The sequence below is a fragment of the Pelomonas caseinilytica genome (assembly GCF_021353235.1).
Taxonomy (GTDB): Bacteria; Pseudomonadota; Gammaproteobacteria; order Burkholderiales; family Burkholderiaceae_C; genus Pelomonas; species Pelomonas caseinilytica.
Genome location: NZ_JAJTWT010000002.1, coordinates 57,672 through 170,578, shown reverse-complemented (window position 1 = coordinate 170,578; position 112,907 = coordinate 57,672). Strand labels below are relative to the sequence as shown.

The following is a 112,907-nucleotide window of genomic DNA, read 5'->3' as shown; positions in this document are numbered from 1 at the left end:
GGTGCCACGGTCGTGACGCCGCTCAGCAGGAACACCATGTCGTTGTAGCTGGCGTCGCCGCCTTCCTCGAAACCGAGCAGGACCTGGCCGCCGCCGAGGTCAATCCACCGTGCCGAGGCCAGGCTGCCGAAGGTTTGGGCGCTGGGACGCAAGGCCGCGGCGCCGCCGACGAGCTGGGCCTGGCCGAGCAGGGTGAAGTTCAAGGCGCTGCCGGCGGCGAGGCCCCCGAGGGTGCGGGACAGGCCGATGCTGTCGATCAGGCAGAAGTCGTCGGCGAGGGCGGTGGCGTAGCTGCAGCCGCTGCGGGTCTGGAAGAGTTCGCTGCCGCCGAAGAGCAGGCTGGCGTCGCGGGCGGCGCCAGTGCCGAGATAGCGGATCTCGACCGAACTGCCCAACGAGAAGAGTCCGCCGAACGACCCGCTCGCGAAGCTGGCGAGCAGGCTGTCGTCGATGAAGTCCGTGGCATAGCGGCTGGTGGTGTCTGCGCCGAGTGGGGCTTGGGCGGCGGTGTCTCCGGTCAGTGGCCCGATGGTGGCCGCGAGGGCGATGCCCGGGAGGGCTGCCAGCGTGCAGGCGGCCAGGATGCCGGCGGACAAAAGTCGGTTGAGCTGGGTTTTCATTGCGCCTCCTGTAGTGAAACTAGATTTTCTTGTTGATGCTGCGTCGAGGCGGGATTAGGGCGCGTCGCGACGTAATTCACATTTGAACTGGGCATGGTCGCGAATGCGTCAGGGATATCCAGCATATGTGGCCCTATCTATGTACTTAAACTACTTTTTAGGCAATAAAGCCAAGCTGGAGACAAGCGATGCGGTTCTCGTTCATGCCTGTGGCGCGCCTGGGTGCGCTGTTCGTTCTTTTGGTCGTGGGCGCCGCAGCGGTGGTGCCCGCTCAGGCCCAGTCGCCCGGTGGAACTGATCAGCTGGGCGGCCAGCTCGCGTCCAACGGAACGGCCGTCAGCTTCCGGGTGTTCTCGCAGAACGCGACCCGCATCGAAGTGAATGTCTATCGCCAGAGCTATGGCGCCGCTCCGGTCGCGCGGTACACGATGGCGCGCATCTCCGGCACGCCGGTGTGGCAGGTGCTGGTGCCGGTGAGCACGCTCAAGGGACTGGGCTTCGACATCGATCCCGCCAACCCTGCCAAGCTCTTCACCGACGTCTACTACGGCTACCGCGCCTGGGGCCCGAACTGGCCCTACGTGAGCGGCTGGACGCCCGGCAGTTCCCTCGGCTTCGTCGCCGACGTCGACACCGCCGGCAACCGCTTCAACCCCAACAAGCTGCTGCTCGACCCCTATGCGCTGGAGGTGACGCACGACTACCTGTCCGCAGCCGTCGTGCCGGCCCAGGCCGATGCCACCATCTATGCGTCGGGCGCCGCCGACCGCGCCCGCGACAGCGGCAACGTGGCGCCCAAGGGCGTCGTCGCCATGCCTTTCGGCGCCGGCTTCGCCGGGCTCAACACGGGCGTCGCGCCGACGCGGGCGGCCAAGGACGACGTCATCTACGAAGCCCATGTGCGCGGCCTCACCCAGGGCGATGCCGGCGTGGGCGCCTGCAAGGGCACCTTTGCCGGCGCGGTGGCCAAGATCCCGCAGCTGCAGGACCTGGGGGTCACGGCCGTCGAGTTCATGCCCATCCAGGAGACGGACAACGACGCCAACGACCTCAACGATGCGGCCACCCAGCGCTCCTCCACCACCACGGCCGGGGACAACTACTGGGGCTACATGACGAGCAACTACTTCGCGCCTGATCGCCGCTATGCCTGCGACAAGAGCATCGGCGGGCCGACGAAGGAGTTCGCGGCCATGGTCAAGGCCTTCCACGATGCCGGGATCAAGGTCCTGACCGACGTGGTCTACAACCATACGGCTGAAGGCGGCACCTGGAGCAGCACCGACCCCAGCCGTGCGAGCGTCTGGAGCCTGCGCGGCCTGGACAACGCCAGCTACTACCTGCTCACCCGCGCCCCCGGCACGGCCAGCGACCGGGCCTGGTACTACGACATCACCGGCACCGGCAACACGCTCAACAGCAAGCATCCGCGCGCCCGCGACCTGGTGCTGAATTCGCTGGCCTACCAGCGCCAGCGCCTGGGCGTGGACGGCTTCCGCTTCGACCTCGGCATCGCCCTCGTCAACACCTACGACAACGACACCAACCCGACCGATCCCCAGCGCTTCTACTTCGACCGCAGCAATCCCGACACCGCGATGGCCCGCGCCGTGGCGGCCAACCCCGGCGTCTTCATGGCCAGCGAGCCCTGGGGCCTGGCGCCGGGCGGGCAGGGCTACCAACTGGGCCAGATGCCGGTGGGCATCAGCGAGTGGAACGGAGGTTTCCGCGATGTCGTCCGCCGTGCGCAGAACAAGTACGGCGTCAAGGATGCCGATGCCACGCGGGGCCGCATCGCCTCGCGCATCGCCGGCTCGCCCGATCTTTTCGGCGACGCTGGCGACGGCCGTGGCAAGCCGGCCTACTCGGTCAATTTCCTGAACGTGCACGACGGCTTCACGCTCAAGGACCTGTACTCCTGCAACGGCCAGAACGTGACCCAGGCCTGGCCGATGGGGCCGAGCGATGGCGGCACGGCCGACGAGGACTCCTGGGACAACGGCGGCAGCGCCGCGGCGCAGCGCCAGCAGGCGCGCACCGGCTTCGCGCTGCTCATGCTCTCCGCGGGCGTGCCCATCTTCAATGCGGGCGATGAGTTCCTGCGCTCGCTGAACTGCAACAACAACGCCTACAACGTCGACTCCGCAGGCAACTGGCTGAACTGGAGCCTCAGCACCGACCAGGCCAACTTCCGCGCCTTCGCCAAGGCCATGATCCAGTTCCGCAAGAGCCAGCCGGCGCTGCGGCCCGAGAACTTCTACGCCACCACCGACGGCAACGGCAACTTCATGGCGCCGCTGGACTGGTTCGGTTCCGACAAGAGCTACCGCACCACCTCCAGTGACGGCAGCTGGTGGCAGGCGACCGCATCCATGCCCGATGCCACGGGGCAGAACCGCACGCTGGCCTGGCGCTACGACGGCAGCGAGCTCGGCGGCGGCAACACCGTGCTGGTGCTGTTCAACGGCGAGCCCACCTCGCGCAACTTCACGCTGCCCTGGACGGGGCAGGGCAAGTCGACCTGGTGCCGGGTGACCGACACGGCGGCCTGGGCCGAAGGGCCTGGCCAGGTCGACCTCGCCGCGAGCAGCTGCGTCGGCGGCGAGAACGCCAGCTACGGCGTGAACCCGCGTTCGCTGGTTGTCCTCGTCGCGAAGTGATCCGATCTCGCGCCGGGCGCGGCGGGGCCTCCCGCGTCCGGCGCGAGCGTTCGTGCGAGGAGGCCCGCACCCATGACAAAAGGATTTCGGGGATGAACAAGACTCTTGTGGCCTGGGCGCTCGCCCTCGGCGTGGCCATGCCGGCGGCGGCGGCCACGGGCGTGTTCGGCAGCTACCTGGCCATCGATACCGACGGCGCGGGCGCTACGGCCCCCACCTGGTATGGCGCCCAACAGCCCGGCAGCCAATGGTTGTCTGCCTTCGGCGGCGCCAACCTCGGCAGCTTTGCGCTGGGCTCGACCGCGACGCTGGCCGGCGCCGAACTGCTCACCTGGAAGAACGGTGGCGGCGACATCACCGGTGCCACGCTCAACTGGCGCGTCGATGGCGGCAGCTACCAGAGCATCGCCATCGGCTGGACGGCCAATTCGACGTTCACCGACGTGGCGGGCAACACCTTCACCAACTGGGGCGACCAGAAGTGGGCTGGCCTGAGCACCTCGTCCACCAACTTCCTGGCAGGGCTGTCGGCCGGCACGCACACCCTGCAGGTGTATTTCACCGGCCTGTCCAACGAAGGCAACCGCGACTCCGGCTCCGCCGCCAACCCGTTCTCGGCCAGCTTCGCCGTCACCAGCCCCGTGCCCGAGCCGGCCAGCCCCATGCTGCTGTTCGCGGGCCTGGCCCTGTTGGCCGTCCTCAAGCGCCGCCGCGCCTGAGTCAACAAAAAGGGCTGCCTTCGCAGGCAGCCCTCGTGGCACTGCCGGCACTGGCGGGCCGGCCGGTTCAGTGCTTCAGAGCAGGTGCTTGACGCCGTCCTGCTCGTCCAGCAGTTCCTTCAGCGTCTTGTTGATGCATTCCTGCGAGAACTCGTCGATGGCGATGCCTTCGACGATCTTGTACTCGCCGCCTTCGCAGGTGACCGGGTAGCCGAACATGACCTCCTTCGGGATGCCGTAGGAGCCGTCGGACGGGATGCCCATCGTGACCCACTTGCCGTTGGTGCCCAGGGCCCAGTCGCGCATGTGGTCGATGGCGGCATTGGCGGCCGAGGCGGCCGAGGACAGGCCGCGGGCGGCGATGATGGCGGCGCCGCGCTTGCCGACGGTGGGCAGGAAGGTCTCGCGGTTCCAGGCCTCGTCGTTGATCATCGCCTTGACCGACTGGCCATCGATGGTGGCGTTGCGGTAGTCGGCGTACATGGTCGGCGAGTGGTTGCCCCAGACGGCCAGCTTCTCGATGGAAGCGACGGCCTTGCCGGTCTTGGCTGCCAGTTGCGAGGCGGCGCGGTTGTGGTCCAGGCGCAGCATGGCGGTGAAGTTCTTGGCCGGCAGGTCAGGGGCCGACTTCATCGCGATGTAGGCATTGGTGTTGGCCGGGTTGCCGACCACCAGCACCTTGACGTTGCGCGAGGCGACGGCGTTCAGGGCCTTGCCCTGGGTCGTGAAGATGGCACCGTTGACGGCCAGCAGCTCGGCGCGCTCCATGCCCGGGCCGCGCGGGCGCGAGCCCACCAGCAGCGCGTAGTCGGTGTCCTTGAAGGCGGTCATGGGGTCGCTGTGGGCCTCGATGCCGGCCAGCAGCGGGAATGCGCAGTCTTCCAGTTCCATGATCACGCCCTTCAGCGCGTTCTGGGCCTTCTCGTCGGGAATCTCCAACAGCTGAAGGATCACGGGCTGGTCCTTGCCCAGCATTTCGCCGGAAGCAATACGGAACAGCAGGGCGTAGCCGATCTGGCCGGCAGCGCCGGTGACGGCGACGCGAACGGGTTTCTTGCTCATGGGATCTCCGAGGGACAGTTGGTGAAACGGTGAACCCGGCGAGTTTACGGGCTTACCCTTGGCCATTCCTTTCAAGGGCTGCGCTTCGTGCTCGAATGCGCTCATGCCCAAGAGCCCCGCGCCGCTGTACGAGCAGATCCGCCAGCTCATCGTCGCCGCGCTCGCGGCCGGCGAATGGCGGCCGGGCGACGCCCTGCCGAGCGAAGCCGCCCTGGCGGCCCGCTTCGGCGCCAGCCCGGGCACCGTCCGGCGCGCGCTGGACGAACTGGCCGCCGAGCACCTCGTCGACCGCCGCCAGGGCAGCGGCACCTTCGTGTCCACGCATGCGGCGCCGCGCGAGCCCTTCCGCTTCCTGCGCCTCGTGGCGGACGACGAGGCCCGCGGCTTCAGCCGGGAACTGCTCGGCTGCCGGCGCGTCAGGGCGACGGCCGAGGTGGCCCGCACCCTCGGCCTGCGCACGGCCGAGCCGGTCATCGAGGTGCGGCGGCTGTTGCATCGGCGTGACCGACCCGTCGTGCTTGATGAACTCTGGCTTCCCGAGCGGCAGTTCGAAGGGCTGACGACCGAGGTGCTCGAAGCCCACGCGGGTGCGCTGTATGCCCTCTTCGAGGCCCGGTTCGGCGTGCACATGGTGCGGGCGGAGGAGAAGCTGCGCGCCGTGGCGGCCACGCCCGAGGCCGCGCGGCTGCTGGGTGTGGAAGAGGGTGAGCCGCTGCTGAGCGTCGAGCGGCTGGCCTTCACCTATGGCGACCGGCCGGTCGAATTGCGGCGGGGCCTGTACCACACGGCGTCCGATCATTACCGCAACGACTTGAACTGAAGCTGACGATGGCGCAGTGCAGCATCATTCACGGTCGGGTTAACGCTTGGCCCTAGAATCGTTTGGTTTCACCCCGATTACGCAGGGCTCGACCATGACGGACAGCGCCAAGACAAGACCCGTATACCGAAACATCCACGTCTCCCAGATCGTCAGCTACCGTCTCCCGCCTGCGGGCTGGGTGTCGATCCTGCACCGCGTCAGCGGTGTCGTGATGTTCGTGCTGCTGCCCTTCGTGATCTGGATGCTGGACAGCAGCCTGACCTCCGAAATTTCCTACGACGCGTTCACCAACGTGTTCGTCGCCGGTTTCGCCGGCATCCCGGCGGTGCTGGTCAAGCTGGTGGTGCTCGGCCTCATCTGGGCCTACCTGCACCACTTCATCGCCGGCGTGCGCCATCTCTGGATGGACGCCACGCACAGCGTCAGCAAGGCGCAGGGCCAGAGTTCGGCCTATGTCACGCTGGGCCTGAGCCTGGCGTTGACGGTGCTGCTGGGCGCCAAGCTGTTCGGCTTGTACTGAACCTTCTCCAAGGACAACAACAATGAGCACTTTCGGCTCCAAGCGCCTCGTCGTCGGCGCCCATTACGGCCTGCGTGACTGGCTCGCCCAGCGCGTCACCGCCGTGCTGATGGCCCTGTTCACCGTGGCCGTGCTGGCCCGCTTCCTGATGCCCGGCGAGCTGGGCTACGACCACTGGGCCGCCGTCTTCGCGCCCCAGTGGATGAAGGTCCTGAGCTTCGTGGCCGTGCTGGCGCTGGCCTACCACGCCTGGGTCGGCATCCGTGACGTCTGGATGGACTATGTCAAGCCCGTCGGCATCCGGCTGGCCCTGCAGGTGTTTTCGATCGTGTGGCTGCTTGGCTGTGCCGGCTGGGCAATCCAGGTGCTTTGGAGACTGTGAGATGACGGCAAAGACAACTGGAAAAATCGCGACCCGCAAGTTCGACGTGGTCATCGTCGGGGCCGGTGGCTCCGGCATGCGGGCTTCGCTGCAGCTGGCCCTGGCCGGTCTGAACGTGGCCGTGCTGTCCAAGGTCTTCCCGACGCGCTCGCACACCGTCGCTGCCCAAGGCGGCATCGGCGCCTCGCTGGGCAACATGAGCGAGGACAACTGGCACTACCACTTCTTCGACACCGTCAAGGGCTCGGACTGGCTGGGTGACCAGGACGCCATCGAGTTCATGTGCCGCGAGGCGCCCAAGGTCGTCTACGAGCTCGAGCACTTCGGCATGCCGTTCGACCGCAACCCCGACGGCACCATCTACCAGCGCCCCTTCGGCGGCCACACCGCCAACTACGGCGAGAAGCCCGTGCAGCGCGCCTGCGCCGCAGCCGACCGCACCGGCCACGCCCTGCTGCACACCCTCTACCAGCAAAACGTCAAGGCCCGCACGCAGTTCTTCGTCGAGTGGATGGCCCTGGACATCATCCGCGACGCCGAGGGCGACGCCGTCGGCGTGACGGCCCTGGAGATGGAGACCGGCGAGGTCCACATCCTGCAGGCCAAGACCGTGCTGCTGGCCACCGGCGGCGCGGGCCGCATCTTCGCGGCCTCCACCAACGCCTTCATCAACACCGGCGACGGCCTGGGCATGGCGGCGCGCGCCGGCATCCCGCTGGAAGACATGGAGTTCTGGCAGTTCCACCCCACCGGCGTGGCCGGCGCGGGCGTGCTGCTGACCGAAGGCTGCCGCGGCGAAGGCGCCATCCTGCGCAACAGCAACGGCGAGCGCTTCATGGAGCGCTACGCCCCCACGCTGAAGGACCTGGCCCCGCGCGACTTCGTCTCGCGTTCGATGGACCAGGAGATCAAGGAAGGTCGCGGCTGCGGTCCCAACAAGGACTACGTGCTGCTGGACATGACCCACCTCGGCGCCGAGACCATCATGAAGCGGCTGCCCTCGGTGTTCGAGATCGGCCACAACTTCGCCAACGTCGACATCACCAAGGAACCCATCCCCGTGGTGCCGACCATCCACTACCAGATGGGCGGCATCCCGACCAACGTGCACGGCCAGGTGGTGGTGCCCAGGAACGGCAAGCCCAACGACGTCATCAACGGGCTCTACGCCGTGGGCGAGTGTTCCTGCGTGTCGGTGCACGGGGCCAACCGCCTGGGCACCAACTCGCTGCTCGACCTGGTCGTCTTCGGCCGCGCCGCGGGCAACCACATCGTCGACTTCAACCTCAAGACCAAGTCCCACAAGGACCTGCCCAAGGACGCCGCCGACAAGACGCTGGCCCGCCTGGCGCGGTTGGACTCGGCCACCAACGGCGAGTACGCCCAGGATGTCGCCAACGACATCCGCGCCACCATGCAGAAGCATGCCGGCGTCTTCCGCACCCAGGCGTCCATGGACGAGGGCGTGCAGAAGATCAAGGAAATCGCCCAGCGCGTCGGCTCCATCGGCCTGAAGGACAAGTCCAAGGTCTTCAACACGGCCCGCGTCGAGGCGCTGGAAGTGGAGAACCTCATCGAGGCTGCCCAGGCGACGATGATCTCGGCCGCCGCCCGCCCCGAGAGCCGCGGCGCGCACGCGCACAACGACTACCCGAACCGCGACGACGCGAACTGGATGAAGCACACGCTGTGGTACTCCGAAGGCAATCGCCTGGACTACAAGCCGGTGAACCTCCAGCCGCTGACCGTTGAGTCTGTTCCGCCGAAGGTGCGGACGTTCTGATGTATTTGCGGGACAGACCGCCCGAGCGAAGCGAGTAGCTCTGTCCCCAACTGACTAGGACTGATTTATGAAGCGCACCTTCCAGATCTACCGCTACGACCCCGACAAGGACGCCAAGCCCTACATGCAGACCCTCGAGGTCGAGCTGGACGGCCACGAGCGCATGCTGCTCGACGCGCTGGTCAAGCTCAAGGCGGTCGACCCCAGCCTGTCCTTCCGCCGCTCCTGCCGCGAAGGCGTCTGCGGCTCGGATGCGATGAACATCAATGGCAAGAACGGCCTGGCCTGCCTCACCAACATGCGGACCCTGCCGGGCACCATCGTGCTCAAGCCGCTGCCGGGCCTGCCCGTCGTGCGCGACCTCATCGTCGACATGACGCAGTTCTTCAAGCAGTACCACTCCATCAAGCCCTACCTCGTCAACGACAACCCGCCGCCCGAGAAGGAGCGCCTGCAGTCGCCCGTCGAGCGCGAGGAGCTGGACGGCCTGTACGAGTGCATCCTGTGCGCGAGCTGCTCGACGAGCTGCCCGAGCTTCTGGTGGAACCCGGACAAGTTCGTCGGCCCGGCCGGCCTGCTTCAGGCCTACCGCTTCATCGCCGACAGCCGCGACGAGGCGACCAGCGAGCGCCTCGACAACCTCGAGGACCCGTACCGCCTGTTCCGCTGCCACACCATCATGAACTGCGTGGATGTCTGCCCCAAGGGCCTGAATCCCACCATGGCCATCGGCAAGATCAAGGAACTGATGGTCCGCCGGGCGATCTGACGACGATGAACGACGCCGCCCGGGCCCTGATCGACGAACGTGCGCTGTCCAAGCTGCGCTGGCGCTGCCGTCGGGGCCTGCTGGAGAACGACCTCTTCATCGACCGCTTCTTCACCCGGTACGCCGAGACGGGCGTCAGCGTCACGCAGGCCGAAGGGCTGACGATGCTGATGGACCTGGCCGACAACGACCTTCTCGACCTGTTACTGCGCCGCAAGGAACCCAGTGGTGAAATCGACACCGCTGCCGTGCGCGAAGTCCTTGCCGACCTGCGCACCTGATGCTTTTCAAAACCCATAGGACCGCACCATGACTCCGTCCGACGTGAAAGCCACCCTGTCGTTCTCCGACGGCAGCCCCTCGATGGAACTGCCGCTGTACAAGGGCACCATCGGCCCGGATGTCATCGACATCCGCAAGCTGTATGGCCAGACCGGCAAGTTCACCTACGACCCGGGTTTCCTGAGCACGGCCTCCTGCAACTCCACCATCACCTACATCGATGGCGACAAGGGCGAGCTGCTCTACCGCGGCTATCCCATCGAGCAGCTCGCGGTGAACTGCGACTACCTCGAGACCTGCTACCTGCTGCTCTACGGAGAGCTGCCGAACGAGAGCCAGAAGGCCGACTTCGAGAACCGCGTCATGCACCACACGATGGTGAATGAGCAGATGCAGTTCTTCCTGCGCGGTTTCCGCCGTGACGCCCACCCGATGGCCGTCATGACGGGCCTGGTGGGTGCGATGTCTTCGTTCTATCACGACAGCACCGACATCAATAACCCCGAGCACCGCGAGATTTCGGCCATCCGCCTGATCGCCAAGATGCCCACGCTCGTGGCCATGGCCTACAAGTACACCGTCGGCCAGCCCTACATCTACCCGAAGAACGACCTGTCCTACGCCGGCAACTTCATGCGCATGATGTTCGCCACGCCCTGCGAGGACTACAAGCCCAACGACGTGCTGGTCCGCGCCATGGACCGCATCTTCACGCTGCATGCCGACCACGAGCAAAACGCCTCGACCTCGACCGTGCGCCTGTGCGGCTCGTCGGGCACCAACCCGTTCGCCGCGATTGCCGCGGGCGTGGCCTGCCTGTGGGGCCCCGCCCACGGCGGCGCCAACGAGGCCTGCCTGAACATGCTGGGCGACATCCAGAAGCAGGGCGGCGTCGCTCGCATCGGTGACTTCATCAGCAAGGTCAAGGACAAGAACTCCGGCGTCAAGCTGATGGGCTTCGGCCACCGCGTCTACAAGAACTACGACCCGCGCGCCAAGCTGATGCGCGAGACCTGCCACGAAGTGCTGGCCGAGCTCGGCCTGCAGAACGACCCGCTGTTCGAACTGGCGATGAAGCTGGAGCAGATCGCGCTGGAAGACGAGTACTTCGTCGCCCGCAAGCTCTACCCGAACGTCGACTTCTACTCCGGCATCGTGCAGCGCGCCATCGGCATCCCGGTGCCGCTGTTCACCGCCATCTTCGCCCTGGCCCGCACGGTCGGCTGGATCGCCCAGCTCAATGAGATGATCGGCGACCCCGAGTACAAGATCGGCCGCCCCCGCCAGCTGTTCGTCGGCGCCGCCCCGCGCGACGTCAAGCCCATCGCCCAGCGCTGATGGCCGGCTGACCGGCATTCGCCCACCGCGAACCCCTCGGTATCCCCGAGGGGTTCTTTCGTTTCAGACAGGCCCCGATGTCCGCACCAGAGATCCTCGTCCTCGGCAGCGTCAACCGCGATCTGATCGTGCACGCGCCGCGCCTGCCCCTGCCGGGCGAGACGCTGCGCGGCCAGCGCTTCGGCTCCTGCCTCGGTGGCAAGGGCGCCAACCAGGCGGTGGCCGCCGCGCGGCTCGGCGCCCGGGTCGCGCTGGCGGCGCGCGTCGGCCAGCGGGAGAACGGCGCGGCCATGGTGGCGCAACTGGCCGGGGAGGGCGTCGACACGCACTTCATCGCCCAGCCCGCCGACGAGGTGCCCGGCGTGGCGCTGATCGTCGTCGGCGCCGAGGATGCCGAGAACCAGATCGTCACCGTCGCCGGTTCCAACGGCACGCTGCCGCTGGAGCAGGTCGAGGCGCTGGAACTGGAGGGCCTGCGCTGGCTCGTCGCCCAGCAGGAACTGCCGCTCGAAAGCGTGGCCCGCGCCTTCGAACGCGCCCGCGCGGCCGGCGTCAGGACCCTGCTCAACGCCGCCCCCTTCCGGCCCGGCTGCGAACGCCTGCTGCCCCTGGTCGACCTGCTCGTGGTCAACGCACTGGAGGCCCAGGCCCTCGTCACCCTGCTGGGTGGCGGCCCGGCATCACCCCTGGCCCTGGCCCAGGCGCTGCGCGCGCAAGGACCGGCAGCCGTGCTGGTGTCCCTGGGTGGCGACGGCCTGTGCTGGGTCGACGCCGAGGGCGCCCTGAGCGTGCCGGCCCGGCCGGTGAAGGCGGTCGACACCGTCGGTGCCGGCGACACCCTGGTCGGGGCCCTGGTCACCGCCATGGCCGAGGGCCAGCCCACGGCCCGCGCCCTGGCCTTCGCCCAGGCGGCGGCCGGCCTGGCCGTGTCCCGACCCGGCGTGCAGGACGCCATGCCGCGCCGCGAGGAAGTCGATCGGCTGCTCGCACAGAACCCCTGAATCCCACGAGGAGAACGAGATGTCCCAGACCCTGCTGCTGCCCCGCTGGCTGCTGACCATGAAGCCCGGCGAGGGCGTGCTCGACGACCATGCCGTGTTGATCGACGGCGAGCGCATCGCCGCCGTCGGCCCGCGCGCCGAACTGCTGGCGCAATACCCGGGTGCCGCCCGCGTCGAGCTCCCGGGGCAGGTCCTCATCCCCGGCTTGATCAACGCCCACGCGCACTCGGCCATGACGCTGCTGCGCGGCGTGGCCGACGACGTGCCGCTGATGGACTGGCTGCAGAACCACATCTGGCCGCTGGAGAAGCGCTGGGTCAGCGAGGAGTGGGTCTACCTCGGCTCCCGCCTCGCGGCCGCCGAAGGCCTGCGCAGCGGCACCACCTACATCAACGACATGTACTTCTTCCCGACGGCGATGGCGCGAGCCGCCCTCGACTCGGGCGTGCGCGCGGCGGTGTCGATGAACGTCATCGACTTCCCGACCGGCTATGCCAGCGGCCCGGACGACTACATCGCCAAGGGCATCGCGGCCTACGAGCAATACAAGGGCGAGACCCTGCTGGACTGGACCAGCGCGCCGCACGCGCCCTACACCGTTTCGGACGAGACCTTCGTCAAGCTGCGCGACCTGGCCGAGAAGCTCGACATCCAGATGCACTGCCACATCCACGAGACCGCCGTCGAAGTGGAGGACGGCCTCAAGGCCCATGGCGTGCGCCCCATCGAGCGGCTGGACCGCCTCGGCCTGTTCAGCGAGCGCATGATCGCCGTGCACATGGTCCACCTCAATGACGCTGAGATCGAGCTGATGGCCAGGAAGGGCGTGCACCTCGTGCATAACCCCAACTCCAACCTCAAGCTGGCCTCGGGCGTCATGCCGCTGAAGGCGCTGGAGGCGGCAGGCGTCAACACCATCCTCGGCACCGACGGCGCGGCCTCCAACAACCGCCTCGACATGTTCGGCGAGATCCGCTCCGCAGCCCTGCTGGCCAAGGGCATCACTGGCGACCCGACCGTGGCCACGGCCCGCACCGCGCTGGAGATGGCGACGATCCGCGCCGCCAAGGCCATGGGCCGTGGCGACGACCTCGGCTCGCTGGAGGTGGGCAAGCTCGCCGACTGCGTCTCGGTCTCGCTGGACAGCCCGGAATGCCAGCCCGTCTACAACCCGGCCGCCCAGCTCGTCTACGTGGCCGGGCGCGAGCACGTCAGCAACGTCTGGGTTGGCGGACGCCAGGTGCTGCGCGAGCGCCAGCCCACCACCATCGACGTGCCGGCCCTGATGGCCGAGGTGAGCGACCTGGTGGGCCGGATGAAGGCATCCTGAAATGAATCAAGCCCGACTCTGCAGGGCAGAGTCGGGCTTGTCCTCCAGCGACTCCCGCTGATCCGGCTTTGCCGGGCAGACGGGAGTGCCCCCTTGAGGGGGCGGGCGTAGCCCGCAGGGGGTGGGCTGTCACCCGGGCATGAAGTGCACCTGCCTGGCCACCAGCACGCCGTCCTTGACCGAGCCCTTGATCTCGACCTTGGCGCCGTTGGCCAGCTTGCTGGCGTCGCCGTCGATGAACTTCACGCCCGTGCCCGAGGCGTCCACCTTCTGGCTGCCGACCTTGAAGTCGGCCGCGCTGACGAAGTCGCCGATCAGGCCGCCGAGGTAGACGTAGTCGTTGCCGGCGTCGTCCTTTTCAGGCTTCTGCAGCTCGATGCTGATCGCCGTCAGCGTGACGTTCGTCCCCGTGCCGCTCACCGTTGCCTTGACGCTCAGCCGCGAGCCGTTGACCAGGTCGGCCAGCTGCGTGCCGGCGGGCTGCAGCTGGGTGTTGGGGGTGATCTGGACGGTGTAGCTGCCGATCTGCAGGCTCTGCGCCGTCACGTTGAAGGCGATGCCCGAGAAGCCGATGGTCTTGGCCGTTCCGGGCGTCGAGACGACGGTCACGCTCGTGGCGGTGAAGACGCCCGTCGACGCCGAGTAGCTGCCCTCCACACTGACGCCCAGACCGGCGGCCAGGTTGGCGAAGCTCTTGCCGTCGGGGCTGATCTTGGTCGTGTCGGTCCACTTCACCGTCGTGCCCAGCAGCGTGAAGGTCTTGGCGGTGGCGTCGACGGCCGTGATGGCTCCGGCCAGACGCTCCGGCTTGTCGGCCGGCGGCGGTTGCACGGCGACCTCGGTGGCCTTCACGCCGGCGGGCGTCAGCTGGCCCGTCACCTGAACCCAGGCGCCCGCGGCGAGGTCTGCGGCGCTGCCCTTGGTGAAGGTGGCGGCGCTGGCGTCCACCACGGTGCCACGCAGCGTGAAGTTGGCGATGGACACGTAGTCCGTGATCTGGCCGATCAGCAGGGCCTTGATGGCGGTGTCGTTCTTCAGCACCTTGAGCCAGTCGGCCTTCATGGCGCCGTCCTTGATGGTGCCGTGGGCGAGGGCCTGGGCGCCGTTGACCACGTCGGCTGCCGTCGTGCCGTCCTTCAGCGTCGCCGTGCTCGCGTCCACGAGGACGTCGCCGATGCGCAGGCTGGACAGGCTCTGGAAGTCGCTGACCGGACCGCCGACCGTCGTGTCCGACGAATCGGGGAGTTTGCGGGCCTTGACCTCGACGGCGCTGGCGGTGAGCACCGTCTTGCCGCCGCTCGTGGCCGGGGCGTTGGCCGAGACGACGCTGACCAGCTTGCCATTCTCGATGACGGCACCCGTGGGCAGCAGCTTGGCGTCGGCGTAGTTGACCGTCACGCTGCTGTTGCCGACGAGGGTGAAGGTCTTGGCCGTCGTGTCCAGCGCCTGCACGGCGCCGCTGATGCGGAAGAGCTCGGTGCCGTCCTTGGCCTTGCGCTCGATGCGGGTGGCCGTGATGCTGCCGTCGCTGGCCACGGTGCCGCTGACCTTGACGAGGTCGCCGACGGCCAGCTGCGCCAGGCTGGTGAAGCCTTCGAAGACCGTGGGCAGTTGCCCGGTCGTGGTCGTCTTGATGGTCTGGCCGAAGACGTTGAGGGTGCCGCCCGCCGTGTCCACCGCGCCGACCGTGCCGACGAGGGCGAAGTTCACGACGAGGTTCTGCAGCACGCCGTCCTTCAGCTCGGCCTGCACCCGCATGCCGGTGTGCAGGTCGCCGAGGGTGCCGGCAACCTGAGCGTCAGGGCTGTTGGCGAACGCCACCTTGGCCTGGCTGTCGTCGTAGCGCACGCCGTTGATGACGACGCTGCCGAAGCCCGTGATGGTGCCGTCCACGACGGAGGCGGTACTGGCGCCGGGCGCCGGCGTGGCCGGCGTCTGGGTGGCGGTGCCCGCGCTGCCGCCACCGCCGCCACAGGCGACGAGTACCGCTGCGCTGAGGGCGCAGCTCAGGGCGCACAGCCCCCACTGCAGTTGTTGCTTGAGTCGTGTCATGGACTGCCTCTGCTGTTGCGGGTCCCCCGCGAGGACCCTTGTTGTCGATGGCGCAGGGCCCCTCGTGAGCCCGCGAAAACCAGTCTGCCGAGCGCGGCTGTGCGCTGGCTGTCGACCTGTGACGAGTTGTTGCGGAGTGGCCTTGCAGGTCGTGCGCTAAGTCACGAACCCCGGGCCACGGCCGACTGGCGGCAGGCATGGGCGACTGAGCGGCTCCTGACCCTTTTTCCGCTCATCCGAGCGGGACTGCCGCTCGTCTTTCGGCGCCACACCGGAGGCCCTAAGTAGAATCCCGGGCGCCCGCACGCCGCCCTTGTCCCCTGGGGGCGGTGCCCACCGAGATCCGCGCGCCCCGCACGCGCCCAGCCTCCTTCGGATTCCATGGCCCTGACCCCGCATCTGACCGCTTTCGAGGGCGGCAACGCCCTGTCCGACTTCCGCGCCCAGGCCCTGCTGGCCAGGCTGCAGACGGTCAATGCCCGCATCGTCGGCGTCAGCGCCCGGGCGGTGCACTGGGTCTGGACGGACCGTCCGCTGGATGGCGAGGCCCGCGACCGCTTCGCCGCCCTGCTGACCTACGGCGAGCCGGCGACCGGCGCCGACGGCGAACTCATCGTGGTGACGCCGCGTTTCGGCACCGTCAGCCCCTGGGCCTCCAAGGCCACGGACATTGCCCGCAACTGCGGCCTGGCGCTTCGGCGCGTGGAGCGCGTCGTGGAGTACCGCGTGGCCACCAAGACCAGCCTGCTGGGCAGCGCCAAGCCCCTGATGGCCGAGGAGCTGCGGGCCTGCGCGGCGCTGCTGCACGACCGCATGACGGAGTCGGTCTGCTTCCGGCGCGAAGACACCGCCCACCTCTTCGACGAGCGCGCCGCCGAACCCCTGGCCCACGTCGACGTGCTGGGGCAGGGCAGGGCGGCGCTGGAGCGGGCCAACGTGGCCTTCGGCCTGGCCCTGTCGGCCGACGAGATCGACTACCTGGAGACCAACTTCAGGAAGCTCGGCCGCAACCCCAGCGACGTCGAGCTGATGATGTTCGCCCAGGCCAACAGCGAGCACTGTCGGCACAAGATCTTCAACGCGAGCTTCACGGTCGACGGCGAAGCCCAGCCGCTGAGCCTCTTCGGCATGATCCGCAACACCGAGAAGGCCAGCCCCCAGCACACCGTCATCGCCTACTCCGACAACGCCGCCGTGATGGACGGCCATGTCATCGAGCGCTGGATGCCGGCGCCGCAGCCGGGCGCCGCCTACCAGGCGCGCGAGGAAACCGCCCATGTGCTGATGAAGGTGGAGACCCACAACCACCCGACGGCCATCTCGCCCTTCCCCGGCGCTTCCACCGGTGCCGGTGGCGAGATCCGCGACGAGGGCGCCACCGGCCGCGGCGCCAAGCCCAAGGCGGGCCTGACCGGCTTCTCGGTCTCCAACCTGCACCTGCCCGGCCTGGACGAGCCCTGGGAGCGCGACCCGGTCGGCAAGCCCGCCCACATCGCCAGCGCGCTGCAGATCATGATCGACGGCCCGCTGGGGGGCGCGGCCTTCAACAACGAGTTCGGCCGGCCCAACCTGGGCGGCTATTTCCGCGTCTACGAGCAGACGGTGGACGGCATCCGCCGCGGCTACCACAAGCCCATCATGATCGCCGGCGGGCTGGGCGCCATCCGCAGCGACCTGACGAAGAAGATCGAGTTCCCGGCCGGCACCCTGCTCATCCAGCTGGGCGGCCCCGGCATGCGCATCGGCATGGGCGGCGGCGCCGCCAGCTCCATGGCGGCGGGCACGAACACGGCCGACCTGGACTTCGACTCCGTGCAGCGCGGCAACCCCGAGATCGAGCGCCGGGCCCAGGAGGTCATCAACCACTGCTGGGGCCTGGGCGCCGAGAACCCCGTGCTGGCCATCCACGACGTGGGGGCCGGCGGCATCTCCAACGCCTTCCCCGAGCTGGTCAACGACGCGGGCCGCGGCGCGCGCTTCGACCTGCGCAAGGTGCCGCTCGAGGAGACGGGCCTGGCGCCCAAGGAAATCTGGTGCAACGAGAGCCAGGAGCGCTACGTCCTGGCCATCGCGCCCGACAGCCTCGCCGCCTTCACGGCCCTGTGCGAGCGTGAGCGCTGCCCCTTCGCCGTCGTCGGCGTGACGACGGCCGAGCGCGAGCTGGTGCTGGAGGACGGCGAAGGCGGCGAGCGGCCCATCGACATGCCCATGGACGTGCTGCTCGGCAAGCCGCCCAAGATGGTCCGCGACGTGAAGCGCGTGGCCCGCAGCGGCGGCACGTTGGACCTGACCGGTGTGCAGCTGGAGCAGGCGGCTTTCGATGTGCTGCGCCACCCCACCGTGGCCAACAAGCGCTTCCTCGTCACCATCGGCGACCGCACCGTCGGCGGCCTCAACCACCGCGACCAGATGGTCGGGCCCTGGCAGCTGCCGGTGGCCGACTGCGCGGTCACGCTGGCCGACTTCAAGGGCTTCGCGGGCGAGGCCATGAGCATGGGCGAGCGCACGCCGCTGGCGGCCGTCAACGCCCCCGCCTCCGGCCGCATGGCCGTGGCCGAGGCCATCACCAACCTGCTGGCCGCCCCCATCGAGCTCTCCCGCGTCAAGCTCAGCGCCAACTGGATGGCCGCCTGCGGCGAGGCGGGCGAGGACGCGGCCCTCTTCGACACGGTCAAGGCCGTCGGCATGGAGCTGTGCCCGGCGCTGGGCGTCTCCATCCCGGTCGGCAAGGATTCGCTGTCCATGCGCACCAAGTGGGACGACCGGCAGGTCACGGCCCCGGTGTCCCTCATCGTCAGCGCCTTCGCCAGCATCGCCGACGTGCGCGGCACGCTCACGCCCGAGTGGCAGCGCGAGGACTCCGCGCTCATCCTCATCGACCTCGGCCAGGGCCGGCATCGCATGGGCGGCTCCATCCTCGCGCAGACGCTCAACCAGTTCGGCGCCGAGGTGCCCGACCTCGACGACCCGCAGCTGCTGGTGTCGCTGGTGCACGCCATCAACGAGCTGCGCTCGGCGGGCCGCCTGCTGGCCTACCACGACCGCTCCGACGGCGGCCTGTGGGCGGCGGCCTGCGAAATGGCCTTCGCCGGCCAGACGGGCCTCAGCCTCAACGTCGACCTGCTGGTCACCGAAGGCGACGGCATCGGCGACAGCCGGGCCGACACGGGCGACTCCAAGAACTGGGCCACCCAGGTCGGCGCCCGCCGCGAGGAGCTGACGCTGCGCGCGCTGTTCGCCGAAGAGCTGGGGGCGCTGATCCAGGTGCGCGCGGCCGACCGCGACGCCGTCATGCAGGTGCTGCGCGCCCATGGCCTGTCACGGCATGCCCACGTCGTCGCCAAGCCGAACGGGACGCGGCAGATGGAAGTCTGGCGGGATGCGAAGAAGGTCTTCGGCGCCGACCTCACGGCCCTGCAGCAGGCCTGGGACGAGGTCAGCTGGCGCATCGCCCGCCTGCGCGACAACCCGGCCTGCGCCGATGCCGAGCACGCCGCGGCCGGCCAGGCCGGCGACCCCGGGTTGCAGGTGCAGCTGAGCTTCACGCCCGAAGCGCCCTTCGTGGCCACGGGCGCCCGCCCCAAGGTCGCCATCCTGCGCGAGCAGGGCGTCAACTCTCACGTCGAGATGGCCTATGCGATGGCCCTGGGCGGCTTCGAGAGCTTCGACGTGCACATGAGCGACCTGCAGTCCGGCGCGGTCAAGCTCGACGGCTTCTCGGCCTTCGTGGCCTGTGGCGGCTTCAGCTACGGCGACACCCTGGGGGCCGGCGAAGGCTGGGCGCGCTCCATCATGTTCAACCCGGTGCTGGCCGAGCAGTTCCGCGCCTTCTTCGCCCGGCCCGACACCCTGGCCCTGGGCGTGTGCAACGGTTGCCAGATGATGGCGGCGCTGGCGCCCATCATCCCGGGCGCCGACGCCTGGCCGCGCTTCACGCGCAACCAGAGCGAGCAGTTCGAGGCGCGGCTGTCCCTCGTCGAGGTGCTGGACTCCCCCAGCGTCTTCTTCCAGGGCATGGCCGGCAGCCGCCTGCCCATCGCCGTGGCCCACGGCGAGGGCTATGCCAACTTCGCGCGGCAGGGCCAGGCGGCCAAGGTCATCCCGGCCATGCGCTTCGTCGACCACCACGGCCGGCCGACCGAGGCCTATCCGTTCAATCCCAACGGCAGCCCCGGCGGCCTGACGGCCGTGACCACGCCCGACGGCCGCTTCACAGCCCTGATGCCCCACCCGGAGCGTGTCTTCCGTAACGTGCAGATGAGCTGGACGAGCGGCGACCGGGCCGCGCACAGCCCCTGGCTGCGCATGTTCCAGAACGCCCGCAAGGCGCTGGGCTAAGCCGCGAGCCGCGCTTCAGGCGGCCGGGTCGTCGCCGAGGAGGCGCGCAGGCAGGGCGTGGCGCAGCGGGTAGTACTGGAAGAAGGGCCGGGCCTCGACGATCACGCGCCAGATCGACGGGCGCGCGAGCAGGCGCTCGAAGTAGGCGGCAAGCCGCACGTGGCCCGGCGCGAAGGGGCGAACGACGGCGGCGTAGAAGAGGGCGGGCGCGGCGGCGCAATCCGCCATGGAGAAGCTGTCGCCCGCGGCCCACGCCCGGTTCCCCAGGCGGCTCTCGACGAGGTCGTAGGCCATGCCGAGTTCGGCGACGGTGGCCGCCAGCGTCGCGGCATCGCGCTCGGCCTCGGGCCGCAACTGCTGGGCGACGAAGCGCTGCATCGGCGTCATCACGTAGAGGTCGAAGATGCGGTCCCAAAGCCGCACCTCCAGTTGGGCTTCGAAGCCTTCGGGCAGCAGGCGCTGGCGGCCGGGGTGGCGGCGGTCGAGGTATTCGATCTGGATGGAGGTCTCGGGCACGACCCGGTCACCGTCGACGAGCAGCGGGATCTTGGCCGTCGGCCACAGCCGGGCGTAGGCCTCGCGAGCCGCCGGGTCGCCGAGGTTGACCATGCGCGCCTCGAAGGCCGTGCCCTGCTCGTACAGGGCGATGAGGACCTTCCAGCAGCAGGAGGACAGCGGGTGGTAGTGCAGCACCAGGCTCATGGCCCGGCTCAGTCCTGCACCACGGCCGCGGCGCGGAGCTTCTTGTTCACCCGCAGGGCCAGCAGGGTGCAGACGGCGCCGGACAGCAGGTAGACGCTGACCGACACGAGGCCGAAGCGCGACGACAGGAAGAGCACGATGACCGGCGCGAAGGCAGCGCCCAGCAGCCAGGCGAGGTCGGCGGTCAGGGCCGCGCCGGTGTAGCGGAAGTGGGACTTGAAGTTGGACGTCACCGAACCGGCGGCCTGGCCGTAGGACAAGCCCAGCAGCACGAAGCCGATCAGGATGAAGGCCGCCTGGCCCGGCTTGCCGCCGTCGAGCATGAAGGGGGCGAAGAGGCTGAAAAAACCGATGGCCACGGCCAGGGCGCCGAGCATGCTGCGCCGGCCGATGCTGTCGGCCACCATGCCGGACAGCGGCATGGCCGCCGCGCCGAACATGGCGCCCAGCAACTCCATCTTCATGAAATCCTCGATGCCCTGCTCGGAATAGAGCGCCACCCAGGACAGCGGGAAGACCGTCACGAGGTGGAAGAGGGCATAACTGGCCAGCGCCGCGAAGGCGCCGACGACGATGTGGTGGCCCTGTTCGGGCAGCAGCTCGCGCAGGTCGGCGGGGTCGAGCTCATGCTCCTCCATGCGCTTCTCGTACTCGTGCGTGACGACCAGGCGCAGCCGGGCGAACAGCGCCACCACGTTGATGGCGAAGGCCGTGAAGAAGGGGAAGCGCCAGCCCCAGGAGAGGAAGTCCTTGGCGTCCAGGCTGCCAAAGACGTAGAGGAAGACGCTGGAGGCGACGATGAAGCCCAGCGGTGCCCCCAGCTGCCCCAGCATGGCGTACCACCCACGGCGGTGTTCGGGGGCGTTCAGCGCGAGCAGGGAGGGCAGGCCGTCCCAGGAGCCCCCCAGGGCCAGGCCCTGGCCGACCCGGCACAGCGCCAGCATGGCGATGGCGGCGCTGCCGGCGTCGGCGTAGCCGGGCAACAGGCCCATGCCGACGGTGGACGAACCGAGCAGGAAGAGGGCGGCGGTCAGTTTGGTCGAGCGGCCGAAGCGGCGCTGGATGGCCATGCCGGCCAGCGTGCCGATGGGCCTGACGACGAAAGCGAGCGCAAAGACCAGGAAGGCATACAGCGTGCCCGTCAGGCGGTCCTCGAAGGGGAAGAACACCTGCGGAAAGACCAGGACGGACGCGATGCCAAAAACGAAGAAGTCGAAATACTCCGAGGCGCGGCCGATGATGACGCCGACGGCGATGTCGCCGGGGGCCAGGTCTTCGTCGGTGCGGGTGGTCAGCGGTCCCGATTGGGGCGTATGGAAGGTACTGCTCGCGCTTGCCATGTGGGCCTGTCTCCGTCTATGCCTAGGACAAAATGTCCAAGTGTTGATCTGGCTCAATCAACTTACATTCCGACGCTGCACGCAAGATCGTTAACCCTCGCGCGCCCCTCAGGATGTACCCCTACAAGTCTCTCCTTACTCGCGTCCTGGTCTTGTCGGCCGGCATCGCATTGAGTGGCTGCAACGGCATCGTCATGAAGCCCCATGGCGACATTGCCCGGCAGCAGGCCAACCTCATCGTCACGTCCACGCTGCTGATGCTGCTGATCATCGTCCCGGTGATCGCGCTGACGCTGTACTTCGCCTACCGCTACCGTCAGTCGAACACCGAGGCGACCTACGCGCCCGAGTGGGACCACTCCACGCGCCTGGAACTGGTGATCTGGGGTGCCCCGCTGATGATCATCATCGCCCTGGGCGCCATCACCTGGATCAGCACCCACAAGCTCGATCCCTTCCGCCCGCTGGAGCGCATCGCCGAAGGCCGGCCCCTCCCGGCGGACGTGAAGCCGCTGGAGGTCCAGGCCGTGTCGATGGACTGGAAGTGGCTCTTCATCTACCCCGAGCTTGGCATCGCGACGGTCAACGAAGTGGCGGCGCCGGTGGACCGCCCGCTGCACTTCCGCATCACCTCCACCTCGGTGATGAACACCTTCTACGTGCCGGCCCTGGCCGGGATGATCTATTCCATGCCCGGCATGGAGACGCAGCTGCACGCCGTCATCAACAAGGCCGGCGTCTATGACGGGATGTCGGCCAACTACAGCGGCGCGGGCTTTTCGGACATGCGCTTCAAGTTCCACGGCCTGTCCGAGGAGGACTTCGCCCGCTGGGTCGAGAGCAACAAGGCGGCCGGCAACGCGTTGACGCGCGCCGACTACCTCAAGCTCGAGCAGCCCAGCACCAAGGAGCCCGTTCGCCGCTTCGCCAGCGTCGAGCCCGGCCTGTGGAGCGCCATCGTCGACCGCTGCGTCGACGGCCGCAAGATGTGCGCCAGCCAGATGATGGCCATCGACGCCGCCGGCGGTGCCGGCAAGGGTGGCGTGGCCGGCACCCTGCGCAGCGCCTGGGGCGACCTCGACGGCAGGCGCCGCGAGCGCACCGTGGTCGCCGCCCTGTGCACGCCGACCAATCCCCTGGGCCTGCCCCTGGAAGCGGCCGACGCCGCGGCCCCCCAGCCCAAGAACTGAGTCCGACCGATGTCCAACGCCACCGTTGCGCAGCAGCACGCTGCCGATCAGCTGCACCCCATCCTCGGCCGCCTCGGCTGGGATGCCATCCCCTACCACGAGCCCATCCTCGTGGCCACCTTCGTGGCGGTCGCCCTGGGCGGCCTGCTGGTGCTGGCCCTGATCACCAAGTACCGCCTCTGGGGCCACCTCTGGCGCGACTGGATCACCAGCATCGACCACAAAAAGATCGGCATCATGTACATCGTCCTCGGTGTCGTGATGCTGCTGCGCGGCTTCGCTGACGCCATCATGATGCGGGCCCACCAGGCCATGGCGTTCGGGGACAACGCCGGCTTCCTGCCGCCGCACCACTACGACCAGGTCTTCACGGCCCACGGCGTCATCATGATCTTCTTCGTCGCCATGCCGCTGGTGACGGGTTTCATGAACTACGTCGTGCCGCTGCAGATCGGCGCGCGCGATGTGGCCTTCCCCTTCCTGAACAACTTCAGCTTCTGGATGACGGCCGGCGGCGCCATCCTGGTGATGCTGTCCCTCTTCATCGGCGAGTTCGCCAAGACCGGCTGGCTGGCCTATCCGCCGCTGTCGGGCCTGCTGGCCAGCCCCGACGTGGGGGTGGACTACTACCTCTGGGCCCTGCAGATCGCCGGCGTCGGCACCACGCTGTCGGGCATCAACCTCATCGCCACCATCATCAAGATGCGCGCGCCCGGCATGACCATGATGAAGATGCCCGTCTTCACCTGGACGTCGCTGTGCACCAACGTGCTCATCGTCGCGACCTTCCCGGTGCTGGCCGCCACGCTGGCGCTGCTGACGGCAGACCGCTACCTCGGCACCAACTTCTTCACGAACGACCTCGGCGGCAACGCCATGCTCTACGTGAACCTGATCTGGATCTGGGGCCATCCCGAGGTCTACATCCTGGTGCTGCCGGTCTTCGGCATCTTCTCGGAGGTGGTGTCCACCTTCAGCCGCAAGAAGCTCTTCGGCTACGCGTCCATGGTCTACGCCACGGTCGTGATCACCATCCTGAGCTACCTCGTGTGGCTGCACCACTTCTTCACGATGGGCTCGGGCGCCAGCGTGAACAGCTTCTTCGGCATCACGACGATGATCATCTCGATCCCGACGGGCGCCAAGATCTTCAACTGGCTGTTCACGATGTACCGTGGCCGCATCAAGTTCGAGGTGCCGATGCTGTGGACCGTGGGCTTCATGGTCACCTTCGTCATCGGCGGCATGACCGGCGTGCTGCTGGCCGTGCCGGCGGCGGACTTCGTGCTGCACAACAGCCTCTTCCTCATCGCCCACTTCCATAACGTCATCATCGGCGGCGTGGTGTTCGGCGTGTTCGCCGGCATCAACTACTGGTTCCCCAAGGCCTTCGGCTTCCGCCTGGATGCCTTCTGGGGCAAGGTCTCGTTCTGGTGCTGGTTCATCGGCTTCTGGGTCGCCTTCACGCCGCTGTACATCCTCGGCCTGATGGGCATCACGCGCCGCGTCAGCCATTTCGACGACCTTTCGCTGCAGCCCTATTTCGTCGTCGCGGCCATCGGCGGCGCCATCATCGCCTGCGGCATCGCGGCCTTCCTGGTGCAGATCGGCGTCAGCGTCCTGCGCCGCAAGCAGCTGGCCGACACCACCGGCGACATCTGGGGTGGCCGCACGCTGGAGTGGTCCACCGCCTCGCCGCCGCCGGACTACAACTTCGCCTTCACGCCCATCGCCCACGAGATGGACGCCTGGTACGACATGAAGCAGCGCGGCGCCGAGCGTCCGCTCAAGGGCTTCGTGTCCATCCACATGCCCCGCAACACCGGCTCCGGCTTCGTGATCGCCATGCTGGCCACGGCCATGGGCTTCGCGCTGATCTGGCACATGTGGCTGATCGCGGGGCTGAGCTTCGCGGCGACGGTCATCGCGTCCATCGTCCACACCTTCAACTACGACCGCGACTACCACATCCCGGCCGATGCGGTGACCCGCACCGAGGACGAGCGCACCCGTGCCCTCGCCGCGGCGGCCTGACCGGGAGACCGACATGACTGCAACGATCGCCACCCACGTGAACGGCGCGCCGGTCTACTACGACCACGGCGGCGAGCACCACCCGCCCAGCAGCACCATGCTGGGCTTCTGGCTCTACCTGATGAGCGACTGCCTCATCTTCGCGGTGCTCTTCGCCGTCTACGCCGTGCTCGGCCGCAGCTACGCGGCCGGCCCGTCGGGGGCCGACCTCTTCGACCTGCCGCTCGTGGCCGTCAATACCGCGCTGCTGCTGTTCTCGTCCATCACCTACGGCTTCTCGATGATCGCCATGCAGCAGGGCCGCAAGGGCCAGGTGCTGGCCTGGCTGGCCGTCACGGGGCTGTTCGGCCTGGGCTTCCTCGGCATCGAGCTGTTCGAGTTCTCCCACCTCATCCACGAGGGCGCGGGGCCGCAGCGCAGCGCCTTCCTGTCGAGCTTCTTCACCCTCGTCGGCACGCACGGCCTGCACGTCACCTTCGGCTGCATCTGGCTGGTGACGCTGATGTTCCAGGTCGGCAGGCTCGGCCTCACGGCCGCCAACCGCCGCCGCCTGATGTGCCTGTCGATGTTCTGGCACTTCCTGGACGTCGTCTGGATCGGCGTCTTCACCTTCGTCTACCTGATGGGCTCGATGTGATGGCTGAGCACAACCACGACTCCCACGGCCACGGCTCCCATGACTCGCATGGGGACGACGGCTTCCACGTGAGCTTCAAGGGCTACGCCACCGGCTTCATCCTGTCGGTCATCCTGACGGCCATCCCCTTCTGGCTCGTCATGGGCAAGGTGCTGCCCAGCCCCAAGGTCACGGGCTTCGTCATCCTCGGCTTCGCGGCCGTGCAGATGGTGGTGCACATGATCTATTTCCTGCACATGAACGCCAAGATCGAGGGCGGTTGGTCGCTGCTGGCCTTGCTGTTCACCATCGCCCTGGTCGTCATCATGCTGGCCGGCTCCATCTGGGTCATGTACCACATGAACGCCAACATGATGCCGACCCCCGATCCGGCGGCGATGCGCAACATGCCGTGAATGTGGAGCCTCTCGTCTGGCCTCGCCCTGCTGAACGCAGGCGTGTCCAGCCGGTCCCCCGAGGGGACGGCAATGCTTGCGGCGTCGAGCCGGAAGCACATCGCCAGTGCGGGCCGGCTTGGGAGCGGCCCGGCGCTCGGCCCGCGAAAGTCACCACGCGGCAGGTGCGCGCGGAATGAATCGCGCGGCGCGGGTTCTGCTCATCGTCGCCGCGGCTCTGGCCAGCCTGGGCTTCCTGGCGCTGGCCGCCTGGCAGGTCCAGCGCCTGGGCTGGAAAGAGGACCTGATCGCCCGCGTCGAGCAGCGCCTGAAGGCCGAGCCCGTGCCGCCTCCGCCGGCCTCGGCCGCCGTGGGCAAGGACGACGAGTACCGGCGCCTGCGCCTGCGCGGCCGTTTCGAGCCTCGCGAAGCCCTGGTGCAGGCCACGACCGAGCTGGGTGGCGGCCATTGGGTGCTCGTGCCGCTGCGGCTGGACGACGGCCGCATGGTCCTCGTCAACCGCGGCTTCGTGCCGCCCGAGCGTCGCGCGGCCGACCAGCATGCGGCGCCTGCCGGCCCCGTCGAGCTGACCGGTTTGTTGCGGCTGACCGAGCCGGGCGGCGGGCCGCTGCGCCGCAACGAGCCGGCCGCGGACCGCTGGTACTCGCGCGACGTGGCCGCCATCACTGCGCGCCTGGGCCTGGCCGGGCCCGTCGCTCCCTTCTTCGTGGACGAGGCCGCCGACCCCGCCCAGCCGCAGCGCTGGCCACGCCCCGGGCTGACCGTCGTGCGTTTCAACAACAATCACGCCGTCTACGCCGCCACCTGGCTGGCGCTCGCGGCCATGGCCGCCGCCGCGGCCGGCTACCTGCTCCGCGAAGAGCGCCGGCGCGCCACGCCTTGAACACCGACCAGTCCAACCCACCCGCCGCCAAGCCGGCCGCCGAGCCCGTCGCCGCCGCCCCCGAGCGCCGGGCCGGCCGCGCCAACCTGAGCCAGCTCATCGAGCTGCGCTGGCTGGCCGTGGGCGGGCAACTGGCCACGGTGCTGGTGGTGCACGCCGGCCTCGGCCTCGTCCTGCCCTGGGCCGAGATGCTCAGCCTGCTCGGCATCCTGGTCGCCTTCAACCTCTTCAGCCTGTGGCGCAACCGGCTCGCCCAGCCGGTGTCGCAGCTCGAGCTTTGCATCGCCCTGCTGGTCGACGTGGGCGTGCTCACGGGCCAGCTCTACCTGGCGGGCGGCAGCGACAACCCTTTCATCTACCTCTACCTGTTGCAGGTGGCTGTGGCCTCGGTGCTGCTGCGGCCGACGTATCTCTGGGCCGTGGTGCTGAGCACGGTGACCGGCTTCGTCGCGCTCACGCAGTGGCACCGCCCGCTGCTGCTCGACCCCTCGTCGCCCACGACCCTGTCGCCCAACTACCTCGGCGGCCTGCTGTTGTGCTTCCTGCTCAACGCCGGGCTGCTGAGCATCTTCATCGTGCGCATCAACCGCAACCTGCGTCAGCGCGATGCCGAACTGGCCGAACTCCGCCAGCGCGCGGCCGAGGAGACGCACATCGTGCGCATGGGCCTGCTGGCCAGCGGCGCGGCCCACGAGCTGGGCACGCCGCTGGCCACGCTCAGCGTCATCCTCGGCGACTGGGCGCACATGGCGCCCTTCGCCGCCGAGCCCGAGCTGCGCGAGGAGATCGAGGAGATGCAGCGCCAGATCCTGCGCTGCAAGGCCATCGTCACGGGCATCCTGATGTCGGCCGGCGAGATGCGGGGCGAGGCGCCGCGGTTGACGACGCTGCATGCCTTCATCGAGGGCCTGGCCCGCGACTGGCGGGCCGCCCACCCGAGTGCCGGCCTGGCGCTGCGCAGCGAAGGCCTGCCGGAGGTGGAGATCATTTCCGACAGCGCGCTGCAGCAGGTGGTGGCCAACCTGCTCGACAACGCCGCCGAGGCGGCGCCTGGGTCGCAGCCCACCCTGGTCGCCTCCTGTCCCGACGAATACACGCTCTCGCTGAGCGTGCTCGACGAAGGCCCGGGGTTCGAGCCCGAGCAGCTCAGGCACTTCGGCGAGCCCTACCAGAGCAGCAAGGGCCAGCCCGGCCGCGGCATGGGCCTCTTCCTGTCCGTCAACGTCGCACGCACGCTGGGCGGGCGGCTGGAGGCGCGCAACCGCGACGGCGAGGGCCATGGCGGGGAGGAGGGCGGCGCCGCCGTCACCCTCACGCTGCCGCTGGCTTCGCTGCTGCCGCCACAATCCCCTCCGCATGCCAGCCTCCGTTGAACAAGACCGTCTGCTGCTCATCGTCGAGGACGACGACAGCTTCGCCCGCACCCTGACCCGCTCCTTCGAGCGCCGTGGCTGGCGCGTCGTGCGCGCCACGGGCCTGGACGACATGAAGAACCTGCTCGACGAGCTGCCCGAGGACGAAGAGCTCGGCCATGCCGTCGTCGACCTCAAGCTCGCCGGCGGCGCCTCGGGCCTGGCCTGCGTGCAGGCCCTGCACGGCTGGGACCCGGAGGTGCTCATCGTCGTGCTCACCGGCTACGCCAGCATCGCCACGGCCGTCGAGGCGATCAAGCTCGGCGCCTGCCACTACCTGGCCAAACCGGCCAACACCGATGACATCGAGGCGGCGTTCGCGCGTCGGCAGGGCGACGCGGAGGTCGAGGTCACCGAGCGCCAGACGGCCTCGATCAAGACCCTGGAGTGGGAGCGCATCCACGAGGTGCTGGCCGAAACCGGCTTCAACATCAGCGAGACGGCCCGGCGCCTGGGCATGCACCGGCGCACCTTGGCACGCAAGCTCGAGAAGCAACGCATCAAGTGAAATGCGTTGCGCTGGCTCGGCGGTTGTAGGCCAAGTGAAATGTGTTTGTGCAAAGGTAATGACTATCATGGCGGCTGCGCGACGTCGCGCATTCGAGGATCCGAGGACTCCCACCATGAAGCTGAAGAATTCGACCCCAGGCGCCGTCCTGGCCCTGGGCCTGGTGCTCGCCGGCTGCAGCAGCACCCCCGTCACGCCGCCGCCCGCACCGGCTCCCGCCCCCGTGGCCCAGGCCCCCGCGCCTGCCGCGCCGGCCCCCGCACCTCAGACCCAGGTCGCCAAGGTCGAAGTGCCCGCCCATCTCGACCCCAAGAGCCTGATCTCCACCGATCGCAGCGTCTATTTCGACTTCGACAACTTTGCCGTCAAGCCGCAGTACGACGCCATGCTTCAGCGCCATGGTCAGTACCTGGCCAAGAACGCGCAGCTGGCCGTCAAGGTCGAAGGCAGCGCCGACGAGCGGGGCAGCGCCGAATACAACCTGGCCCTGGGCCAGAAGCGTGCCGAAGCCGTCGTCAAGGCGCTCAAGGCCTACGGCGTGCGCGATGCGCAGATGGAAGCGATCAGCTGGGGCAAGGAGCATCCCAAGGCCACGGGCCACGACGAAGCCGCCTGGGCGCAGAACCGCCGGGCCGACATCGCCTACCCGCAGCGCTGACCACTGCCTCGCGTGCCGCCCGGCCTATTGACCCAGCGGCACCTTGGCCGCGCGGGCGTCGCCCTCGTCCAGCACGCTGATCAGGCGGGCGAGGTCGGTATCCAGCCGCGCCAGGGTGTCGGCGTCGAGCGACGCCAGCGCCTGCGGCAGCACGCCACTCAACGGGCCGGGCGCCTTGCGCAGCACGGCCCGGCCGGCGGGCAGGAGCGTCAACTGCACGGCACGCCGGTCGGCGCCGTCCTTGCTCGCCTGCACGAGGCCGCGCGCTGCCAGTGCCCGCACCAGATTGCTGGCGGTGGACTGGTGCACGTCCATGGACCGGGCCAGTTCGGTGGTGCCGATGCGGGGCTTGGCATCGATGAGGCTGAGCGCCCACAGCTGGGCGCCGCCGATGCCGGCCTGCTTCTCGACCTGCTGGAAATGCGTCTTGACGGTGTTGAACACCAGCCGGAAGCGGCGCAACACCCGCGTCGCGGGTTCGCTGAGTTCGGGAGGCGGAGCCGGTTTGCGCGTGGCCATGCGGCCATGATAGGGGCCGCGCCGTGACGCCGCGGCCCTGGCTCCCCCACCTGCAGCGCGAGCTGTCGGACTGGCGGCTGTGGCTGACCCGCGCCCTCGTCATCGCCTTCGCCGCCCTGGCCGGGCTGAGCATCGTCGTCTTCTCGTGGCTGGGCGACTGGACGCTCGCGCAGTTCGCGCGCGCCCGCCACGCCTGGTGGTGGCTGCCGCTGGTCTGGACGCCGCTGTGCACCCTGGCCATCGTCGCGCTCACGCGGCGTTTCTGGCCCGGCGCCGCGGGCTCCGGCATCCCGCAGGTCATGGCGTCGCTGGACACCGCCGTGCCGCCGGAGCAGCGTTCGCTGTTCGTGTCGTTGCGGCTGTCCTGCGCCAAGGTCGTGCTCACGTCCTGGGGCCTGCTGGCGGGGCTGAGCATCGGCCGCGAAGGTCCCTCCGTGCAAGTGGCCGCGGGCATCATGCATGCCGTGCGGCGCTGGCTGCCCGAGCGCAGCGGCGTCAGCGCCCAGGGCCTGCTCGTCGTGGGCGGCGCCGCGGGCATCGCCGCGGCCTTCAACACGCCGCTGGGCGGCGTCATGTTCGCCATCGAGGAGCTGAGCCGCCGGCCCGAACAGCGCAACAGCGGCCTGCTCATCGCCGCCATCGTGCTGGCCGGCCTGGTGGCCGCCTCGCTCAAGGGTGACGAGGCCTACTTCGGCGTCATCCACGTCGGCGAGCTGGACCTGTCGCTGCTGGGGCCGGGCCTGCTGCTGGCCCTGGGCAGCGGCGTGCTGGGGGGGCTGTTCTCGCGCCTGCTCATCGCCAGCCTCGCGGGCCAGGGCCAGGACGCCTTCAGCCGCTGGCGGCGGCTTCGGCCCTTGAGCTTCGCCCTGGCCTGCGGCCTGGCGGTGGCCGTGCTCGGCGTGGTGACGGACGGCGCCACTTTCGGCAGCGGCTACAGCCACACGCGCGCCCTGCTGCAGGGCGAGCACCTGGGCTCATGGCTGTACGCGCCGCTGAAGCTGCTGGCCACCTGGCTGACGGCCTGGTCGGGCGTACCCGCGGGCATCTTCGCCCCCTCGCTGGCCATCGGCGCGGCCTGGGGTGCCGACGTGGCGGCCTGGACGGGCTACGCCCAGGCGCCGGCGCTCATCGCCCTGGGCATGGCCGGCTTCCTGGCGGCGGCCACGCAGGCGCCGCTGACGGCCTTCATCATCGTCATGGAGATGGTGGACGGCCACGCCATGGTGCTGAGCCTGATGGCCTGCGCCCTCATCGCCAGCGGCGTGGCGCGGCTGCTGTCACCGCCGCTGTACGCCACGCTGGCGCGTGGCCAGCTGGCCCGGCTGCCGGTTCAGAGCGAGGCCAGCAACTCGTAGCTGCGCCGCCTGAGCGCGTGGTCGTGCACGGCGCAGGCGACGATGAACTCGTCGGCCTGGGTGCGTTCCCGCGTGGCCGCCAGCCCGGCGCGCACCGTCTCGGGCGAGCCGACGATGGATTCGCTCAGCATGCGCTCGACCTGTGCGGCTTCGTCCGGCGTCCAGAGGGTGTCCATGCTCGGCACCGGCGGCGGCAGCTTGCCGCGCCGCCCGCGCACCATGCCGAGGAAGCGCTGCTGCGCCGAGGTGAAGAGCCATCGCGCCTCCTCGTCCGTCGGTGCCACGACGACGTTGAGCCCCACCATCGCGTGTGGCTTCGGGTGGCGCGTGCCGGGCCTGTAGGTGGAGCGGTAGACCTGCAAGGCCTGCATCAGCATCTCCGGCGCGAAGTGCGAGGCGAAGGCGTAGGGCAGGCCGAGATAGGCGGCGAGCTGGGCACCGTAGAGGCTGGAGCCCAGCAGCCAGATGGGCACCTCGGTGCCCTGGCCCGGCACGGCGCGCACGACGGCGTTGTCCGCCGCCGGCCCCAGGTAGGACTGCAGCTCGAGCACGTCGTTGGGAAAGCTGTCCTCGCCGCCGCTGTCCAGGCTGCGGCGCAGGGCGCGCATGGTCGGCCGGTCGGTGCCGGGCGCGCGGCCCAGCCCTAGGTCGATGCGGCCGGGGAAGAGTTCGGCCAGCGTGCCGAACTGCTCCGCGATGGTCAGCGGCGCGTGGTTGGGCAGCATGATGCCGCCCGCGCCGACGCGGATGCGCCGGCTCACGGCTGCGAGTTGCCCGATCAGCACGGCCGTGGCCGAGCTGGCCACGCCCTCCATGTTGTGGTGCTCGGCCACCCAGTAGCGCTGGTAGCCCAGGCGGTCGGCGAGTTGGACGAGGTCCAGGCTGTTGAGCAGGGCTTCGCGGGTGGTGGCGCCCTCGACGACGGGAGCCAGGTCGAGGATGGAAAGCGGGGGCAGGGCGGTCATGGCGCCATGTTGCCGCCGGTCGCTTGGCCCTGTCAGGGCGAGGGGATGAGGTCCTTGCCCATGAAGACGCTCAAGGGGTGGTCCGGATAGCTGCCGAAGGGGCCCCGGCGCTCGAACCCCTCGCGGGTATAGAAGGCCAGCGCCTCGGGCTGACGAGGCCCGGTCTCCAGCAGCAGCTGCCGGCAGCCCCGGGCCCGTGCCGCATGTTCCAGCGCCTGCATGAGGCGCCGCGCCACGCCCTGGCCGCGCGCCGCCGGCCGCACATACATGCGCTTGATCTCGCCGTGCTGGGGCCTGAGCACCACGGCGCCGCATCCCGGCGCATGGCCCAGGGCGTCGCGGGCCGCGACGAAGACGACGTCGGGCTGGCAAAGTGAGGCCAGGTCCAGCGCATAGCGGGCCTCCGGCGGGTACAGGCTGTCCTGGTAGGCATCGAGTTCCTCGATGAGGGCGATGACCTCGGGTTGGTCTGGGGATTCGACGGTGATCTTCATTCGGATGGGGGCGCGTGCCGATCTGGATTCATGCCAATGCCATCGCCTGCTGCAGCGCCTTGGCATTGCTGCCGCACAGTCCCCGGAAGGGCAGGCTGATGCGGTCGTCCTCAGCGGCTGCCTGCCAGAAGGCCAGGGCGCGCGGCGCCACGCGTTGCCAGCGCTGGCGCTCCGCAGGGACGGGCAATGCCGGCGTCAGCGGTGCCGACGTCGCTTCGCCACCGGCCAGCGGTGCATAGCGCATGGGCAACTGGTCGTAGCTGGGCGCCAGGCGCAGTCCGTCGGCGTCGTGGAAGAAGCCCAGATTCCCGCCGTGCATGTCGCTGTTGCCGATGAGGCGACCGAACAGCTGGCGCTCGGCCACGCGCTCGGCGTCGTCCGCGCTCAGCAGCTCCAGGGCCAGCAGGGCGCGGGCGACTTCGGTCCAGTCATCGCCTCTGGCACCCACCAGGCCGGCGTTGACGGTCTCCAGGCTGATGACGCCACGCCGGCCGTGCTCGCCCAGGCGGTCGAAGCGTTCGCTCTCGAGGAAGTGGCGCCCGCCATGCGCCAGCAGCCGGGTGCGAGCGGACTCCGGCCCCAGGCACTTGGCCGCCAGGTGCTCGCATACGAGCAGGTCGCGCCATCGCTGCACGGTGGCCGACTCGTCAGCGCCGGAGAATTTGACGACGCAGTGCGGCGTGGCCATGCCGGGCAGTTCGCGCGCGGCCGTGAACTTCGGGAACTCGCCGCCCGCCGAAGAGCCGGGCAGAGCGCCTTCCAGCACCTGTTCGGCCAGGCGCACATAGGCGGCTGGCAGCTCGGCGTCTTGCAGCCGCGGGGAGCCGGCCACGCGCCGGTCGAGGAAGCGCTGCAGCGCCGCGTCACCGACGAGCAGCTCACCGGGAAGATCGTCCCCGAAGGCGCCCAGCGCGAGCAGCAGGGCGTCGTCGTCCCAGAGCCTGGGGTCGGCGGGGAGGTTCAGCGCCGCCGCATGCCGGCGCGCGAAGGCGCGGCCCAGGAAGCCCTGCGGGCGGAGGTCGTACAGCGGATAGGGCAGGCCTGGATACCAGCCGTCGCGGGCCTCTTCGGGCACGGGCCAGACGGCCATGGCCGCCTCGAAGTGGCAGCCATTCGGCCAGACGGGGCGCAGCCGCCCGACGCTCTGAGGGCGGCCTTCGGAATCGATGAGGTAGACGGCCGCTTCGAGGCGCTGGCCGCGCAATTCGCGCCGCCAGGCGACGCGCCGGCGGCGTGTCTGTCCGGCACCCACCACGGCGTCCGCGGCGGTGGCCACGAGGCGCTGGGCCGTCTTGGTCGAGCAGCCCAGGCCGGCGGCAATGGCTGCCATGCCGGCAGGACCATGCAGACGCAGGAATCGTTCGAGGCTCGGCGGGTCGGCAGGCATGGATTCAGGAGTCGTGTCCTGAATTATGTCCTGAATTTATTTTAAAAATCAATTGAAGAACAAGAACTTGCGAATGCTTCTCCACATCCTTTGTCCTGAATTCAGTGGTCAATTCAGTGTCATCTCGGCCCGGATGAGCTGAGGGCCGTCGGGATGCCCGAGCAGCCGGACGCCCAGGTCGCGCAGCAGCGCCAGCATCCGCCGGTTGTCGGCCAGCACGTCGCCGGACAGTTCGCGCAAACCCTGGCGGCGCGCCTCGGTGATGAGATGGGCCATGAGGCGCCGGCCCAGGCCCCGGCCTTGCCAGGCATCCGCCACGGCCAGTGCGAACTCGGCGGCGCCGGTTCTCGCGGGGTCGGCGACGAAGCGTGCGTCGGCGACGATGGCGCCCTCCGGCCCGGGCAACACCAGCACCCAGGCGCGGTGCAGGCGCTGGTCCACCTCGGTCAGCAACTTCAGCAGGCTCGGGCTCAGCTCGCGCAGGCCGAAATGAAAGCGCAGCACGCGCGAGTCCAGCGACAGGCCGTTGAAGAAGACCTGCTCTGCCGCTGCGTCTCCGGGCGCCAGCGGGCGCAGGTGCAGGACATGGCCGCCCGCGAGCGTCCAGCGTTCGCCGGTCGCGGCACCCCGCAGCGCGAGCGCGGCCGCACTCACGGCCCCCCCCTTCGGCCTGCGGCCCGTCCCGCCGGCAGGAGCGAACTCATGCACGGCCCTCGCCGCGATGCAGGTGGAGCACGGCCGGGCCGCTGAGTGCGCTGATGGTGAGCTGCTCGTCGCGGTCGACCGTGAAGCACTGGCCGGGCTCCAGGACGATGTCACGCACGTCGTGGTCCATGGTGATCCACAAGGTGCCGCTGGCGCTGCACAGGCGGGCGGCGGCGGCACGGTTCAGGCTGCAGGTCTGGCCGCGCTGCAGCAGCAGGCGGGTCTGGGCGGTGTCGATCAGCATCGTGTGCTCCTCGTGGCGGGCGTTGCATGCGGGATGGGCATGCTTGCGTCTATCCCGTCTGGCTTGGATAGTGGCGCCCGTCCACTTGGCCGACAAACGATGATTCGGAAGGCTTCGCATTCCGCCAGCTCATGCCAGACAAGCCCCTCGACCGACTCCCGCCGCTGCAGTTGCTGGCCGCCTTTGAGACGGCGGCCCGCCACCTGAGCTTCACGCAGGCGGCGGCGGAGCGTTTCATCACCCAGTCGGCCATGAGCCGGCAGATCCGCGCGCTGGAGGAGGAACTGGGCGTGACCCTCTTCGAGCGCCGCCACCGGGCGCTGGCTCTCACCGAGGACGGCCTGCGGCTGCATGCCGCCTGCTCGGCTGCGCTGAACACGCTGCGCGTGGCAGTGCGCACGGTGCGCGAGCCCCACGAGCGCCAGATGCTCGCGCTGACCACCACGCCCGGCTTCGCCTCGCTGTGGCTGATCCCCCGGCTCACCGGCTTCACGCGCGCTCACCCCGGCATCGATCTGCGACTGGATGCCGGCCTGGGCAACCGCAACCTCGCCAGCGAGGGCTTCGACCTCGCCATCCGCTACAGCCCCCTTGGCGGGGCGCAAGGGCGTCAGCTCTTCGCCGAAACCATGGTGCCGGTATGCAGCCCGCGCCTCGCGGAGGAGCTGGGCCTGCCGCTGCGCGAGCCCGCCGATCTCGCCCGCCACACCTTGCTGCACCTGGCGATGGACGGCGACAGCAGCGGCATGCCGGCCGAGTGGGAGCCCTGGCTCAACGCCTGGGGCCTGACCGATCTGCGGCCGGCCGCGCGGCTGAGCTTCTCGAGCTATGCCGAGGCCATCGCCGCTGCCGTGGCCGGCCAGGGCGTGGCCCTCGGGCGCCGGCCGCTGGTGGACGCCTTGCTGGCCAGCGGCCAACTCGTCACGCCCTTCGACGCCGGCATCGAATCGGCGCGGGCCTACCGGCTCATCGTCGACCCGGCGGCCCGCTCACGGCCGGCGGTGAAGGCCTTCGAGGCCTGGTTGCTGGCGGAGTGCGGCTAGGAGTCTGCGCGGCAGAACTTGCCGCACATCACCGCGTAGCTCTGCGAGCCCATCGGCTGAAGCTTCGATGGGTTTTTAGCGAATGGCTCGATGGCCTGCAGCCTTTGGTGGGCCTGGTGGAGCTGCAGCGCGCACACTGCGAGCGTGTTCTTTGCACTTGGCCGCCCCTTCAGCCAGTCATCGATGCCATGCGCCGCAGGTTCAGCGCCATGCACACGAGCTTCCACTCAGCCTGAACCCGGTGCAGGCCCCGCAGGCTGAACTGTCGGAAGCTCAGCACGTTCTTGATCCAGCCATTGGGCGGCTCGGCGATCCACTTGCGCTTGCGGTACGCCGCTTTGCCCCCCTCGGTCTGCAGCTTGGCCGCCATCGCCGCAGTGTGCGGGTACTGCCCGGCGTCAATCTCAGCGTGCTCCTTGCCTTCGCGGCCCAGCGCCACCACCAACTCGATCGGCGCGTTCTTCAGGTTGTCTTCGCTGCGGTAGCCCGCGTCGGCCAGACCCAATGCAGGCAACTCGCTCAGGTTGTCCTTGACGGCCTGGATCATCGGCAGCAGCCAGTTTGCATCCGGCGCGACGTTGTTCAACTCCGCCGCCACGATGATGTGCGCGGCCTCGTCCACCGCAGTCTGCGCGTTGTAGGCCGGGTCGAACCCGCCACCGGCGCGCTTCATGATGCGGCTGTCGGGATCGGTGAAGTTCTCCTGCGCCTTGTCCTCGGGCACGCCGAACTCGCGCTTGTAGCGTCCGCCCTTGGGTTTGCCATCGGGCCCTCGGGGGCGGCGGTCGTCGTCTTCGCTGCGGCCACGCTCCAGGTCCGCCTCTCGCTGGCGCTGCTCCAGCCGCTCGCGGGCTTGGCGGATGGCCGCAAGCCGCGCCTCGCGTCGCTCGATTTCGGCAGGCAGGTCCAGTTCCGGCTCGCCCGCCTCGGCTTCGTCGGTGGCCTTGGCGCGCGCCAGCAGCGCGTCGATCTGCGCCTTGAGCTCGACCTCGGCCTGCTTCATGCGCTCGTAGCTCATGGCCTTGTGGCGGCTGGCGTTGGCCTTGAGCTTGGTGCCGTCGATGGCCACCGTGCCCAGCTTGACCAGGCCCATCTCACGGGCGAGCTTGACCACTTGCACGAACAGCTCCGACAGCTCCTTCAGATGGAAGGCACGGAAGTCGCAGATCGTGCGGTGGCGCGGGAAGTTGCCGGCCGCCAGCATCCGAAACGCCAGGTCTTCGTGCAGCCGGCGCTCGATCTTGCGCGAGCTGAACACGCCCGTGGCGTAGGCGTAGACCAGCACCTTGACCATCATGGCCGGGTGAAAGGGCTGGTTGCGAGAGCCGCCGCCCTCGTACCTGGCGTAGAACGCCTTGAGGTCCAGCGCGTCAACCGTGTCGTGAATGAAGTAGGCCAAGTGGCCTGGCGGCAGCCAGTCTTGCGGCGCCGCCGGCAGCAGCATCACTTGGTCGGGTTCGTAGGGTCGGTAGCTTCCAGCCATGCCAGATCAACGCATGCGCCGAGGCCATCGACATCAGGAACTACCCGGTTCTGCCGCGCAGACTCCTAGTCCGAACTGCCCAAGGTCGCGACCACCTTGCGTGTCTGCCCGGCCCGCCACACCGTCAGCGTCACCTTCTCACCCACCTGGCGCAGCTCCAGGATGGACAGCATGTCGTCCAGGTCGGCCACGGCCTGGCCGTCGACGGCGGTGATGACGTCGCCCTGCACGATGCGGCCGTTGCGGTCACGGCCGTAGGGCTTGAGGCCCGCTGCGGCGGCGGGGCTGCCGTCGGCCACGTTCACCAGCAGCACGCCCTTGGGCGCGCCCAGGGCCTTGGCGATGTTCTCCGGGCCCGAGGTGACGCCCAGGGCCGGCCGGATGAAGCGGCCGTCGCGGATCAGCCGCGGCACGATGCGGTTGACCTCGTCCACCGGGATGGCGAAGCCGATGCCCGCGCTGGCGCCGCTCGGGCTGTAGATGGCCGTGTTGACGCCGATCAGCCGGCCCGCGGAGTCCAGCAGCGGGCCGCCGGAGTTGCCGGGGTTGATGGCCGCGTCGGTCTGGATGGCGCCCTTGATGGTGCGCCGCGTGACGGACTCGATCTCGCGGTTCAAGGCCGAGACGATGCCGGTGGTGAGCGTCTGGTCCAGGCCGAAGGGGTTGCCGATGGCGTAGACCTTCTGCCCCACCTGCAGCTCGCGGCTGGTGCCCACGGCGATGGCGGGCAGCTTGTCGCGCGGGGCCTCGATGCGCAGCACGGCGAGGTCGCGGTCCGGGTAGGCGCCCACCAGCTTGGCCGGGTAGCTGCTCTGGTCGTTGAGCGTCACCGTGGCGCGGTCGCCGCCCTGGATGACGTGGAAATTGGTGACGATGTGGCCGGCCTCGTCCCAGACGAAGCCGGTGCCGGTGCCGCTGGGCTGCTCGCTGGTACGCAGCGAGAAGAAGTCGCGCTGCACCGCCAGCGTCGTGATGTGCACGACCGAGGGCGAAACGCGCTTGAAGACGCCGATGTTGTTCTGCTCCTCGGCGTCCAGCGACCCGCGGGCGCTGACTGACCGGGGCTGGGCGGCCCTGCCCTGGGCCAGGGCCGGTGGCAGAAGGGCGGCGCTGGATAACAATGCGGCAAATGTCAGGGTTAGCAGGCGCTGGGGCATGGCTCGGGCGATGAGGCAATGGCGATGGACCGCATTTTGGGCAAAGACGCGAGTTCGGCGATGAAGCGGCGGGCCGTGGGACTGGGGCTGTGCCTGGCCGTGGCCGGCGCGGTGGCGCAGCCGGTGTGGAAGTGCGAGGCGGCCGGCAAGGTCGTCTTCAGCGACAAGCCCTGCCCGCAGTCGGGCCGGCCTGTGCCGCTGGCGACGCTGCAGCCCAACGTGGCGGACAGCCTCAAGCCCGACGTCGTGCGGGCGGCGCTCGGCGCGGCGCCGGCGTCCGCCGCCGCGCCGCCGGCGGCCGGGGACGCCGGCAACGCCTGCCCCGGCGACGGCGAGTTGCGCGGCATGGAGACGCGCGCCAACTCGACCACCCTGGGCGACGCCGAGCGCCAGTTCATGCAGGACGAAGTGAGGCGGGCGCGCCAGTGCCGCGCCGGCGAGGGGCACTACACCGAGGGTGACTGGGCCATCAGCCGCGACGCCCAGGCCGCGCAGACCCAGCTGAGCGACCGTGCACGCCGCGACGCCCGGCTGCGGGCCGAGGCCATGCACAGCGCCGCCGACCCGCTGGAGGGTGATCGCATCGCGCGCCGCCAGCTTGCCGAGGAGCGAATGCGGCGTGCCGAACAGCGCAGGGCCCAGAATGCCGCGTCCCAGCCGATGAACTGACGCAATGCCCGCGGCCCCCGCCGACCCGACGCCCGCCCGCCACGCCCGCAACGATCGCCTCGACGCCCTGCGCGGCGCCGCCATCGTCTGGATGGCCGTCTACCACTTCAGTTTCGACCTCAACCATTTCGGCTGGATCCACCAGGACTTCTACCGCGACCCGGTCTGGACCTGGCAGCGCAGCTGCATCGTCAGCCTCTTCCTCTTCTGCGCCGGCGGCGGGCAGGCCCTGGCGCTGAGGGCGGGGCAGGGGGCTGCACGCTTCTGGCGGCGCTGGGCCCAGGTGGCCGGTTGCGCTCTGCTGGTGTCGGCCGGCTCGTGGTTCATGTTCCCGCGCAGCTGGATCAGCTTCGGCGTGCTGCACGGCATCGCCGTCATGCTGGTGCTGCTGCGCCTGGGCCTGGCGCGGCTGCCGGACGCCGTGCTGCTGGCGCTGGCCGTGGCCGCCGTGGCTGCCCCGTGGCTGGTGCAGCACCCGGTCTTCGATACGCGCTGGACGGACTGGACGGGCCTCGTCACCCACAAGCCCATCACCGAGGATTACGTGCCCCTGCTGCCCTGGCTGGGCCCCATGCTGCTGGGCTTCGTCGTGACGCGGGCCCGGCCGCAGCTGTGGGCGGGCGCCGCGCCGCGCCCGTTGGCGGTGCTGGGCCGCTGGTCTCTGAGTTTCTACATGGTCCATCAGCCGGTGCTGATCGGCGCGCTGATGGCCGTCCAACTGCTGAAAGGATGACGCGATGCGAACCCCGCTGCTGGCGGCTGCCGGCCTGCTGATGAGCCTGGCGGCCCCCGCCGCGCGCTTCCGCCTGGCCCGGCACAAGGACCGCTTCTGGACGGACAGCTTCGTCAACATCATGGACAACGCCCACAGGCAGGCCGGCCGCTGAGTCGACAATGCCGGCGATGAGCTCCAAGTCCGTCCTCTTCGGCTTCCACGCCGTCACCGTCCGCCTCAAGACCCATCCCGACTCCGTCGCCGAGGTCCATTTCGACCCGGCCCGGCGCGACCAGCGCATGCGCGCCTTCATCGAGCGGGCCCGGGAAGCCGGCGCCAAGCTGGTGGAGAGCAGCGACGAGCGCCTGTCCCAACTGGCCGGCAGCCCGCGCCACCAGGGCGTCGTCGCCCGCGTCACGGCCCTGGCCCAGCCGCATTCGCTGGACGACGTGCTGGATGCCGTCGAGGGACCGCCGCTCGTGCTGGTGCTCGACGGCGTGACCGACCCCCACAACCTCGGCGCCTGCCTGCGCGTGGCCGACGGGGCCGGGGCGCATGCCGTCGTCGCGCCCAAGGACCGTGCCGTGGGCCTGAACGCGACCGTGGCCAAGGTGGCCAGCGGCGCGGCCGAGACCGTGCCCTACCTGATGGTCACCAACCTGGCCCGCACGCTGAATGAGCTCAAGGAGCGCGACATCTGGGTGGTCGGCACCTCGGACCGCGCCGAGCGCTCCATCTATGACGTCGACCTCAAGCGCCCGGTGGCCCTGGTGCTGGGGGCTGAAGGCGAGGGCATGCGCCAGCTCACGGCCAAGACCTGCGACGAACTCGTGCGCATCCCCATGGCCGGTGCTGTCGAAAGCCTGAACGTCTCGGTCGCCTCGGGGGTTTGCCTCTACGAGGCGCTGCGCCAGCGTCGATAATTCTGACTACCCAGAAAAACTAGGACCCGCCATGGCCGTCATCGAAGTCAAGCATCCCCTCGTCAAGCACAAGATCGGCCTGATGCGCGAGGCCGACATCTCGACGAAGAAGTTCCGCGAGCTGACCGGCGAGGTGGCGCGGCTGCTGACCTACGAGGCCACGGCCGACTTCCCGCTGGAGAAGGTCACCATCGAGTGCTGGAGCGGCCCGGCCGAGGTCGACCAGATCGCCGGGCGCAAGGTCACGGTGGTGCCCATCCTGCGCGCAGGCCTGGGCATGCTGGACGGCGTGCTCGACATCCTGCCCAACGCCAAGGTCTCGGTCGTCGGCCTGGCGCGCGACCACGAGACCCTGAAGCCGGTCAACTACTTCGACAAGTTCGTCGGCAATCTCGAGGCCCGCACGGCCCTCATCATCGACCCCATGCTCGCCACCGCGGGCAGCATGATCGCCACCATCGACCTGCTCAAGGCCCGCGGCTGCCGCGACGTGCGCGCGCTGACCCTGGTGGCCGCGCCCGAGGGCGTGAAGGCGCTGACCACCGCCCATCCCGACGTGCGCTGCTGGACGGCCGCCATCGACAGCCACCTCAACGACGTGGGCTACATCATCCCGGGCCTGGGCGACGCCGGCGACAAGATCTTCGGCACCAAGGAAGGCTGAGCGCTTCGGCGAGCGTTTCACGCGGTCAAAGGCTGGTGCGCCGGCCCGGCGCGACTTTGAAACACAGCCACAGAGGCACGGAGGCACAGAGAGACCTCCATCCCGCTGCCTCTGTGCCTCTGTGGCGTGCTTGGTTTTCGCTTCAACCCAGCACGGTTCGCAGCGCCTGACGTAACAGGCACAGCGCCATGTCCATGTCTCGGTCTCCGATGTTCAGCGCCGGCATGAAGCGCAGCAGGTTGGGGCGTGGCGCGTTCAGCAGCAGGCCGGCCGGCTCCAGCGCCTGGGCCGCGGCCACCACGTCGGCGGCGTTGTCCGACGGCAGTACCAGGGCCCGCAGCAGGCCGGCACCACGCTCGCCCAGCAGGCCGTGGTCGCGCGAGACTGCCTGCAGGCCCGCCGACAGCTGCTCGGCCCGCTGCCGCACGCCGGCCAGGAAGCCGTCGCGGCAGACCTCGCCCACCACTGCCAGCCCCACCGCCGCCATCAGCGGGTTGCCGCAGAAGGTGCCGCCCTGGTCGCCGGGCAGGAAGCAGTTGAAGCGCTCGCGGCAGAGCAGGGCGGCCAGGGGCGCGCCGCCGCCCAGGCCCTTGGCCAGGGTCATGACGTCGGGCTCGACGTCGTAGAGCTGGTGGGCGAAGGTGTGGCCGCAGCGGCCGATGCCGGTCTGCACCTCGTCGACGACGAGCAGCACGCCGCGCTCGGCCGTCAGGGCACGCAGCTCGCGCACGAAGCCGCGGTCGGCCAGGTTCACGCCGGCTTCGCCCTGTACCAGCTCGATCATGACGGCCGCCGTACGGGGCGAGAGTGCCCGCTCCACCGAGGCGATGTCGTTGAAGCGTGCCTTGACGAAGCCGGCCGGCATGGGCGCGTACAGCTCGTCCCAGCCTGGCTTGCCCGAGGCGCTCATCATGGCCAGCGTGCGGCCGTGGAAGCCGCCGTCGAAACCGACGATCTCGTGGGCTCCGCCCTTGGCCTGACGGCCCCAGCGCCGCGCCAGCTTGACGGCGCCCTCGTTGGCCTCGGCCCCCGAGCTGGCGAGGAAGACGCGCTCCAGCCCGCTCAGCTCCGCGAGGCGCGCGGCCAGGTCCAGCAGCGGCCGGTTGAAGTAGGCCGGGCTGGGGTTCACCAGCCGCCGCGACTGGCGCAGCAGGGCCTCGGTGACGATGGCCGGGCAGTGGCCCAGGCTGTTGACGGCCCAGCCCTGCACCAGGTCGAGGTAGCGCTTGCCGGCCTCGTCGGTCAGCCAGCTGCCCTGGCCCTCGGCGAAGACGATGTCCGGCCGCTGGGTGATGGTGATGAGGTCATCGCCCAGGCCGCTCATGACCGGTCCCTCCAGTCGTAGTCCATCTGCCGTGCCGTGCGGATGGCCAGTTCGCGGCCGTGCAGGCGCTGCACCAGGTGCAGGCTCATGTCGATGCCGGCGGAGATGCCGGCCGAGGTGATGACCTGGCCTTGGTCGATCCAGCGCACGCCCTCGCGCACCTTCACGGCCGGGCGCAGGGCGCGCAGGGCGTCCAGGTCTTCCCAGTGGGTGGTGGCCTCCAGGCCGTCCAGCACGCCGGCCTGGGCCAGCAGCAGGGCGCCGGTGCACACCGAGGCCAGGACGCTCGCGGTGCGGCGCTGGGCGGCGACCCAGGCCACCACCTCCGGCCGGGCCAGCTCGGCGTCCACCACGCCGCCGGGCACCACGGCCACGTCCAGCGGCGGGTGATCGTCCAGCGTGAAGTCGGGCTGCAGGCGCAGGCCGGCGCGGGCGCGCACGGGGCCGGCCTCGCGGGCCAGCGTGACCACCTCGAAGAGCGGCGCCGTGCCCGCGGGCTGGCCGCGCCCGTGCACGCGCGCCGCGGTGGTGAACACCTCGTAGGGGCCGGCCATGTCCAGCAGCTCCACGTCGTCGAAAACCAGGATGCCGAGCTTCATGCGATGCGGCCTCCTGCCGCTGATGCGATGTCGATGGCCGGCAGTGTGGGTCGTTCCGACGATGGCCGCCATGACGCAGTTCCCACCTTTTCTGCCATCATGCCGGCATGACCTGCCGCATCGCCTTCGTGCTCTTCCCCGGCTTCCAGCAGCTCGACCTGGCCGGCCCCATGGCCGTGTTCGAGGTGGCGCGGCTGGAGCGGCCGGGCAGCTACGACTGGCGCCTCGTGGCCAGCCAGCCGCCCAGCGTGCGCAGCTCCGCGGGCGTGGCCTGGCCGGTGCAGGGCCTGCCGCGGCGCCTGGGCGACCTGGACCTCGTCATGGTCATCGGTGGTGACGGCGTGGATGCTGCCTGCCGCGACGCCCGCCTCGTCGCCTGGCTGCGGCGCGCCAGTCGCTCGGGCGCCCGCATCGCCAGCATCTGCAGCGGCAGCCTGGTGCTCGCCGCGGCCGGGCTGCTGGACGAGCGCACGGCGACGACGCACTGGTCGCGCAGCCGCCAGTTCGCGAGCGACTTCCCGGCCGTGCGCCTGCAGCCCGACCGCATCTACGTGCGCGAGCCTGCCGCCCGGTCGCGCGGCCAGCCCGAGCTGTGGACCAGCGCCGGCATGACGGCCGGCATCGACCTCTGCCTGGCCCTCGTCGCGCACGACCACGGCGAGGAGGTCGCGCGGGAGGCGGCGCGCCAACTGGTGGTCGAGCGGCGGCGGCCGGGCGGCCAGTCGCAGTTCTCGCCGCTGCTGGACCTGCAGCGCCCGGAAGGCCGCTTTGGCGCCCTGCTCGACGAGGTCAGGCGCGACCTGCGCCGCGACCACCGCGTGGACGACCTCGCCGCCCGGGCCTGCATGAGCCCGCGCCACTTCGCCCGCTGCTTCCGCGACGAGACCGGCGCCACGCCGGCCGAGGCCGTGGAGCGGCTGCGCGTGGAGGCGGCGCGCGCGGCGCTGGAGGGCGGGGCGGCCTCGGTGCTGCGCGTCGCGGTGGAGTGCGGCTTCGGCAACACCGAGCGCATGCGGCGTGCCTTCCTGCGCCTGCTCGGCCGGCCGCCCGCGGCTTTCCGGCCGGCCGCTGCATCGGTGGCGGCCTGAGCGTCGTCAGACCAGGCCGAGCGCTCCCAGTACCCCGCCGGCCAGCACCATCCAGACCAGGCCGAGGCGGGTCTTGAGCGTCAGCAGCACGGTGACGGCGATCAGGGCCAGCGTGCCCCAGCGGTGGGCCTCCACGCGCAGGAAGGGCAGGGCGAGCAGCCAGCCGGTGGCGATGATGAGGCCCAGCGTCAGCGGCATCATGCCGGCCGAGAAGGCCCGCACGCCGAGGTGCTCGCGGTTGGCCCGTGCCCAGCGCGTGGCGGTCAGCGTGAGCACGGTGGACGGCAGCATGATGCCCGCCATGGACGCGACGGCGCCGGACAGCCCGGCGACGTTGTAGCCCAGCACCGCCACGAAGAGGATGTTGGGCCCCGGCGCGGCCTGGGCCAGGGCGATGGAGGCGGTGAACTGCGTGTCGCTGAGCCAGCCCATGCGGTCGACGATGTAGCGGTGCATCTCCGGCACCGTCGTGATCGCGCCGCCGATGGACAGCAGCGACAGCGTCAGGAAGTGCAGGAAGAGGCTGGCGAGGTCGGGCGGCGTGCTCATGTCAGTTGTCCATGGCGGATTCCGCTCGGCACTACACGAGAAGAGAAATGCAACCACAGAGGCACAGAGGCACAGAGAAAGAAGCCTCTGTGTTGGCTCTGTGGCTCCGTGCCTCTGTGGTTGCCTTTGTCTTTCACTTCAATTTCCACCACGCGACCGCCATGCCGCAGCCGCCGAGCAGGGCCAGCACGTAGACCAGCGGCCAGCGCAGCAGGGCGATGAGCACGAAGGCGAGCAGGGACATGGCCAGGGCCAGCGGCCGGCCGAGCGGGCTCTTCTTGAGCGCCGGCAGCAGCTTGATGCCGGTGGCCAGGATGAGGCCGGCCGAGACGGCGCCCATGCCGCGCAGGGCGTCCACGGCGACCGGGTGGCGGGCCAGCTCGCCGTAGGCGGCGGCCAGGGCCAGCACGATGATGGCGGGCGCGACCAGCATGCCGGCCAGCGCCGCGATGGCGCCGCGCAGGCCGAAGAAGCGGTCGCCGATCATCATCGACAGATTCACCACGTTGGGCCCAGGCAGCACCTGGGCGATGGCCAGGGTCTCGACGAACTCTTCCTTGCTCATCCACTGCAGCCGCTCCACCAGCTCGCGCTGGGCCACGGCCAGCACGCCGCCGAAGCCCTGCAGCGCCAGGCGGGAGAAGGCGACGAAGAGCTGGGTCAGCGATTCGGGGCGGTTCAACGCAGGACCTTCAAGGCCTCGGGGTTGACGATGTTCGTCGGCTCGTGGTGGATGAAGTTCAGCACGTTGTCGAAGGCGGCGTCGAAGTAGATCTCATAACTGTCCTGCTCGACGTAGCCGATGTGCGGGGTGCAGACGGCGTTCTCCAGGCGCAGCAGCGGGTGGCCTTGCAGGATGGGCTCGCTCTCGAAGACGTCGATGGCCGCCATGCCCGGCCGGCCGCGGTTGAGGGCCGAGACGAGGGCCCCTTCGGTCACCAGTTCGGCCCGCGAGGTGTTGACGAACAGCGCGGTCGGCTTCATGTGGGCGAGGTCCTCGCTGGTGACGATGCCGCGGGTGGCGTCGCACAGCCGCAGGTGCACGGACAGCACGTCGGCCTCGGCGAAGAAGGCTTCGCGGCTGGGCGCGGCGACGTGGCCGTCGGCCTCGGCCTTCAGGCGTGAGGCCTCGCTGCCCCAGACCATCACCTTCATGCCGAAGGCCCGCCCGTAGCCGGCCACGAGCTGGCCGATGCGGCCATAGCCCCACACGCCCAGCGTCTTGCCGCGCAGCACCATGCCCACGCCGAAGTTGGCCGGCATGGACGCCGCCTTGAGCCCGGCCTGCTGCCAGGCTCCGTGCTTGAGGTTGCCGATGTACTGGGGCAGCCGGCGCATGGACGCCATGATCAGCGCCCAGGTCAGCTCGGCCGGCGCGAACGGGCTGCCAACGCCCTCGGCGACCGCGATGCCCAGCCGCGTGCAGGCCTCGATGTCGATGTGGCTGCCCACCCGGCCCGTCTGCGAGATCAGCTTGAGCTTGGGGAGCTTCTCGAGCAGTTGCCGCGGGAAGGCGGTGCGCTCGCGGATCGCCACCAGCACCTCGGCATCGCGCAGCCGCACGGAGAGCTGGCCTATGCCCTTGACGGTGTTGGTGAAGACCTTGGCGTTGAGGGGTTCCAGCTTGGCCGCGCAGCGCAGTTTGCGCACGGCATCCTGATAGTCGTCGAGGATGATGACGTTCATGACCAGTGCCCGCTCGGCCGTCCGACGGGCGCCGGCGCCCCCGTGGAGTGCAGCGAACGAAGAGAGCGTGGGGGTTGCATGTTCGAGGGGCATTGTGCCCCGTGGCGCCATGAGCCTTTGGCCTGATGGCTACCATCGGTTTCCCCCAAAGGAGGCAACCCCGATGACCCCCATCTCCATGCACGCCGCGAGCGCCCCCGTGTTCGCGCGGATGCTCGACAACATGCTGCGCTGGCTCGAGGCCGCCAAGGCCCATGCCGAGGCCAAGAAGTTCTCGACCGACGTCTACCTGACGCTGCGCCTGGCGCCCGACATGCTGCCCTTCCCCAAGCAGATCCAGATCGCCAGCGACGCCGCCAAGGGCTGCGTGGCCCGGCTGGCGGGCCAGGAGGTCCCCAAGTACGAGGACAACGAAGCCTCGCTGGACGAACTGGCCGAGCGCATCCGCAAGACCCGCGACTACGTGCTGTCCGTGCCTGCCGCCGCCTTCGAGGGCGCCGAGAGCCGCGAGATCACCATCCCGCGCCGCAGCGGCGACCCGCTGAAGTTCTCCGGCATCGACTACCTGCGCCATTTCGCCCTGCCGAACTTCTATTTCCACGCCACCACGACCTACGCGCTGCTGCGCCATGCCGGCGTGCCGCTGGGCAAGACCGACTACCTGGGCGGCTGAGCGCAGGCCGTACCCCCACGTCTGACCCGGCCCGGCCGGGAAATGCTGCGCATTCCCTGGCCTATTCGGCCGGCCCGGCGGCGGCCCGGGGCTTGAAAATCGCTGGACGATCCGCTCAAGCCGCCCGCCGCATGGACATGTCAGCGCCCCCCGCCACCCAGCCCCAAGGGCTCGCCCTCGTCGAGCAGTGGCTGGCGCTGGCCCGCAGCGGGCAGTGGCCCCTGCCGCAGGCCATGGAGGCGGCCTCGCGCCTGCAGCAGGCCGGCGCCCACGACGCCGCGTGCCTGGTCTACCAGGCCTGGGTGGCGGCGACCGCCTCGCCGCTGCGCCATGTGGCCTGCTTCAACTGGGGCGCCATCCTGGGCGAGCAGCGCCGGCACGGCGATGCCGAGACCGTCTACCGCATGGCGCTGTCCATGGCGCCGGACTTCGCCCAGGCGCGGCTGAACCTGGGCCACCAGCTGGAGCACCAGGACCGCCCCGAAGAGGCCCTGGCCGAATGGCGCCGCGTCTACGAGGCCGAGGCGCCCGAGGGCGTGGGCACCGACCCGCTGAGCCTGCGCCTGCACGCCCTGAACAACGCCGCTCGGCTGCTGGAGCAGCTCAAGCGCTACGACGAGGCCGAGGCGCTGATGCGCCGCTCGCTGGAGCTGGACCCGCGCCAGAGCGACGTCGCCCAGCACTACGTGCACATCCGCCAGAAGCAGTGCGCCTGGCCCGTCTACGAGACTTTCGGCGAGGTGACGCACAACCATCTGCTGATGAGCACCTCGCTGCTGGGCATGCTCGACGAGAGCGACGACCCCGCCCTGCAACTGCTCACCGCCCAGCGCTTCGTGCTGGAGAAGGTGGCCAAGGTCACCGAGCCGCCGCTGCACCTGGGCCGCAAGCGCGAGGGCCGCATCCGCATCGGCTACCTCTCCGGTGACCTGCACATGCACGCCGTCGGCCTGCTGACGGCCGAGTTGTACGGGCTGCACGACCGCGAGAAGTTCGAGGTCCACGCCTTCAGCTGGAGCCGCGAGGACGGCACGCCGTTGCGTGCCCGCATCAAGGCCGGCTTCGACCACTACCACCCGCTGCACGGCGTGAACGACCGCCGCGCCGCGGAGATGATCGCCGAGGCCGGCATCGACGTCCTCGTCGACCTGCAGGGCCTGACCAGCGGCGCCCGGCCCGGCATCCTGGCGTGGCGCGGCGCGCCGGTGCAGGTGGGCTACCTGGGCTTGCCGGCCACCTCGGCCATCCCGGGGGAGGACTGGATCATCGCAGACCGCTACGTGATGCCGCCCGAGTCCCTGCCGTATCACACCGAGAAGCCCATCTACCTGCCGCACTGCTACCAGGTCAGCGACCGCCAGCGCGTCGCCAACCCGGCGCCCACGCGCACCGAGGCCGGGCTGCCGGAAGACGGCTTCGTCTTCTGCGCCTTCAACAACAACCACAAGATGAGCGAGCCGGTCTGGCGCTGCTGGATGCGCGTCCTGCGCCAGGTGCCGGGCAGCGTGTTGTGGCTGCTGGCCGACAACCCCTTCGCCCAGGCCAACCTGACCCGCGTCGCCGCCGAGGAGGGCGTCGCCGCCGAGCGCCTGGTGTTCGCGCCGCGCGCCCAGCCGGCCGACTACCTGGCTCGCTTCCAGCTGGCCGACCTCTTCCTCGACACCTTTCCCTACAACGCCGGCACGACGGCGAGCGACTGCCTCTGGATGGGCACGCCCATCCTCACCCGCTCGGGTCGCACCTACATCTCCCGCATGGCCGGCAGCCTGCTGACGGCGGTCGGCCTGCCCGACCTGATCACGACCAGCCTCGAGGAGTACGAGCAGCGCGCCGTGCAGCTCGGCAACCAGCCGGCCCGCATCGCCTCCTACAAGCGCTACCTGGCCGAGCACGGCCGCGCTTCGCCGCTGTTTGACATTCCGGCCACGGTGCGCGATATAGAGCGCGAGTTCGAGCGCCTGGCCCTCGAGGCCCGCGCCAGAGCCTAAATGCCGCGCCAGCACGACCCCTTCTTCGACGGCCAGCCTCAGGCGCCGGGCCTGCGCCTGGCCGCCAACGGGGAGCCGCCGCCGCCGCCCGACCCGCTGGAGAACCTGACCAGCCAGCCGGCCGGCGATCCGCTGCTGCAGGCCCTGTCCTGGCTGACCGCCCACCATGGCAAGCCGCGCTCGCCCGATTCGCTGCGCGCCGGCGCGCCGGTCGACGGGCTGCTGACGCCCGACGGCGCCATCCGCGTCATGCGCGAGGCGGGCTACAACGCCGGCCTGCTGCGCAAGCGCATCGACGACATCCACGGCCTGCTGCTGCCGGCCGTGCTGCTGCTCGGCGGCGGCGACGCCTGCGTGCTGGTGCGCCGCCTGGACGACCCCGCCGCCGTGGCGCCGGGCGCCTGCCGCTACGAGGTGGTCTTCCCCGGCCCCGAGGCGGCGGCCGTGCCGGCCACCACGGCCGAACTGGAGCCCGAGTACAGCGGCTTCATGCTGGCCGTCTCGCCGCTGGAGTCGGCCCAGAAGCCGCGTACCGAGACGCCCCTGCTCAAGCTGGCCGACAAGGGCCTGGCCTCGCACTGGCTGTGGGGCACGCTCAAGCGCTTCACGCCCTACTACCGGGCGTCCATGCTGGCGGCGCTGCTGTCCAATGTGCTGATGCTGGTGTCGGGGCTGGTCACCTCCGTCATCTACGACAAGGTCATCCCCCACCAGGCTATGGTCACGCTGTGGACCCTGGCCGTCGGGGCCGGCGTGGCCCTGCTGTTCGACCTCTTCGCCCGCCAGCTGCGTTCCCACCTCATCGACCTGGCCGGCCGCAAGGCCGACCTCGTCATCGGCGCCAAGCTCTACCGCCAGACCCTGGGCGTGCGCATGGAGCACAAGCCCGCCTCGGCCGGCTCCTATGCCCACTACCTGGCGCAGGTGGAGATGGTGCGGGAGTTCTTCACCTCGGCCACGCTGTCGGCGCTGTCGGACCTGCCCTTCCTGGTCATCTTCATCGGCATGACCTTCGTGATCGGCGGGCCGCTGGGCTGGGTGCTGGTGCTGGCCGCGCCGGTCATCATGGGCCTGTCCTGGGCCATCCAGGGCGCCCTGCGCCGCGCCATGCGCACCAACATGCAGGAGACGGCCGACCTGCACGGCACCCTGGTCGAGTCCCTCGAAGGCCTGGAAGACCTCAAGACCTCCGGCGCCGAGGGCCGCTTCCTGCGCCGCTACGAGCACACCACCGCCATCGTGGCCGACACGGCGCTGACTGCCCGCGCCCTGTCGAGCTGGAGCATGAACATCTCCAGCACCCTGCAGCAGGCAGTCAACCTCATCCTGCTGGTCTGGGGCGTCTACCTGATCCGCGACGGCGTGATCTCGTCGGGCGCGCTGATCGGCTCGGTGATGTTCGCCAGCCGCGCCATCGCGCCGCTGGGCAGCCTCGTCAGCCTGGCCACCCGCTACCAGGGCGCCCGCGCGGCCATGCTGTCGCTCAACCAGATGATGAACGCGCCGGTCGAGCGCGACAGCAGCCGCAATTACGTGCCGCTGTCCACTATCACCGGCAAGGTCGGCCTGCACGACGTGGGCTTCGCCTACCCGGCCGCCGCGCCCCACGCCGGCCAGCACGCCGCCGAGGGCACGGCGCCCAAGGTGCTGCGCAACGTGACGCTGCGCCTGGAGGCCGGCGAGCGCGTGGCCATCCTCGGCCGCATCGGCAGCGGCAAGTCCACCATCCTGCGGCTGCTCGGCGGCCTCTACCAGCCGACCGAAGGCATGGTCGAGGTGGACGGCATCGACCTGCGCCAGGTCGACCCGGCCGAGTTCCGCTCTCGGGTGGGCTTCGTCAGCCAGGAGCCGCGCCTGTTCGTCGGCACGCTGCGCGACAACGTGCTGATGGGCCGTGCCCACCTCGATGCCGGCCGCCTCGTCGAAGTGGCCAAGCTGACCGGCCTGGACCGCGTCGTCGCCGGCCATCCCATGGGCTGGGACCTGCCCGTCGGCGAGATGGGCCAGCTGCTGTCCGGCGGCCAGCGCCAGCTCGTCGCCCTGGCCCGTGCCCTGGTCACCAAGCCGCAGATCCTGCTGATGGACGAACCCACCAGCTCCATGGACGCGCAAAGCGAGATGGCCTTCCTGCGCCAGCTGCGCGACGCGGCCGGCTCGGCCACCCTCGTCGTCGTCACCCACCGGCCGGCGGTGCTGGAGCTGGTGCAGCGCATCGTCGTCGTCGACGGCGGCCGTGTCGTCATGGACGGCCCGCGCGACCAGGTGCTGGCGGCGCTGTCCGGCGTGCGCCCGGCCGCCCCCAACGCTGCGGGCGGCGAGGGCGTGCACCTGCATCCCTCGGCCCAGCCCGTGCAGCGCTCCGCCTCCGTATGAGCAAGGCCCTGACCCGCGAGGAAGGCCTGTTCGTCAGCGCCATCCATGCCGCCCAGATCGACGAGCCGCTGCCGCGGGCGACCTGGGCCCTGTACCTGCTGTGCGCCGTCGTCGCCGTGGCCGTCGCCTGGTCGGCGCTGGCCAAGGTGGACGAGATCACCCGCAGCGACGGCCGCATCGTGCCCGACGGCCGCGAGCAGGTCATCGCCAGCCTGGACGCCGGCATCCTGCGCGAGATGAAGGTGCGCGAGGGCCAGGAGGTGCAGGCCGGCGAGGAACTCGCCACGCTCGACCCCACCCGCGTCGAGGCCCAGCAGGCCGAAGGCCAGGCCAAGCTGCTGGCGCTGAAGGCCGCCGCAGCGCGGCTCACCGCCGAGGCCAACGGCCGCAGCGCCATCCAGTGGCCGGCCGACGTCGACCCCAAGGGCCGCTACGCCCAGGGCGAGGCCGAATCCTTCGAGGCGCGCCGCCGCCTGCTCGACGAGTCGGTGGCCGCCATCAACCGCAGCCTGGGCATGATCAGCAAGGAACTCAGGCTGGCCCAGGACATGGCCTCCCACGGCTTGATGAGCGACGTCGAGGTCATGCGGCTGAACCGCCAGGTCAACGAGATCCAGCAGCAGCGCGCCGAGCGGCTGTCGCGTTACCGCCAGGAAGCCAGCCAGGAACTGGTGCGCGTGCAGAGTGAGCTAGCCCAGCTCGACGAGCAGATGGTGGTGCGCCAGGACGCACTGACGCGCACGGTGCTGAAGTCGCCGGTGCATGGCGTCGTCAAGACCGTCAAGGCCGCCACCATCGGCGGCGTCGTCGCCAGCGGCGCGCCCATCCTCGAGATCGCCCCCATCGGGCCCAAGGTGCTGGTCGAGGCCCGGATCAAGCCCAAGGACATCGGCTTCGTGCGCCTCGGTCAGAAGGCCGAGATCAAGCTCGCCGGCTACGACTTCAATACCTACGGCGGCCTGGAGGGCAAGGTGACCTACATCGGCCCCGACGCCGTCACCGAAGGCGACAAGTCGGGCGAGGGCCACTACCGCGTCGTCGTCACGGCCGAGCGCAACAACCTCAAGTACAAGGGCGAGCCCCTGCCGGTCATCCCCGGCATGACCTCGGTCGTCGAGATCAAGACCGGCGAGCGCTCGGTGCTGAGCTACCTGCTGCGGCCGATGATGAAGTCGCAGGAAGCGCTGCGCGAGCGGTGAAAGCGCCCGTCGCCCGCCGGGCCGGCTCGGGAGCGGCCTGGCGCCCGGCCCAACACTGAACAAGGGCGGGCGCTGACCCGCTTTTCGGGGCTTTGGAGGCGGGGTTCGGATGGTCTAGTGACGGGGCCATGCTGTACCCCATCCGTCCCCTCGTCGTCTTCGCCCTGGCCGCCCTCGGCCCGCTCGCGCTCGCGCAGGCGCGCGCGCCCAAGGCAGCCCCGCCGCCCGCCCCCGTGGCCGAGGCGGCGCCCAGCCAGGGTCGCTGCAACGAGGAAGATGCCGGCCTGTCGCGCCTGGGCCGCGACATGAGCGCCCTGGAGACCACCAGCGGCGACCCGCGCGCCGCCCTGCAGTCCCTCATCGACGCGACGCTGGCGCGCAGCAAGGCGCTGGGCGCCGTGCGCCTGCTGGCCGAGGCCGCCCGCTTCGACCTCGAGGAGACGCGCGCCATGGGCCTGCCCACGGCGACGCTGAGCATCGGCGCCAATGGCGTGAACCAGTCCATCGGCGGCAACAACGTGGCGCGCGGCGGCCAGTTCACCGCCACGCTCAGCGCCGGCATGCCCGTCTGGGACTTCGGCCGCATCGCCAAGCTGACCGAATGGCGCAAGGAGCTCGCCGAGGTCGCCCTGCAAGGCCAGCGCAGCGCCGAGGAGCAGCTGTCGCTGAACGTCGTCACGCTGGCCCTGGACCGCAGCCGCTACGTGCTGCAGGGCCAGGTCTACACCCAATATGTGCGCAAGATGGCCTGCCTGGTCGATGCGCTGGAGATCATCACCAAGGCCGACCGGGGCCGCGCCAGCGAGCTGGTGCAGGCGCAGAAGAGCCTACAGCAGGCCGACCTGTCGCTGGAGCAGACCATGTCGGCCCTGCGCCAGACCGAGGTGCGCATGAAGCGCCTGGTGGGCGAGCCGCTGCCGCCGAGCATCGGCATGACGCCCACGCTGTCCCTGCTGCCCGACCTCGACCAGATGCAGTCCGACATCCTCATGGGCGCCGACATCGCCCAGGCCGAGGCGCAGGCGCGCTCGCAGCGCAGCTTCGCGGAGTCGGTCATCGCCGGGCAGAAGCCCACGGTGAACCTCACCGGCAACGCCAGCGCCATGCTGCGCACGCCCCATCCCGGCGACTCGCGCACGACGGACATCGGTGCCGGCGTCTCGGTCACCATCCCCATCCTGCAGCCCGGCGCGCAGGCCCAGGCCAGCGCTGCCGTGCAGCGCTACCGCGCCACCGTGCTGCAGCGCGACGAGGCCATCGAGGCCAAGCGCTACCGCCTGCTGGAGATGCACGAGGTGGGCACCTCGACGCTGGACCGCGCCCGCCGCATCGTCGACATCCTGCGCAACAGCGACCGCGTGCGCGCCTCCACGCTGCAGCAGTGGCAGCAGCTCGGCCGCCGCTCCCTCTTCGACGTGATGGCGGCCGAAGGCGACTACTACTCCATGCGCGTCGCCCATGTGAATGCGATGTTCGACGCCCAGCAGATCGTGGCCCTCATCTGGAGCATGGGCCGCGGCGTCGCGACACCCTTGCGCTGACGCCCCTCTCGTGCGGCATGGCCGAGGCATACTGAAACCCGACACAGCATGGGAGACGAATCGATGACGGTTGGCAGCGGCGCTTTCGTGCACTCGCACGCCCTCGTGGAGTCCACGCAGATCGGGCCGGGCACGCGCATCTGGGCCTTCGTCCACGTGCTGCCTGGCGCCCGCATCGGGGCCGACTGCAACCTCGCCGACCACATCTTCATCGAGAACGAAGTCGTCCTCGGCGACCGGGTCACGCTCAAGAGCGGCGTGCACCTGTGGGACGGCGTGACGCTCGAAGACGACGTCATCGTCGGCCCCAACACCGCCTTCAGCAACGACCCCGCGCCGCGCAGCAAGCGCAAGCCGCCCGAGTACCTCAAGACCCGCGTGCGCGCCGGTGCCAGCATCGGCGCCAACTGCACCATCCGGGCCGGCGTCACCATCGGCCCGGGGGCGTTGGTCAGCGACGGTGCCGTCGTCACGCGCGACGTGCCGCCGCGGGCCATCGTGGCCGGCAACCCGGCCCGCATCGTCGGCTACATGGACACGCCCGAGGTGCAGGTCGGCGGCACCGCCATCTCGGCGCAGCGCCTGGGCGAGCAGCTGCCCGAGCTGCAGGCGCGCGGCGCGCGCCTGCATACCCTGCCCAAGATCGTCGACCTGCGCGGGGCCCTGAGCTTCGGCGAGATCGACGCCCACCTGCCGTTCACGCCGCAGCGCTTCTTCATCGTCTACGACGTGCCGAGCGAGGAGGTGCGCGGCGAGCACGCCCACAAGGCCTGCCACCAGTTCCTCATCTGCGTGAAGGGCAGCTGCACCATCGTGCTCGACGACGGCCGGCACCGCGACGAACTGCGGCTGGACAGCGCCAAGGTGGGCTTGCACATCCCGCCCATGGTCTGGGGCATCCAGTACCGCTTCTCGCCCGACGCCGTGCTGCTGGTGCTGGCCTCGGACACCTACGACGCGGCCGACTACATCCGCGACTACGACGAATTCCTCGCCGCCATCGGCAAGGCGCCCACCTGATGCTGCCCTTCCTCGACCTCCAACCCACCTACGCCGCCTCGCGCGAGGCCATCGACACCGCACTGGCCCGCGTGGCCGCCAGTGGCTGGTTCATCCTCGGCAAGGAGCTTGAAGCCTTCGAGGCGCAGTGGGCAGCCTACTGTGGCAGCCGCCATGCCGTCGGCCTGGGCAACGGGCTGGACGCGCTGCACCTGGGCCTGCTCGCCCTCGGCGTGGGGGAGGGCGACGAGGTCATCGTGCCGGCCAACACCTACATCGCCACCTGGCTGGCCGTCAGCCAGTGCGGGGCGACGCCCGTGCCGGTGGAGCCCGACCCGCGCACCTACAACCTCGACCCGGCCCGCATCGCCGCCGCCGTCACGCCGCGCACGCGCGCCATCCTGCCCGTGCACCTGTACGGACAGCCGGCCGACATGGACGCCATCGGCGCCATCGCCCGCCAGCACGGCCTGAAGTTGCTGGACGACTGCGCCCAGGCCCATGGCGCGCGCTGGAACGGCCGCATCGTCGGCAGCCTGGCGGACGCCTCGGCCTGGAGCTTCTACCCCGGCAAGAACCTCGGCGCCATGGGCGACGGCGGAGGCCTGACGACCGACGATGCCGCCGTGGCCGAGCGCGTGCGCGTGCTGCGCAACTACGGCTCGCGGGTCAAGTACCACAACGAGGTCAAGGGCCTGAACTCTCGCCTGGACGAGATGCAGGCGGCGGTGCTGTCCGCCAAGCTGCCGCAGCTCGACACCCTGACCACCGAGCGCCGCCGCATCGCCGCCCGGCTGCTGGACGGCCTGGCCGGCGCGCCGGTCGGCCTGCCCCACGTGCCCGCCCAGGCCGAGCCCGCCTGGCATCTCTTCGTCATCCGCCACCCCGACCGCGACCGGCTGCAGCGCGCGCTGGCCGAGGAGGGCGTCGGCACCCTCATCCACTATCCCGTGCCGCCGCACCGCCAGCCGGCCTATGCCGAGCTGGGCCTGGGCGAAGGCCGCTTCCCCATCACCGAGGCCATCCACCGCGAGGTGCTCAGCCTGCCGCTGTGGCCGGGCATGACGGACGCCCAGGTGGATACCGTCATCGACGCCGTGCGTCGCCACGCCTGATGACGTCGCCCGCCCCCACCCTCGTCAAGCCCGCCCGCGTGCTGGGCAAGCACATCGTGATGCGCGACGCCCGGCCCGACGATGCCGAGTTCATCGTCGGCCTGCGCACCGACCCGGCCAAGGGCCGCTACCTCTCGGCCACCTCACCCGACGTGGCCGCGCAGCGGGCCTGGCTGGAGGCCTATGCGCGCGACGACAGCCAGGTCTACTTCATCATCGAGGACCGCGACGGTACGCGCCATGGCACCGTCCGCCTCTACGACCCGCAGGGGGCGTCGTTCAGCTGGGGCTCGTGGATTCTGGCGGACGGACGGCCCAGCGGCTTCGCCGTCGAGTCGGCGCTGATGGTCTACGCCTACGCGCTGCAGCTCGGCTTCACGGCATCGCACTTCAGCGTGCGCGTGGGCAACGAGTCGGTCTGGAAGTTCCACGAGCGCTTCGGCGCCACGCGCACCGGCCAGGCCGGCGAGGACCTGTTCTATTCGATCTCGGAGGACGCCATCCGCGCCTCGTTCGACAAGTACCGCAAATACCTGCCCGACGGCATCACCGTCGTGCCCCGCGCGCCCGACGGAGCGGCGGCATGACGGCACGCTTCGACGTCACCGTCCTGGTGCCGGCCTACAAGCCCAAATACCTGGGCGAGCTGCTGCTGGCGCTGCAGAGCCAGACCCTGCCGCCGGCGCGCGTCGTCTTCTCGGACGACAGCCCCGACCAGGCCTTCGTCGCCGCGCTGGGCAATGCGTCCACCCGCGCCGCCTACCCGGCCTTGAGCATCGAGGTCGTGCCGGGCCCGCGCCAGGGCGCCTGGGCCAACTTCAAGAACCTGCTCCAGCTCTACCGCGGAGAGACAGAGTTCTTCCACCTGCAGCTCGACGACGACATCCCCTACCCGCACTTCTACGAGCAGCATGCCCGCGCCCACCGCCTCGTGCAGGCGAGCTGCGCCGTCAGCCGGCGCTGGACGGCGCTGGAGTCCGGGCAGCCGATCGCCAGCCTGCCCGTCCCGGCGCCGCTGGCCGAGCAGATGCAGCGCATGGCCACGATCAGCGCTGGCCTGCTGTTCTCGCTGACCGTGCCCGGCGTCAACAACTGGCTGGGCGAGCTGTCCAACGCCACGCTGCGCGCCGGCATGCGCGAGGTGCTGCTGGGCGCGCGTCTCGGCGGCGTGGCCTACACCGGGCTGGAGGACATCGGCACCTTCCTCGCCGCCAGCCAGCAGGCGCCGGTCGTCTTCATCAACGAGCACCTCGGTTATTTCCGCACCAGCCCCGAGCAGAACACCGCCCAGCCGACCGGGCGCATCTTCAAGCTCGGCCTGCTGGCCTGGATCGCCCTGGCCGTGGCGGGCAAGCGCCTGGGCCACCTGAACGCCGCGCAGTGCACCGACGTGGCCCGCCGCATGGGCCTGCTGGTGCTGCAGCACTACGCCGGCGACGCGCCGATGTGCGAGCTGGCCCGGTTGGCCCTGTCGCTGGGCGACTCGGAGGCCGCCGAGGCCGCCTACGTCGCTGCCTGGCATGCCTACTGCGGGGCCGAGCCGGTCGCGAGGGCGCCGTCGTGATGGATCTCGTCTGTGCCACGCGGATGACGGCCGACGAGTTCTGGGGCCGCTCGGCCCTGGGCCTGTCCCTGCGCCGCATGGCCCACGACGACCGGCTCAAGCCCCGCGTCTTCTTCGAGAACAGTCGCGGCCTGCCGGCCCTCTACAACGAGCGCATCGCCGCGGCCGACGCCTCGCCCGTGCTGGTCTTCATCCACGACGACGTCTGGCTGGACGACTTCTTCTTCTTCGAGCACGTCATGGCGGCGGTGCATGCCTTCGACGTCATCGGCGTGGCCGGCAACAAGCGCCGCGTCCCGGGCCAGCCGTCCTGGGCCTTCCCCAGCCTCAAGTTCGAGTGGGACGAGCGTGCCAACCTCAGCGGCGTGGTGTCCCACGGCCCGTCGCCCTTCGGCCAGATCTCGGCCTTCGGCCCGGTGCCGGCGGAGTGCGAGCTGCTCGACGGCGTGCTGCTCGCGGCGCGGCGCGACGTGCTGCGCGCCCGGCAGGTGGGCTTCGATGAGCGCTTCGACTTCCACTTCTACGACATGGACTTCTGCCGCTCGGCCCGGGCGGCGGGGTTGCGGCTGGCGACGTGGCCGGTGGCGATCACGCACCAGAGCGAGGGCGGGTTCGGGTCGAATGCCTGGGTGGAAAACTACAAGCGGTATTTGGGGAAGTGGGGGGAGTGAAAGGTTCTCCGCTCCGCGTTGCTTGGGGTTGATGGCGAGGCCGGTGCCGGGAGTTCGCCCCGGCGGGCGACCTACTTTCTTGGGCGCCCAAGAAAGTAGGCAAAGAAACCGCCCCCGAACCGCCTGCCCCGCCGCTGCGCGGCGGGGTTCCCTGCGGTGCTCGCACCTCGAGGCCCCGCGCAAAACTCGCTTCGCTACGCTCCGCTCAAACAGTTGCGCGGAGTCAGAACTTGAAGCGTGCTGCGCACGCGGCCTCAAGGTGCTGCGCTCCTCGGCGGGCTCAAAGGGGGAGTGAAGGAACAGCCGGCGCCAGCCGGCTGGCGCGTTTGGCTGTTGGCTGTTTCGGCTGTTCGGGGCTTCCCCTTCTAAACCGCCGAGAAGCGCAGAAGCCCGGGGCGCGTGCGCAGCACGCTTCAACAACTGACTTCGCGCCCCTTTGTCTGAGCGTAGTGAACGCAGTGAACGAAGCGAGTTGGGCGCGGCCCCGGGCTTCGAGCATCGCAGGGAACCCACCCGCAGGGTGGGCGGTTTTGCAGGGGCCGTTCTTTGCCTACTTTCTGGCGGGCCAGAAAGTAGGTCGCCCGCCGGGGCGAACTCCCGGCACGGTGCAACGAGCCACAGGGCTCCCGGCAAAAGCATCCCCTTAGAACCACTCCACCGGCAACGCCAACCCCACCCCCTTCAACAACCCCGCCCGCGCATCCTTCAAGGCCCCCGTCGGCGCCGGCCACCGCCGGTACACGTGCAGGAAGTCCAGCACCACCGTCGTGTTGTTCGACGCCTCCTGCTGCCCCCGCCGCGCACCGGCGTTGATGTAGTCCTTGTGCATCACCGCGCCGCCACCGGCCACGTGGACCGGCATGGCGCGTGAACACACGCCCAGCAGCCAGTCCCAGTCCTCCTGCGAGGCCAGGTGGGCATCGAAGGACAGGCCCTGCAGCAGGCTGCGCCGGTAGGCCAGGCAGTGCAGGGGAATGAAGTTCTTGACCCACAGCGTGCTCACGTCCGCCGCGGCGAAGGAGCCGGCCTGGCGGCCCAGCTCGGGGATGCCCGGCTGCGCGCGGTCCTCCGTGACGACCGTCACGTCGGTGAAGAGCACCTGGGCACCGGGCCGCTCGCAGTGGGGCTTGAGCGTGGCGAGGTGATGGGGCTCGAAGCTGTCGTCGTCGTCCAGGAAGACGACCCACTCGCCGCGCGCCAGGGCCAGGCCCTGGTTGCGGCTGGCCGCCGGGCCGCTCGGGCCGGTGCGCTTGACGAAGCTGTCAGCAGGGCCGAGGTCGCGGGCGACGACGGCGGCCGTCTCGGCATCCAGGGCGTCGGCCACCAGCAGGATCTCGAAGTCGGCGCAGGACTGGGCTCGCAGCGAGGCGAGGGCCCGCGCCAGCGTCGCCGGCCGGTGGTGGGTGGCCATGACGATGGAGAAAAAGGGCTGCATCGCGATCTCAAGCCTTGCGGCGGGCGATGGCCAGCAGCGAGATGTTGTTGAAAAACCAGATGCCCTGCAAATCCAGCGTCGTGTACTTGTGGATGACGTTGGCCAGGGTGTAGGGCGTGTACCAGCAGTTGTGGTCGGGATGGATGACCTCGACGAACGTGTCGGCGCCGGCCTGGTAATCGAAGTGGCGCGCAAAGCAGCTGAAGGCGTCGGGCACCGTGATGACGTATTCCCTGGCGCCGACGCGGTCGATCTGTTCCAGGAATCCTTTCACGTCGGGCACATGTTCCAGCACCTCGGGTACCAGCACTAGGTCGTAATCGTCGGTGACCTGATCCCAGGACGAGAACAGCCGGCCCTTCAGATGCGGCAGCATGTGGGGGAAGGCTTCGTCGTGGATGTCGAAGCCGTCGAGCCGGCAGACTTGGTCGAGCTGCAGGTGCAGGGAGCGGTTCAGGTCGGTGATGGGCCAGTCGACGCAGCCCACATGCAGCACGCGCTTGCCGCGGCACATCTCCTGCAGCACATGCACGCGCGGGTGGCCCATCAGGTTGCGGCTGACCGGGATACGCTGCACGAAATAGGGCGCGTGGGCGCGCTCCAGGGCCGACACCGGCGGCAGCCCTTCGGGCTGGCACAGGGCCGGCCTGGGGCCGCGCTCGGTCTCTGGGGAAGCCGTCATCTCGCTCATGCCACGCTCCGTGTGTGCAACTCGTCGTAGTTCCGGCGCGTGCTGCCCCATTCCTGGTCGGCGAACACAGGCCCCTTGCCGCTGTAGCGGATGCCGGAGTAGTGCTGGGGGATGAAGAAGTGGCTGGGCCACACCGTCAGGTCGATGTAGTGGTATTTGCGATGGGCCTCGGTCAGGTAGAGCGGGCCGACGCTCTGCCAGGCCATGCGGTCGATGACGGTGGGCTTTTCCTTCAGATCCAGGATGAGCTGGCGGAAGAAGGGGTTCTGTGCCTCGGAGGCGACATAACCAGCGGCGATCAGGCCGGGACGAATGATCTCGTTCTCCCAGCAGGCGCAGGCCTCGCAGTCGAACAGCCAGGGCTCCAGCGGGCGGCGGCAGATGCTGTCCGCGTCGACGACGAAGCCCCCCTCGCGGAACAGGATTTCCCAGCGCATGATGTCGGCCACACCGTTGAGCTCGCGGCCTGACATGGCGCGAATGTGGTCGGCGTTGTACCAGCCGTAGGACATCAGCTCGGCATTGCCCCAGATCCGGAGCTCCCAGTCGGGGTTGTGGACCCGCCAGGTGTCAATGCAGTTGTCTGGCCGCTTGGATTCGTCGCCGACCCAGATGATGTGCAGGGTCTTAGGGATCATGGTGCGCTCCTGAGCCTATCTGTCGCAGTATGCGGCCGCTGCCTGGCGTCGCTAATCCGGAACTGAGATTCATTGTTCGCCCTTTTTCCCTCCGTGTGGGCGACGAGCCTCGCCTATGCTTGCCGCAACATCATGACGCCCAGGCTTTTCGTCGCCATCGGCAGCTCGCATCTCTTCGGCCTGATCGACCGTTACATCGCGCCCGTGTCTTCGGCCAAGTACCGCTCGGTCTGGTCGACCGGCCTGCCTTTCCGGGAGCCTATTGACATCGGCCCCCCCACGGGCTGGCGCGGCGAGCATGTGCTCTACAACACGCCGGTGGCCGGTCCGCCGCCGATGCTCAAGGAGGGGGTGCTTTACATCCCCGAGGTGCTGACGGGCGTACTGGCCCATATCCCGCCGGAGACCGAGGTCATCTTCTCGCTGCTGCGCGGCCAGGAGTTTGCCGTCGCAGCCCTGGTGGACGACCCATCGCATGCGGACTTCATCGGCGACGACGGCCGGATGGAAGCTGGGCGGCGCTGGATGTCGCGCGCCGATGCCCTGGGCTGGGTGCGCCAGATCGCCGAGCCGCTGTGGACGACCCACCTGGTCCTGCGCCAGCAGTTCCCGCGTGCCTGCATCGTCCACGTGCCCGCGCCGCCACCGGTGGAGTCGCACGAGCACATCGAGGCCAACCCCGAGGCCTTCGGCCCTCTGTTCGCCGTCCACGGCATCAAGCCCTTCGCCATGCGCCAGCGCATATACCAGCTGATGTACGCCGACCTGAATCAGCGCCTGGCCCAGGTGGGCATCGCCAGCCTCCCCCCGCCGGCCGGCGCGCTGACCGACCACGGCGGCCTCAAGGCCGAATTCGCGCGCGGCTGCCTGCATGGTAACGAGCGCTACGCCGAACTGCTGGCCCAACAGATCCGCGAGGTGCTTGCTCATGTCGCATCCCTATGAGCAGATGCCGCCCCAGGCCTTCTGGCGCAAGACCGTCAGCGCCCAGGCCTGGACGCAGCTCGACTTCAAGCCCAGCACCAAGTTCAAGCTGACCCCGGCGATGAAGATCGCCACGGCCGGCTCCTGCTTCGCCCAGCACATGGCGCGGCGGCTGCAGGGCTTCGGCCTCAGCCACTGGGTGGTGGAGCAGCCGCCCGCCGGCCTCACCGCCGAGCGCGCGCGCGAGCTGCAGTACGGCGTGTTCTCGGCCCGCTATGCCAACGTCTACACGGTGCGCCAGCTGCGCCAACTGGTCGAGTTCGCCTTCGGCCTGCGCGAGGGCGACCCGCCGGTGCTGGCCGAGGGCGCCCGCCTCTTCGATGGCCTGCGCCCGCGCATCCAGCCGGGCGGCTACGACTCGCTGGCCGACCTGCGCGCCGACCGGGCCTGGCACCTGGCCCAGGTGAGGCGGCTGTTCAGCGAGTGCGACGTCTTCGTCTTCACCCTCGGCCTCACCGAGGCCTGGGTGGAGCAGGGCAGCGGCATCGTCTTCCCGGTCTGCCCGGGCACGGCGGCGGGCGAGTTCGACCCGGCCCGCCATGCCTTCGTCAACTTCGACTACCCGGAGATCCTGGCCGACCTCGAATGGGTGCGGGCCTTCGTCGCCGGCGTGAACCCCGGCATGCGCTGGATCGTCACCGTCTCGCCGGTGCCGCTGGTGGCCACGGCCACGGGCCAGCCCGTCCTCGTGGCGTCGACCTATTCCAAGGCGGTGCTGCGCGCCGTGGCCGGCCGCTTCGCCGACGCCCACGACGAGGTGGACTACTTTCCGTCCTTCGAGATCATCGCCTCGGCCCAGAGCTTCGGGCAGTACCTGGAGGGCGACCTGCGCGAGGTCTCCCCCCGGGGCGTGGACCACGTGATGCGGCAGTTCGCGGCCTCCTTCGTCGACGCTGGCGCCAAGCCGGCCGAAGCCGCGGCGCCCACCGCCATCGCCGCCAGCGCCGCCGCGGCCGCCCAGGTCGAGTGCGAGGAACTGCTGAACGACCGGCCCTGAACCGGCCCTGACCCCGCTTCCGCACGGCTCCGCTGCCCGGCCTCCCTGGCCGGCATGGGCTGAAACGGCCTGGTTCATCCGCGGCCTGGCGTATGCCCTCGTCGACGCCGGGCACAGACCAGCTTGACCATCGCCCAATGAAGCCAGGCCCCGCCGGATCACTCCGGCGGGGCTAGGAGTCTGCACGGCAGAGCGTGGCACCCGCGTTGGGCCTGGCTGGGGCGCAGGCAAGGCGCGAGGAGGCCGCGGGCTCGTGCCCGCAACGACGAGCAACGCCGCATGCGCCCCAGCCAGGCCCAACCCTTAGGGCCGGGGCGATTTGCGGGGCCATGCGGCGTTGCCGGCTCGTTGTGGGTCCCGACCCACGCCTCGCCGGCGCCTGGCCTGGCCCCGCAACTCGCCCCGGCGCGGGTGCCACGCTCTGCCGCGCAGACTCCTGGACGGGGCACGGCCTCGGGCCGTGCGTCAGGAGATCAGATCAAGCCGGCGTTGTTGCGGCGCTGCTCGTCGTCCTCGGCCAGCTTGCGGTCGATGGCCGCGAGGTGGGCGTCGGGCGAGTGCAGGGCCGCGGCCTTGGACAGGTCCACATGTTCGGCCGCCAGCAGCGGGGCCGTCGGTGCCGCGAGCACGTCGGTCAGGCTGACCGGCGTCGTGTGGGCATGCTCGGGCTGCTGCGGCTGCACGTCCTTGGTGAACCACACGTCGGCCATCTGGTGCTGGGCGCCGTCGGTCGTCGTGTAGCTGGAGATCAGCCCCACGAGGTTGCCGTTGTCGGTGCCACCGCCCTTGGTCGCGTTGAGGTCCATCGAGACGATGCCCAGGTCCTCCAGCGACTTCAGCTCGCCCGCGTCGGTCTTGCCGTCGTGGTTGCCGTCCACCCAGACCTTGAGGTCCTTCCAGTTGGCGTCGTGCAGGTCGAGCTTGCCGTCGTGGTTGGTGTCCTGCTCGGCCAGGGCGACGTAGCCGTCCTTGGCATGCTTGCCGTTGGCCAGGACGGTGCCCATGCCGAACAGCTCGTTGCCGTTGTTGATGACGCCGTCGTGGTTGCGGTCCATCACCAGCAAGCCGTCGCCGCCGGCGACCCAGCCGACCTTGTGGGTCTGGCCGGTGCCCAGCAGGTCGAAGTTGACGCCGTTGGAGGCGGACAGCGTGTTGACGCCATGGCCGTCCAGGTCCAGCGCGATCGGGGTGACCGCGAAGTAGGCGTTCAGCTGGGCCGAGGTCATCTCGCCGATGGCCGAGCCGGTCAGGGCGTCGAGCTGGCTCATGCTCATCGCAGCGATGTCGCGCGTCTCCAGCCCGTGGATCTGGTCGGTCGTGAAGGCGTGGACCTGATCCGTCGTCAGCGCCGCGGCCTGGGCCGTCGTCAGCGCGGTGATCTGCGTGTCCTTCAGCGTCACGAACTGGTCGGTCGTGATGGCCTGGACCTGCGCATTCGTCATCGCGGCGATGTTGGCCGTGTTCAGGGCGCGCAGGTCGTCGGTCTCCAGCGCGGCCACCTGGGCGTTGGTGAAGGCGTGCACCTGGTTGGAGGTCATGACGGCGAACTGCGACGCGGTGAAGCTGTTCAGGTCGTCGGTCGCCAGGTGGGCGATCTGGCTGGTCGTCAGCACCGAGACGCGTCCTCCCAGGCCGGTCAACTGGTCGGTCGTCAGCGCGCCGAGCTGCACGTCGGTGATGGCCTGGATGGAGGCCGTCGACAGGCCGCGCAGGTCATCGGAATCGATGGCCGAGATCTGGTCGGTCGACAGGGCCTGGACCTGGGCCGTCGTCAGCACGGCGACCTGGCCGGACGTCATGGCCGTCATGTCCGCGGCGGAGAGGCCGTGGATCTGGCCGGCCGACAGCGCCTGCACCTGGGCCGTCGTCAGCGCGGCGACGTGGTCGGTCGTCAGCGAGGCGATCTGGTCGGAGCTGAGCAGGCCCAGCGAGGCAGCCTGGACGGCGCGCAGGTCGGCCGTCTCCAGGGCGTGGAGCTGGTCGGTCACCAGGGCGCCGATCTGCGTCGAGCTCAGCACGGCGAACTGTGCGCTGCCCATGGCGTTCAGGTCATCGGTCTCCAGATGGCCCATCTGGGTCACCGTCAGGGCCGCGACCTGGCCGGTGGCCAGCTTGGCGAACTGGTCGGTCGTGAAGGCGTTGAGGTCGTCGGTGTTCATCGCCGACAGCTGGGCCGTCGTCAGCGCGTTGACCTGCGCCGTCGTCAGCGCCTGCAGCTGGTCGCTGGTGAGGCCGTCGATCTGGGCGTTGGACAGGGCACGCAGCGAGGTGGTAGACAGCGCCTTCATGTCGGCGGCGTCGATGGCCGAGAGCTGGTCGGTGCTCAGCGCCTGCACCTGGGCCGAGCCGAGGGTGCCGACCTGGGCCGAGCCCAGGGCCGTCATGTCACCGGCCGTGAGGCCCTTGACCTGGTTGGCCGACAGGGCGGCGACCTGGGCCGTCGTCAGGTTGGCGACCTCGTCCGTCGTCAGGCTGTTGACCTGGTCGCTGGACAGGCCGGCGAGGGCGCCGGTGGTGACGGCGCGCAGGTCGGCCGTTTCCATCTTCGACAACTGGTCGGTCGTCAGCGCGCCGAACTGGGTCGAGGTCAGCACGCCGAACTGCGAGGAGCCCATGGCGTTGAGGCTGTCGGTCGCGAGGTGGCTGAGCTGGCTGGCGCTCAGGGCCGCGACCTGGCCGGTGGCCAGCTTGGCGAACTGGTCGGTCGTGAGGACGTTCAGGTCGTCGGTGTTGAGACCGTTGATCTGGGCCGTCGTCAGGGCATTGACCTGGCCGGTGCTGAGGGCGCGGAGCTGGTCGCTCGTGAGGCCGTCGAGCTGGGCGTTGGACAGGGCGCGCAGGGCGTTGGTGCTCAGCGCCTTCATGTCGGCCGCGTCGATGGCCGCGAGCTGGTCGGTACCCAGGGCCTGGACCTGGGCCGTCGTCAGCACGCCCACCTGGGCCGAGCCCAGGGCCGTCATGTCGCCGGCGGTGAGGCCCTTGACCTGGTTGGCCGACAGGGCGGCGACCTGGGCGGTGGTCAGGTTGGCGACCTCGTCGGTGGTGAGGCTGTTGACCTGGTCGCTGGACAGGCCGGCGAGGGCGCCGGTGGTGACGGCGCGCAGGTCGGCCGTTTCCATCTTCGACAACTGGTCGGTCGTCAGCGCGCCGAACTGGGTCGAGGTCAGCACGCCGAACTGCGAGGAGCCCATGGCGTTGAGGCTGTCCGTCGCCAGGTGGCTGAGCTGGCTGGCGCTGAGGGCGGCGACCTGGCCGGTGGCCAGCTTGGCGAACTGGTCGGTCGTGAGGACGTTCAGATCATCGGTGTTCAGGCCGTTGATCTGTGCCGTCGTCAGGGCGTTGACCTGGCCGGTGCTCAGGGCGCGCAGCTGGTCGCTCGTCAGGCCGTCGAGCTGGGCGTTGGACAGGGCGCGCAGGGCCGTGGTCGAGAGCGCCTTCATGTCGCCGGCGTCGATGGCCGAGAGCTGGTCGGTGCTCAGGGCTTGCGCCTGGGCGCTCGTCAGCACGGCGACCTGGGCGGTACCGAGAGCCGTCATGTCGCCGGCCGTCAGGCCCTTGACCTGATTGGCGCTCAGCGCGGCGACCTGGGCCGTCGTCAGGTTGGCCACCTCGTCGGTCGTCAGGCCGTTGATCTGGTCGGAGCTCAGGCCGGCCATGGCCGTGGTGGTCACGGCGCGCAGGTCGGCCGTTTCCATCTTGCTGAGCTGGTCAGTGGTCAGCGAGCCGAACTGCGCCGAGGTCAGCACCGAGAACTGGGCGGAGCCCATGGCGTTGAGGTTGTCGGTGGCCAGGTGGCTGAGCTGGTTGGCGCTCAAGGCCGCGACTTGGCCGGTGGCGAGCTTGGCGAACTGGTCGCTCGTGAGGACGTTCAGATCGTCGGTGTTCAGGCCGTTGATCTGGGCCGTCGTCAGGGCGTTGACCTGGCCGGTGCTGAGGGCGCGGAGCTGATCGCTCGTGAGGCCGTCGAGCTGGGCGTTGGACATCGCCCGCAGCGCGGTCGTGGTCAGCGACTTCATGTCGCCAGCGTCGATGGCGGAGAGCTGGTCGGTGCTCAGGGCTTGGACCTGGGCGCTCGTCAGCACGGCCACCTGGGCGGTGCCCAAGGCCGTCATGTCGCCGGCCGTCAGACCCTTGACTTGGTTGGCGCTCAGCGTGGCGACCTGGGCGGTCGTCAGGTTGGCGACCTCGTCCGTCGTCAGGCCGTTGATCTGGTCGGAGCTGAGGCCCGCCATCGCGCCCGTGGTGACGGCGCGCAGGTCGGCCGTCTCCATCTTGCTGAGCTGGTCGGTGGTCAGCGCGCCGAACTGGGTGGACGACATCACCGCGAACTGGGCGGTGCCCATGGCGTTGAGGTTGTCGGTGGCCAGGTGGCTGAGCTGGTTGGCGCTCAGGGCGGCAACCTGGCCGGTGGCCAGCTTGGCGAACTGGTCGCTCGTGAGGACGTTCAGGTCATCGGTGTTCAGACCGTTGATCTGGGCGGTGGTCAGGGCGTTGACCTGGCCGGTGGAGAGGGCACGGAGCTGGTCGCTCGTGAGGCCGTCGAGCTGGGCGTTGGACATCGCCCGCAGCGCGGTCGTGGTCAGCGCCTTCATGTCGCTGGCGTCGATGGCCGAGAGCTGGTCCGTGCTCAGGGCCTGGACCTGGGCGGTGGTCAGTACGGCGACCTGGGCGGTGCCCAGGGCCGTCATGTCGCCGGCCGTCAGGCCCTTGACCTGGTTGGCGCTCAGCGCGGCGACCTGGTTGGTGCCCAGGCCCGCCACCTCGTCGGTGGTGAGGCTGTTGACCTGGTCGCTGGACAGGCCGGCGAGGGCGCCGGTCGTGACGGCGCGCAGGTCGGCCGTCTCCATCTTGGAGAGCTGGTCGGTCGTCAGCGCGCCGAACTGGGTCGAGGTCAGCACGCCGAACTGGGCCGTGCCCATGGCGTTCAGGCTGTCCGTCGCCAGGTGGCTGAGCTGGGTGGCGCTCAGGGCCGCGACCTGGCCGGTGGCCAGCTTGGCGAACTGGTCGGTCGTGAGGACGTTCAGGTCGTCGGTGTTCAGGCCATTGATCTGTGCCGTCGTCAGGGCGTTGACCTGGCCGGTGCTGAGGGCGCGGAGCTGATCGCTCGTGAGGCCGTCGAGCTGGGCGTTGGACATCGCCCGCAGCGCATTGGTCGTCAGCGACTTCATGTCGCTGGCATCAATGGCGGAGAGCTGATCGGTGTTGAGCGCCTGCACCTGGGCCGTGGTCAGCACGGCCACCTGGGCGGTACCGAGAGCCGTCATGTCGCCGGCCGTCAGGCCCTTGACCTGGTTGGCGCTCAGCGTGGCGACCTGGGCGGTCGTCAGGTTGGCGACCTCGTCGGTGGTCAGGCCGTTGATCTGGTCGGAGCTGAGGCCCGCCATCGCGCCCGTGGTGACGGCGCGCAGGTCTGCCGTCTCCATCTTGCTGAGCTGGTCGGTGGTCAGCGCGCCGAACTGGGTGGACGACATCACCGCGAACTGGGCGGTGCCCATGGCGTTGAGGTTGTCGGTCGCCAGGTGGCTGAGCTGGTTGGCGCTGAGTGCGGCGACCTGGCCGGTGGCCAGCTTGGCGAACTGGTCGCTGGTCAGCACGTTCAGGTCATCGGTGTTCAGGCCGTTGATCTGGGCGGTGGTCAGGGCATTGACCTGGCCGGTCGTCAGCGCACGCAACTGGTCGCTGGTGAGGCCGTCGAGCTGGGCGTTGGACAGGGCACGCAGGGCGGTCGTGGTCAGCGACTTCATGTCGCTGGCGTCGATGGCCGAGAGCTGGTCGGTGCTCAAGGCTTGGGCCTGGGCGCTCGTCAGCACGGCGACCTGGGCGGTGCCGAGGGCCGTCATGTCGCCGGCCGTCAGGCCCGCGACCTGGGCGGCCGACAGCTTCGCGATTTGGGCGGTGGTGAGGTTGGCGACTTCGTCGGTCGTCAGGCTGTTGATCTGGTCGGAGCTCAGGCCCGCCATGGCCGTGGTGGTCACGGCACGCAGGTCGGCCGTTTCCATCTTGGAGAGCTGGTCGGTCGTCAGGGCGCCGAACTGGGTGGAGGTCAGCACGCCGAACTGGGCGGTGCCCATGGCGTTGAGGTTGTCGGTCGCCAGGTGGCTGAGCTGGTTGGCGCTGAGCGCGGCGACCTGGCCGGTGGCCAGCTTGGCGAACTGGTCGGTCGTGAGGACGTTCAGGTCATCGGTGTTCAGGCCGTTGATCTGTGCCGTCGTCAGCGCATTGACCTGGCCGGTGGAGAGGGCGCGGAGCTGATCGCTCGTGAGGCCGTCGAGCTGGGCGTTGGACATCGCCCGCAGCGCATTGGTCGTCAGCGCCTTCATGTCGCTGGCGTCGATGGCCGAGAGCTGGTCGGTGTTGAGCGCCTGGACCTGGGCCGTGGTCAGCACGGCGACCTGGGCGGTGCCCAGGGCGGTCATGTCGCCGGCCGTCAGGCCCTTGACCTGGTTGGCCGACAGGGCGGCGACCTGAGCCGTCGTCAGGTTGGCGACCTCGTCCGTCGTCAGGCTGTTGACCTGGTCGCTGGTGAGGCCGGCGAGGGCGCCCGTGGTGACGGCACGCAGGTCAGCCGTCTCCATCTTGCTGAGCTGGTCGGTGGTCAGCGCGCCGAACTGGGTCGAGGTCAGCACCGCGAACTGCGACGAGCCCATGGCGTTGAGGCTGTCCGTCGCGAGGTGGCTCAGCTGGTTGGCGCTGAGGGCCGCGACCTGGCCGGTGGCCAGCTTGGCGAACTGGTCGGTCGTGAGGACGTTCAGGTCATCGGTGTTCAGGCCGTTGATTTGCGCCGTCGTCAGCGCGTTGACCTGGCCGGTTGACAGGGCGCGCAGCTGGTCGCTCGTGAGACCGTCGAGCTGGGCGTTGGACATCGCCCGCAGTGCGGTCGTGGTCAGCGACTTCATGTCGCCGGCATCGATGGCGGAGAGCTGGTCGGTGCTCAGGGCTTGGACCTGGGCGCTCGTCAGCACGGCGACCTGGGCGGTACCGAGGGCCGTCATGTCGCCGGCGGTGAGGCCCTTGACCTGGTTGGCCGACAGGGCGGCGACCTGGGCCGTCGTCAGGTTGGCGACCTCGTCGGTGGTCAGGCTGTTGACTTGATCGGAACTCAGGCCGGCGAGGGCGCCGGTGGTGACGGCGCGCAGGTCGGCCGTCTCCATCTTGCTGAGCTGATCGGTGGTCAGCGCGCCGAACTGCGTCGAGGTCAGCACGCCGAACTGGGCCGAGCCCATGGCGTTGAGGCTGTCCGTCGCCAGGTGGCTGAGCTGGTTGGCACTCAAAGCCGCGACCTGGCCGGTGGCCAGCTTGGCGAACTGGTCGGTCGTGAGGACGTTCAGGTCATCGGTGTTCAGGCCGTTGATCTGGGCGGTGGTCAGGGCGTTGACCTGGCCGGTCGTCAGGGCGCGCAGCTGGTCGCTCGTCAGACCGTCGAGCTGGGCGTTGGACAGGGCGCGCAGGGCATTGGTGGACAGCGACTTCATGTCGCCGGTCTCAATGCCGACGAGTTGGTCGGTGCTCAGGGCCTGGACCTGGGCGGTGGTCAGCACACCGACCTGGGCGGTGCCCAGGGCCGTCATGTCGCCGGCCGTCAGGCCCTTGACCTGGTTGGCCGACAGCGAGGCCACCTGGGCGGTGGTGAGGCCGGCGACCTCATCGCTGGTCAGGGCGTTGATCTTGTCCGAGCTCAGGGCCGAGAGGGCGCCCGTCGTCACGGAGCGCAGGTCGGCCGTCTCGAGCTTGGAGAGCTGGTCGGTCGTCAGCGCGCCGAGCTGGGTGGAGCTCAGCACCGCGAACTGGCCGGTGGTCAGCGCGTTGAGGTTGTCGGTGCCGAGGTTGCCGAGCTGGCTGGCCGTGAGGGCCTGGACCTGGGCGGTGGACAGCCGGGCCATCTGGTCCGTCGTCAGCACGTTGAGGTCGTCGGTCGTGATGCCGGCGATCTGGGGTGCCGTCGTCATGGCGTTGAGCTGGGTGCTGGTCAGGGCACGCAGCTGGTCGCTGGTCAGCGCGTCGAGCTGGGCCACGGACAGGGCACGGATGGCCGCGGTCGACAAGGCCTTCATGTCGGCGGCGTCGATGGCGGCGATCTGGTCGGTCGACAGCGCAGCGACCTGGGCGGAGGTCAGCACGCCGACTTGGGCCGAGGACAGGGCCGACAGGTCGCCGGCCGTCAGGCCCTTGACCTGGTTGGCGGAGAGGGCCGCCACCTGGGCGGTGCCGAGGTTGGCGACCTCGTCGGTGGTCAGGCTGTTGACCTGGTCGCTGGTGAGGCCGGCGAGGGCGCCGGTGGTGACGGCGCGCAGGTCGGCCGTCTCCATCTTGGAGAGCTGGTCGGTCGTGAGCGAGCCGAACTGCGAGGACGACAGGGCCGCGAATTGGGCCGAGCCCATCGCGTTGAGGTTGTCGGTGGCGAGGTGGCTGAGCTGGTTGGCGGTCAGGGCGCCAACCTGGCTGGTGGACAGCTTGTTGAACTGGTCGCTGGTGAAGCTGTTCAGGTCATCGGTGTTCATCGCGTTGACCTGGGCCGTGGTCAAGGCGTTGACCTGGGTTGAGGTCAGTGAGCGCAGTTGGTCGCTGGTGAGGCCGTCGAGCTGGGCATTGGACAGGGCGCGCAGGGCCGTCGTGCTCAGGGCCTTCATGTCGCCGTTGTCGATGGCGGAGAGCTGGTCGGTGCTCAGCGCTTGCACCTGGGCGGTGGTCAGCACGGCGACCTGGGCGGTGCCGAGGGCCGTCATGTCGCCGGCCGTCAGGCCCTTGACCTGGTTGGCCGAGAGGGCGGCCACCTGGGCCGTCGTCAGGTTGGCGACCTCGTCGGTCGTCAGGCCGTTGATCTGGTCGGAGCTCAGGCCGGCCATGGCGCCGGTGGTGACGGCGCGCAGGTCGGCCGTCTCCATCTTGCTGAGCTGGTCGGTGGTCAGCGCGCCGAACTGGGTGGAGGTCAGGGCCGCGAACTGGGCCGAACCCATGGCGTTCAGGCTGTCCGTCGCCAGGTGGCTGAGCTGGTTGGCGCTGAGGGCCGCGACCTGGCCGGTGCTGAGCTTGGCGAACTGGTCGCTGGTCAGCACATTGAGGTCGTCGGTGTTCAGGCCGTTGATCTGGGCGGTGGTCAGGGCATTGACCTGGCCGGTGCTCAGGGCGCGCAGTTGGTCGCTGGTCAGGCCGTCGAGCTGGGCGTTGGACATCGCCCGCAGCGCGTTGGTGGACAGCGCCTTCATGTCGGCGGCGTCGATGGCCGAGAGCTGGTCGGTGTTGAGCGCCTGCACCTGGGCGGTGGTCAGCACGGCGACCTGGGCGGTGCCGAGAGCCGTCATGTCGCCGGCGGTCAGGCCCTTGACCTGGTTGGCGCTCAGGGCGGCGATCTGGTTGGTGCCGAGGTTGGCCACCTCGTCGGTGGTCAGGCTGTTGATCTGGTCGGAGCTCAGGCCGGCGAGGGCACCGGTGGTGACGGCGCGCAGGTCGGCCGTCTCCATCTTGCTGAGCTGGTCGGTCGTCAGCGCGCCGATCTGGGTGGAGGTCATGACGCCGAACTGCGCGGACGTCATCGCGTTCAGGCTGTCGCTGGCCAGGTGGCTGAGCTGGTTGGCGCTGAGCGCCGCGACCTGGGCCGTGCCGAGCTTGGCGAACTGGTCGCTCGTCAGGACGTTCAGGTCATCGGAATTCAGGTTGTTGATCTGCGCCGTGGTCAGGGCATTGATCTGACCCGTGGACAGGGCGCGGAGCTGGTCGCTGGTCAGGCCGTCGAGCTGGGCGTTGGACAGGGAACGCAGAGCGACCGTGCTCAGCGCCTTCATGTCGGCGGCGTCGATGGCCGAGAGCTGGTCGGTGCTCAGGGCCTGGGCCTGGGCGGAGCCGAGCACGGCCACCTGGGCAGACGACAGGGCGGTCATGTCGCCGGCGGTCAGACCCTTGACCTGGTTGGCCGAGAGGGCGGCGATCTGGTTGGTGCCGAGGTTGGCCACCTCGTCGGTGGTCAGGCTGTTGACCTGGTCGGAGCTCAGGCCGGCGAGGGCGCCGGTGGTGACGGCGCGCAGGTCGGCCGTCTCCATCTTGGACAGCTGGTCGGTCGTCAGGGCGCCGACCTGGGCGGAGGTCAGCACGCTGAACTGGGCCGAGCCCATGGCGTTGAGGCTGTCGGTGGCCAGGTGGCCGACCTGGTTGGCGCTCAGCGCGGCGACCTGGCCGGTCGTCAGCTTGGCGACCTGGTCGGTGGTGAAGACGTTCAGGTCGTCGGTGTTCAGGCCGTTGATCTGCGCGGTGGTCAGGGCGGCGACCTGGCCGGTGGTCAGGGCGCGGAGCTGGTCGCTGGTCAGCCCGTCGAGCTGGGCGTTGGACAGGGAGCGCAGCGCCGTCGTCGACAGGAACTTCATGTCGGCGTTCTCGAGCGCCGAGAGCTGGTCGGTCGAGAGGCTGGACACCTGGGCCGTCGTCAGGGCGCTGACCTGGCCAGAGGTCAGGGCGACCATGTCGGCCGCGTTGAAGCCCTTGAGCTGGTTGCCCGACAGCGCCGCCACCTGGCCGCTGCTCATCCCCTGCAGCTGGTCGGTGGTCAGGGCGCCGACCTGGTCCGAGGTCAGGCCCTGGAGGGAACTCGTCGTGATGGAGCGCAGGTCCTCGGTCTGGAAGGCGCGGATCTGGTCGCTGTTCAGCACGGACAGCCCGGTCGACGTGATGACTGCGGCCTGGGCCGTCGTCAGCGCAATCAGCTGGTCCGTGCTGAAGGCCGCCCAGTCTTCGGTCGTGAAGTCCCGGATCGTCGTCGTGGACAGGCCGGGAATCTTCGAAACGGGAATGAACGGGATGACGGTTGCCATGGTTTTTTCACCTGCTGTTGTGCTGGTGGCCGCTGACTGGGTTCAGGCAGCGGCCGCGCGTCGTATCGGACCCGCCCCCGACGCCGAGGGCCTTCTCTCTCGCCCGGGCACGGCCATGCCGCACGCGGCCAAGGCTGTAACCCAAGGTTTTTTGAGCTTCAGTCGGTTATCGGGCCGTGCGGGCTTGACTTGAGGTAAGAGTTCTCGAATCGCGCCCAAACGGAACCAAGGGCATCCCGCCCGGCACTTGAACCGGGGGTGGTTTACCCACTGATGGCCATGCTAGTGAGGCGCCGGCAACTTCACACTTCGATAAAGAGCCGCTTTCGGTGGCAGTTCACGGCTGCCCCCGATCCCTCACGGCGCCGGCTGGGTGGCGCTCAGTCCGTTACAAAAATGGGCGGTGACGAGCTGGCGGCAGGCCGCCGCATCGCGCGCCAGCAGGGCAGCGACGATGGCGCGGTGCTCGTCCAGCGATTCCGCCAGCCGTCCCTCCCGGAACAGCGAGTGATGGCGGTTGAGCTTCATCAGCCGGCGCAGGTCGCCCACGATCTGCAGCCGCCAGCGGTTGCCGTCGATCTCCAGCACGCGTAGGTGAAAGCGCTCGTTGGCGGCGAAGAAGCGATCGCGATCGGGCAGGGCGGCCTCCAGCTCCCGGTGCAGCGCATCCAGCTCGGCCAGCTCGGCGTCGGAGGCTCGCGCGGCGACCTCGGCCGCCGCGTCGCTCTCCAGCAGCGAGAGCAACTGGTAGGCCTCCCGCACGTCGCGCTCGCTCATCTCGGTGACGTAGGCGCCGCGTCGCAGCTTCATGGTCACCAGGCCTTCGGCGGCCAGCACCTTGAGGGCTTCGCGCAGCGGAGTGCGGCTGATGCCGAGTTCGCCGCAGAGCTTGAGCTCGTCGATCCACGATCCCGGCTCCAGCTCCCGGGCGAGGATGCGCTGGCGCAGCCGGTCGGCCACCTGTTCGTACAGGGCCGTGGAGGCGAGGGGGGCGGCGGTGGCGTTCTGATCTGGCATGGGGCTGGAATGTCAGCTCAGTGTAGCGAAACTGTATTCATAATTATGAATGACGGCCGGCTATGATGGCGGTCGAGTTACAGGAGAGTTTCGATGTCGGACGCCAGCCGCGCCGGGGACGCCCCGGAATTCAAGACAGCCACGCTGGAGCAATGGGCCAAGGCGGCCGCGAAGTCGGCGCCGGGCGGCGACGTGTCGGCGCTGGACTGGCACACGCCCGACGGCCTGACCGTCAAGCCGCTGTACACGGCGGCCGACACCGCCGGCCTGCCTTACGCCGACACCCTGCCGGGGTTCGAGCCCTTCGTGCGCGGCCCGCAACCCACCATGTATGCCGTGCGGCCCTGGACCATCCGCCAGTACGCCGGCTTCTCGACCGCCGAGGAGAGCAACGCCTTCTACCGCAAGGCCCTTGCCGCCGGCGGGCAGGGCGTGTCCGTGGCCTTCGACCTCGCCACCCACCGCGGCTATGACAGCGACCACCCGCGGGTGACCGGCGACGTCGGCAAGGCCGGCGTGGCCATCGACTCGGTGGAGGACATGAAGATCCTGTTCGACGGCATCCCGCTGGACAAGGTCAGCGTGAGCATGACCATGAACGGCGCGGTGCTGCCCGTGCTGGCCGGCTACGTGGTGGCCGCGGAAGAGCAGGGCGTGGGCCAGCAGCAGCTGGCCGGGACCATCCAGAACGACATCCTCAAGGAGTTCATGGTCCGCAACACCTACATCTACCCGCCGGGCCCCTCGATGCGCATCGTCGGCGACATCATCGAGTACACGGCGCAGAAGATGCCGAAGTTCAACTCCATCTCCATCTCCGGCTACCACATGCAGGAGGCGGGCGCCAACCAGGCGCTGGAGCTGGCCTTCACCCTCGCCGACGGCAAGGAGTACGTGAAGACGGCCCTGGCCAAGGGCTTGGCCGTCGACGACTTCGCGCCGCGGCTGTCCTTCTTCTGGGCCGTCGGGATGAACTTCTATCTCGAGATCGCCAAGATGCGCGCGGCGCGGCTGCTGTGGTGCCGCATCATGAAGGGGTTCGGCGCCACCAACCCCAAGAGCCTGATGCTGCGCACCCACTGCCAGACTTCGGGATGGAGCCTGACCGAGCAGGACCCGTACAACAACGTCGTGCGCACCACCATCGAGGCCATGGCCGCCGTCTTCGGCGGCACGCAGAGCCTGCACACCAACTCGCTGGACGAGGCCATCGCGCTGCCCACGGAGTTCAGCAGCCGCATCGCCCGCAACACCCAGCTCATCATCCAGGAAGAGACCCACATCACCAGCGTCATCGACCCCTGGGCGGGCAGCTACATGATGGAGAAGCTCACCCAGGACATGGCCGACAAGGCCTGGGCCATCATCCAGGAGGTCGACGCCATGGGCGGCATGACCCAGGCCGTGGACTCCGGCTGGGCCAAGCTCAAGATCGAGGCCAGCGCCGCCGAGAAGCAGGCGCGCATCGACTCGGGCGAGGACGTCATCGTCGGCGTCAACAAGTACAAGCTCGCCAAGGAAGACCCGGTCGAGATCCTGGAGGTGGACAACGTCAAGGTGCGCGAAGCCCAGATCGAGCGGCTCCAGCGCATCAAGGCCACGCGGGATGCGGCTGCGGTGCAGACGGCCCTCGGGGCGCTGACCCGTGCGGCCGAGAACGGCGAGGGCAACCTGCTGGAGCTGAGCATCGAAGCCATGCGGCTGCGGGCGACGGTGGGCGAGGTGTCCGACGCGCTGGAGGCCGTCTTCGGCCGCCATCGCGCCGACACCCACAAGGTCAGCGGCGTCTATGCCGCGGCCTACGACTCGGCCGAGGGCTGGGCGAAGCTGCAGGGCGAGATCGCCGCCTTCGCCGAGCAGCAGGGCCGCCGGCCGCGCGTCATGATCGCCAAGCTCGGCCAGGACGGCCACGACCGCGGCGCCAAGGTCGTGGCCACCGCCTTCGCCGACCTGGGCTTCGACGTCGACATCGGCCCGCTCTTCCAGACGCCGGAGGAGTGTGCCCGCCAGGCGATCGAGAACGACGTGCATGCCGTGGGCATCTCCACCCTCGCCGCCGGCCACAAGACGCTGGTGCCGGCCATCATCGACGCGCTCAAGCGCCAGGGCGCCGAGGACATCATCGTCTTCGTCGGCGGCGTCATCCCCCAGCAGGACTACGGCTTCCTCTACGACGCCGGCGTCAAGGGCATCTACGGCCCCGGCACCCCCATCCCGGCCAGCGCCAAGGGCGTGCTGGAGGCGATCAAGGCCCAGGTGGCGGGAGCGCCTGCGTGACGCCCACGCTCGCGCCCGTCGTCGAGGCGGATTTCGAGGCCATGCTGGCGCTGCGCATCGAAGCGCTGCGCGAAAGCCTGGAGCGGCTCGGTCGCTTCAACCCCGACGTGGCCCGCGCCCGGCTGAAGAGCCAGTTCCGTCCGGAGTGGATGCACCACCTCGTCGTGGACGGCGAGCGCGTCGGCTATTTCACGGTGGAGCCGCGCGACGGCGAGCTGCGCCTGCACCACCTCTACCTGCGGCCCAAGGCGCAGGGCCGGGGCCTGGGCGCCTGGGTGATCGCCGGGCTGCAGGCGCGCGGCCTGCCGATCACGCTGGCGGCCCTGCGCGAGAGCCGGGCCAACGCCTTCTACCGCCGCCACGGGTTCAGGGTCGTGGCCGACCAGGAGGTCGACATCGAATACCGCTGGGAGGCCGGCGCGTGAGCGAGCTGGCCCAACGGCTGAAGACCGGCGAGCGCCGCGCGCTGGCCAAGGCGATCACGCTGATCGAGTCCACGCGGGCCGACCACCGCGAGCAGGCCGACGCACTGCTCACCGAGCTGATGCCCGCCACCGGCCGCGCGCTGCGCCTGGGCATCTCCGGCGTGCCGGGCGTGGGCAAGAGCACCTTCATCGAGGCCTTCGGCTGCTTCCTGCTCGAGCGCGGCCACCGCGTGGCGGTGCTGGCGGTGGACCCGTCCAGCACGCTGTCGGGCGGCGCCATCCTCGGCGACAAGACGCGCATGGAAAAGCTCTCCATGGACGAGCGCGCCTTCATCCGGCCCAGCCCCAGCAGCGGCACCCTGGGCGGCGTGGCCGAGAAGACGCGCGAGGCCCTGCTGCTGTGCGAGGCGGCGGGCTACGACGTGGTCATCGTCGAGACCGTGGGCGTCGGCCAGAGCGAGACGGCCGTGGCCGGCATGACCGACCTCTACCTGCTGCTGCAGCTGCCCAATGCCGGCGACGACCTGCAGGCCATCAAGAAGGGCGTCATGGAGCTGGCCGACCTCATCGTCATCAACAAGGCCGACCTCGACCCCGCTGCCGCCACCCGCGCCCAGGCCCAGATCACCTCGGCCCTGCGCCTGCTCGGCAGCGGCCGCACACCTCAGGGCGACCACCCGAATGCGCTGCAGCGCGTGCTGCAGGTCAGCGCCCTCAAGGCCGACGGCATCGCGCCCCTGTGGGAGGCCATCGCCGCGCAGCGCGACTCGCGCGTGGCCAGCGGCGCCTGGGCGGCGCGGCGGCGCGAGCAGTCCCTGGCGTGGATGTGGGAGCGCATCCAGGCCGGCCTGCGCCAGGCCTTTGTCGGCCAGCCCGGCATGGCCGCGCGCCTGGAGGCGGCCACGGCGGCGGTGCGCGAAGGCCGCACGCCGGCCTCGACCGCGGCCCGCCAGTTGCTGGCGGCCTTCAAGCTCAGGAGCCCCTCATGATCACTGGCCTGCACCACATCAACCTGCGCGCCCCGTCCGACCTGCTGGCCACGCTGCGCGACTTCTACCGCGACGTCATCGGCCTCGAAGTCGGCCCGCGGCCGGCCTTCGGGAGCCAGGGCTACTGGCTCTATGCCGGCGGCCAGCCCATCGTCCACCTGTCCGAGCAAGGGCCGCACGAGCCGCGGCGCGGCCCCGTCGACCCGGCCGCCGCCAGCACCTTCGACCACACCGCCTTCGCCGGCACCGACCCCGCCGCCATGGCGGCTCACCTGGCGGCCAAGGGCGTCTCCTTCCGCGAATCGCGCTCGGCCACGACGGGCCAGCACCAGTTCTTCCTGCAAGACCCCGCCGGCAACGGCGTCGAGATCAACTTTCCGTTCTGAAGGCCGACCACCATGCACGACATCCTGCAAGCACTCGAAGCCAAGCGCGCCCGGGCGCGGCTCGGCGGCGGCGACAAGCGCATCGCCGCCCAGCATGCCAAGGGCAAGCTGACCGCCCGTGAGCGGTTGGAGCTGCTGTTCGACGAAGGCAGCTTCGAGGAATGGGACATGTTCGTCGAGCACCGCTGCGTCGACTTCGGCATGGCCGACAACAAGATCCCCGGCGACGGCGTCGTGACCGGCTACGGCATGATCAACGGGCGCCTGGCCTTCGCCTTCAGCCAGGATTTCACCGTCTTCGGCGGCGCCCTCTCCGAGGCCCACGCCGAGAAGATCTGCAAGGTGATGGACCAGGCCATGAAGGTCGGCGCCCCGGTCATCGGCCTGAACGACTCGGGCGGCGCGCGCATCCAGGAGGGGGTCGCCTCGCTGGGCGGTTATGCCGACGTCTTCCAGCGCAACGTCATGGCTTCGGGCGTCATCCCGCAGATCAGCCTCATCATGGGCCCCTGCGCCGGCGGCGCCGTCTACTCGCCGGCCATGACGGACTTCATTTTCATGGTGAAGGACAGCAGCTACATGTTCGTCACCGGGCCTGAAGTCGTGAAGACGGTGACCCACGAGGAAGTGACGGCCGAGGAGCTGGGCGGCGCGACGACGCACAACACCAAGAGCGGTGTCGCCGACCTGTCCTTCGAGAACGACGTCGAGGCGCTGCTGATGCTGCGCCGCTTCTTCAACTACCTGCCGCTGTCCAACCGCGAGAAGGCGCCGTGCCGCCCCAGCGGCGACCCGGCCGGGCGCCTGGACATGTCGCTGGACACGCTGGTGCCCGACAACCCCAACAAGCCCTATGACATCAAGGAGCTGATCCTCAAGGTCGTGGACGACGGCGACTTCTTCGAGCTGCAGCCCGACTACGCCAAGAACATCGTCACCGGCTTCGCCCGCATGGAAGGCCAGACGGTGGGCATCGTCGCCAACCAGCCCCTGGTGCTGGCCGGCTGCCTGGACATCAAGAGCAGCATCAAGGCCGCGCGCTTCGTGCGCTTCTGCGACGCCTTCCACATCCCCGTCATCACCTTCGTCGACGTGCCCGGCTTCATGCCCGGCACTTCCCAGGAATACGGCGGCATCATCAAGCACGGCGCCAAGCTGCTCTACGCCTATGCCGAATGCACGGTGCCCAAGATCACCGTCATCACCCGCAAGGCCTACGGCGGCGCCTACGACGTGATGGCCTCCAAGCACCTGCGCGGCGACGTCAACTTCGCCTGGCCCAACGCCGAGATCGCGGTGATGGGCGCCAAGGGTGCGGTGGAGATCATCTTCCGCGAGGACAAGAAGGACCCGGCCAAGCTGGCCGAGCGCGAGGCCGAGTACAAGGCGCGCTTCGCCAATCCCTTCGTGGCCGGCGCGCGCGGCTTCATCGACGACGTCATCCAGCCGCACGAGACGCGCAAGCGCATCTGCCGCTCGCTGGCGATGCTCAAGGACAAGAAGCTGGAGAACCCGTGGCGCAAGCACGGGAACATCCCGCTGTAGAGGCCATGGGCAAGGCCAGCTGTGCCGCCGAGGCGAAGCGGCTCACCGACATCCCCAACATCGGCAAGGCCATGGCGGCCGACCTGGTGGGCCTGGGCATCACGACGCCTGCCGACGTGAAGCGCATGAACCCGATGGCCACCTACGACCGCCTGCGCGACCCCATGGGCCGGCGCCACGACCCCTGCGTGCTCGATACCTTCATGGCCGCGCACGACTTCATGAACGGCGGGCCGGCCCAGCCGTGGTGGAACTTCACCGAGCAGCGCAGGAAGCTGCTCGACAGATTTAAATGAAATTTGTGCGGCCAAATAAAAGTTCGTATTTGAGCGGTTGAATGCGAAAATTTGGCTTAAGAGTTCATATTTGAACGTTTCATGATCGACTTGTTGCCTGCCTCCGCCGTCTGCGCCCAGTTGGGGCGACGCCTGCGCGTGCTGCGCCTGGCGCGCAACCTGGGCCAGGCCGAGCTCGCCGCGCGGGCGGGATGCTCGCTGTCGGCGGTGCGCCGGCTGGAGGCTCAAGGGCAGGGCAGCCTGGAACTGGTGGTGCGCGTCGCGCAGGCGCTTCAAGCCGCCGACGGGCTGGGCGCGTTGTTCGAGTTGCCGGCCGTCACCAGCATCGCCCAGGCCGAGGCGGCGGCAGGCGGCCCGGTGCGACGTCGCGCCAGCCGCCGCAGCGCAGGAGCCGCCAAGTGACGCTCGCCAAGTTGCGCGTGCTGGACCTCGGATGGGGCGAGCGCCGGCTGCTGGGCACCTTGGCCGATGTCGGTGGGCGGCTGATGTTCGAGTTTTCTCCGGAGGCGGTGTCACGCGGTATCGAGGCTTCTCCGCTGCGAGCGCCGCTGCCGCGAGCGGGCGCGCAGGCGGCGGCGCTCACCGGCCCTGCGCACAGCCAGGGGCTGCCCGGCTTCATCGCCGATGCGCTGCCCGATGGCTGGGGCCTGCTGCTGATGGATCGTGCGCTGCGCCGGCGAGGGCAGGACCCGCGTTCTGTCTCCGTGCTCGACCGACTGGCCATGGTGGGAGACCGGGCGCCCGGCGCGCTCGCCTTCGAGCCGGCCGACGACGGCGGCGCCGAGGCGTGGCCGGCGCTCACGCTGGAGCAACTGGCACTCGACACGGCGGCGGTGCTGGCCGACGAGGGGCTGCGCAGCCCCAGGGATCAGCTGCAGCGCCTCTTCCGTCTCGGCGGTTCGGCACAGGGGGCCCGCCCGAAGGCTCTGCTGCGCTGGCATGACCGGCAGTGGTGGGCCGACAGCCCCGGGGCGGTGGGCGAACCCATCCTCGTGAAGTTCCCGGCCCCCACTGAGAGCGCCGAAGCCTGCGCCGTCGAACAGGCCTATGCCGAACTTGCGCGGCGCGGCGGCATCGAGATGCCGGACACCGCCTATCTCGCCTTGCCCAAGCCCCATGCGGCCTTCGGGGTGCGGCGTTTCGACCGCGTAGGCACGCCCGCCGGCGAAGCGCGAGTGCCGCTTCTGAGCCTGGCCGGCCTGCTCGATGCCGACTTCCGCCTGCCCACGCTGGATTACGCGACGCTGGTGCTGGCCACCCAGCGCCTCACGGGGGACTATCGCGAGGCGCTGAAGGCCTTCGAGCGCTGCATCTTCAACGTGATGGCGCACAACCGCGACGACCACGCCAAGAACTTCGCCTTCTTGCGCGACGCGTCCGGCCAGTGGCGGCTGTCACCGGCCTTCGACCTGACCTTTTCCTTCGGTCCGGGCGGCGAGCACACCACCAGCATTGCCGGTGAAGGGCGCTCGCCCGGGCGAAACGACCTCATGCGCGCGGCGGCCCAGGGCGGCATCAAGCCCGCCGATGCGCGCCGGCTGATCGAGCATTGGCGCGAGGTGTTCACCGAATTGCCGGGCCTTCTGTCCGAATTGCCGATCCGCGCCGCCGCACGGCGCGACCTCCTGGGCCGGCTTCCACCCATAACTGCAGAGTGAGATTGACCATGTTCACCAAGATCCTGATTGCAAATCGTGGCGAGATCGCCTGCCGGGTCATTGCGACGGCGAAGAAGATGGGCATCGCGACCGTCGCCGTCTACTCCGAGGCCGACAAGGACGCCCGCCACGTCGAGATGGCCGACGAGGCCGTGCTGCTGGGCCCGGCGCCCTCGCGCGAGAGCTACCTCGTCGCCGACAAGATCATTGCGGCCTGCAAGCAGACGGGCGCCCAGGCTCTTCACCCGGGCTATGGCTTCCTGTCCGAGAACGAGGACTTCGCCCGCCGCTGCGAGGAGGAGGGCATCGTCTTCATCGGGCCCAAGCACTACAGCATCGCGGCCATGGGCGACAAGATCGCCTCCAAGAAGCTCGCCAACGAGGCCAAGGTCAGCACCATTCCCGGCCACAACGAGCCCATCCAGTCGCCGGAAGAAGCTGTCGAGATCGCCAAGCGCATCGGCTACCCGGTCATGATCAAGGCCAGCGCCGGCGGCGGCGGCAAGGGCCTGCGCGTGGCCTTCAACGACAAGGAGTGCTTCGAGGGCTTCAGTTCCTGCCGCAACGAGGCGCGCAACAGCTTCGGCGACGACCGCGTCTTCATGGAGAAGTTCGTCGAGCAACCGCGCCACATCGAGATCCAGGTGCTGGGCGACTCGCAGGGCAACGTCGTCTACCTCTGGGAGCGCGAATGCTCCATCCAGCGCCGCCACCAGAAGGTGATCGAGGAGGCGCCGTCGCCCTTCATCAGCGAAGCCACGCGCCGCGCCATGGGCGAGCAGGCCGTGGCCCTGGCCAAGGCGGTGAAGTACCAGAGCGCCGGCACGGTGGAGTTCGTCGTCGGCAAGGACCAGGACTTCTACTTCCTGGAGATGAACACCCGGCTGCAGGTCGAGCACCCGGTGACCGAGTGCATCACGGGGCTGGACCTGGTCGAGCAGATGATCCGCGTGGCCGCCGGCGAGCCGCTGTCCTTCACGCAGGCCGACATCAAGCGGGATGGCTGGGCCATCGAGTGCCGCATCAACGCGGAGGACCCCTTCCGCAACTTCCTGCCGTCCACCGGCCGGCTGGTGCGTTATCAGCCGCCCGAGGCGACCATGGTGCAGGCCGAGCCGGGCCGCTTCGGCGTGCGCGTGGACACCGGCGTCTACGAGGGCGGCGAGATCCCGATGTTCTACGACTCGATGATCGCCAAGCTCATCGTGCATGGGAAGGACCGCACCGAGGCCATTGCCAAGATGCGCGAGGCGCTGAACGGCTTCGTCATTCGGGGCGTGTCAAGCAACATCCCCTTCCAGGCGGCCCTGCTGGCCCACCCGGACTTCGCCAGCGGCGACTTCAACACCGGCTTCATCGCCCGGCACTACGCGGGCGGCTTCCGTGCCGAGGACGTGCCGCACGAGGACCCGCGCTTCCTGGTGGCGCTGGCCGGCTTCATCCGCCGCAAGGCCCGCGAGCGCGAGGCCGGCATCAGCGGCCAGCTGCGCGGCCACGAGGTGCAGATCGAGCACGACTACGTCGCCGTCGTCAACCTGGGTGGCGGCCGGACCGAGCGCCACGTCCTGCACATCTCGGAGTTCGCCGGCGCCCTCGGCGAGGCGCGCGTGCAGGTCGAGGGCGCCGACTACCGCATCGCCAGCCACTCCCGCCTGAACGACGTGCGCATCACCGGCACTGTCAATGGCAGGCCCTTCACTGCCCAGGCCGAGCGCGGCACGGCCAAGAACCCGCTGGCCTACCGCATCCAGCATGGTGGCCTGTCCGTCGAGCTGACCGTGCTGAGTCCGCGCGCCGCCGAGCTGCATGCCCTCATGCCCTACAAGGCGCCGCCGGACACGTCCAAGCTGCTGCTGTCGCCCATGCCGGGCCTGCTGGTGCACGTGGCCGCCCAGGTCGGCCAGACGGTGCAGGCCGGCGAGCGCCTGGCGGTGATCGAGGCGATGAAGATGGAGAACATCCTCACCGCGCAGCAGGACGTGACCGTGGCCGAGGTGCTCGCCAAGCCGGGCGAGAGCCTGTCGGTGGACCAACCCATCCTGAGGTTCGCCTGATGAGCACGACGCGCCCCTTCAAGGTCCTCGGCCTGCAGCAGATCGCCATCGGCGGCCTCGACAAGGGCAGGTTGCGCCACCTCTGGACCGAACTGCTCGGCGTGCCCGCGACCGGCAACTTCAGGAGCGAGCGGGAGAACGTCGACGAGGACATCTGCACGCTGGGGCAGGGCGCCCATGCCGTCGAGGTGGACCTCATGCAGCCGCTCGATCCCGAGAAGAAGCCGGCCGTGCACGCGACGCCGCTCAACCACATCGGCCTGTGGGTGGACGACCTGCCCACTGCCGTCGCCTGGCTGGAATCGCGGGGCCTGCGCTTCGCGCCCGGTGGCATCCGCCGCGGCGCCGCGGGCCATGACATCTGCTTCGTCCATCCCAAGGGCAACGAGCAGTTCCCGTTCGGCGGGGAAGGCGTGCTGATCGAGCTGGTGCAGGCGCCGCCCGAGGTGGTCGCCGCCCTGGCCCCGCGAGCGGGCTGAGGCCCTTGCGCCAGCCGGGCTTCCTCCCACACCCGGTGGATTGAGCAAACCCAGCCTGCAAGGCAAGATGCGGCCCTTGCCAGCCCGCACGAAGCCGGGCATGGGTTGCTCACTCCGGCCCCAAGCGGGCGTCGGGGGTCTTCAGGGGGGAACGATGGCCACGCGTACCTACTACGAGCAGTCTCGACCGGAGGTTCGCCCCTTCGTCCCGGCGCAGTGCCTGCGCGTGCTGGAGATCGGTTGCTCCGAAGGCCGGTTCATGGCGGGCCTGAAGGCCGAGCGCCCGGGCCTGTATGCGGTGGGCGTCGAGCCTTTTCCTGACGCGGCGAGCAAGGCTGCCGCGGTCTTCGACCGCCTCATCCAGGCACCCGTCGAGGCGGCGCTGGATCAACTGGGCGACGAGGCTCCCTTCGATTGCATGGTGGCCAATGACGTCCTCGAACATCTGGTCGACCCCTGGAGCGTGCTGAAGCGGGTCTGCGAGCGCCTGGCCCCCGGCGGCTGCGTGGTGGCCTCACTGCCCAACATCCGGCATTGGCCGACCTTGAATGCGCTCTTCCTCGGTGGCCGCTGGGATTACACCGAGGCGGGCGTCCTCGACCGCACCCACTTGCGCTTCTTCACGCGCCAGAGCCTGCCCGACCTCTTCAAGCGCGGCGGCTTCGCGCTCACGGCTTGCGAAGGCATCAACGCCGCCGAGCTGCCGTGGAAGATCGCCCTGCTCAACCGCCTGCTGTCGGGGCGTTTCGACGACGTGCGCTACCAGCAGTTCATTTGTGTGGCCCATCGGTTCGCCGACAGCGAAGCGCCGATTCCCCAATCGCCGCTTCTGCAACGGCCCGTCGCTTCGTAACCTGCGTCCAGCAAAACTTGCGCGTGCCGCGCTGGGCTCACCGGCCCGTGGCACACCGGAAGGCGGGGCGGCCACAAGCGGGCTCGCCGATTCGGTTGCAAGGCTTTGCCCGGCGCGCGCCAGAATCACGGCCCTTCCTGCTGCCGCTGCTGTCGCCCATGCGCCTTCTCCTCGCCCTGTCCGCCTTGCTGCTGCCCTTGTTCGCGCAGGCCTGGGGCAACCACACGCCCATGTGTTACCGCGCCTTCGAGCGCATGCCGGAGGTGGCCGGCGCCGCGCCGGTGAAGGCCGAGCCCCTCGCCGACTTCCTGCACGACCAGGAGGCCGCCATCGCCCGCACGCTCGATGCCCAGGAGGCCTGGGCTCGGCAGCACCTGCAGCACCATGCGCCGCGGCCCGAGGCCCTGCGCTTCGTGCCTGACGCCAGGCGCAGCGACGCCGAGCGGCGTGCGGCCTTCATCGCCGCGCTTCGGCTGGCGCCGTCATCGCGGCTGGCTCTGTACCTGCAGCCCGACCCGCGCGAGGCCGCGCCCGCGCGACCGTCGCTGGAGGCCGCCGTCGTCACCGTGGTCCGGCCTGCCGCGGGCAGCACGCAGCGCTTCGTCGCCCTGCAGCCGGGCGAAGCCGTGGCGCCTCTGGCCGTGCTGGCCTCGGCCTGCGACGAGCCCGACTACGGCCACGACCTCAACCTCTTCGACGACAACCCCGGCCATCCGGACTACGGATTCGGCAAGCAGCCCTTCGGCAATCCCGCCGTGGCCATCGGCTCGCAGGCGCCTTTCCACATGGGCTTCTTCCACCAGGGAGCGATCTTCAATGCCCTGGCGCCGAACTTCGCCCGCACCTTCACCGAAATGCGCGTGCAGCAGTACGGGGGCCTGGCGGTGCTGGCCTGGCAGACGGGCCATGCTTACTGGGGCTGGCGCTTCGCCGGCATGGCCCTGCACCACGTGGAAGACCTGACCCAGCCTTACCACGCCAGCGCCGCGCCCGGCGCCACGCTGGCCCGCATGATGTGGGTCAACCTCAAGGCCCAACTCGGGGCCCCGGCCGACCGCCAAGGCCTCGTCGTGCTGCAGGGCAACCGCCATTTCGTGCTGGAGCAGTTCCAGACGCGCTGGATCATCGATGCGGCCCGGCAGCGTCGCGACGGCCCGCTGGAGCTGGCCTTGCGTGACGCCGCGCGTGACGGCCGCTATCCGCCCTGGAGCCCGGCCTATGTGCGGGAGGTGGTGGCGGCGGAAGCCTTTGCCGCAGGGCCGGCGACCGACGCCGCCGTGGTCGTCGGCGCGCCGGCGAAATTTGTCTCTGACCCCAATTTGGATTTCGCGGCGAACGAGGCACGGTTCGGGCCGGAGCTGGCGCGGGACCTGCAAGGGCAGCGCGAGGCCTTGCTAGGCCAGGTGGCCGAGTTGCTGGGCCATTTCGGCGCCCACAGCCGCAATTCATTGCGGGGCTTGCTGAGCCAGGCGGGCGGCACGATGCCGCATTGAAGTTCGTATTCGACGAAATCAACGTCGTTTTTTGGCGCAGAATTGCGTTCTTCACGAAGGCTATGCTGGAGGCAAGACGACCATGCGCCACGATCTCACCACCCTCAACCTCGTGCTGGCCATCGAGCAGACGCGCTCGATCACCCGTGGCGCGGCCCAGGAGCACCTGGCGCTGGCCGCGGCGAGCAAACGCCTGTCGGACCTCGAAAGCCGGCTCGGCGTGCAGCTCTTCGAGAGGCGCGCGCGCGGCGTCGAGCCCACCGAGGCCGGGCGGGCGCTGGTGCGCCACATTCGGTCGCTGCATGCCTCGCTCTACGCCCTCGAGACCGAGGTCATGGAGTTCTCGCGCGGCATCAAGGGGCATCTGCGCATCGCGTCCAACACCAGTGCCATCGCCGAGTGCCTGCCGCCGTATCTCGTCGAGTTCTCCCAGGCCCACGCGCAGATCCGCATCAGCCTCGAAGACCTGACCAGCGCCGAGGTGCAGGCCGCCGTGGCGGAGGGCAGGGCGGACGTGGGCATCTTCACCGCCCCCGTGCTGGACAACCGCGTGCAGACCTGGGTCTTCGCCCGCGGGCGCCTGGCGGCCCTGGTGCCGCTCAAGCACCCCCTGGCCAACCGCGAATCCGTCAGCTTCGACGACCTGCTGGCCTACGACCTCATCGGCCTGCATGCCGGCGCCAGCGCCCAGGAGCTGATGCGCGAGCAAGCCGCCGCCCGCGGCAAGACGCTCAACGCCCGGCTGCAGGTGCGCGGCTTCGACGGCATCGCCCAGCTCGTCGAATCGGGCCTGGGCGTGGCCGTGCTGCCCGAACAACCGGCCGAGCGCTTCACCCGCGTCTTCGGCGTGCGCTGCCTGCGGCTTGAAGAGCCCTGGGCCGAGCGCGACTATTACCTGGGTGTGCTGCGCCAGCAGCGTCTGCCCACCGTGGTGCAACGCTTCGTGGACACCCTCATTCCCCGAGACAAGCAATGACTGCACGTACTCTCTACGACAAGCTCTGGGACGAGCATGTCGTGCACACCGAGCCAGACGGCACGGCCCTGCTCTACATCGACCGCCACCTGGTCCACGAAGTGACCAGCCCCCAGGCCTTCGAAGGCCTGGACCTGGCCGGCCGCAAGGTCTGGCGGCTGTCGGCCAACCTGGCCGTCAGCGACCACAACGTGCCGACGACCGACCGCAGCCACGGCATCGCCGACCCGGTCTCCAGGCTGCAGGTCGACACGCTGGACGCCAACTGCGACCGCTTCGGCATCACGCAGTTCAAGATGAACGACCGCCGCCAGGGCATCGTGCACGTCATCGGTCCGGAGCAGGGCGCGACGCTCCCCGGCATGACCGTCGTCTGCGGTGACAGCCACACGTCGACGCATGGCGCCTTCGGCGCACTGGCCCACGGCATCGGCACCAGCGAGGTCGAGCATGTGCTGGCCACGCAGACGCTGTCGGCCAAGAAGGCCAGGAACCTGCTCGTCAAGGTCGAGGGGCAACTGCCCAAGGGCTGCGGCGCCAAGGACATCGTGCTGGCCATCATCGGCAAGATCGGCACCGCGGGCGGCACGGGCTACACCATCGAGTTCGCCGGCTCGGCCATCCGCGCGCTGAGCATGGAAGGCCGCATGACGGTCTGCAATATGGCCATCGAAGCCGGCGCCCGCGCGGGCCTCATCGGCGTGGACGACACCACCATCAACTACGTCAAGGGCCGCCCCTTCTCGCCGCAAGGCGTCGAGTGGGACCAGGCCGTCGCCTACTGGCGCACCCTGCATTCCGACCCCGGCGCCCACTTCGACAAGGTCGTCGAGATCGACGCCGCCCGGATCCGCCCGCAGGTGACCTGGGGCACCTCGCCCGAGATGGTGCTCGCCATCGATGACCGCGTGCCCGACCCCGACAAGGAGAAGGACGCCGTCAAGCGCGGCGCCATCGAGCGCGCGCTGACCTACATGGCCCTGGAACCCAACAAGGCCATCGCCGACATCCACGTCGACAAAGTCTTCATCGGCTCCTGCACCAACAGCCGCATCGAGGACATGCGCGAGGCCGCGGCCGTCGTGCGCCGCGTGGGTGGCCGTGTCGCCCGCAACATCAAGCTGGCCCTCGTCGTGCCGGGCTCCGGCCTCGTCAAGGCCCAGGCCGAGGCCGAAGGCCTGGACCAGGTCTTCAAGGCCGCCGGCTTCGAGTGGCGCGAGCCGGGCTGCTCCATGTGCCTGGCGATGAACGCCGACCGGCTGGAGCCGGGCGAGCGTTGCGCCTCCACGAGCAACCGCAACTTCGAAGGCCGCCAGGGCGCCGGTGGCCGCACCCACCTGGTCAGCCCCGCCATGGCCGCCGCCGCGGCGATGACCGGCCACTTCGTTGACGTGAGGACGTTGGCCTGACATGGACAAGTTCACCATCCACCAGGGCCTCGTCGCGCCCATGGACCGCGAGAACGTCGATACCGACGCCATCATCCCCAAGCAGTTCCTGAAGTCGATCAAGCGCTCGGGCTTCGGGCCCAACCTCTTCGACGAGTGGCGCTACCTCGACCGCGGCGAGCCCGGCCAGGACCCCGCCAGCCGCAAGCCCAACCCCGACTTCGTGCTGAACCAGCCGCGCTACGCGGGGGCCAGCATCCTCGTCGCGCGGCAGAACTTCGGCTGCGGTTCCAGCCGCGAGCATGCGCCCTGGGCACTGCAGCAATACGGCTTCCGCGCCATCCTGGCGCCGAGCTTCGCCGACATCTTCTTCAACAACTGCTTCAAGAACGGGCTGCTGCCCATCGTCCTGCCGGAGAGCGCCATCGCGCGGCTCTTCGACGAGGTCTACGCGTTCCCGGGTTATCAGCTCACCATCGACCTGCCGCGCCAGGTCGTCGTCAAGCCCGATGGGGCGGAACTGCCCTTCGACATCGAGCCCTTCCGCAAGGAATGCCTGATCGGCGGCCTCGACGAGATCGGCCTGACCCTGCAGCACACCGACAAGATTCGCGCCTACGAGGCCGCCCGCATCGCCGCCAAACCCTGGCTCAACCATCGAATCGTCTGACATGACCAAGAAGATCGCAGTACTTCCCGGTGACGGCATCGGCCCGGAAATCATGGCCGAGGCGGTGAAGGTGCTGAACGCGCTGGACCTGCCCCTGCAACTCGACTGGGCCGACGTCGGCGGCAAGGCCTACGAGACCAGCGGCCATCCGCTGCCGCCGGCCACGCTGAAGCTCGCCCAGGAGGCCGATGCCGTGCTGTTCGGCGCCGTCGGCGACTGGAAGTACGACAAGCTCGAGCGCGCCCTGCGCCCCGAGCAGGCCATCCTCGGCCTGCGCAAGGCCTTGGGCCTGTTCGCCAACTTCCGCCCGGCCATCTGCTACGAGCAGCTCACGCACGCCTCCTCGCTCAAGCCCGAGCTGGTGGCGGGCCTGGACATCCTCATCATTCGCGAGCTGACCGGCGACATCTACTTCGGCCAGCCACGCGGCCGCCGCACCGCCGTCGACGGCCACTTCCCGGGCGCCGAGGAAGCCTTCGACACGATGCGCTACTCGCGCCCCGAGATCGAGCGCATCGCCCACGTCGCCTTCCAGGCGGCCCGCAAGCGCAACAAGCGCCTGACCAGCGTCGACAAGGCCAACGTGCTGGAGACCTCGCAGCTGTGGAAGGACGTGGTCACGGAGGTGCACGCGAGCTACCCGGACGTCGAGCTGGACCACATGTACGTCGACAACGCCGCCATGCAGCTCGTCAAGGCGCCCAAGAAGTTCGACGTCGTCGTGACCGGCAACATGTTCGGCGACATCCTGTCCGATGAAGCCGCGATGCTGACCGGCTCCATCGGCATGCTGCCCTCAGCGTCGTTGGATGCCAACAACAAGGGCCTCTACGAACCCTCGCACGGCAGCGCGCCGGACATCGCGGGCAAGGGGATTGCCAACCCTCTGGCTACAATCCTGTCCGCTGCCATGATGCTCAAGTTCTCCCTCAACCACGCCGACGCTGCCGCTCGCATCGAGCAGGCCGTGCAATCGGTGCTGGCCCAGGGCTTGCGCACCGCCGACATCTGGAGTGAAGGCACCTCGAAGGTCACGACCCGCGAGATGGGCGACGCCGTCGTCAAGGCCATCACCACCACCAAAACCATCAAGAGCTAACGCTCCGTCTCGTCTCGCCCCCTCCAGACCCGGCGAACGAGCCGGGGCCTCAAGTGAGACGGGTTTGGTGAACGACAGACGAAAGGATTGATGATGACGACCCTGGTAGGCCTCGTAGGCTGGCGCGGCATGGTGGGCTCCGTGCTCATGGAGCGCATGACCGCCGAGCGCGATTTCGACCTGATCGAGCCGCTGTTCTTCTCGACCTCCAATGCCGGCGGCGCCGCCCCGGCGCAGGCGCGCAACGAGAAGACGCTGCAGAACGCCTTCGACATCGAGCAGCTCAAGCGCTGCGACATCATCATCACCGCCCAGGGTGGCGACTACACGACCGAGGTCTTCCCCAAGCTGCGCGCCGCGGGCTGGAACGGCCACTGGATCGACGCGGCCTCCACGCTGCGCATGACCGACGACTCGGTCATCATCCTCGACCCCGTCAACCGCCCCGTCATCGACAAGGCCCTCGCCAACGGCGGCCGGAACTGGATCGGCGGCAACTGCACCGTCAGCTGCATGCTGATGGGTGTGGGCGCGCTCTACAAGGCCGGCCTGGTGGAGTGGATGTCCACCCAGACCTACCAGGCCGCCTCGGGCGGCGGCGCCCAGCACATGCGCGAACTGCTGACGCAGTACGGCACGCTGAACGCCTCGGTGAAGTCGCTGCTCGACGACCCCAAGAGCGCCATCCTCGAGATCGACCGCCAGGTCATCGCCAAGCAGCGCTCGCTGTCGGCTGAGGAGACGGCCAACTTCGGCGTGCCGCTGGGCGGCTCGCTGATCCCCTGGATCGACAAGGACCTGGGCAACGGCATGTCCCGCGAGGAATGGAAGGGCATGGCCGAGACCAACAAGATCCTCGGCAAGGCCTCGGGCGAGGCCATCCCCGTCGACGGCTTCTGCGTGCGCGTGGGCGCCATGCGCTGCCACAGCCAGGCGCTGACCTTCAAGCTCAGGAAGGACGTGCCCCTGGCCGACGTCGAGGCCATGATCGCCGCCGACAACGACTGGGTGAAGGTCGTGCCGAATACACGGGAAGCGACGATTCGTGATCTGACGCCCGTGGCGGTCACTGGCACGATGACCATCCCCGTCGGCCGGCTGCGCAAGCTGGCCATGGGGCCGGAGTACCTCGGCGCCTTCACCATCGGCGACCAGTTGCTCTGGGGTGCGGCGGAGCCGTTGCGTCGCATGCTGCGCATCCTGCTGGAGCGCTGAGCGCGGCTTGGCGCTCGGGCCCCCTTGCCGGGGCCCGGCCCGCAGCTGCAGCAAGGTGCGGTTGCTTACGGTCTGTTACGGTGGAACCTAGGGTTCACCCCGGGTTGGATATGGAAACCAAGCGACACATCAGGTATCGCGTGAGCATTTCCGCGTATATGCTTGATGCCGTTGTGTTTTTAGTTCGAGACTCGACGCAGGCGATAACGTGCAAACCAGCGTGCAGATCCGGTTCGTGCAGCGCGTGCTGAAGATCGAGACAGGCGGGGCCCATTGCCCCGCCTTGTTGCTTTGGGGAATGCCTTGAAAGACCACACCCGCGACGCATCCGAGGGAGTTCGCCCAACCGGCTTCGCCCGCCACCGTCTGGCGCTTGCTGCCTTGCTCGTGGCCAGCAGCGGCGGCGCGCACGCGCTGGGCCTGGGCAAGCTGAACGTGCAGTCGGCGCTCGGCGAGACCATGCGCGCCGAGATCGACGTCACCAGCCTGTCGGCCGAAGAAGCCGCCACGCTGAAGGTTCGGGTCGCGCCGGCGGAGGCCTACCGCGCCACCGGTGTCGACTTCAACCCGGTGCTCAGCTCCACCCAGGTCCAGGTCGTCAAGCGCGACGGCCGCACCGTGCTGCGCGTCCTGAGCGACCGGGCGGTGCAGGAACCCTTCGTGGACGTCATCCTCGAGCTGACCTGGTCCAGCGGCAGGCTGGTCCGCGAATACACGCTGCTGTTCGATCCGCCGGGCCTGCCCAAGCCTGCTCCCGTCATCACGGCGCCGCCGGCCATTGCCGCCACGCCGGCGCCAAGCCAAGCCGCGTCCTCCGAGGCCGTGCCTGCACCGGCGCCTGCGGTGACGGCCGCTTTGCCCCGGAGCGCCACCCCGGCGCCCGCGCCCGTCGCGGTGGCCAAGCCGCCAGCGCCGGTGGCCGTGCGTCCGCCCGTCGCGACCGCCTCCGAGTACGCCGTGCGCCCTGGCGACTCGCTGTCCAAGATCGCGGCCCGCACGCAGGTCGCTGGCATCTCGCTCGACCAGATGCTGGTCGGCCTGTTCCGCAACAACCCGGACGCCTTCATCGACGGCAACATGAACCGGGTCAAGGCCGGCACGGTGCTGCAGGTGCCTGGCAGCGAGACGCTCGCCGCCGTGCCGCCCGCCGAGGCCCGCCGGGTCATCCTGGCCCAGAGCGCCGATTTCTCCGCCTACCGCCAGCGCCTCGCCTCCGCCGCGCCGACGCTGCAATCCAACGAGAGCGAGCGCCAGTCCAAGGGGCAGGTGCAGGCCGCCGTCGAAGACCGCAAGCCTGCGGCGGCGCCGACGCCCGACAAGCTGACGCTGAGCAAGGCGTCCTCGGCCAGCGCCGCGGAGGCCAAGGTCTCGAAGGAAGCCGAGAAGAAGGACGCCGCGGCCCGCGTGGCGGAGCTGACCCGCAACGTCGAGGAACTCAAGCGCCTGTCCACCGCCGCCAAGCCCGGCGCGCAGGCGGCCTCCACGGCGTCGACGGCATCCACGCCGGTGACGCCGACCGTGCCCGCGCCGGTCGTCGCCGCGGTCGAGGCGGCCTCGGCCGCGGCCTCTGCACCGGTGGCGGCGGCCAGCGCTGCGGCTTCGCGGCCCATGGCGCGCGCCAGCGCCCCGCTGGCGCCGCCGCCGGCCGCCGAACCGCCGAGCTTCATCGAGCAGCTGCTCGACAACCCCATCGTGCTGCCCCTGGCCGGGGTGCTGGTTGCAGTGCTGGGCGGCTTCGGCCTGTACCGGCTGCGCTCGCGCCGTCCGACGCATGCGGCTGAGACGGGCTTCCACGAAAGCCGCCTGCAGCCCGATTCCTTCTTCGGCGGCACGGGCGGCCAGCGGGTGGACACGCGCGACGCCCAGACCAGTGGCCAGTCGTCGATGAGCTATTCGCTCAGCCAGCTCGACGCCATCGGGGATGTCGATCCGGTCGCCGAGGCCGATGTCTATCTCGCCTATGGCCGCGACCTGCAGGCTGAGGAGATCCTGAAGGAAGCACTGCGCGCAAACCCGACGCGCCTGGCCATCCGCCTCAAGCTGCTGGAGGTCTACGCCAAGCGCCGCGACACCAAGGGCTTCGAGCAGCTGGCCGTCCAGCTCTACGCGGAGACCAAGGGCAGCGGCGAGGATTGGTCCAAGGCCCAGGAACTCGGCCGCGGCATCGATCCGGACAACCCCCTCTACCAGCCGGGCGGCGCGCCCGCCCACGTCGAGGACGGCCCGGAGCTGCGCCCCGAGCCCATGAACGCCAGCACGCTGCCGCAGACCGCGGTGCCCAGCGGCGCCCATGCCGCCGCGGCTCATCTCGGCACCGACGCCCTGTCCCGCAGCGGCCCGGACACCGGCCCCGTCAGCGGCTTCGACCTCGCCCTGGACCTGGACCTGGATGCGCCCGAACCCGTCTCGCCGACGGCCATGGCCGCGACGCAGGCCATGCCCGCCTCGGCCGAGCGTGCGCCGATGACGATGGACTTCGACATCTCCAGCCGTGGCACGCGGACGGCGCCTCCGGCGCCCAACCTGGACTTCGACCTCAGCGGCATGGGCGGCCTGCCGGTCAGTCCGCCGCCCGCGCCCGCCGCGCCGGCCGTGGCCTCGACCGACCTCGACTTCGACCTCGGCGAGCCGACCCAGCCTGGCGAGACCCACCCCGACAAGCTGGCCGAAGCCCTCGAGGCCCTGGGCGACGACGACGGCGACCCCCTGGTGCGCCAGTTGGAACTCGCCGACGAGTTCCGCCAGATCGGCGACACGGAAGGTGCCCGCGAAGTGCTGCAGGAGCTGATCCAGCGCGCCAGCGGCTCGCTGCGGGATCGTGCCCAGGCCATGCTCAACGAGCTGCGCTGAGCTCTGCCGCGATACTCTGACGCCCGGCTTGGCCGGGCGTTTTTCTTGACAGTCCATGAGAGTCGCATTGGGAGTGAGCTACCGCGGCGGCGGCTACAACGGTTGGCAGAGCCAGCCCGGCGGCCGCACGGTGCAGGACGCCCTCGAAAAAGGCCTGTCCGCCTTCGCGGCCCGGCCCATCCGCACCCTGTGCGCCGGCCGCACCGACGCGGGCGTGCACGGCATCAACCAGGTCGTGCACTTCGACACCGAGGTCGAGCGCGAGCCCTTCTCCTGGGTGCGCGGCAGCAACCGCTACCTGCCGCCTGACATCGCCATCCAGTGGTGCCGCTTCCCCGGCGACGCCTTCCACGCCCGCAACTCCGCCCGAGGCCGGCGTTATGCCTATCTGCTGCTGGAATCGGCCGTGCGGCCGGCCATCGAGTCGGGCCAGTGCGGCTGGATCTTCCGGCCGCTGGACCAGGCCGCGCTCGAAGCCGCGGCTGAGCGCCTGATCGGCGAGCACGATTTCACCTCCTTCCGCTCGGCCGAATGCCAGGCGGCCTCGCCGGTCAAGACGCTGCGCGAAATCCGCGTCGAGCGGCGCGGCGCCTACTGGCGCTTCGAGTTCGAGGCCAGCGCCTTCCTGCACCACATGGTGCGCAACCTGATGGGCTGCCTGCTCGCGGTGGGCAGCGGCACGCGTTCGCCGGACTGGGTCAGCGAGGTGCTGGCCGCCCGCGACCGCAAGGTGGCCGCGCCCACCTTCGCCCCTGACGGCCTGTATTTCCTCGGCCCGACCTACGATGCCGAGCTGGACATCCCGCGGCATGTCGCCGCGCTCGATTGGTTGCCATGACCCGAATCAAGATCTGCGGCCTCAGCCAGGAAGCCCACGTGGAAGCGGCGGTCGAGGCCGGTGCCGACGCCGTCGGCTTCGTCTTCTATGCCAAGAGCGCGCGCTTCGTGACGCCGCAGCGGGCGAGGGTGCTGGCGCGCTTGCTGCCGCCCTTCGTCACGCCGGTGGGCCTTTTCGTCAATGCGACCGATGCGGAGCTGCAGGCCGGTCTCGAGGCCCTGCCCAACATGCTCGTGCAGTTCCATGGCGACGAGACGCCAGCCGACTGTGATCGCACCGAGCGGCCCTATCTGCGCGCCGCGGCCGTGACGCCCGGTTTCGACTTGGTAGACTTCGGTTCTCGTTTTTCCAACGCCCAGGCCATCCTGCTCGACGCTCCCGTCGAAGGTTATGGCGGCGGCGGCAAGGTCTTCGATTGGTCACTCGTTCCTCCAAACGTCAGCTCTCGCCTCGTTTTGTCTGGTGGGTTGAGTGCTGCCAACGTAGCCGATGGCATCGCACGGGTGCGGCCCTGGGCCGTTGATGTGAGTTCCGGCGTCGAGGTGTCCAAGGGCATCAAGAGCGCCGACCTGATCCACCAGTTCTGCCGCGCGGTGCGCCGCGCCGACGCCGAACTGACCCGCTAGGAAAAACCATGTTCCCCTACGACCAGCCCGATGCGACCGGGCATTTCCGCCATGCCGGCACGCCGACGTACGGCGGCAGCTTCGTGTCCGAGACCCTTGTCCATGCGCTCGACCAGCTCAAGGACGCCTATGCCCACTACCGCGACGATCCCGAGTTCCTCGCCGAGTTCAAGAAGGAGCTGACGCACTTTGTCGGCCGGCCGAGCCCGATCTACCACGCCGAGCGCCTGAGCCGCGAACTGGGCGGCGCCCAGATCTACCTCAAGCGCGAGGACTTGAACCACACCGGCGCGCACAAGATCAACAACGTCATCGGCCAGGCCCTGCTCGCCAAGCGCATGGGCAAGCCGCGCGTCATCGCCGAGACCGGCGCCGGCCAGCACGGCGTGGCCACCGCCACCATCTGCGCCCGCTATGGCCTGGAGTGCGTCGTCTACATGGGCAGCGAGGACGTCAAGCGCCAGTCGCCCAACGTCTACCGCATGAAGCTGCTCGGCGCCACCGTCGTGCCGGTGGAAAGCGGCAGCAAGACGCTGAAGGACGCGCTGAACGAAGCCATGCGCGACTGGGTGACGAACGTCGAGAACACCTTCTACATCATCGGCACCGTCGCCGGCCCGCATCCCTACCCGATGATGGTGCGCGACTTCCAGCGCATCATCGGCCTGGAGTGCCTGCAGCAGATGCCCGAGCTGGCCGGCCGCCAGCCCGATGCCGTCGTCGCCTGCGTGGGCGGCGGCAGCAACGCCATCGGCATCTTCCATCCCTACATCCCGCACGAGGAGGTCCGCCTCATCGGCGTGGAGGCCGAAGGGCAGGGCATCGCCAGCGGCAAGCATGCGGCCACGCTCACCGCCGGCACCCCCGGCGTGCTGCACGGCAACCGCACCTACCTGCTGCAGGACGAGGACGGCCAGATCATCGAGACCCACTCCATCTCCGCCGGCCTGGACTACCCCGGCGTCGGTCCCGAGCATGCCCACCTGAAGGACATCGGCCGTGCCGAGTACGTCGGCGTCACCGACGCCGAGGCACTGGCGGCCTTCCACCGGCTGTGCCGCACGGAGGGCATCATCCCGGCGCTGGAGTCCAGCCACGCGGTCGCCCACGCTATCAAGCTCGCGCCAACGCTGCCGCCGGACAAGATCCTGCTCGTCAACCTCAGCGGGCGGGGCGACAAGGACATCGGCACGGTGGCCGACCTCTCCGGCGCCGCCTATTTCGACCGCCCGTCGCAAGCCGGCGAAAAGGTGAAGCAATGAGCCGCATCGCCACCACTTTCGAGGCCCTGAAGGCCGCCGGCCGCAAGGCGCTGATCCCCTTCGTCACCGCGGGCGACCCGCATCCGGCGGCCACCGTCGACCTGCTGCTGGCCATGGCCGAGGCGGGTGCCGACGTCATCGAGCTCGGCGTGCCGTTCTCCGACCCCATGGCCGACGGCCCCGTCATCCAGCGCGCCGGCGAGCGGGCGCTCAAGCAGGGCATCGGCCTGCGCAAGGTGCTCGGCTACGTGCGTGAGTTCCGCGCCCGCAACGACACCACGCCCCTGGTGCTGATGGGCTACGCCAACCCGGTGGAGCACTACGGCCTGGAGGCCTTCGTCAAGGATGCGAGCGAAGCCGGCGTGGACGGCGTGCTCATTGTCGACTACCCGCCCGAGGAGTGCGAGGAGTTCACCGCCCGGCTGCGTGCCGCGGGCATGGATGCCATCTTCCTGCTGGCACCCACGTCCACCGAGGCCCGGATGGAGCAGGTCGGCCGGCTTGCCAGCGGCTACGTCTACTACGTCTCGCTCAAGGGCGTGACGGGCGCGGGGCACCTGGACACCGGGGCCGTGGCGGCCATGGTGCCGCGCATCCGGCGCCACGTCAGCGTGCCGGTGGGCGTGGGTTTCGGCATCCGGGACGGCGCCACGGCGCGCGCGGTGGCCGAGGTGTCGGACGCCGTCGTCATCGGCTCGAAGCTGGTCGAATTGCTGGAGCGCCAGCCGCTGGATAATGTCGCCCTGACCGGCGCGGCCTTCATCCGAGAGATCCGCGCTGCACTCGACAAGAAGGACTGACCATGAGTTGGCTCGACAAACTGCTGCCGCCCAAGATCCAGCAAGGCGATCCGGCGGACCGCCGCACGGTGCCCGAGGGCCTGTGGATCAAGTGCCCGAGCTGCGAGACGGTGCTCTACAAGACCGACCTCGAGCAGAACATCAACGTCTGCCCCAAGTGCTCGCACCACCACCGCATCGGCGCGCGCGCCCGCCTGGACGCCTTCCTCGACCCCGAAGGCCGCTACGAGATCGGCCAGGAGGTGCTGCCGGTCGATGCGCTCAAGTTCAAGGACAGCAAGAAGTACCCCGACCGGCTGAAGGAAGCGCTGGAGTCCACGGGCGAGACGGATGCGCTCATCGTCATGGGCGGCGCCGTCATGAGCGTGCCGGTGGTGACCGCCTGCTTCGAGTTCGACTTCATGGGCGGCTCCATGGGCTCGGTCGTCGGTGAGCGCTTCGTGCGCGGCGTCGAGACCGCCATCGAGCAGAAGACGCCCTTCATCTGCTTCACCGCCACCGGCGGCGCGCGGATGCAGGAGGGCCTGCTGAGCCTGATGCAGATGGCCAAGACCAATGCTTCGCTGACCCGCCTGGCCAAGGCCAAGCTGCCCTACATCAGCGTCCTGACGGACCCGACCATGGGCGGCGTGTCGGCCAGCTTCGCCTTCGTCGGCGACATCGTGCTGGCCGAGCCCAAGGCGCTGATCGGCTTTGCCGGCCCGCGCGTCATCGAGAACACGGTGCGTGAGAAGCTGCCCGCCGGCTTCCAGCGGGCCGAATTCCTGATGGAGAAGGGCGCCATCGACATGATCGTCGACCGCCGGCAGCTGCGCGAGACCATTGCCCGCCAGTTGGCCATGCTGCAGCGCCAGAGCGCCGATGCGGTGGCCTGACCGCGCGTTTGCGACCTGCGAGCCAGGCCCCGTGCCTGGCTTTTGTTTTTGGACCTCGCCATGACGCTTGACGACTGGCTCGCCCACTGCGAGCGCCTGCACCCCAAGACCATCGACATGACGCTGGACCGCGTCAAGGCGGTGAAGGACAGGCTCGCCATCGCCTTCGACTGCCCGACCATCGTCGTCGCCGGCACCAACGGCAAGGGCTCGACCTGCGCCATGCTGGAGTCCATCGCCCTGCATGCCGGCTACCGCGTGGGCCTCTACATCAAGCCGCATCTCGTGCACTTCCAGGAGCGCTGCCGCGTGGGCGGCGCGCCGGTGGCCGCCGAGTCCCTGGAGCCGCACTTCGAGGCCGTCGAGGCCGCGCGCGGCGACGTCACGCTCACCTACTTCGAGTTCACCACCCTGGCCATCATGCGGCGCCTGCAGCACGAGGCGCTGGACCTGGTCATCCTCGAAGTCGGCCTGGGCGGCCGGCTGGATGCCGTCAACGTCATCGACGCCGATTGCGCCGTCATCACCAGCATCGACCTGGACCACACCGAATATCTCGGCCCAGATCGCGAGAGCGTGGGCCGCGAGAAGGCCGGCATCATGCGCACCGGCCACCCGGTGGTCGTGAGCGACCCCGTCCCGCCGGCCTCGCTGGCCGAGCGGGCGAAGGAGATCGACGCCGACCTGCGCCAGCTCGGGCGCGACTTCAGCTTCAGCGGCGACCGCACGCAGTGGCAGTGGGTCGGCCGCAGCAAGCGCTATTCGGGCCTGGCCTACCCGGCGCTTCGCGGCGTCAACCAGTTGCTGAACGCCGCGGGCGTGCTCGCGGCCTTCGAGGCCCTGGCCGACCGCCTGCCGATCAGCGCCCAGGCCGTGCGCACCGGCCTGGCGCTGGTGGAACTGCCCGGGCGCTTCCAGGTGCTGGCCGGCCAGCCCGCCGTCGTGCTCGACGTGGCCCACAACCCGCACGCCGTGGCGGCGCTGGCGCAGAACCTCGACCAGATGGGCTTCTTCCCGCGCACCCATGCCGTGTTCGGCGCCATGGCGGACAAGGACCTCGCCGGCATCCTCGGCCGCATCGCGCCCCTGGTGGACGTCTGGCATTTCACCGACCTGCCTCTGCCGCGGGCCGCGACGGCCAACGAATTGCAGGCGGCCTTCCTCGCCGCAGGCCTCAGGACGCCTCCCGACGTCGCGACCTACACCCATGCCACGCCGCTGGACGCCCTGCGCGCGGCGGCGGCCGGGGCGACCGCGGCCGATAGAATCCTGGTCTTCGGTTCCTTCCACACCGTGGGAGGCGTCTTGCAGCAGGGCATCCCGCGCGTGACCGCCGGGGCCACAGCGCCCGAGCCTCCCACCCTCCACTGAGCCAGCCGCCGCCGATGGGCCTGTTTTCCTTCCTCAAGCGCGATGACGCCGCCGCCGCGGCGGCGCCCAAGAAATCGGCCAAGTCCGGCGCCAAGGCCACGGCCGCCGACGACGTGCAGGTGCTGCGCGTGCGCGCCCGGCGTCGCTTGATCGGCGCGGCCGTGCTGGTGGCGGCCGGCGTCGTCGGCTTCCCGCTGATCTTCGAGACCCAGCCCCGGCCGATTCCGGTCGACCTGCCCATCGAGATCCCCCGCAAGGACACCGCGCCGCCCTTGGCCGTGCCCACGCGCGAACCGCTGTCGCAAGCGGAGCCCGTCACGGCGCCCCAGCCGGTGGCCAGCACGCCGGCACCGGTCGAGCGGGTCGCCGAGAAACCGGTCGAGAAGGCCGCCGACAAGGTGGCGGAGAAGGCCCCCGCGACCGACCGTCCCGTGACGGCGAGACCGGTGGACAAGCCGGCCGAGAAGCCTCCCGTGAAGGTGGCGGACAAGCCGGCCGACAAGACCGCCGACCGGGCCAGGCCCCACGCCAACGACGGCGCGCGCGCCCAAGCCCTGCTGGAGGGCAAGGAGACGCCCACCCCTGCGGCTGCGGGAGGCACGCGTTTCATCGTCCAGGTCGGCGCCTATGGCGAGAACAAGACGGCCCAGGACGTGCGCGTCAAGGTCGAAAAGCTGGGCCTCAAGACCTACGCCCAGGCGGTGGACACGGCCGATGGCCGACGGGTGCGCGTGCGGCTGGGGCCCTTTGCCAGCCGCGACGAGGCCGAGCGGGCCGCGGCCAAGCTCAAGGGCGCCGGCCTGCCCGGCGCCATCCTGACGCTGTGAGCCGGGTACCGTGGACGTCTCGCTGAGCTGGGTCGATCTCGCACTGGCGGTGCTGTTGCTGATCTCCGTCGGCATCGGCCTGTGGCGCGGCCTGGTGTTCGAGGTGATGTCCCTGGCGGGCTGGGTGGTGGCGTATTTCGCAGCCCCGCCGCTCGCGCCGGTGGTCGAGGGCATGCTGCCGGAGGGCAAGTTCGGTCCCGCCGTCGTCCACATCGTGGCGCTCGCCCTGGCCTTCGTCGCCGTGCTCATCGTCTGGAGCCTGGCCTCGCGCCTGGTCAAGGCGCTGATCCATGCCACGCCGCTGTCGCCGCTGGACCGCCTGGGCGGTGCCGGCTTCGGCGCGCTGCGCGGCATCTTCATCGCGCTGCTGCTGGTGCTCGTCATCGGCGCCTCGCCGCTGGCTGAGTCGGCGCCGTGGCGGGCCTCTCGGGCCGCACCGGTGCTGGCCAGCGTTTTGCACGACGTGGCGCCCCTGTTGCCCGAGCCCGTCGCCCGATTTGTTTCCCGCTCGATGACCCCATCTGAGGCGGCATCGACAGACTAAGGATTTCGCCATGTGTGGCATCGTCGGCACCCTTGCCGCTTCCCCCGTCAACCAGCTCATCTACGACGCCCTGCTGCTGCTGCAGCACCGCGGCCAGGATGCGGCCGGCATCGTCACCATGCAGGGCCAGAAGTGCTTCATGCACAAGGCGCGCGGCATGGTGCGCGACGTGTTCCGCACCCGCAACATGCGGGCCCTGCCGGGCAACATCGGCCTCGGCCAGGTGCGCTACCCCACGGCAGGCAACGCCTACAGCGAGGAAGAGGCTCAGCCCTTCTACGTGAACGCGCCGTTCGGCATCGTGCTGGTGCACAACGGCAACCTCACCAATGCGCACGCGCTGAAGGAGGAGCTCTTCGAGGTGGACCGCCGCCACATCAACACAGAGAGCGACACCGAGGTGCTGATCAACGTGCTGGCCCACGAGTTGGAGCTGGCCGCGCGCGACCTGCCGCTGACGCCCAAGGAGATCTTCTCGGCCGTGCGCGCCGTGCAGAAGCGCATCAAGGGCAGCTATGCGGTCGTGGCCCTCATCGCCGGCTGGGGGCTGCTGGCTTTCCGCGACCCCTTCGGCATCCGGCCGCTGTGCTTCGGCCGCAGCGCCAGCGGCGACTTCATGGTGGCCAGCGAAAGCGTGGCGCTGGAAGGCACCGGCCACCAGCTCGAGCGCGACGTGGCCCCCGGCGAGGCGCTCTTCGTGGACATGGACGGCAAGCTCCACACGGAGCAGTGCAACGACCAGCCCACGCTCAACCCCTGCATGTTCGAGTTCGTCTACCTGGCCCGGCCGGACTCGGTCATGGACGGCATCTCCGTCTACCAGGCCCGGCTCAACATGGGCGAGACCCTGGCCCAGCGCGTCATCTCGACCATGCCGCCGACGGACATCGACGTGGTCATCCCCATCCCCGAGAGCAGCCGCCCCTCGGCCATGCAACTGGCCCACCGCATCGGCAAGCCCTACCGCGAAGGCTTCGTGAAGAACCGCTACGTCGGCCGCACCTTCATCATGCCGGGGCAGGGTGCGCGCAAGAAGAGCGTTCGGCAGAAGCTCAACGCCATCGGCCTGGAGTTCAAGAACCGCAACGTACTGCTGGTGGACGACTCCATCGTCCGCGGCACCACCTCCAAGGAGATCGTGCAGATGGCCCGCGATGCCGGGGCCCGCAAGGTCTACCTCGCCTCGGCGGCGCCGCCGGTGCGCTTCCCCAACGTCTATGGCATCGACATGCCGACGCAGGAGGAACTGATCGCCCATGGCCGCTCCGTCGAAGAAATCCGTCAGTACATCGGGGCCGACGCGCTCATCTACCAGGACGTCGACGCCATGAAGCGCGTCGTGGCTGCCCTGAAGCCCGGCCTGGCCGGCTTCGAGGCCAGTTGCTTCGACGGCCACTACGTGACGGGCGACGTGAGCCTGGCCGACTTTGCCGCCATCCGCGAACAGCGCGTGTCCCAGGGCGACGAGGAAGACGGTGCCGCCCGCAGCCGCCTGGCCCTGCAAAGCGCGAGTGAGGGCTGAGGGATGAGCGATTCCATCCACCGCCCGCTGCCGGACGGCCTGCGCCCCGAGACCCTGGCGGTGCGCACGGCCCTGCCGCCCAGCCAGCACGGCGAGAACTCCGAGGCCCTGTTCCTGACGACGGCCTACGTCCAGCCCGATGCCGAGACCTCGGCGCGCAAGTTCTCCAACTCCGAGGACTTCACCTACTCGCGCACCAGCAACCCGACGGTGCGCAGCCTGGAGGCGCGCCTGGCCGCGCTGGAGGGCACCGAGGGCGCGATCGCCACGTCGACCGGCATGAGCGCCATCCTGCTGCTGGGCATGGGCGTGCTGAAGGCGGGGGACCATGTGGTGTGCTCGCGCTCGGTGTTCGGCTCCACGATCAACCTCTTCGCCAAGGAGTTCGGCAAGTTCGGTGTCGAGACCAGCTTTGTCTCCCAGACCGACCTGGCTGAATGGCGTGCCGCCCTGCGGCCGACGACCCGACTGCTGTTCGCAGAGACCCCGACCAATCCGCTGACCGAGGTCTGCGACATCGGCGCGCTGGCCGACATCGCCCACGCCGCGGGCGCCATCCTCGCCGTGGACAACACCTATGCCACCCCGGCGCTGCAGAGGCCGGCGGAGATGGGCGCCGACATCGTCATGCACTCGGCCACCAAGTACATGGACGGGCAGGGCCGGGTGATGGCGGGCGCCCTGTGCGGCCCCAACCGCCTCATCCGCGACGTCTTTGGCCCCATCCTTCGTACCGTGGGCATGACGCTGGCGCCCTTCAACGCCTGGGTGGTGCTCAAGGGCCTCGAGACGCTCTCGCTGCGCATGAAGGCCCAGAGCGAGCAGGCCCTGGCGGTGGCGCGGTGGCTGGAGGCGCGCCCGGAGGTCGCCCGCGTGTACTGCCCGTCGCTGCCCTCCCATCCGCAGCACGAACTGGCCATGCGCCAGCAGAGTGGGCAGGGCGGGGCGGTACTGTCGTTCGAGCTGAAGGCCGACTCGCCCGAAGCGGCCCGCCAGGCCGCCTTCCACGTCATCGACAGCACGCGCGTTGTCTCCATCGCCACCAATCTCGGCGATACCAAGACCATCATCACCCACCCCGCGACGACCTCGCACGGCCGCCTCACCGAGGCGCAGCGCCAGGCGGCCGGCATCGGCCAGGGCCTGATCCGGCTGGCCGTCGGCCTGGAGCATGTCGACGATATCTGCGACGACCTGCTCCGCGGCCTTTCCACCTTGAAGACCTGATGAGTTCCAACGCTTTCGACAAGGTCCGCACGCGCATCGCGCCGTCGCCGACCGGCTTTCTCCACCTTGGCACGGCCCGCACGGCCCTGTACTCCTGGGCTTATGCCCGCCATCACGGCGGCGAGTTCGTGCTGCGCATCGAGGACACCGACGTCGCCCGCTCGACCCAGGATTCGGTCGACCAGATCATTGCCGCCATGAACTGGCTGGGCCTGAGCTACGACGAAGGTCCCGTCTACCAGATGCAGCGACTGGATCGTTATCAGGCGGTGGTCGAGCAATTGATCGCCGAGGGCAAGGCCTACCGCTGCTACGCGACACCGCAGGAACTGGAGGCCATGCGCGAGGCCCAGCGTGCGCGTGGCGAGAAAACGCTCTACGACCGCCGCTGGCGTCCCGAGCCGGGCAGGCAACTGCCGGCGCCGCCCGAGGGCGTGAAGCCGGTGATCCGCTTTGCCAACCCCGTCGACGGCGAGGTAACCTGGGACGACCTCGTGAAGGGGCCGATCACCATCGCCAACAAGGAAATCGACGACCTCATCATCGTTCGCCAGGACGGCGTGCCGACCTACAACTTCGCCGTCGTCGTGGACGACTGGGACATGCGCATCAGCCACGTCTTCCGCGGCGACGAGCACGTCAACAACACGCCCTGGCAGATCAACATCTTCCGCGCCCTGGAGGCGCCGCTGCCGCGGTTCGGCCACCTGCCCATCATCCTGGGCGACGACGGCCTCAAGCTGTCCAAGCGCCGCGGCGCGGTCAGCGTGATGGACTACGCCGCCAACGGCTACCTGCCCGAAGGCATGCTGAACTACCTGGCCCGACTGGGCTGGAGCCATGGCGACGAGGAACTCTTCACCGCCGAACAGATGGTGGCGTGGTTCGACGGGTCCCACCTGTCCCGCAGCCCTGCCCAGTGGGACCCCGCCAAGCTCGACTGGGTCAATGGCCACTACGTCAAGCAGATCGACGAAGGCCGCCTAGCGGATCTGGTGGTCGCCCAACTGACGGGCAAGGGCATCAAGGTGGCCTCCGGCGAGGTCCTGCCCAAGCTCGGCCTGTTCAAGGACCGCTGCGCGACGGTGGCAGCCTTGGCCGACTGGCTGGCGATGTACTTCGCGCCGGCCGCGCCGTCCGCCGAAGACCTGGCGGCCCACGTCACCGAGGCGGTGCGCCCGGCCTTGGCGGCACTGGCCGAGCGCCTGTCTGCCTTGCCGGACTGGAACAAGGCCGCCATCCAGCAGGCGTTGAAGGAAACCCTGGCCGCAACGGGTCTCAAGATGCCGCAACTGGCCGTGCCTGTGCGCGTGCTGGTGTGCGGTCGTGCCCAAACGCCGAGTCTGGACGCGGTCCTCGAGCACTTCGACAAGAAAAAAGTGCTGGATCGCTTGCAAAGCGTCCGAAATTAGTCATATACTCTTGGTCTCGCTTGAACAGCGCTGCAAACGAAGCGATGAGTATGAAGGCCGGCAACGGTCCGGCGTACAAATCAAAACGGGAGCACACGGGGGTATAGCTCAGCTGGGAGAGCGCTTGCATGGCATGCAAGAGGTCAGCGGTTCGATCCCGCTTACCTCCACCAAAATACCCTGCCGGGTCTTTTGGGTGGCGCGCGGTTCAAGTTGCGAAGGTTTAGTCCCCTTCGTCTAGAGGCCTAGGACACCACCCTTTCACGGTGATTACAGGGGTTCGAATCCCCTAGGGGACGCCAAGTTTGATGAGCTTGGATATTGTCGAAAGACGGTATCGAATTCATCCCACGCGGAGTGGTAGTTCAGTTGGTTAGAATACCGGCCTGTCACGCCGGGGGTCGCGGGTTCGAGCCCCGTCCACTCCGCCAAGGATTCCTTCGGGTCCGCCCGATAAAGAACGGCCAATTTATTGGCCGTTTGCTTTTGTGAAACCGTTCAAACGGCGGGGGTATAGCTCAGCTGGGAGAGCGCTTGCATGGCATGCAAGAGGTCAGCGGTTCGATCCCGCTTACCTCCACCAAAATACCCGCTCATGGGTTCTTTTGAGTGGCACGCGGTTTGAATGTTTGAATTGAGTCCCCTTCGTCTAGAGGCCTAGGACACCACCCTTTCACGGTGATTACAGGGGTTCGAATCCCCTAGGGGACGCCAAACCTGTTTTGGTAATCCCGTCGCAAGACGGGCGAGTTTGATGGGCTTGGGTATTGTCGAGAGACGGTATCGATTCATCCCACGCGGAGTGGTAGTTCAGTTGGTTAGAATACCGGCCTGTCACGCCGGGGGTCGCGGGTTCGAGCCCCGTCCACTCCGCCAATAAATGACAATGCGCCGAATCCTCGCGGATTCGGCGCATTTTTCTTTTGGAGCCGCTCAGGAAACGCCGCGTACCGGCGCGGGGGCTGTACCGGCTTCATCGTTGCCGCCGGTGCCGTGAGCCTGCTGGCCCGAATTTGTGGGGCGCGGTTCGGCCGGCGTGGTGCGCGGCGCTTCGTTCGCGCTGCGCTTGCCGCTCACGACCAACCGCGCCAGCTTGACGACCTCGCTGGCCTCGGCAGGCAGTCCTCCGGCTATCAGGCCGAGTGCCAGGCACACGCTCATCCATCCCTTACGCGCTTGCAGCATCTTCTACTCCAGCCTCGCAAGACGGCAAGGCACGCGTTGCAGTGTTGGGCAGACGGCGCATCGAAACCAGCGTCGAGCGACGAATTGCGCTTTGCGAGGGATGAATTGCAGTTGGCACCCGACGGCGGGGCGGCCCCGAAATGCAATCGGGCCCGTGAAGGGCCCGATCATGCTGTTGAAACCTGGCGGAGAGGGCGTCCGTCAGGAAGTGAGGTTTTATGCGGTTTCCAGCGCTATCGAAGGGCGCTACCCACAAAATGACCCACAAGATCTTCAGGATTTCTACAAGGGCTCTGAGCAGGAAGCGCAGGTCGCAATGCGCGCCAAGGTCGGGCACAGCTTGCAGCCCGGCAATGCGGTGGTACAGCGGGCGGTCGTGCCGCTCTTCTTCCATCGCCGGGGCGCTGAGGTTCCACCATAGTTGCAGGCAGTGGATGCGCAACGTGGTCGCGATAGGACATGGCGGCGGCCCGCCAAGCGCCTGGTGTGCGCCGCGCGCATGCGGCTGCACAAGCGCCACCAGTTCCGCCCGCGGTACGACTTGGTTCCTCTCGTCGAGGAAGACTTCCTTGCGCGTCTTCCTGGGCAGCGGGTCAAGGCCGAGCGTGATCTGATCCGTGTCCTGCATCGTCCCCGACGCTCAGGCCACGCGCCAGTCGGACTGACAAGAAGGTTTTGCAGGCCATCCCTGGCGGACTTTTCGGCATGTCAGCCGATCCCTACCCGCGGAAGTGCAAGCCTGACGCGCGAATCCGCCTTGCCCGATGGTGCAGCCAAGTCACGGCGGCGACGCTCGAACACGCGCTCGGAGGGGCAGGGGGACCTACTCGCCAGCGCTGTAGGCGGGAGTCGATATGCGGGCAAGAGTTTTCAAGAATAACGAGACGAGTCGATGACAGGCATGCCCAGACGTGCTGTGGCCGCAGCGATCCAGGAGGCCGAGGGGGACCCGCAGCGCCTGCTGCGCTGGGGGATCGCCCTGGCTATGCCGCTGCTATTCGCGCTGGCACTGCCTGCTTCCGCGCCGACCGGGGCGCCGCTGCCCGACTTGACAACCCTGAGCCTGCTGGCCAACGCCGCCTTCGGCGTGCTGGGCCTGGCCATTTTCGTGATCGGCTGGCTGGGTGTTGGTGGCGAGCGCCCGCTTGGTGCCACGCTGCTGGCGTCCCTAGGCCTTCCGATGGGACTGCTCTCGCTGTGCGGGTTCGCGCTGCGCGGTGCACTTCCGACCGCCCTCCACGGAAATCCGGCTGTTTGGGCTGATTGGTACTGGTGGCTCGCCCATGCGGTCCTGCCGTTGGCGCTGGGCGGCGCCGTGCTCGTGCCGCGGCAGGCCGTCGCCACGCGCGCGTTGCGCAGACGCATGTTCCAGTCGTCCTGGGGTGCTGCCTTGGCGCTGGTCGCCGGGCTGGCATTGATGCCGACTGCGGCCGAGGACGTGCCGGTGGGCCCGCACGCCCAACCCTGGCTGATCATCATGCTGAACGTAGCGGCCTTCGCCCTATGTCTGGCTCGCCGCGGCCGGAGTGTCCAGGGACTGGCGTTGGTTGCGGCGGCCGGCCTGGCGACGCTTTCCGAGCTCTGCACTGTCTGCGCCCACCTGCAACTGGCCGGGCCGGTCTACGCGGTGCTGGCTCTGACGGTGGTGCTTCTGACCGTCCACCAGGGCAGCTTCGAGCGGCCCTGGCGAGCCCTCCTGCGCTCGCACCGCGAGGTCGTGGCGCGCAAGGCGGCCGTCCAGGCGGCACTCGGCTCGATGCCCGACGCGATGCTGGCCGTCGACCGCGAGCGGCGGGTGAGCGTCATCAACCCGGCCTGCTGCCGTCTTCTCGCCGTGGACGCCGCCACGATGCTGGGGGCCGATCCCGAACCGCTCATGCGGCCCGTCTGGGGCGAGCATGCCGATGCCCTGTTCAGGGACATCGATGCCGTCCTGGCGGGCCGCGAGCCCCCGGACGATGCCGAGCGCGTCGTCCGCGTCAGCGTCGGGGGCGGGGACGTGATGCTGGAGCACCGCCTCGCGCCCGCCGTCGACGCCAAGGGCGGCATCACGGGGGCCGTGCTGTTGCTGCGCGACGTCAGCGAGCACTGGGGCCTGCGCGAACGGCTGGAGGCTGCCGACGACCACGTCCGCACCTTGCTCGACTCCAGCCTGGACCCCGTGCTGCTGGTCAACCCGGCCGGCATCATCGTCGACCTCAACCCCGCGGTCGTCCGGCTGACCGGCCGTGACCGCGACAGCCTGCTGGGCCGCGACTCGGCCGAGGTGTTCGGCGACCCCGACGGGGTGCGCATCGCGCTGCGCTCGGCCCTGGCTTGCGGCAGCGTGCAGAGCGTCGCGCGGGAGCTGGCGCGCGCCGACGGCGAGCATGGCGAGGCGCTCTGCCACATCGCCCCCTGCAGCGACGCGCGCGGCGAGGTCAAGGGGGCTTTCGTCGTCATCCGCTCGACGGCGGCTGCCGATCCAGCGGCGGGGGCGGCCAGCTGCGATGCCCTCACGATGCTGCCCAACCGTCGGCTGTTCCGGGACCGGCTCGAGGAGGCCATCGCGCGCAGCCGCCGCTCCGGGCAGTCGGGGGCCGTGCTGTTCCTCGACCTCGACGACTTCAAGGACGTCAACGACGCCCTCGGCCACGGTGCCGGCGACGAGTTGCTGAAGGTCGTCGCCCGGCGCCTGTGCGCCTGCCTGCGAGGCTCCGACATCCTCGCCCGCATCGGTGGCGACGAGTTCGCCCTGCTGGCCGAGCACCTGGCCGATCCCGAGGACGCCCGCATGCTGGCCGAGCGCCTGTTGGCGGCCGTTCGCGAGCCGGTGCAGGTGGCTGGCGCCGAACTCGCCGTGACCTGCAGCGTGGGCGGCAGCGTCTTTCCCTTCGACCTGGGCGGCGCCGACGCCCTGCTGCGCAATGCCGACACGGCGATGTTCCGCGCCAAGGAGGCGGGCAAGAACAACAGCCAGTTCTTCTCCTACGACATGAGCCGGTCGGTGCGGCGGCGCGTCGAGATCCGTACCCATCTGCGCAACGCCATCAGGCACGACGAACTGAGCGTCGTCTACCAGCCGCGCATGGTGATGGAAGGCAACGAGTTGGCGGGCGCGGAGGCGCTGCTGCGCTGGAACAGTGCCGAGCTCGGCCCCGTGGGGCCGCAGGAGTTCATCCCGGTGGCGGAGGAGGCCGGCCTCATCGTGCCCATCGGCGAATGGGTGCTGCGCGAGGCCTGCGCGCAGGCGGTCCGCTGGCGCCTGGCCAGCCGGCGCGACGTGTCCGTCGCCGTCAACATCTCGGCCCGCCAGTTCCGCGACACCGACATCGTCAAGACGGTCATGGACGTGCTGGCCGAGACCGGCCTGCCTAGCCGGCTGCTGGAACTGGAGCTGACGGAGAGCGTGCTGATGTGCGACACCGCCCGCGCCGTCGACACCCTGCAGCGCCTGAATGCGATCGGCGTGCGGGTCGCGCTGGACGACTTCGGCACCGGCTATTCGTCGCTGAGCTACCTCAAGCGCTTCCCGCTGGACTGCCTCAAGGTCGACCGGTCCTTCGTGGCCGACATCACCGGCGAGGCCCATGACGAGGCGATCGTGCGTACCATCGTCGCGCTGGCCCACGGCCTGGGCATGCGGGTCGTGGCGGAGGGCGTCGAGACGGAGGAGCAGCTGGCGATGCTGCGGCGCCTGCACTGCGACGAGGTGCAGGGCTATCTGCTGGGGCGCCCGGCGCCACCCGAGCACCTCCTCGCGAGGCTGCAGGACGAGAATGCAGCGGACCATCGCCGTGAAAGGCAGGCATGGGACGCGCAGCCGAGCTGATGCAGGTCTTCGGTTCGCCGGTCTCGCGCAAGGCCGGCGCATGGCACGCCCGTCGTCAAGCGGGGCTGAGGGCGCTCGCCCTCGTCGTGCTGCTGCACGCCTGGCTGGCCCAGGCGCAGCAGCGCGTCTTCCAGTTCCTGCGCCAGGAGCAGGGCCTGGAGAACCTTTCCGTGGTCGCCCTGCTGCAGGACCGCCCCGGCAATCTCTGGATAGGCACCGAGAACGGCCTCTACAGCTTCGACGGCGCCCGGGTGCGCCGCTAC

General features: G+C 69.4%; 96 protein-coding genes and 6 tRNA genes (2 of these 102 cut by a window edge). 77 read left to right on the top strand and 25 right to left on the bottom strand.

Annotation, left to right across the window (positions count from 1 at the left end; translation table 11 throughout):
- Positions 1-620, bottom strand: the 5' portion of a protein-coding gene (locus tag LXT12_RS04630) for a PEP-CTERM sorting domain-containing protein (RefSeq protein WP_233389952.1). The gene continues 82 nt to the left of window position 1, outside the view; 620 of the gene's 702 nt are visible here — the first part of the coding sequence; its start codon is at positions 618-620; its stop codon lies off the left edge, out of view.
- A gap of 188 nt (positions 621-808) precedes the next feature.
- Here LXT12_RS04630 and LXT12_RS04625 point away from each other — a divergent pair, with 188 nt between their 5' ends.
- Both LXT12_RS04625 and LXT12_RS04620 read left to right on the top strand, forming a co-directional pair.
- Positions 809-3,280 (top strand): alpha-amylase family glycosyl hydrolase, encoded by a 2,472-nt coding sequence (locus LXT12_RS04625; protein WP_233389950.1) that lies wholly within the window; start codon positions 809-811, stop codon positions 3,278-3,280.
- A gap of 92 nt (positions 3,281-3,372) precedes the next feature.
- Positions 3,373-3,999, top strand: coding sequence for a PEP-CTERM sorting domain-containing protein (locus tag LXT12_RS04620; RefSeq protein ID WP_233389948.1), 627 nt, complete (start codon positions 3,373-3,375; stop codon positions 3,997-3,999).
- A gap of 75 nt (positions 4,000-4,074) precedes the next feature.
- Here the strand turns inward: LXT12_RS04620 and LXT12_RS04615 are convergent, their stop codons facing one another.
- Positions 4,075-5,061, bottom strand: a complete 987-nt coding sequence (locus LXT12_RS04615) for a malate dehydrogenase (protein WP_233389947.1) — start codon at positions 5,059-5,061, stop codon at positions 4,075-4,077.
- Positions 5,062-5,164: 103 nt separating this feature from the next.
- On the opposite strand from LXT12_RS04615, the gene LXT12_RS04610 reads away from it, so the two are divergent.
- From LXT12_RS04610 to LXT12_RS04570, 9 genes are all read left to right on the top strand, one after another.
- The gene (locus tag LXT12_RS04610; RefSeq protein ID WP_233389945.1) at positions 5,165-5,881 is read left to right on the top strand and encodes a GntR family transcriptional regulator; all 717 of its coding nucleotides are present in this window, start codon (positions 5,165-5,167) and stop codon (positions 5,879-5,881) included.
- 94 nt (positions 5,882-5,975) lie between these two features.
- Complete coding sequence (gene sdhC, locus LXT12_RS04605; protein ID WP_233389943.1) at positions 5,976-6,404, top strand: succinate dehydrogenase, cytochrome b556 subunit; 429 nt, start codon at positions 5,976-5,978, stop codon at positions 6,402-6,404.
- 22 nt (positions 6,405-6,426) lie between these two features.
- A complete protein-coding gene (gene sdhD / locus LXT12_RS04600; protein ID WP_233389941.1) occupies positions 6,427-6,786 on the top strand; it encodes a succinate dehydrogenase, hydrophobic membrane anchor protein in 360 nt (119 codons plus the stop codon).
- Between the two features lies 1 nt (position 6,787).
- Positions 6,788-8,569, top strand: a complete 1,782-nt coding sequence (gene sdhA, locus LXT12_RS04595; protein WP_233389940.1) for a succinate dehydrogenase flavoprotein subunit — start codon at positions 6,788-6,790, stop codon at positions 8,567-8,569.
- A gap of 67 nt (positions 8,570-8,636) precedes the next feature.
- On the top strand, positions 8,637-9,338 hold the full coding sequence (locus LXT12_RS04590) for a succinate dehydrogenase iron-sulfur subunit (RefSeq protein WP_233389938.1): 702 nt from the start codon (positions 8,637-8,639) through the stop codon (positions 9,336-9,338).
- 5 nt (positions 9,339-9,343) lie between these two features.
- Positions 9,344-9,619, top strand: a complete 276-nt coding sequence (locus tag LXT12_RS04585; protein ID WP_233389936.1) for an FAD assembly factor SdhE — start codon at positions 9,344-9,346, stop codon at positions 9,617-9,619.
- A gap of 28 nt (positions 9,620-9,647) precedes the next feature.
- Positions 9,648-10,958 carry a citrate synthase gene (gltA, locus tag LXT12_RS04580; RefSeq protein WP_233389934.1) on the top strand — a complete coding sequence of 437 codons (1,311 nt, stop codon included), beginning with the start codon at positions 9,648-9,650 and terminating at the stop codon, positions 10,956-10,958.
- A 77-nt stretch (positions 10,959-11,035) separates the two neighbouring features.
- Positions 11,036-11,959: a ribokinase gene (locus LXT12_RS04575; protein WP_233389931.1), complete on the top strand. Its 924-nt coding sequence runs from the start codon at positions 11,036-11,038 to the stop codon at positions 11,957-11,959.
- A 19-nt stretch (positions 11,960-11,978) separates the two neighbouring features.
- Entirely contained in the window at positions 11,979-13,289 is a 1,311-nt protein-coding gene (locus LXT12_RS04570) for a TRZ/ATZ family hydrolase (RefSeq protein WP_233389929.1), read from the top strand.
- 129 nt (positions 13,290-13,418) lie between these two features.
- On the opposite strand, the gene LXT12_RS04565 is transcribed toward LXT12_RS04570, so the two are convergent.
- Positions 13,419-15,341, bottom strand: coding sequence for a DUF5666 domain-containing protein (locus LXT12_RS04565; RefSeq protein ID WP_233389927.1), 1,923 nt, complete (start codon positions 15,339-15,341; stop codon positions 13,419-13,421).
- A gap of 381 nt (positions 15,342-15,722) precedes the next feature.
- On the opposite strand from LXT12_RS04565, the gene purL reads away from it, so the two are divergent.
- Positions 15,723-19,679 (top strand): phosphoribosylformylglycinamidine synthase, encoded by a 3,957-nt coding sequence (gene purL, locus LXT12_RS04560; RefSeq protein ID WP_233389925.1) that lies wholly within the window; start codon positions 15,723-15,725, stop codon positions 19,677-19,679.
- Between the two features lie 15 nt (positions 19,680-19,694).
- Here the strand turns inward: purL and LXT12_RS04555 are convergent, their stop codons facing one another.
- Entirely contained in the window at positions 19,695-20,381 is a 687-nt protein-coding gene (locus tag LXT12_RS04555) for a glutathione S-transferase family protein (protein ID WP_233389923.1), read from the bottom strand.
- A gap of 8 nt (positions 20,382-20,389) precedes the next feature.
- Positions 20,390-21,721: an MFS transporter gene (locus LXT12_RS04550; RefSeq protein ID WP_233389921.1), complete on the bottom strand. Its 1,332-nt coding sequence runs from the start codon at positions 21,719-21,721 to the stop codon at positions 20,390-20,392.
- A gap of 113 nt (positions 21,722-21,834) precedes the next feature.
- Here LXT12_RS04550 and cyoA point away from each other — a divergent pair, with 113 nt between their 5' ends.
- From cyoA to pal, 8 genes are all read left to right on the top strand, one after another.
- Positions 21,835-22,911 carry a ubiquinol oxidase subunit II gene (cyoA, locus tag LXT12_RS04545; protein ID WP_233389919.1) on the top strand — a complete coding sequence of 359 codons (1,077 nt, stop codon included), beginning with the start codon at positions 21,835-21,837 and terminating at the stop codon, positions 22,909-22,911.
- A 9-nt stretch (positions 22,912-22,920) separates the two neighbouring features.
- The gene (gene cyoB, locus LXT12_RS04540) at positions 22,921-24,945 is read left to right on the top strand and encodes a cytochrome o ubiquinol oxidase subunit I (RefSeq protein ID WP_233389917.1); all 2,025 of its coding nucleotides are present in this window, start codon (positions 22,921-22,923) and stop codon (positions 24,943-24,945) included.
- A 13-nt stretch (positions 24,946-24,958) separates the two neighbouring features.
- Positions 24,959-25,582: a cytochrome o ubiquinol oxidase subunit III gene (gene cyoC / locus LXT12_RS04535; RefSeq protein WP_233389914.1), complete on the top strand. Its 624-nt coding sequence runs from the start codon at positions 24,959-24,961 to the stop codon at positions 25,580-25,582.
- The gene (gene cyoD, locus LXT12_RS04530; RefSeq protein ID WP_233389912.1) at positions 25,582-25,977 is read left to right on the top strand and encodes a cytochrome o ubiquinol oxidase subunit IV; all 396 of its coding nucleotides are present in this window, start codon (positions 25,582-25,584) and stop codon (positions 25,975-25,977) included. Before cyoC ends, cyoD begins: the two co-directional genes overlap by 1 nt.
- A gap of 175 nt (positions 25,978-26,152) precedes the next feature.
- Positions 26,153-26,860: an SURF1 family protein gene (locus LXT12_RS04525; protein ID WP_233389910.1), complete on the top strand. Its 708-nt coding sequence runs from the start codon at positions 26,153-26,155 to the stop codon at positions 26,858-26,860.
- Positions 26,857-28,233 carry an ATP-binding protein gene (locus tag LXT12_RS04520; protein WP_233389908.1) on the top strand — a complete coding sequence of 459 codons (1,377 nt, stop codon included), beginning with the start codon at positions 26,857-26,859 and terminating at the stop codon, positions 28,231-28,233. Before LXT12_RS04525 ends, LXT12_RS04520 begins: the two co-directional genes overlap by 4 nt.
- The gene (locus tag LXT12_RS04515) at positions 28,217-28,780 is read left to right on the top strand and encodes a response regulator transcription factor (RefSeq protein ID WP_233389907.1); all 564 of its coding nucleotides are present in this window, start codon (positions 28,217-28,219) and stop codon (positions 28,778-28,780) included. The genes LXT12_RS04520 and LXT12_RS04515 overlap by 17 nt, the downstream gene beginning before the upstream one ends.
- 115 nt (positions 28,781-28,895) lie before the next feature.
- Positions 28,896-29,438: a peptidoglycan-associated lipoprotein Pal gene (pal, locus tag LXT12_RS04510; protein WP_233389905.1), complete on the top strand. Its 543-nt coding sequence runs from the start codon at positions 28,896-28,898 to the stop codon at positions 29,436-29,438.
- Positions 29,439-29,462: 24 nt separating this feature from the next.
- Here pal and LXT12_RS04505 read toward each other — a convergent pair whose 3' ends face one another.
- Positions 29,463-29,957: a MarR family winged helix-turn-helix transcriptional regulator gene (locus LXT12_RS04505; RefSeq protein WP_233389903.1), complete on the bottom strand. Its 495-nt coding sequence runs from the start codon at positions 29,955-29,957 to the stop codon at positions 29,463-29,465.
- A gap of 23 nt (positions 29,958-29,980) precedes the next feature.
- Between LXT12_RS04505 and LXT12_RS04500 the strand changes: the two genes are divergently transcribed.
- Positions 29,981-31,312 (top strand): chloride channel protein, encoded by a 1,332-nt coding sequence (locus tag LXT12_RS04500; RefSeq protein WP_233389901.1) that lies wholly within the window; start codon positions 29,981-29,983, stop codon positions 31,310-31,312.
- Here LXT12_RS04500 and LXT12_RS04495 read toward each other — a convergent pair.
- From LXT12_RS04495 to LXT12_RS04475, 5 genes are all read right to left on the bottom strand, one after another.
- Positions 31,288-32,268 carry an LLM class flavin-dependent oxidoreductase gene (locus LXT12_RS04495; protein ID WP_233390794.1) on the bottom strand — a complete coding sequence of 327 codons (981 nt, stop codon included), beginning with the start codon at positions 32,266-32,268 and terminating at the stop codon, positions 31,288-31,290. The genes LXT12_RS04500 and LXT12_RS04495 overlap by 25 nt on opposite strands.
- A gap of 41 nt (positions 32,269-32,309) precedes the next feature.
- The gene (locus LXT12_RS04490; RefSeq protein ID WP_233389898.1) at positions 32,310-32,771 is read right to left on the bottom strand and encodes a GNAT family N-acetyltransferase; all 462 of its coding nucleotides are present in this window, start codon (positions 32,769-32,771) and stop codon (positions 32,310-32,312) included.
- A 28-nt stretch (positions 32,772-32,799) separates the two neighbouring features.
- On the bottom strand, positions 32,800-34,158 hold the full coding sequence (gene yjjJ, locus LXT12_RS04485) for a type II toxin-antitoxin system HipA family toxin YjjJ (RefSeq protein ID WP_255763472.1): 1,359 nt from the start codon (positions 34,156-34,158) through the stop codon (positions 32,800-32,802).
- Between the two features lie 108 nt (positions 34,159-34,266).
- Positions 34,267-34,812 carry a GNAT family N-acetyltransferase gene (locus LXT12_RS04480; protein WP_233389894.1) on the bottom strand — a complete coding sequence of 182 codons (546 nt, stop codon included), beginning with the start codon at positions 34,810-34,812 and terminating at the stop codon, positions 34,267-34,269.
- 46 nt (positions 34,813-34,858) lie between these two features.
- A complete protein-coding gene (locus tag LXT12_RS04475; protein WP_233389892.1) occupies positions 34,859-35,107 on the bottom strand; it encodes a DUF2917 domain-containing protein in 249 nt (82 codons plus the stop codon).
- A gap of 131 nt (positions 35,108-35,238) precedes the next feature.
- Between LXT12_RS04475 and LXT12_RS04470 the strand changes: the two genes are divergently transcribed.
- Complete coding sequence (locus LXT12_RS04470; RefSeq protein WP_233389890.1) at positions 35,239-36,150, top strand: LysR substrate-binding domain-containing protein; 912 nt, start codon at positions 35,239-35,241, stop codon at positions 36,148-36,150.
- A gap of 169 nt (positions 36,151-36,319) precedes the next feature.
- Here the strand turns inward: LXT12_RS04470 and LXT12_RS04465 are convergent, their stop codons facing one another.
- Both LXT12_RS04465 and LXT12_RS04460 read right to left on the bottom strand, forming a co-directional pair.
- A complete protein-coding gene (locus LXT12_RS04465; RefSeq protein ID WP_233389888.1) occupies positions 36,320-37,633 on the bottom strand; it encodes an IS1182 family transposase in 1,314 nt (437 codons plus the stop codon).
- Positions 37,634-37,698: 65 nt separating this feature from the next.
- Positions 37,699-38,790 carry a S1C family serine protease gene (locus LXT12_RS04460; protein ID WP_233389886.1) on the bottom strand — a complete coding sequence of 364 codons (1,092 nt, stop codon included), beginning with the start codon at positions 38,788-38,790 and terminating at the stop codon, positions 37,699-37,701.
- Positions 38,791-38,814: 24 nt separating this feature from the next.
- Between LXT12_RS04460 and LXT12_RS04455 the strand changes: the two genes are divergently transcribed.
- The 5 genes from LXT12_RS04455 to upp are packed head-to-tail and all read left to right on the top strand — an operon-like array spanning position 38,815 to position 41,761.
- Positions 38,815-39,459, top strand: a complete 645-nt coding sequence (locus tag LXT12_RS04455; protein ID WP_233389884.1) for a DUF4124 domain-containing protein — start codon at positions 38,815-38,817, stop codon at positions 39,457-39,459.
- A 4-nt stretch (positions 39,460-39,463) separates the two neighbouring features.
- Positions 39,464-40,192 carry an acetyltransferase domain-containing protein gene (locus tag LXT12_RS04450; RefSeq protein WP_233389882.1) on the top strand — a complete coding sequence of 243 codons (729 nt, stop codon included), beginning with the start codon at positions 39,464-39,466 and terminating at the stop codon, positions 40,190-40,192.
- 4 nt (positions 40,193-40,196) lie between these two features.
- Positions 40,197-40,346, top strand: a complete 150-nt coding sequence (locus LXT12_RS04445) for a hypothetical protein (protein WP_233389880.1) — start codon at positions 40,197-40,199, stop codon at positions 40,344-40,346.
- 16 nt (positions 40,347-40,362) lie between these two features.
- Positions 40,363-41,097 (top strand): 23S rRNA (guanosine(2251)-2'-O)-methyltransferase RlmB, encoded by a 735-nt coding sequence (gene rlmB, locus LXT12_RS04440; RefSeq protein WP_233389879.1) that lies wholly within the window; start codon positions 40,363-40,365, stop codon positions 41,095-41,097.
- Positions 41,098-41,128: 31 nt separating this feature from the next.
- Positions 41,129-41,761, top strand: coding sequence for a uracil phosphoribosyltransferase (gene upp, locus LXT12_RS04435; protein WP_233389877.1), 633 nt, complete (start codon positions 41,129-41,131; stop codon positions 41,759-41,761).
- Positions 41,762-41,903: 142 nt separating this feature from the next.
- Here upp and LXT12_RS04430 read toward each other — a convergent pair whose 3' ends face one another.
- On the bottom strand, positions 41,904-43,085 hold the full coding sequence (locus LXT12_RS04430; RefSeq protein ID WP_233389876.1) for an acetylornithine transaminase: 1,182 nt from the start codon (positions 43,083-43,085) through the stop codon (positions 41,904-41,906).
- Positions 43,082-43,684: a DJ-1/PfpI family protein gene (locus tag LXT12_RS04425; RefSeq protein ID WP_233389874.1), complete on the bottom strand. Its 603-nt coding sequence runs from the start codon at positions 43,682-43,684 to the stop codon at positions 43,082-43,084. Before LXT12_RS04425 ends, LXT12_RS04430 begins: the two co-directional genes overlap by 4 nt.
- 107 nt (positions 43,685-43,791) lie before the next feature.
- Here LXT12_RS04425 and LXT12_RS04420 point away from each other — a divergent pair, with 107 nt between their 5' ends.
- Positions 43,792-44,772: a GlxA family transcriptional regulator gene (locus tag LXT12_RS04420; RefSeq protein WP_233389872.1), complete on the top strand. Its 981-nt coding sequence runs from the start codon at positions 43,792-43,794 to the stop codon at positions 44,770-44,772.
- A 6-nt stretch (positions 44,773-44,778) separates the two neighbouring features.
- Here the strand turns inward: LXT12_RS04420 and LXT12_RS04415 are convergent, their stop codons facing one another.
- From LXT12_RS04415 to LXT12_RS04405, 3 genes are all read right to left on the bottom strand, one after another.
- Positions 44,779-45,321: a chromate transporter gene (locus LXT12_RS04415; RefSeq protein WP_233389870.1), complete on the bottom strand. Its 543-nt coding sequence runs from the start codon at positions 45,319-45,321 to the stop codon at positions 44,779-44,781.
- A gap of 133 nt (positions 45,322-45,454) precedes the next feature.
- Complete coding sequence (locus tag LXT12_RS04410) at positions 45,455-46,003, bottom strand: chromate transporter (protein WP_233389868.1); 549 nt, start codon at positions 46,001-46,003, stop codon at positions 45,455-45,457.
- The gene (locus tag LXT12_RS04405) at positions 46,000-47,007 is read right to left on the bottom strand and encodes a D-2-hydroxyacid dehydrogenase family protein (protein WP_233389867.1); all 1,008 of its coding nucleotides are present in this window, start codon (positions 47,005-47,007) and stop codon (positions 46,000-46,002) included. Before LXT12_RS04405 ends, LXT12_RS04410 begins: the two co-directional genes overlap by 4 nt.
- Positions 47,008-47,170: 163 nt before the next feature.
- On the opposite strand from LXT12_RS04405, the gene LXT12_RS04400 reads away from it, so the two are divergent.
- The 10 genes from LXT12_RS04400 to LXT12_RS04355 all read left to right on the top strand — a co-directional run bounded on the left by LXT12_RS04400 (position 47,171) and on the right by LXT12_RS04355 (position 59,130).
- A complete protein-coding gene (locus tag LXT12_RS04400) occupies positions 47,171-47,680 on the top strand; it encodes a DUF1993 domain-containing protein (protein WP_233389865.1) in 510 nt (169 codons plus the stop codon).
- Between the two features lie 137 nt (positions 47,681-47,817).
- Positions 47,818-49,668, top strand: coding sequence for an O-linked N-acetylglucosamine transferase, SPINDLY family protein (locus tag LXT12_RS04395; protein WP_233389863.1), 1,851 nt, complete (start codon positions 47,818-47,820; stop codon positions 49,666-49,668).
- Positions 49,669-52,041: a type I secretion system permease/ATPase gene (locus tag LXT12_RS04390; RefSeq protein WP_233389861.1), complete on the top strand. Its 2,373-nt coding sequence runs from the start codon at positions 49,669-49,671 to the stop codon at positions 52,039-52,041.
- A complete protein-coding gene (locus tag LXT12_RS04385) occupies positions 52,038-53,240 on the top strand; it encodes an HlyD family type I secretion periplasmic adaptor subunit (protein WP_233389859.1) in 1,203 nt (400 codons plus the stop codon). The genes LXT12_RS04390 and LXT12_RS04385 overlap by 4 nt, the downstream gene beginning before the upstream one ends.
- 128 nt (positions 53,241-53,368) lie before the next feature.
- A complete protein-coding gene (locus tag LXT12_RS04380; protein ID WP_233389857.1) occupies positions 53,369-54,781 on the top strand; it encodes a TolC family protein in 1,413 nt (470 codons plus the stop codon).
- Positions 54,782-54,844: 63 nt separating this feature from the next.
- A complete protein-coding gene (locus tag LXT12_RS04375) occupies positions 54,845-55,801 on the top strand; it encodes a WxcM-like domain-containing protein (protein WP_233389855.1) in 957 nt (318 codons plus the stop codon).
- Entirely contained in the window at positions 55,801-56,895 is a 1,095-nt protein-coding gene (locus LXT12_RS04370; protein ID WP_233389853.1) for a DegT/DnrJ/EryC1/StrS family aminotransferase, read from the top strand. Before LXT12_RS04375 ends, LXT12_RS04370 begins: the two co-directional genes overlap by 1 nt.
- Complete coding sequence (locus tag LXT12_RS04365) at positions 56,895-57,482, top strand: GNAT family N-acetyltransferase (RefSeq protein WP_233389851.1); 588 nt, start codon at positions 56,895-56,897, stop codon at positions 57,480-57,482. Before LXT12_RS04370 ends, LXT12_RS04365 begins: the two co-directional genes overlap by 1 nt.
- A complete protein-coding gene (locus LXT12_RS04360) occupies positions 57,479-58,459 on the top strand; it encodes a glycosyltransferase family A protein (protein ID WP_233389849.1) in 981 nt (326 codons plus the stop codon). The genes LXT12_RS04365 and LXT12_RS04360 overlap by 4 nt, the downstream gene beginning before the upstream one ends.
- Positions 58,459-59,130 (top strand): glycosyltransferase, encoded by a 672-nt coding sequence (locus LXT12_RS04355; protein ID WP_233389848.1) that lies wholly within the window; start codon positions 58,459-58,461, stop codon positions 59,128-59,130. The genes LXT12_RS04360 and LXT12_RS04355 overlap by 1 nt, the downstream gene beginning before the upstream one ends.
- 643 nt (positions 59,131-59,773) lie before the next feature.
- Here LXT12_RS04355 and LXT12_RS04350 read toward each other — a convergent pair.
- The 3 genes from LXT12_RS04350 to LXT12_RS04340 are packed head-to-tail and all read right to left on the bottom strand — an operon-like array spanning position 59,774 to position 61,894.
- Complete coding sequence (locus LXT12_RS04350) at positions 59,774-60,565, bottom strand: glycosyltransferase family 2 protein (protein WP_233389846.1); 792 nt, start codon at positions 60,563-60,565, stop codon at positions 59,774-59,776.
- Between the two features lie 7 nt (positions 60,566-60,572).
- The gene (locus tag LXT12_RS04345) at positions 60,573-61,256 is read right to left on the bottom strand and encodes a class I SAM-dependent methyltransferase (RefSeq protein WP_233389844.1); all 684 of its coding nucleotides are present in this window, start codon (positions 61,254-61,256) and stop codon (positions 60,573-60,575) included.
- Complete coding sequence (locus LXT12_RS04340; RefSeq protein ID WP_233389842.1) at positions 61,253-61,894, bottom strand: glycosyltransferase family 32 protein; 642 nt, start codon at positions 61,892-61,894, stop codon at positions 61,253-61,255. Before LXT12_RS04340 ends, LXT12_RS04345 begins: the two co-directional genes overlap by 4 nt.
- 132 nt (positions 61,895-62,026) lie before the next feature.
- Here LXT12_RS04340 and LXT12_RS04335 point away from each other — a divergent pair, with 132 nt between their 5' ends.
- Together LXT12_RS04335 and LXT12_RS04330 are read left to right on the top strand one after the other, a co-directional pair.
- Entirely contained in the window at positions 62,027-62,839 is an 813-nt protein-coding gene (locus LXT12_RS04335) for a hypothetical protein (protein ID WP_233389840.1), read from the top strand.
- Positions 62,823-63,875 carry a GSCFA domain-containing protein gene (locus LXT12_RS04330; RefSeq protein WP_233389838.1) on the top strand — a complete coding sequence of 351 codons (1,053 nt, stop codon included), beginning with the start codon at positions 62,823-62,825 and terminating at the stop codon, positions 63,873-63,875. The genes LXT12_RS04335 and LXT12_RS04330 overlap by 17 nt, the downstream gene beginning before the upstream one ends.
- Positions 63,876-64,348: 473 nt before the next feature.
- Here LXT12_RS04330 and LXT12_RS04325 read toward each other — a convergent pair whose 3' ends face one another.
- Both LXT12_RS04325 and LXT12_RS04320 read right to left on the bottom strand, forming a co-directional pair.
- Complete coding sequence (locus LXT12_RS04325) at positions 64,349-74,674, bottom strand: hypothetical protein (RefSeq protein WP_233389836.1); 10,326 nt, start codon at positions 74,672-74,674, stop codon at positions 64,349-64,351.
- A 357-nt stretch (positions 74,675-75,031) separates the two neighbouring features.
- Positions 75,032-75,691 carry a GntR family transcriptional regulator gene (locus LXT12_RS04320; RefSeq protein WP_233389835.1) on the bottom strand — a complete coding sequence of 220 codons (660 nt, stop codon included), beginning with the start codon at positions 75,689-75,691 and terminating at the stop codon, positions 75,032-75,034.
- A 93-nt stretch (positions 75,692-75,784) separates the two neighbouring features.
- Here LXT12_RS04320 and scpA point away from each other — a divergent pair, with 93 nt between their 5' ends.
- The 35 genes from scpA (at position 75,785) to LXT12_RS04145 (ending at position 108,524) form a co-directional block, all read left to right on the top strand.
- The gene (gene scpA, locus LXT12_RS04315; RefSeq protein ID WP_233389834.1) at positions 75,785-77,968 is read left to right on the top strand and encodes a methylmalonyl-CoA mutase; all 2,184 of its coding nucleotides are present in this window, start codon (positions 75,785-75,787) and stop codon (positions 77,966-77,968) included.
- Complete coding sequence (locus LXT12_RS04310) at positions 77,965-78,393, top strand: GNAT family N-acetyltransferase (RefSeq protein WP_233389832.1); 429 nt, start codon at positions 77,965-77,967, stop codon at positions 78,391-78,393. Before scpA ends, LXT12_RS04310 begins: the two co-directional genes overlap by 4 nt.
- On the top strand, positions 78,390-79,382 hold the full coding sequence (meaB, locus tag LXT12_RS04305) for a methylmalonyl Co-A mutase-associated GTPase MeaB (protein WP_233389830.1): 993 nt from the start codon (positions 78,390-78,392) through the stop codon (positions 79,380-79,382). The genes LXT12_RS04310 and meaB overlap by 4 nt, the downstream gene beginning before the upstream one ends.
- Positions 79,379-79,768, top strand: coding sequence for a VOC family protein (locus tag LXT12_RS04300; RefSeq protein WP_233389828.1), 390 nt, complete (start codon positions 79,379-79,381; stop codon positions 79,766-79,768). Before meaB ends, LXT12_RS04300 begins: the two co-directional genes overlap by 4 nt.
- A gap of 12 nt (positions 79,769-79,780) precedes the next feature.
- Positions 79,781-81,313 carry an acyl-CoA carboxylase subunit beta gene (locus tag LXT12_RS04295; protein WP_233389827.1) on the top strand — a complete coding sequence of 511 codons (1,533 nt, stop codon included), beginning with the start codon at positions 79,781-79,783 and terminating at the stop codon, positions 81,311-81,313.
- A gap of 5 nt (positions 81,314-81,318) precedes the next feature.
- Complete coding sequence (locus tag LXT12_RS04290; RefSeq protein WP_233389825.1) at positions 81,319-81,609, top strand: helix-hairpin-helix domain-containing protein; 291 nt, start codon at positions 81,319-81,321, stop codon at positions 81,607-81,609.
- 81 nt (positions 81,610-81,690) lie between these two features.
- Entirely contained in the window at positions 81,691-82,011 is a 321-nt protein-coding gene (locus tag LXT12_RS04285; RefSeq protein WP_233389823.1) for a helix-turn-helix domain-containing protein, read from the top strand.
- A complete protein-coding gene (locus tag LXT12_RS04280; RefSeq protein WP_233389822.1) occupies positions 82,008-83,267 on the top strand; it encodes a type II toxin-antitoxin system HipA family toxin in 1,260 nt (419 codons plus the stop codon). Before LXT12_RS04285 ends, LXT12_RS04280 begins: the two co-directional genes overlap by 4 nt.
- An 8-nt stretch (positions 83,268-83,275) precedes the next feature.
- Positions 83,276-85,321, top strand: coding sequence for an acetyl-CoA carboxylase biotin carboxylase subunit (gene accC, locus LXT12_RS04275; protein WP_233389819.1), 2,046 nt, complete (start codon positions 83,276-83,278; stop codon positions 85,319-85,321).
- Positions 85,321-85,800, top strand: a complete 480-nt coding sequence (locus LXT12_RS04270) for a VOC family protein (RefSeq protein WP_233389818.1) — start codon at positions 85,321-85,323, stop codon at positions 85,798-85,800. Before accC ends, LXT12_RS04270 begins: the two co-directional genes overlap by 1 nt.
- 40 nt (positions 85,801-85,840) lie before the next feature.
- A complete protein-coding gene (locus LXT12_RS04265) occupies positions 85,841-86,653 on the top strand; it encodes a class I SAM-dependent methyltransferase (RefSeq protein WP_233389815.1) in 813 nt (270 codons plus the stop codon).
- A 158-nt stretch (positions 86,654-86,811) separates the two neighbouring features.
- On the top strand, positions 86,812-88,146 hold the full coding sequence (locus LXT12_RS04260) for a phospholipase C/P1 nuclease family protein (RefSeq protein WP_233389813.1): 1,335 nt from the start codon (positions 86,812-86,814) through the stop codon (positions 88,144-88,146).
- An 82-nt stretch (positions 88,147-88,228) separates the two neighbouring features.
- A complete protein-coding gene (locus LXT12_RS04255) occupies positions 88,229-89,122 on the top strand; it encodes a LysR family transcriptional regulator (protein WP_233389811.1) in 894 nt (297 codons plus the stop codon).
- On the top strand, positions 89,119-90,531 hold the full coding sequence (gene leuC, locus LXT12_RS04250) for a 3-isopropylmalate dehydratase large subunit (protein WP_233389809.1): 1,413 nt from the start codon (positions 89,119-89,121) through the stop codon (positions 90,529-90,531). Before LXT12_RS04255 ends, leuC begins: the two co-directional genes overlap by 4 nt.
- Position 90,532: 1 nt before the next feature.
- Entirely contained in the window at positions 90,533-91,180 is a 648-nt protein-coding gene (gene leuD / locus LXT12_RS04245; protein WP_233389807.1) for a 3-isopropylmalate dehydratase small subunit, read from the top strand.
- A 1-nt stretch (position 91,181) separates the two neighbouring features.
- Entirely contained in the window at positions 91,182-92,279 is a 1,098-nt protein-coding gene (gene leuB, locus LXT12_RS04240) for a 3-isopropylmalate dehydrogenase (RefSeq protein WP_233389804.1), read from the top strand.
- Positions 92,280-92,372: 93 nt separating this feature from the next.
- Positions 92,373-93,494 carry an aspartate-semialdehyde dehydrogenase gene (gene asd, locus LXT12_RS04235; RefSeq protein ID WP_233389802.1) on the top strand — a complete coding sequence of 374 codons (1,122 nt, stop codon included), beginning with the start codon at positions 92,373-92,375 and terminating at the stop codon, positions 93,492-93,494.
- A gap of 303 nt (positions 93,495-93,797) precedes the next feature.
- Positions 93,798-96,344, top strand: coding sequence for a motility hub landmark protein FimV (locus LXT12_RS04230; RefSeq protein WP_233389800.1), 2,547 nt, complete (start codon positions 93,798-93,800; stop codon positions 96,342-96,344).
- A gap of 55 nt (positions 96,345-96,399) precedes the next feature.
- On the top strand, positions 96,400-97,182 hold the full coding sequence (gene truA, locus LXT12_RS04225; protein ID WP_233389797.1) for a tRNA pseudouridine(38-40) synthase TruA: 783 nt from the start codon (positions 96,400-96,402) through the stop codon (positions 97,180-97,182).
- Positions 97,179-97,808 carry a phosphoribosylanthranilate isomerase gene (locus tag LXT12_RS04220; protein WP_233389795.1) on the top strand — a complete coding sequence of 210 codons (630 nt, stop codon included), beginning with the start codon at positions 97,179-97,181 and terminating at the stop codon, positions 97,806-97,808. Before truA ends, LXT12_RS04220 begins: the two co-directional genes overlap by 4 nt.
- 8 nt (positions 97,809-97,816) lie before the next feature.
- Entirely contained in the window at positions 97,817-99,070 is a 1,254-nt protein-coding gene (trpB, locus tag LXT12_RS04215) for a tryptophan synthase subunit beta (RefSeq protein WP_233389793.1), read from the top strand.
- Positions 99,067-99,870: a tryptophan synthase subunit alpha gene (trpA, locus tag LXT12_RS04210; RefSeq protein ID WP_233389791.1), complete on the top strand. Its 804-nt coding sequence runs from the start codon at positions 99,067-99,069 to the stop codon at positions 99,868-99,870. Before trpB ends, trpA begins: the two co-directional genes overlap by 4 nt.
- Positions 99,871-99,872: 2 nt before the next feature.
- A complete protein-coding gene (gene accD, locus LXT12_RS04205; protein WP_233389788.1) occupies positions 99,873-100,745 on the top strand; it encodes an acetyl-CoA carboxylase, carboxyltransferase subunit beta in 873 nt (290 codons plus the stop codon).
- Positions 100,746-100,805: 60 nt separating this feature from the next.
- The gene (folC, locus tag LXT12_RS04200; RefSeq protein WP_233389786.1) at positions 100,806-102,116 is read left to right on the top strand and encodes a bifunctional tetrahydrofolate synthase/dihydrofolate synthase; all 1,311 of its coding nucleotides are present in this window, start codon (positions 100,806-100,808) and stop codon (positions 102,114-102,116) included.
- Between the two features lie 14 nt (positions 102,117-102,130).
- Positions 102,131-102,943, top strand: a complete 813-nt coding sequence (locus LXT12_RS04195; protein ID WP_233389784.1) for an SPOR domain-containing protein — start codon at positions 102,131-102,133, stop codon at positions 102,941-102,943.
- 10 nt (positions 102,944-102,953) lie between these two features.
- Positions 102,954-103,487, top strand: a complete 534-nt coding sequence (locus tag LXT12_RS04190; RefSeq protein ID WP_233389782.1) for a CvpA family protein — start codon at positions 102,954-102,956, stop codon at positions 103,485-103,487.
- Positions 103,488-103,497: 10 nt separating this feature from the next.
- Positions 103,498-105,009, top strand: coding sequence for an amidophosphoribosyltransferase (gene purF / locus LXT12_RS04185; protein WP_233389780.1), 1,512 nt, complete (start codon positions 103,498-103,500; stop codon positions 105,007-105,009).
- Between the two features lie 3 nt (positions 105,010-105,012).
- Positions 105,013-106,236 (top strand): O-succinylhomoserine sulfhydrylase, encoded by a 1,224-nt coding sequence (locus LXT12_RS04180; RefSeq protein ID WP_233389778.1) that lies wholly within the window; start codon positions 105,013-105,015, stop codon positions 106,234-106,236.
- Positions 106,236-107,648, top strand: coding sequence for a glutamate--tRNA ligase (gene gltX, locus LXT12_RS04175; RefSeq protein ID WP_233389776.1), 1,413 nt, complete (start codon positions 106,236-106,238; stop codon positions 107,646-107,648). Before LXT12_RS04180 ends, gltX begins: the two co-directional genes overlap by 1 nt.
- Positions 107,649-107,745: 97 nt before the next feature.
- Positions 107,746-107,821 (top strand) — tRNA-Ala (locus LXT12_RS04170).
- Between the two features lie 53 nt (positions 107,822-107,874).
- A tRNA-Glu gene (locus LXT12_RS04165) sits at positions 107,875-107,950 on the top strand.
- A gap of 52 nt (positions 107,951-108,002) precedes the next feature.
- Positions 108,003-108,079, top strand: a tRNA-Asp gene (locus tag LXT12_RS04160).
- Positions 108,080-108,155: 76 nt separating this feature from the next.
- Positions 108,156-108,231: transfer RNA gene (locus LXT12_RS04155), tRNA-Ala, on the top strand.
- Between the two features lie 55 nt (positions 108,232-108,286).
- Positions 108,287-108,362 (top strand) — tRNA-Glu (locus tag LXT12_RS04150).
- A gap of 85 nt (positions 108,363-108,447) precedes the next feature.
- Positions 108,448-108,524, top strand: a tRNA-Asp gene (locus tag LXT12_RS04145).
- Between the two features lie 57 nt (positions 108,525-108,581).
- On the opposite strand, the gene LXT12_RS04140 is transcribed toward LXT12_RS04145, so the two are convergent.
- Together LXT12_RS04140 and LXT12_RS04135 are read right to left on the bottom strand one after the other, a co-directional pair.
- A complete protein-coding gene (locus tag LXT12_RS04140; RefSeq protein WP_233389774.1) occupies positions 108,582-108,833 on the bottom strand; it encodes a hypothetical protein in 252 nt (83 codons plus the stop codon).
- Positions 108,817-109,461 (bottom strand): transposase, encoded by a 645-nt coding sequence (locus tag LXT12_RS04135; RefSeq protein WP_233389772.1) that lies wholly within the window; start codon positions 109,459-109,461, stop codon positions 108,817-108,819. Before LXT12_RS04135 ends, LXT12_RS04140 begins: the two co-directional genes overlap by 17 nt.
- Before the next feature lie 273 nt (positions 109,462-109,734).
- Here LXT12_RS04135 and LXT12_RS04130 point away from each other — a divergent pair, with 273 nt between their 5' ends.
- Together LXT12_RS04130 and LXT12_RS04125 are read left to right on the top strand one after the other, a co-directional pair.
- Positions 109,735-112,644: an EAL domain-containing protein gene (locus LXT12_RS04130; RefSeq protein ID WP_233389771.1), complete on the top strand. Its 2,910-nt coding sequence runs from the start codon at positions 109,735-109,737 to the stop codon at positions 112,642-112,644.
- A protein-coding gene (locus LXT12_RS04125; protein WP_233389769.1) for a ligand-binding sensor domain-containing diguanylate cyclase crosses the window boundary here: on the top strand, positions 112,623-112,907 show its 5' end (the start). 2,706 nt of this gene lie beyond the right edge of the window; 285 of the gene's 2,991 nt are visible here — the first part of the coding sequence; it begins with the start codon at positions 112,623-112,625; the stop codon falls past the right edge of the window. Before LXT12_RS04130 ends, LXT12_RS04125 begins: the two co-directional genes overlap by 22 nt.

Bases quoted from the DNA above. Each gene is read 5' to 3' on its own strand.
- LXT12_RS04625 (WP_233389950.1), top strand. From the start codon at position 809: ATGCGGTTCTCGTTCATGCCTGTGGCGCGCCTGGGTGCGCTGTTCGTT.
- LXT12_RS04620 (WP_233389948.1), top strand. From the start codon at position 3,373: ATGAACAAGACTCTTGTGGCCTGGGCGCTCGCCCTCGGCGTGGCCATG.
- LXT12_RS04615 (WP_233389947.1), bottom strand. From the start codon at position 5,061: ATGAGCAAGAAACCCGTTCGCGTCGCCGTCACCGGCGCTGCCGGCCAG.
- LXT12_RS04610 (WP_233389945.1), top strand. From the start codon at position 5,165: ATGCCCAAGAGCCCCGCGCCGCTGTACGAGCAGATCCGCCAGCTCATC.
- sdhC (WP_233389943.1), top strand. From the start codon at position 5,976: ATGACGGACAGCGCCAAGACAAGACCCGTATACCGAAACATCCACGTC.
- sdhD (WP_233389941.1), top strand. From the start codon at position 6,427: ATGAGCACTTTCGGCTCCAAGCGCCTCGTCGTCGGCGCCCATTACGGC.
- sdhA (WP_233389940.1), top strand. From the start codon at position 6,788: ATGACGGCAAAGACAACTGGAAAAATCGCGACCCGCAAGTTCGACGTG.
- LXT12_RS04590 (WP_233389938.1), top strand. From the start codon at position 8,637: ATGAAGCGCACCTTCCAGATCTACCGCTACGACCCCGACAAGGACGCC.
- LXT12_RS04585 (WP_233389936.1), top strand. From the start codon at position 9,344: ATGAACGACGCCGCCCGGGCCCTGATCGACGAACGTGCGCTGTCCAAG.
- gltA (WP_233389934.1), top strand. From the start codon at position 9,648: ATGACTCCGTCCGACGTGAAAGCCACCCTGTCGTTCTCCGACGGCAGC.
- LXT12_RS04575 (WP_233389931.1), top strand. From the start codon at position 11,036: ATGTCCGCACCAGAGATCCTCGTCCTCGGCAGCGTCAACCGCGATCTG.
- LXT12_RS04570 (WP_233389929.1), top strand. From the start codon at position 11,979: ATGTCCCAGACCCTGCTGCTGCCCCGCTGGCTGCTGACCATGAAGCCC.
- LXT12_RS04565 (WP_233389927.1), bottom strand. From the start codon at position 15,341: ATGACACGACTCAAGCAACAACTGCAGTGGGGGCTGTGCGCCCTGAGC.
- purL (WP_233389925.1), top strand. From the start codon at position 15,723: ATGGCCCTGACCCCGCATCTGACCGCTTTCGAGGGCGGCAACGCCCTG.
- LXT12_RS04555 (WP_233389923.1), bottom strand. From the start codon at position 20,381: ATGAGCCTGGTGCTGCACTACCACCCGCTGTCCTCCTGCTGCTGGAAG.
- LXT12_RS04550 (WP_233389921.1), bottom strand. From the start codon at position 21,721: ATGGCAAGCGCGAGCAGTACCTTCCATACGCCCCAATCGGGACCGCTG.
- cyoA (WP_233389919.1), top strand. From the start codon at position 21,835: ATGTACCCCTACAAGTCTCTCCTTACTCGCGTCCTGGTCTTGTCGGCC.
- cyoB (WP_233389917.1), top strand. From the start codon at position 22,921: ATGTCCAACGCCACCGTTGCGCAGCAGCACGCTGCCGATCAGCTGCAC.
- cyoC (WP_233389914.1), top strand. From the start codon at position 24,959: ATGACTGCAACGATCGCCACCCACGTGAACGGCGCGCCGGTCTACTAC.
- cyoD (WP_233389912.1), top strand. From the start codon at position 25,582: ATGGCTGAGCACAACCACGACTCCCACGGCCACGGCTCCCATGACTCG.
- LXT12_RS04525 (WP_233389910.1), top strand. From the start codon at position 26,153: ATGAATCGCGCGGCGCGGGTTCTGCTCATCGTCGCCGCGGCTCTGGCC.
- LXT12_RS04515 (WP_233389907.1), top strand. From the start codon at position 28,217: ATGCCAGCCTCCGTTGAACAAGACCGTCTGCTGCTCATCGTCGAGGAC.
- pal (WP_233389905.1), top strand. From the start codon at position 28,896: ATGAAGCTGAAGAATTCGACCCCAGGCGCCGTCCTGGCCCTGGGCCTG.
- LXT12_RS04505 (WP_233389903.1), bottom strand. From the start codon at position 29,957: ATGGCCACGCGCAAACCGGCTCCGCCTCCCGAACTCAGCGAACCCGCG.
- LXT12_RS04490 (WP_233389898.1), bottom strand. From the start codon at position 32,771: ATGAAGATCACCGTCGAATCCCCAGACCAACCCGAGGTCATCGCCCTC.
- yjjJ (WP_255763472.1), bottom strand. From the start codon at position 34,158: ATGCCTGCCGACCCGCCGAGCCTCGAACGATTCCTGCGTCTGCATGGT.
- LXT12_RS04475 (WP_233389892.1), bottom strand. From the start codon at position 35,107: ATGCTGATCGACACCGCCCAGACCCGCCTGCTGCTGCAGCGCGGCCAG.
- LXT12_RS04470 (WP_233389890.1), top strand. From the start codon at position 35,239: ATGCCAGACAAGCCCCTCGACCGACTCCCGCCGCTGCAGTTGCTGGCC.
- LXT12_RS04465 (WP_233389888.1), bottom strand. From the start codon at position 37,633: ATGGCTGGAAGCTACCGACCCTACGAACCCGACCAAGTGATGCTGCTG.
- LXT12_RS04460 (WP_233389886.1), bottom strand. From the start codon at position 38,790: ATGCCCCAGCGCCTGCTAACCCTGACATTTGCCGCATTGTTATCCAGC.
- LXT12_RS04455 (WP_233389884.1), top strand. From the start codon at position 38,815: ATGGACCGCATTTTGGGCAAAGACGCGAGTTCGGCGATGAAGCGGCGG.
- LXT12_RS04450 (WP_233389882.1), top strand. From the start codon at position 39,464: ATGCCCGCGGCCCCCGCCGACCCGACGCCCGCCCGCCACGCCCGCAAC.
- LXT12_RS04445 (WP_233389880.1), top strand. From the start codon at position 40,197: ATGCGAACCCCGCTGCTGGCGGCTGCCGGCCTGCTGATGAGCCTGGCG.
- rlmB (WP_233389879.1), top strand. From the start codon at position 40,363: ATGAGCTCCAAGTCCGTCCTCTTCGGCTTCCACGCCGTCACCGTCCGC.
- upp (WP_233389877.1), top strand. From the start codon at position 41,129: ATGGCCGTCATCGAAGTCAAGCATCCCCTCGTCAAGCACAAGATCGGC.
- LXT12_RS04430 (WP_233389876.1), bottom strand. From the start codon at position 43,085: ATGAGCGGCCTGGGCGATGACCTCATCACCATCACCCAGCGGCCGGAC.
- LXT12_RS04425 (WP_233389874.1), bottom strand. From the start codon at position 43,684: ATGAAGCTCGGCATCCTGGTTTTCGACGACGTGGAGCTGCTGGACATG.
- LXT12_RS04420 (WP_233389872.1), top strand. From the start codon at position 43,792: ATGACCTGCCGCATCGCCTTCGTGCTCTTCCCCGGCTTCCAGCAGCTC.
- LXT12_RS04415 (WP_233389870.1), bottom strand. From the start codon at position 45,321: ATGAGCACGCCGCCCGACCTCGCCAGCCTCTTCCTGCACTTCCTGACG.
- LXT12_RS04405 (WP_233389867.1), bottom strand. From the start codon at position 47,007: ATGAACGTCATCATCCTCGACGACTATCAGGATGCCGTGCGCAAACTG.
- LXT12_RS04400 (WP_233389865.1), top strand. From the start codon at position 47,171: ATGACCCCCATCTCCATGCACGCCGCGAGCGCCCCCGTGTTCGCGCGG.
- LXT12_RS04395 (WP_233389863.1), top strand. From the start codon at position 47,818: ATGTCAGCGCCCCCCGCCACCCAGCCCCAAGGGCTCGCCCTCGTCGAG.
- LXT12_RS04390 (WP_233389861.1), top strand. From the start codon at position 49,669: ATGCCGCGCCAGCACGACCCCTTCTTCGACGGCCAGCCTCAGGCGCCG.
- LXT12_RS04385 (WP_233389859.1), top strand. From the start codon at position 52,038: ATGAGCAAGGCCCTGACCCGCGAGGAAGGCCTGTTCGTCAGCGCCATC.
- LXT12_RS04380 (WP_233389857.1), top strand. From the start codon at position 53,369: ATGCTGTACCCCATCCGTCCCCTCGTCGTCTTCGCCCTGGCCGCCCTC.
- LXT12_RS04375 (WP_233389855.1), top strand. From the start codon at position 54,845: ATGACGGTTGGCAGCGGCGCTTTCGTGCACTCGCACGCCCTCGTGGAG.
- LXT12_RS04370 (WP_233389853.1), top strand. From the start codon at position 55,801: ATGCTGCCCTTCCTCGACCTCCAACCCACCTACGCCGCCTCGCGCGAG.
- LXT12_RS04365 (WP_233389851.1), top strand. From the start codon at position 56,895: ATGACGTCGCCCGCCCCCACCCTCGTCAAGCCCGCCCGCGTGCTGGGC.
- LXT12_RS04360 (WP_233389849.1), top strand. From the start codon at position 57,479: ATGACGGCACGCTTCGACGTCACCGTCCTGGTGCCGGCCTACAAGCCC.
- LXT12_RS04355 (WP_233389848.1), top strand. From the start codon at position 58,459: ATGGATCTCGTCTGTGCCACGCGGATGACGGCCGACGAGTTCTGGGGC.
- LXT12_RS04350 (WP_233389846.1), bottom strand. From the start codon at position 60,565: ATGCAGCCCTTTTTCTCCATCGTCATGGCCACCCACCACCGGCCGGCG.
- LXT12_RS04345 (WP_233389844.1), bottom strand. From the start codon at position 61,256: ATGAGCGAGATGACGGCTTCCCCAGAGACCGAGCGCGGCCCCAGGCCG.
- LXT12_RS04340 (WP_233389842.1), bottom strand. From the start codon at position 61,894: ATGATCCCTAAGACCCTGCACATCATCTGGGTCGGCGACGAATCCAAG.
- LXT12_RS04335 (WP_233389840.1), top strand. From the start codon at position 62,027: ATGACGCCCAGGCTTTTCGTCGCCATCGGCAGCTCGCATCTCTTCGGC.
- LXT12_RS04330 (WP_233389838.1), top strand. From the start codon at position 62,823: ATGTCGCATCCCTATGAGCAGATGCCGCCCCAGGCCTTCTGGCGCAAG.
- LXT12_RS04325 (WP_233389836.1), bottom strand. From the start codon at position 74,674: ATGGCAACCGTCATCCCGTTCATTCCCGTTTCGAAGATTCCCGGCCTG.
- LXT12_RS04320 (WP_233389835.1), bottom strand. From the start codon at position 75,691: ATGCCAGATCAGAACGCCACCGCCGCCCCCCTCGCCTCCACGGCCCTG.
- scpA (WP_233389834.1), top strand. From the start codon at position 75,785: ATGTCGGACGCCAGCCGCGCCGGGGACGCCCCGGAATTCAAGACAGCC.
- LXT12_RS04300 (WP_233389828.1), top strand. From the start codon at position 79,379: ATGATCACTGGCCTGCACCACATCAACCTGCGCGCCCCGTCCGACCTG.
- LXT12_RS04295 (WP_233389827.1), top strand. From the start codon at position 79,781: ATGCACGACATCCTGCAAGCACTCGAAGCCAAGCGCGCCCGGGCGCGG.
- LXT12_RS04290 (WP_233389825.1), top strand. From the start codon at position 81,319: ATGGGCAAGGCCAGCTGTGCCGCCGAGGCGAAGCGGCTCACCGACATC.
- LXT12_RS04285 (WP_233389823.1), top strand. From the start codon at position 81,691: ATGATCGACTTGTTGCCTGCCTCCGCCGTCTGCGCCCAGTTGGGGCGA.
- accC (WP_233389819.1), top strand. From the start codon at position 83,276: ATGTTCACCAAGATCCTGATTGCAAATCGTGGCGAGATCGCCTGCCGG.
- LXT12_RS04270 (WP_233389818.1), top strand. From the start codon at position 85,321: ATGAGCACGACGCGCCCCTTCAAGGTCCTCGGCCTGCAGCAGATCGCC.
- LXT12_RS04260 (WP_233389813.1), top strand. From the start codon at position 86,812: ATGCGCCTTCTCCTCGCCCTGTCCGCCTTGCTGCTGCCCTTGTTCGCG.
- LXT12_RS04255 (WP_233389811.1), top strand. From the start codon at position 88,229: ATGCGCCACGATCTCACCACCCTCAACCTCGTGCTGGCCATCGAGCAG.
- leuC (WP_233389809.1), top strand. From the start codon at position 89,119: ATGACTGCACGTACTCTCTACGACAAGCTCTGGGACGAGCATGTCGTG.
- leuD (WP_233389807.1), top strand. From the start codon at position 90,533: ATGGACAAGTTCACCATCCACCAGGGCCTCGTCGCGCCCATGGACCGC.
- leuB (WP_233389804.1), top strand. From the start codon at position 91,182: ATGACCAAGAAGATCGCAGTACTTCCCGGTGACGGCATCGGCCCGGAA.
- asd (WP_233389802.1), top strand. From the start codon at position 92,373: ATGACGACCCTGGTAGGCCTCGTAGGCTGGCGCGGCATGGTGGGCTCC.
- truA (WP_233389797.1), top strand. From the start codon at position 96,400: ATGAGAGTCGCATTGGGAGTGAGCTACCGCGGCGGCGGCTACAACGGT.
- LXT12_RS04220 (WP_233389795.1), top strand. From the start codon at position 97,179: ATGACCCGAATCAAGATCTGCGGCCTCAGCCAGGAAGCCCACGTGGAA.
- trpB (WP_233389793.1), top strand. From the start codon at position 97,817: ATGTTCCCCTACGACCAGCCCGATGCGACCGGGCATTTCCGCCATGCC.
- trpA (WP_233389791.1), top strand. From the start codon at position 99,067: ATGAGCCGCATCGCCACCACTTTCGAGGCCCTGAAGGCCGCCGGCCGC.
- accD (WP_233389788.1), top strand. From the start codon at position 99,873: ATGAGTTGGCTCGACAAACTGCTGCCGCCCAAGATCCAGCAAGGCGAT.
- folC (WP_233389786.1), top strand. From the start codon at position 100,806: ATGACGCTTGACGACTGGCTCGCCCACTGCGAGCGCCTGCACCCCAAG.
- LXT12_RS04195 (WP_233389784.1), top strand. From the start codon at position 102,131: ATGGGCCTGTTTTCCTTCCTCAAGCGCGATGACGCCGCCGCCGCGGCG.
- purF (WP_233389780.1), top strand. From the start codon at position 103,498: ATGTGTGGCATCGTCGGCACCCTTGCCGCTTCCCCCGTCAACCAGCTC.
- LXT12_RS04180 (WP_233389778.1), top strand. From the start codon at position 105,013: ATGAGCGATTCCATCCACCGCCCGCTGCCGGACGGCCTGCGCCCCGAG.
- gltX (WP_233389776.1), top strand. From the start codon at position 106,236: ATGAGTTCCAACGCTTTCGACAAGGTCCGCACGCGCATCGCGCCGTCG.
- LXT12_RS04140 (WP_233389774.1), bottom strand. From the start codon at position 108,833: ATGCTGCAAGCGCGTAAGGGATGGATGAGCGTGTGCCTGGCACTCGGC.
- LXT12_RS04135 (WP_233389772.1), bottom strand. From the start codon at position 109,461: ATGCAGGACACGGATCAGATCACGCTCGGCCTTGACCCGCTGCCCAGG.
- LXT12_RS04130 (WP_233389771.1), top strand. From the start codon at position 109,735: ATGCCCAGACGTGCTGTGGCCGCAGCGATCCAGGAGGCCGAGGGGGAC.